Genomic DNA, 85598 nt, shown 5'->3' with positions numbered 1-85598 from the left:
AGGCGTGGTCGCGGGGTCGGCCCCGGTGACGTGCTGAGGCGTGGTCGCGGGGTCGGCCCCGGTGACGTGCTGAGGCGTGGTCGCGGGGTCGGCCCCGGTGACGTGCTGGGTCGAGGTGGCGCGGACGGCCCCGGTGACGTGCTGCGCCGAGGTGGTGCGGTCGGCCGTGGTCACTTGCCGTTCTCCTGTCCGGCCGCTTCGCCGCCGACCTTCACGCCCTCGCGGGCCGCGAGCGCGGCGAGCAGGGCCTGGAGACAGCGGATGTCCTCGGCGGCGCCGGCCGCGCCGGAGCGGACCGGGGCGCCGTCGCGCACACAGGCGGCGAACTCTTCCAGCTGGCGGACGAATCCGGTGTCGTGGCCGTGCTGGAGGGTGGAGTCGTGGCGGACGCCGTTCTCCGCCCGCTCCACCCGCAGTGAGCTGCGTACATCGGTCAGGTAGGGCGCGGCCATGTCCAGCCGCAGCCGTCCGTCGCGGGCCAGCACCGCGATCTCCTCGCCGTACTCGGGGTGGTCCGGCAGCCAGTTCCAGTTCATGACCAGCCTGGCCCCGTCGCCCAGGTCGCCGGTGGCCAGCAGGCACGGCGGCTCCCCCGCGACGGGCCAGGGCCACAGCTCGGCGGAGTCGAAGGCGGTGGGCAGGGTGAAGCCGAGGGCGCGCAGCACCGACAGCTCGTGGATGACGGAGCCGTTGAGGACGTCACGGTAGTAGCCGGCCAGGGCGGCGGGGACCTCGCCGAGGGCCTCGGCGGTGCGGGCGGCCTCGTAGGCCCGCGCCTCCTCGATCACGGTCGGGTCGGCGTCGTCGGCGGGGCGGGTCATGCGCAGGTGCTCGACCTGGGGCTCGTCGGCGGGGTGCAGGACGGTGACGCGGACGGTGCGCGGGGTGTCGAGCGCGGCCAGCTCGGCGGCGGCGACCTCGGTCAGCGGGTCGTACATCTTCATGTAGCCGACCTGGAGGACCAGGCCCCTGGACTCGGCGAGCGCGCCCAGCTCGGTGGCCTCGGCGACGGTGAGGGAGAGCGGCTTCTCGGCGAGGACGTGCTTGCCGGCCTCCAGGGCGGCGCGGGCGGCCTGGGCGTGGGTGCCGGGGGTGGCCAGCAGGACGGCGTCGATGTCCGGGTCGGCCAGGACCGTGCCGTAGTCGTGGGTGGAGCGCACGCCCGCACCGGCCCCCGCGGCCACCTCGGCGGCCCGGGAGGGTGACAGGTCGCACACCGTGGCCAGCTCGAAGAGCGCGCCCAGGCGCCGGACGGCGGGCAGGTGCACCGACTGGGAGATGGTTCCCGCGCCGATCACGGCGAGGCGGAGGGGCGAGCGCACCGACATCTGAGACTTCCTTGGCTCTGCGGACTGAAGGCGGCACGGAGGAACACGGGACGCGCGCCCTGGGGCAGGACGCGCCCGAAGACGGCACGCCCCTGAAAGGGGAACACAAGATTCCGGATCCTCGGTGCTGCTCGGATCATGCAGCAGATCAGACCAGATAGTCCAGAGTTTGCACCAGATTGATATCTGGTCCGACAACTGGTTGCTCTGGTACTTTCCTGTCGTGACCGAACACGACACCCCGCCGGGGGCGGGGCCAGCCGTTCAACTCGCCCACCAGGAACTGGCGCAGCTCCTCGATCGCCGGGTCTGGGTGCCCGGCAGCCGGCTGCCGGGCGAGCGCGCCCTGGCCGCCCGGGTCGGGGTGAGCCGCAACAGCCTGCGGCAGGCTCTGGCGACACTCGAATCCGAGGGGCGGGTCCACTCCTCCGCCCAGCGCGGCTGGTTCGTCTCGACGGATGTGGTCAGTGAGCCCCCGAGCCTGCTGCGGAGCTTCACCGACATCGCCCGCGAGCGCGGACTGCGGCCCACGGCCCGGCTGTTGCACCGCACGGTGCGCCCGGCGACCTACGACGAGTCCGCCCGGCTGCGGGTCGCGCCCGCCTCCGAGGTCCTGGAGATCTCCCGGGTCCGCGGACTCGACGACGTACCCGTCTGCGTCGACACCACGGTGCTGATCCGGTCACGGGCCCCGGGCCTGGAGACCGCCGACCTCACCGACCGCTCCCTCTTCGCGGCGCTGGAGGAGGTCGCCGGGATCCGTGTGATGCGCAGCACATACACGGCCCAGGCGATCGGCGCCGACCCGGCGACGGCCGAGCTGCTACGCCTCCCCGCCGGCGCTCCCGTCCTGGTCGGCGAGGAGGTCACCTGCGATCCGCAGGACATCCCGGTGCTGCTGGGCCGCGCGGTGTACCGAGGTGACGCTTACCGCTTCGAGGCGACGTTGCATCGGACGGCGGACTGAGGGCGGGTGGGGCGGGGCTGCGAGCCATGATCGGAGTCGTGCGTGGGGGCCGTACATGGGAGCCGGGTACGGGACCCGCGTACGGGACCCGCGTACCGGAATCGCGTACCGGAATCGCGCGCGAAAGCTGCGCCGGCGAGCCGCGTCCGAACGCCCCGCAGGGAGCCGCGCGGGAGAGCCGCGCACGAAAGAGGAAGGCACTGTGAGCACCACCGAAGTCACCGCCGCCCTGGATGTCGGCGGAACCAAGATCGCCGCGGGTCTGGTGGCCGCCGACGGCACCGTAGTGCACCGTGAGGAGCGGCCCACGGCGGTCGAGGGCCGCTTGCGCGACCCCGGTCTGGCCGGGACCGTGGCCGCCGCGCGCGCCCTGCTGGCGGAGGCCGGACGGCGTGGGCTCACCGTTGTCGCGCTGGGCGCCGGCTTCCCCGAGTACGTATCCGCGGACGGGCTGCTGACCAGCCGTGAGGTACTCGCCTGGGACGTCCAGCCGCTGAAGCTCCTGCGCGCCGAGCTGCCCGGAGCACCCGTCACGGTCGGCTCCGACGCGCGCTGCGGGGCGCTCGGCGAGGCCCGCCACGGCGCCGGGGCGGGCCTGGACAGCTTCTTCTACGTGTCCCTGGGCACCGGGCTCTCGTCCGCGCTGGTGCTGGGCGGAACTCCGGTACCGGGGCGGCGCGGTGAGGCCATCGCGCTGGGCGAGTTCGAGGTCCCGGCATCGGTCGACCCCGGCTGGCGGGGCAGCCTGGAGGGTTACTGCTCGGGACGCGGCATCGGCGACCGGCGCACCGCCCTCGGCGGGGCCACCACGCCGGGCGCCCGCGAGGTGGCCGAGCTGGCGGATCGCGGCGACCCGGTCGCGGCGCACGTCCTGGCCAGCGCGGGAGCGGCTCTGGGGGCCGTACTCGCGATGACCGTACGGCTGCTGGACCCCGCCGCGATCATCCTCGGTGGCGGCCTCGGCACGGCGCGGGGGCCGTTGCGCTCGGCGATCGACTCCGCCTACACCGAACGCGCCGCGGCCCGCCCCGACGCCCCGCCCCTGCTGACCGCCGCCCTCGGCCCGGCCGCGGGCCTGATCGGCGCGGCCTGCCTGGGCACGGCCTGAGGGAAACCGGCGGCGCCCGCGCTCGGCGGGGCGGCTGGACGAGGGTGCGTACGGGCGCTCCCCTCCCTTGCGGGCCGAACCGGACGAGAGGCTCAGGGCCACAAGAATCGGTGCCAGGTCTTGGGCTGTCCGGCACAACCGAGTGCGTACCGGCACCGTGACGCGCTGGCCCCGGAGGCGGCGTCGACGCAGGTGGCCCGCCAGCCAGGCGTGGCCTGGAGCCGTGCCCCCACCCCCGTACCGCGGCAGATGCCACGCCCGGTGAGCCGCCGAGCTGCGACGAGGGTGCCGCCCTCACCGACCCCTGGGCGGTAGAGGTCGGCAGGCTGGGCGGCTCCGCGCAGATCAGCACGGCACGGGGCGACATCCGGATCACGGAGGCCGTGCGCGGCACGGTCGTGCTCCGCACCCAGTCCGGCGATATCTCGGTCGCCGCCGCGGCGGGCGTCTCGGCCACCCTGGACGCCGGCACCGACCACGGCCGCGTCAGCGACGCCCTCAAGAACGACGGCACCGCCGAACTCGGCATCCGCGCCACCACCTCCCGGGGTGACATCGACGCCCGCAGCCTCCGAAGGGGCAGAACGAGGACTGCCCGGCCGGGCCCACCGCTATCGGGTTCCGGCCCGTCGTCGCCGAGGCCCCGCCTCCGGGGTGGCCGGGCGGCGCCCGGGTTCAGGGGAGGCCCGGTGGCCGGTGGATCTCGCGGAGTCCCATCGCCGCGGGAGGCGGGAGAGGGGCGGGGCGCTGCGCCTGGAATGCCTGGAAGAGATAGGCGAGCAGGCGCCGGGAGGCGGCGAGGGCGATCTCCCGGGGTTGTCCGACGAAGCCGCTGTTGGCCAGGAGCAGGAGGGTGATGTCTGCGGGGTCGAAGTCGGCGCGCAGTTGTCCGGCCTCGCGGGCGCGCTGGACCAGCCGCGCCAGGCTCTCTTCGGCGCGGTCGCGTTCGCGTTCGTGATCGAGGGAGCCGGGGAACTGGTCCAGGAATACGGGGGTGAAGCCGCGGTCGGTCACCTGCGTGGTGCACACCTCCTTGAGGAAGGTGTACAGGCCGCGCCCGGGATCAGGGTCGGCAAGGGCGTCGTCGAGGGCTGCCGCGCACAGGGCGAGTTGCTCGGCGAAGGCGGCGGTGGCGAGCGCGGTGCGGGTGGGGAAGCGGCGGTAGAGGGTGGCCACGCCGACTCCGGCGCGACGGGCGACGGCGCTCATGGGGGCGTCGATGCCCTGGGCCGCGAACACCTCGCGCGCGGCTTCGAGGATGCGTTCCCGGTTGCGCCGGGCATCGGCGCGCAGGTCCGCCGGGTCCGCGTCGCCGGGCACGTCACCGGTGGGCACCTCGCCGGTGGGCACGTCGCTCGCGGGCACGTCACCGACGGGCCCGGACGGCTTGTGAGACGGCTGAGCAGGCAATGTCTCTCACTTCGAGCTAAACGGACGAGGTCGTCCACTTACCGGTCTAGCGTGAGCGTACCAGCGGGCGCACACAGCGCCCGTGCGGCTCCGAGACGCGACACGGGACGAGATCATGAGCGACATGCGCGCAGCCCTCTTCGACCGCTACGGCCCCCCGGAGGTCCTCTACGTGGGCAGGAGGCCGACGCCCGTCCCCACGCCCGACGAGGTGCTGGTGCGGGTGCAGGTGGCCGCCGTCAACGGCGGGGACCTGCTCGGCCGGGCCGGGAAGGTGCGCCTGGTGACCGGTCGCGCTGTCCCCCAGGCGAGCGGAATCGACTTCGTCGGGGAGGTCGCCGAGGTCGGTCCGTCGGTCACGGGAGTGCGTGCCGGGGACCGGGTGTGGGGGCTGCTGGGGCGCAGGACGGGCAGCATGGCCGAGTACGTCGCCGTACGCCCCCGCCAGATCGCCCCCGCCCCGCGGAATCTCACCCCGGTGCAGGCCGTCTCCCTGCTCGCGGGCGGGACGACGGCGGTGACCGCCCTGCGTGAGAAGGCCGTCATCAAACCCGGTGAGCGGCTCCTGGTACGTGGGGGCAGCGGAGGTGTGGGCAGTGTCGCGGTGCAGCTCGGCAAGCTCTTCGGTGCCCATGTCGTCGCTCTCGCGGGCGCGAAGAACCTCGACTTCGTCCGCGGCCTGGGCGCCGACGAGGCATTCGACCACCGCACGGCCCGCCTTTCCGAGCTGGGCCGTTTCGACGTCATCCTCGACACCGCCGGCACCCGGCAGTCCCGCGTACGCCGCCTGCTGGCACCCGGCGGGCGCATGGTCGCCGTCACCATCGACTTCGACAGGATCCTCGCGAGCCTTGCCACCATCCTCGCGTCGAGCGTCCACGGGAGCGGACGCATACGCGCCTTCAGCGGCAACCCCGGCACCGGGCTGCTGACCGAGATCACCCGCTACGCGGAGCGCGGCGACATCGTCCCCGTCGTGGACACCGTCCACCCTCTCGACCGGATCGCCGACGCCCACCGGGCCCTGGAAGCCGGTGGCGTCCGCGGCAAGCATGTCGTCCAGGTCGCCTGAGGGGGCGAACACCTCGGCGAGCCACCCGGCGGACAGGAAGACGCCCCCCTCGTCCCGACCAGGCTTCCTGAAAGGCGGTTCCGCATGAGGCCGGGTACTCCCGGCACTCAACACAAAGACGCGCTCCCCGTTCTCACCGGAGAGGGGGGTCAGGTCCCTTCCCCGGAAGCACCGCCCGTAACTGCCTCGAACGGGACGTCGCTGTTGAGGTAGCGCCCCGGCGAGATGCCGACCGTTCGCCGGAACGCCGCGAGGAAGGCGCTCGCTGTCGCGTAGCCCACGGTGTGCGCGACCCGGGAGACGGGCTGGCCCTCCGCGAGCAGGGGAAGGGCTGCGCGCAGCCGGACATGGGTGCGCCAGCGGTCGAAGTGCATGCCGGTGTCATGGACGAACAGCCGGGTCAGGGTGCGTCGGCTCACCCCGATGGCCCGTGCGTGTGCCTCAAGACTCCGGGTGTCCGCGGGGTTGGTGAGCAGCGCGTCCGCCACGGCGCGAACGCGGTCGTCGGTGGGGTGCGGGACATCGATGGGGGTGGCCGGGAGCGGGCGCAGCAGATCCACGACGACCGCTTCGGCCCGTAGCCGCTCGCCGTCGGGAAGGGTTTCGCGGCTGAGGTGGGCGATGAGATGGGCCAGCAGGCCGTCGACGCCGACCGGTGTGGGGACGGCCCAGTCCAGCTCGCATCTGTCGGGTTCGAAGTAGAGGCTGCACAGCACCGCCTCCCGGGTCGCACCCGTCCGGTGGACCACTCCCCCGGGCAGCCACAGCGCCCGGCTGGGCGGCAGGACCCAGTACGCGTCTCCGACGGCGACGCCCAGCACACCACGCCGCGCCCAGGCCAGCTGGTGCTGTGGATGGCTGTGCGGGACGAACCACTGCCCGTACGCCATCGGAAGGTTCCCGACGACGATCGCACCCACCCCGGGCGGTACGGCACTCACGACGGCCTTGGTCATGGCTCCGAGTCTAGGTCCGTCCATGTCCTCAACGCGATATGACCTGGCCCCGTAGCGCATCGCGGACAGCGAGGCCCGCGCATAGCGTCGTGCGCATGCCGATCGATCACCCACCGCGCCCCGGGCGCCACCGCAGTGCACAAGGGCCGTTCACCAGGACGGGAGACATGGCATGAAGCCGGTACCGGCCACGGGCGAGGCGCTCGGGCGCCGCGGTCCGGCGCTGGTGGTGCTGTGCTTCGTGCAGTTCATGCTCGTCCTGGACGACAACGTGGTGAGCGTGGCGCTGCCCAGTGTGCGGGAGGATCTCGGCTTCAGCACCGCGGGTCTGGCCTGGGTCGTCAACGCCTACTTCCTCGCCTTCGGAGGGCTGTTGCTGCTCTTCGGCCGCATGGCCGACCTGCTGGGCCGCAGACGCGTCTTCCTCACCGGTGTGGCGCTGTTCGGCGCGGCGAGCCTGGTCTGCGGGCTCGCGCAGGAGCCCTGGCAGCTGGTGGCCGGGCGGTTCGTGCAGGGCGCGGGAGCGGCCATGGCCAGCCCGGCCGCACTGGCCCTGATCGCGCTGCTGTTCCCCGGTACGAAGGAGCGTGCCAGGGCGTTCGCCGTCTGGGGCGGCATCGCGGGCCTCGGCGGCACCACGGGTCTGGTGATCTCCGGTGTGCTGACCGGCCTGGCGTCCTGGCGCTGGATCTTCCTGATCAACCTGCCGGTGGCCCTCGCGGCCGTCGTGCTGCTGCCGCGCCTGGTCCCCGAGAGCAGGTCGGGGCGCGCGGTGCGCCTCGACGTACCCGGTGCGGTTCTCGGCACCGGTGCCGTGGTCTGCCTGGTCTACGGCCTCCTCCACAGCGGGGAGTCGGGCTGGGGCGAATCGGCCACGGTGGGCCCCCTGGTCCTGGCCGGGGTCCTGGCCGCCGCGTTCGTCGCGGTCGAGACGCGGACCGCCGAGCCGCTGGTGCCGTTGGCGTTCCTGTCCTTCCGCTTCCGCGCCGTCGCCAATGGGGCGACGCTGCTCTTCTCCGCCGCGATGTACGCGATGGCCTTCCTGCTGATGGTGCATCTCCAGACCCTGCTGGGCTACGGCCCGCTCACGGCCGGACTCGCCTATCTGCCCTATGGCGCGGGCATCCTCGCGGGCATGTGGCTCTCGTCCAGGGCAGTGGCACGGCTCGGCATGCGCTCGGCTCTCGTCCTGTCGTTCCTGATCAGCGCGGCCGGACTGCTGCTGCTGTCCGGGGTGGCGCCGGGCGATGGCTACGCCTGGGGAGTACTGCCCGGGATGCTCGTCACCAGCCTCGGAAACGGACTGGCGCTGCCCGCCCTGACCATCGCCGCGCTCACCGGCACCACCGAGGAGAACGCCGGACTCGGATCGGCCGTCCTCAGCTCCGTCCAGCAGGTCGGCGGCGCCGTGGGGGTGGCGGTGCTCGTCGCCCTGGCCGCACGGGAGGACGGCACCGCGCACGCCGCGACGGAAGGCTTCCGGCTCGCGCTGATCGTCGCTGCCGCCCTCCTCGCACTCGGCGCCGTCCTCATAGCCGCTCTGCTCGGGAAGAATCACCGCCCAGCCGATGCGCTCGATGCCGCACCGACTCCGGTCGGCCGCGCCTAGCCACCCCGCCCTTGGAGCGCCGGTCAGTGGGGTCGCGGGCCCACCGGGCGAGTGGGGGCGCCGGGGAGGTGCTGGTCGGCGCTGTCGGTGTCCAGAACATCCTGGACGGTGAGGTAGCTGCCGGAGCGGTGGTCGGCGGCGCCGTCCAGCAGGGCCATGACGGCGTCCACGGCCCGGTGGACGGGGGTGCCGTGTCCGTCGGCGAGCTGGTTCCGCACCCAGGTGCTGCGCCGCGCGTGCCACGGGGAGACGGGGGCGGCGGCGAGAGCCGTGGTGCTCAGTCCGATCGGCAGCAGGCCCGGGTGCAGGCTGAACGCCTGGATGTTGTGTGCGCGTGCCTCGTACGCGATGTTCTCGATGTACTTGATCCCGGCGGCCTTCGACACCGAGTACGCGGACAGGGTGGGCCATCGATGGTGTCCGGCGGCGCTGCTGATGCTGACGATCCGTCCGGAGCCCTGACGGACCATGTGCGGCAGGACGGTGTGGGCGGTGGCCGCGGTGGCGAGGAGGTTGGCGCGCACCGCGGACCACCAGTCGTCCAGGGGCAGTTCCCAGGTCGGGCCGACCGGTCCCTCGACACCCGCGTTGGCGATCAGCGCGTCGATGCGTCCGTGGGCGGCGATGAGCTGTCCGGTGGCCTCCTCCGCACCGGCGGGGTCCGCCGCGTCACAGACCAGGGGCACGACCTCGGCTCCGGTGGCGGCGAGCCGGTGGGCCAGGGCGTGCAGTGTGTCCGATGTACGGGCGGTGATGCCCAGGCGGGTGCCTCGGGCGGCGAGTGACTGGGCCAGGGCGGTCCCCAGGCCGCCGGTCGCTCCGGTCAGCAGGACGACGGGGCCGGTGGGCGCCGCTGTCGTTGTCGGTGTCATGGCGTGCTCCTGGATCGGGGGCGCGGGCACGGCAGTCGCCGGGCGCGGGCTCACCCTCCCTGCCCGGAGGATTCGGCGAACTCCCGCCGCAGGGCCGGGCGGTCGAGCTTGCCCACCGGGGACAGCGGCAGGTGGGTGACGAAGTCGATGGTGCGCGGGACCTTGTAGCGGGCCAGCAGGGTGCGGCAGTGCTCGATGAGTTCCTCGCTGCTGGGGGCGGCCCGGGGGCTGTCGAGGACGACCAGTGCGTGGGGGACCTCGCCCCGGTCGGGGTCGGGGCGGCCCAGTACGGCGACGTCCCGCACCGCCGAGTGACAGCGCAGTGCTTCCTCGACCTCTCCTGGCTGGATGGTGTAGCCGCCGGTCATGATGGCGTCCTTGCTGCGGCCGACGATCCGTACGCAGCCGTGGGCGTCGCGGGTGGCCAGGTCCCCGGTGTGCAGCCAGCCGTCGCTGTCGGCGGCCGGCTGGACCTGCCGGGAGGTGTTCCGGTATCCGGCGGTCACCTGCGGCCCCCGGACCCACAGTTCACCCTCCTGCCCTCGGGGACTCTCCGTCTCGGGGTCGGTCGGGTCCACGACCTTGACCTCAACTCCGGGCAGCGGCACGCCCACACTGTCGAGGCATCGCGGGAGGTCTTCGGCCGCGCACAGTCCGGCCCCGGACAGCTCGGTCATGCCCCAGCTCTGCACCAGCGCGATGCCCGTGCGCTGCTGCCACTGCGCGCGCAGTGCCTGGGGCGCCTGCTGGCCTCCGCTGAGGCACCGGCGCAGGTGCGGTAGGGCGGGCGGGCTGTGCTGCTGGAGCGGGGGTGTGCGCAGGATCCGTGCGTACAGGGTGGGGACGGCTTCGAGGATGGTGACGCCGTGGCTCTGGAGGAGCCGCACCCACTGTTCGGGCCCGCAGGAGGCGGAGACGATGAGGGTGGCTCCGGCCAGCAGGGTGCTGACCGCGGCGAGGTGGCCGTAGGTGTGGGCCAGCGGCAGCGGGACGGCCACCATGTCCTGGGGTCGGCGGTGCCGGCGGTGCCAGATGCCGGTGGCCAGGTACAGCGACCGCTCACTCTGTACGACGCCTTTGCAGGCCCCGGTGCTGCCGGAGGTGTGCATGATCAGGCATGGGTCCTGCGGGTGGGGGGTCTGGACGGCCGTGGGCATGGGCGCGGGGACTGCCGGTGCCGGCAGCGCTGTGGGCCGGGCGGCGGGGTCAAGGGTGTGGACGTGGGTGGACAGGCGCAGTTCCCGGCACAAGGCGGCCATCTCGTCGGCGCGCTCCGGTGTGGTCAGCAGGTGCCGTGGCCGGGAGCTGGTCAGGACCTTGGTGATCTCGGCCCGGGTGAGCGCGGCGTTGAGCGGCGCGACGACCGCGCCGCTCTTCAGTGCGCCCAGGTAACCGCCCAGCCAGGCGGCGCTGTTGGGCAGCAGCAGGGCGGTGCACAGCTCCCCGGCCGCCTCTCCCGATGTGTCCCCCGGTGCCTCGGCGTGGTCACCCAAAACCCTGGCGATCCGATCGGACCACAGGTCAAGAGCGCTGTAGGTGACGGGGCCCAGGTCGTCCACCACAGCCGGGCGGTCGGCCCCGCTGGTGAGGGCGGTCAGGAGCTTTTGCCGGAACATGCGATTCCTTCGGGGGTGAGCAGCGGAAGCTCGGCGATGTCGACGGCGGAGGCGTTCGCGCGGCCCACGGCCGGCCGTGCGGAGATCAGGCAGGGGTTGAACCGTTCCTCGATGCACATCACCGGGCCGGCGGCCGCGTGCAGGAGGTAGGTCTTGGCCGCACAGCGCAGCGCGTCGCCGGTCAGTGGCCAGCGGGAGGTTCCGACACGCAGGATCCGCCGCCGGGGAAACAGGCCGACCGCGGCCAGCGCGAAGCCGATCGGGCGGGTACGGTCGGTGGCCACCTGGTCGATGCGCCGGTCCACGCCGAGGCGCAGGACCATGGTGTTCTCCGACACCGCTTCACCGGCCGGCAGGGCCAGAGTCGTACGCCGGATCAGGAACCGGTCCGCCGCAGTACTGTCCAACAAGGCGCCGACCACAGGAGATACGGAGCCGCTGGCCACGGTGGACAGGTGTGTCACCCGTACCTCCAGGGGCGTGCCGAGGGTTGCCTCCAGCAGCGGGGTGGTGAGTCCGTCGCTGATCAGGAGCATGCGGGTGGCGGCGGAGTCGAAGGCGCGGACCGCCCGCGCGAGACGCTCCCGCTCCGGTGCGGTGGTTAAGGAGGCTGGGGTGGCTGCGGCGATGTTCGCCGCACCAGGGGCCATCGAGGGCACGGAGTCCACAGAGCGCGCAGGCATGGCCATAGGGGCCTTCCGGGTCGACGGGAGTCATCATGCGCGGCAGATGATCTCCCCACGCGCGGCAAACGCTATAGAACGCACGAAGACACCTGAGCCCCCACGTCAACCGGCTCCGGCCGAAGACGCGCACCGGACACGGGGGTGAGAGCGCCGAAGCATGGCTGTGGCCCGGCCGGACCGAGCGAGCCCGGAAACACACATTCACCCATATCAGCTACAGCACAGGCCCCATGACTCCGGTTCGCCGCCCGTCGGTCGGGCTCTGCGGCCGGCCGAGTGCGGTACTGGCGTGGCGGACGGCTGCCGCCACGTCGGTCAGAGGAGACGTCGGAGGGTGCCCAGCCCCAGCAGAAGAAGAAGCGGAAGCAGCAGAAGAAGAAGCGAAGTCACATCACGCCACGGCGGTCCCCTCAAGCTCGACCAGTTGCCCGGGGATCGCCAGTCGGGTCACCCCCAGCATCGTCGTGGTCGGCGCCACCCCGGCGGCGCCCAACCGCGCTGCCAGCACCCCGTAGTGCTGGAACAGCACATCGACGTCCGTCGTGTAGACGTTGAGCCGGACCAGGTTCGCGAGAGACATGCCGGCCTCGCCGAGCACGGCCTCCAGGTTGTCGATGCTCAGTGTCAACTGTGCCGCCATGTCGCCGTCATGCCGGGGCCTGCCGTCGCCGCCCGTCGCCGTCTGACCCGAGATGTACAGGGTCCGGGTGTGCCCGGTGACGACCTCACCCTGGTTGAATCCCAGGTCCGCCGACCATGTCACCGGGTTGACCGCCGTTCGTTCCACTGTCACATCAGCTCCGTTCGATTCGCTGGAAGTACGCACATCAGCCGTGCGCCGATGTCGTGTCAGTGAGCCGAGCCTCCCAACAAATCACGACACCCTCGGTCACGTATTCCGGTAGCGTTCCGGCATGCGTGCCGACCGGCTGATTTCACTGGTGCTCCTGCTGCGCCAGCGCGGTCGGATGACCGCGGACACGCTCGCCCGTGAGCTGGAGGTGTCCACTCGTACCGTGCTGCGCGACATCGAGGCGCTGTCCGCCGCCGGTGTCCCGGTGTATGCCGAACGCGGACGGCACGGCGGTTTCGCGTTGCTGCCCGGTTTCCGGACCGAGCTGACGGGGCTGAACCACGACGAGGCCCTCGCCCTGCTGACCGCCGGATCGGCGCGCGGGGAGAAGGTGTTCGGGCTCGGCTCGGCGCTCGCCTCGGGTATGCGCAAGGTGGTCGACGCACTGCCGGAGAGCCACCGGGCCACCGCGAGCGACGCGGCCCAGCGCTTCCTCGTCGACCCGGAGACCGACCTGCTCTCCCGCCGGCTCGTCACTGAGCGGGTACCGGACACCACCATGATCGAGGTCCGGCGCGCGGTGCTCGCCGGGCACAAGCTGCGCATCCACTACGCGGCCGCGGGCCAGCGCCCGAAGTGGCGCACGGTGGATCCGATCGGCCTGGTCACCGTACGCGAGCAGGGCTACTTGCTGGCCACGAGATCGGGTGCGGACCGCACCTACCGGTTGTCCCGGGTCCTGTCCGCCGAGGAACTCCCCGACCCGGCACAGCGGCCCAACCGCGTCGATCTGGACCGGATCTGGCGTGAACGCTCGGCGCGGTTCCTCTCCGGCGGGGACCACCTCACCGTGCTGGTACGGGTGGACCCGGCGCGGCGGGAGGATCTGCTGGACACCGTACTGGCCGTCCGCGCGGAGGAACCCGACGCCGATGGCCGGCTGCGGCTGGAGGTGACCTTCCAGGATCCGCGACACGCCGAATGGGCGCTGTGGCGGCTCGGCACGGACGCCGAGGCCCTGGCCCCACAGTCCTTGCGCACCTCCCTGCACCACCGCGCCACCGCGATGGCCACCCACTACGCGGACTCAACGGAGGCATGCGGAACGCCTGCGGACTCTGTCGAGTGAGGGCGAGTCCGGCGGCGGTGCGGAAAAGAGAGTGACCGCCGGACCGGGCGTCGCTAGTGTCCTCTGCCGACGCCTATATGGGTGGTGGAGTTGCTCTCTCTCGGTTCACGGCGCTCTGCGGTGCGTTCGCTGTTACGGCTGTGGCCGTACGTGAGGCCGGTGCGGGGCCGGTTGTTCGTGGCGGTGCTGCTGGCGGTGATGGCTTCGTGCCTGGCTCTGGTGGTGCCGTTGGTGCTGAAGTGGCTGGTGGACGGTCCGGTCAGCGACGGAGATACGGCGGGGATGTGGCTGGCCGGCGGACTCCTGCTGTTCCTGGGGGTCGTCGAGGCCGGCGTCTTCGGGGTGCGTCGTCGGCTGGTGGCGCGTCCGCTGGCGGCGGTCGAGGCATCGATGCGCGGCCGGCTCCATGACCACCTCCAGCGTCTGCCCGTCGCGTTTCACGACCGCTGGTCGTCGGGCCAGCTCGTGTCGCGAGGCACCGCGGATCTCCAGTCGTTACAGGGCTTTCTGACGCTGGCACTGCCGTTCCTGGTGGTCAACGGCGCCACACTGCTGGTGGGCTGCGTACTCCTGCTGGCACAGCAGTGGGTGCTCGGTCTGATCCTGCTGGCTCCCGTGCTGCCCCTGCTGGCGCTGTGTTCCTTCCTTGAGACGCGCTACGGGCTCGCGGCACGCCGGGCGAGGGAACAGGCCGGCGATCTGACCACGATGGTGGAGGAGTCGGTGCTGGGCTTCCGGGTCGTCAAGAGTTTCGGCCATCACCACAGGCTGACTCGGGCGTTCCGGCAGCGGGCGCTACGGATGCGCGGTACGGAACTGGCCAAGGCTCGTCTGCTGGCAGCCCTGTCCACGCTCCTCGCGGTCCTCCCGGACGGGTCGCTGGGGGCCGTACTGGTGCTGGGCGCGGTGGAGGTGGCTGACGGTGTGCTGTCGGCCGGGACCCTCCTGGCCTTTCTCGCCATCGCGATGGAACTGCGCCCCGCGGTCGCGTCGACGGGGTCGCTGCTCGCGATGAGCAGCGACGCGGCCGCCGCGGCCGACCGCTACTTCGAGGTGATGGACGAGCCCGCCCCGGCCGAGCACACGCGGGCGCGCCTCACCCACCGAGCCGGGCCAGGGGCGGAGACCGAGGACGGGTCCGGGGCAACCGCGGCCGACCTGGTCATCGAGGACGTGGAGTTCCGCTACCCGGACGCGTCGCCCGGTGATCCGCCGCTGCTCCAGGGCGTCAGTCTGCGGATAGCGCCCGGCGAGACCGTGGCCCTGGTGGGCGCCACCGGCAGCGGCAAGAGCACCCTGGTCGCCCTGGTGCCCCGCCTGCACGAGCCGACCGGCGGCCGGATCCTCCTCGACGGGACCGACGTGACGGCACTGACACGCGCCGGGCTACGGCGTCAGGTCGCGGTCGCCTTCGAGGAGCCCTCGCTGTTCTCCACGACGGTCGCCGAGAACGTACTGCTGGGAGGCGGGCACGCCGACGAGGCGGATCTCGCCAGGGCGCTGCGCATCGCCCAGGCGGACGGCTTCGTCCAGACGCTCCCGGACGGTGTCCTGACCCACGTCGGCGAGCAGGGCATGAGCCTGTCCGGCGGCCAGCGTCAGCGGCTGGCGCTGGCTCGGGCCGTCGTCGGCCGGCCCCGCCTGCTCGTCCTCGACGATCCGCTCTCCGCGCTGGACATCCACACCGAATCGCTCGTCGAAGCGGCGCTGCGGCAGGTGCTGGCCACCACGACGGCCCTGGTCGTCGCACACCGGCCGTCCACCGTGCTGCTCGCCGACCGGGTCGCGCTGCTGTCCGGCGGCCGGATCACCGCTGTCGGCACCCATGACGACCTCCTGCGCACCTGCACCGAATACACCTCCCTGATGAGCACGTTGGCGGGCTACGGGGGTGACGCGCCGTGATCCGATCGGGCACCGGGCATCACGGCGACCCGTGGGAGACGGACGCCCCCGAGGGAGCGGCCCGATCCCTGCTGGCGTCCCTGCTGCGCCCGCACGCGCGCCGCCTGTGGCTGGCCGGGGCCCTGGTGCTGCTCCAGCGGGGCGCGGCGCTGACGGGCCCGCTGCTGGTGGCGTACACGATCGACCGAGCGGTTCCGGCCTGGAGCGGGGGCGACCGTGGGCCGATGAGCACCGTCGCGATCGGCTACCTGTTCTGCGCGGCGGCCTCCGGCGCCCTCCAGTACGCCTTTGTCGCGGTGTCCGCCCGGATCGGCCAGGATGTGCTGCTCGACCTGCGGGTCCGCGTGTTCGGGCACGCCCAGGGACTGGGTCTGGACTTCCACGAGCGCTACACCTCGGGCCGTCTCACCTCCCGGCTCACCACGGACGTCGAGGCGCTGCGCGCACTGCTCGACGAGGGGTTGGCGGCGATCGTCACCGCCGCCGTGTCCACCGTCTGCATCACCGCCGCGCTGCTGTATCTCGACCCGCCCCTGGGTGTCGCGGCGGTGCTGGTCATGGGACCGCTCGCCTGGACCATGCGGTCCTTCCGGCGCCGTTCGACGCGTATCTACCGCAGGAGGTCGAGCGCGATCGCCGCCGTCATCGCGAGACTCGCCGAAAGCCTGGGCGGCATCCGTACGGTCCAGGCGTTCCGGCGGGAGGGCGCCAACTCGGCCGCGTTCGCCGTCCTCAACGGCGAGCACGAGCGGTCGAACGGCGATGCCGGTCTGGAGATGGCCCGTTATGTCACCTCCTCACGGCTGGTGGCCAACGTCGCCGTCGCCCTGCTGGTGATGTGGGGTGCCTCCCGGGTCGTCTCCGGCGGACTGGAGCTGGGGGTGTTCGCCGCAGCCGTCCTCTACCTGCGGCAGCTCTACGACAACCCCCTCAGGCTCGGCGGGGTCGCCGACGCCCACCAGTCGGCGACCGCGTCCCTGGAGAAGCTCGCCGCGCTGCTCGCCCAGCGGCCCACCGTCCCCGAACCACCCGACCCGAGGCCCCTGCCGCCACTGGCGGCCCACAGCCGGGGGCGCTCGGTGACTTTCGAGAACGTGAGCTTCGCCTACCCCACCGGCAGGCCAGTACTGTCCGGCTTCAGCCTTCGCATCCCCGCCGGTCAGACCGTCGCCGTGATCGGCGCGACCGGGGCCGGCAAGTCCACCGTGGCCAAGCTGCTGGCCCGCTTCCACGACCCCGTGGCCGGACGCGTCCTCATCGACGGGGCGGACCTGCGGCAGCTGTCCACAAGTGAGCTGCGCCGGACGGTGACCATGGTGCCGCAGGACGCTTTCCTCTTCTCCGGCACGGTGGCCGAGAACCTCGCCATGGGACGGCCCGAGGCCGATGCCGGGGCGCTCCTCCGCGCGGCGCGGGACATCGGGGCGCACGACGTCATCGCCGCGCTGCCGGACGGCTACGACACCGACGTCCGTGCCCGCGGCACCCGGCTCTCGGCGGGCCAGCGGCAGCTCATCGCCCTGACCCGCGCCCTGCTCGCCGAACCCGCCATCGTGATCCTCGACGAGGCGACCTCCTCCCTCGACCTCCCCACCGAGCGCACCGTGCACCACGCGATGCGCACCATGCTCCGCGACCGCACAGCCCTGGTCATCGCCCACCGCCTGTCGACCGTCCAACTCGCGGACCGGGTGCTGGTGGTGGACGACGGACGTCTGGTGGACGACGGTTGAGGCCCGAGGACGGATCAACCGCCGTGCCCTGACTTGGCGTTGACAGTCACCGTGATCGGCGCGACGGTGAAGGTCCTCTTGTGATCCGAGACCGGAGGTCCCCTTGACCGGTTCGTCAGTACCTCGTTCGGACACCGATCTCGTCGAACGCGCGCGTGGGCTCCGGCCGCTCATCCGCGCGCACGCCGCGCGCACAGAGCGACAGCGGCGGGTGACGGGCGAGGTCGTCGAGGCTCTCACGGGCGCCGGGATCCACCGGATGAACGTCCCGCGCCACTACGGGGGTTACCAGTCCTCGCTGCGGACTCAGGTCGACGCGCTGAGCGAGGTCTCCGCCGCGTGCGGGTCGGCCGGGTTCATGGCGCTGATCCAGGCCGGGTGTGCGTTCATCGCGGCCCTGTTCCCCGACGAGGCGCAGGACGAGATCTTCACCCGTCCCGATGTACGGGTGGGTGGCACCCTCATCCCGGGTTCGAAGGCCGTTGTGGTGGACGGCGGCTATGTGGTGAGCGGAAACTCACCCTTCGCGACGGGCTGTCAGGACGCCGACTGGCATCTGCTGACCGCGCTGGCCGACACCGGGGAGGGCCCGCCGGAGGTGCTGTGGCTGGCGATCCCCATGTCCGAGCTGACGGTGCTGGACGACTGGGACGTCTCCGGGCTGGCCGGGAGCGGCAGCAACACCGTCGTGGCCCGGGACGTCCATGTGCCCGCCCATCGGGTCCTGCCGGTGGGTCCGTTGCTGGCGGGCGCGTTCCCGTCGCGGCGAGGCAGCGACGATCCGTTCTACCGGATGCCGGTGCTGCTGATGTTCTGTGCCTGGGCGGCGGCCGGCGCCCTCGGTCTGGCGCGGGCGGCTCTGACGGAGTTCGGGGAGCGCATCCATCAGCGGGGCATCACCTACACCTTCTACGAGCGTCAGCACGAGGCCCCGGTGACGCATCTCCAGTTCGCCGAGGCCGCGATGAAGGTCTCCGCCGCGGAACTGCTCACCGGCGACTTCGTGGCGCTGATCGAGTCCAGGGCGGCCGGCGGAGAACCGTACACGACTCAGGAGCGGGCCCGGGTCAGGGCACAGTGCGGGTATGTGACCCGGCTGTGCAAGGAGGCCGCCGACCTGATCGGGTCCGCTTCGGGTGCCTCGTCCCTGCACCGGGAGGCACCGCTCCAGCGGATCGTGCGGGACCTGAACGCCCTGAGCCTGCACTCGTTCGTCAACCCCGCCGCCAACCTGGAGCTGTACGGCAGGGTGCTGTCGGGGCTCGACGCGGGGACGCCCTTCCTCTAGGAGTGCTTCAGCGCACCGGGCCGTTCAAGAAGGGCGCTTCAGGGGATACGGGCTCCCGCGCCGCTGACCTGGACGCGCGGGTCGCCCGCCCGCAGGGTCACGGTCAGCTCGCCGGGGCGGCCCATGTCCTCGCCCTGGTGCAGGGTGAGGACGGTGTCCTCGGGGACGAGGCCCAGCTCGCGTGCGTAGGCGCCGAACGCGGCGGCGGCAGCGCCGGTCGCCGGGTCCTCCACGACACCGCCGACGGGGAAGGGGTCACGGACGTGGAAGACGGTGGCCGACTCCCGCCACACCAACTGGACGGTGGTCAGGTCCAGGCGGCGCATCACGGCTTCGAGGCGTGTGAAGTCGTACGCGAGATCCGCGAGGCGTTCGCGTGTCGCCGCCGCGAGAACGAGATGGCGGGCACCGGCGAAGGCGATCCGGGGCGGGAAGGCCGGGTCGAGATCGGCGGACGGCCAGCCGAGCGCGGCGAGCGCCTCCGCGAGGTCGGCCGCGGCGATCTCCTCGATGTGCGGCTCGACGCTGGTGAGGGTGGCCCGGACCGTCCCGCCCTTCCCGGTCACCTCCACGGGCACGGTGCCCGCGCGCGTCGCGAACAGCAGCTTGCCGGGGCCGGTCCGCTCGGCGAGTGCGACGGCGGTCGCGATGGTGGCGTGCCCGCAGAACGGCACCTCGGCCCTGGGGCTGAAGTAGCGGATGCGGTACGCCCGCCCCTCGTCACCGCCGAGTCCCTCCGGGGGCGCAGTCAGGAACGCGGACTCCGAGTAGCCGAGATCGGCGGCGATGGCCAGCATGTCGCTGTCGCTGAGGGCGGTGGCGTCCAGGACGACGCCTGCCGGGTTGCCGCCGCCCGGGTCGCTGGAGAAGGCGGTGTAGCGCAGTACCTCGGGTCGCGGCGCGTTCGTGGTCATGCCGGTGGCAACGCGGGGTGTGGCCGTGGTCATTCCCGGGTGGGGGCGGGTCCGTGCGCTGGTCGCCTCGCGTGCTCGTGCGGGCGTACCACTCGCCGGGTCGGCCTCATCCTTCGCGCGGTGTGGGCCATTCCTGCCCAGGGCCGGGGCGTGGAGTTGCCGAGGGATGTCCGGTCATGGGCTCGGCGGCGGCGGATTCCGCGAGCGGAGGCGGGGGAGGTGTCGCCGGGGTGGGGGCGGCCGCGAGGAGGCTGACGTCGTCGCGGGCCCAGTCGAGGGGGAACCGTTCGGCGGCCGCGTACAGGGCGGTGACGGCGGCCTGTGGCGCGGGCTCGCTCAGGTCGGCGAGGACGCGGGCGACCCGGTCGCCGCCGAACTGCTCACCGCTGCCGCTGCGGCCCTCGGTGAGGCCGTCCGTGGACAGCACCAGCAGATCGCCGGGTCCCAGGCGCGTGGTGCGGGTCTGCCAGGTGCCGGGCGGGGCCGCCAGGAACGGGTGGACGAAGGGGCCGGTGGTCTCCAGGCGCTCGACCGTGCCGTCGGCCCGCCGCAGGAAGGGCTCCTCATGACCGGCGTTCACCCAGTGGACAGTGGTGCGTTCCGGGTCCAGGACGGCGATGGCCAGGGTCGTGAAGCGTTCTTCCTCACCGGCCAGGGCGTGGTGCGCGGCGCGCACCACTGCCTCCAGACCGGCACCGAGCCGCAGGCTCACCATCACGACGCTCTTGAGGCGCACCGCCAGCAGTCCGGCGGCGACCCCGTGCCCGCAGACATCGCCCAGGAAGACGGCGGTGGTCCCGCCGAGGAGCGGCACGGCGCCGAGATAGTCGCCCGCGATCAGGCCCTCGGCCGCGCGCACATCGCCGGCCACCACGACCCCGGGTCCCGGCTCCTCCAGGTCGGCCAGGATCTCGCGCAGGCCCCTGACCGCGGGCCCGATCTGGACGAGGGCCTCCTGGTCGCGGCGTGACTGGCGCTGGGAGTGGGCCAGACTCTCGCGTACGGCTTCGGCCTCCCGCGCCAGGCGGCCGATCCATCCCGGGCTCCGCCCGGGCGGCGTCCCGGCGGACGGGTCACCACGGGCCGCGCGCCGCAGCTCCCGGGCGAGCGCGCCCGCGGGGGCGAGATAGCGGCGTTCCAGCAGCGCCGCCGCTGCCACGGCCGCGGCCAGCAGCGCGGCGGACAGGCCCAGGACGTAGTACATCACCCCGTGTATCTGCCAGGAGGTGGCTTGCACGTCCCGGCCCCTGTGCTGCTCCAGCAGTGCCGCGAGCACGGTCACCCGGGTGTCGACCGCGGCGTAGGTGCCCTCGGCGGGCTCCGCGCCGACGGCGGACGCGGGCTGCGCGTACACCCGTACGAGGTCCGCGGCCGCGCCGGAGCGGTCGTGCTCCAGCCACCGGGCGACACTGCGGTCCAGGTCCCTGGCCTTCGCGTTCACCTCGGTGTCCGCGCCGGTGATCAGGTGGATCAGCTCCTTCAGGTGCTTGCGCAGCGACGCGCGGGCTACCGGGAGCAGTTCCTGGCCCGCCGCTCCGGCCAGTGCGGCGGCCCGCAGGTCGCCCGCCGCCGACTGAGCCGCGACGAGTTCCGCGACGGCCGGTCGCCAGCGGGTCTCGATCCGGTGCGCTGCCTGCTCGTGGTGTGCGTTCAGCACCAGCCCCACCACCGCGACACCGACGGCCAGCACCGCCGCCACCCCCACCAGGGCGGCGAGCAGCGACCTCGATCCGGTCAGACGACGCAGCGACAGCACCCGGCCGACGCTACCCACGACCGAATCCCCGGCCTGCGGCACCACGCCGGGACCGTCGGCAGTGGGCGGGCGAGGCCCCGGCTCAGGGGGCGGTGGGGGCGGCCTTCGGTCGGGTGCGGGACGCCGGGACCATCAGGTACGCGTCGACGGGATCGACACGGTCGACGGGATCGCCGGGCTTGCCCGGGTGACGCGGCCACCGTCCGTGCGGTCGGCGGCGGTGGGCGGGGACCGCTGCGGCTCGCGAGGGCCATGGCGCGGTCCCGCGAGTTCCGCTGCGCGGGTCCGGCCCTGTGACCCCGTACCCGCTGTGCGTCTGCCGTCGCGCGGGCGGGCATGGTCCCGCGCCCGCGCGACGGCATCCGGCCGGCTACCGCCTGCGCGGGGCCAGCTTGAACAGGGCGACTCCGGCCGCCACCAGCGTGGTGGCCGCGACCAGCATCGCCATGCTGTTGAGCCACAGGCCGGTCGCGGCCAGCGTCGCACCTCCGGTTCCGGTCGTCCCGGCGCCGATCACTCTTCCGTACATCGTGCTTCTCCTAGATCGATTCAGGTGGATTGAGGGTGGCCTACGTCGCCACCCACTTCTCCTCGCTGCGGCGCATCAGCCCCCACAGCGAGGTGAAATAGACGGCGTGCTGGAAGAGGTCGTAGAGCATCTCCGGGATCATCAGCGCCGCGACCAGGACGGCCCGCGGCCCCGCGCGCCGTACGGAGACGGTCTTCTCCACCACGAAGATCAGGCCGATCGACGTCCAGAACGGAGAGAATCCGGGCCAGCCGTACAGCGTGGTGTACATGGCCATGTAGACCAGGTAGATCAGGAAGGACAGTGCGCCGAAGCCCATCAGGAACTGCTGGAGGAAGTAGCGGGCCGTGACCCGGGTCCAGCCGTAGTCACGCAGGTTCTCCAGGGCGCCGCGCTGCCAGCGCAGCCGCTGGTGCCACAGCTTGGGCAGCGTCGGCATGACCTCGGTGGTGACCGCGCAGCCGGCCGGGGACATGGTCCGGTAGCCGAGGGTCTTCACCGCCTTGGTCATCTCGTCGTCCTCGGTGAGCGAGGCGAGGCTGTAGTAGTCGGTGCCGCCGCCGATGCGTCCGCTGCGTCGGGCGGCCCGCACCTCGCGCAGCACCCGGGCACGGAACATGGTGCCGGTGCCGGTGAGGACCTGGGCCTTGCCGCCCGTGCGTTCCAGCTCCCAGGCGTAGCGGTGGAACTCCATGCGCTGGAGCAGACCGAGGAAGCCGCCGCCGTCCTCGCCGTAGAAGACCCCGCCGACGGCACCGACCTTGCGGTTGAAGGTGCCGAGCGCGGTCTCGGCGAACCAGGGGTTGAGTACGGTGTCGGCGTCCTGGACCAGCAGCACGTCACGGTCTTCGAGGTGGGGCAGCACCCAGGAGATGGCCTGGTTCAGGGCGCCGGCCTTCTTGTGGGTGTTGCCCTCGGTGTGGAAGACCTCGGCGCCATGGGCGACGGCCACGGCGGCGGTGTCGTCGGTGCAGTTGTCGGCGACGACGATGATCAGGTCGGGCCGCCGGGTCTGGTTCCACAGGCCCTCGATCGCGTCGGCGATACGGTCCGACTCGTTGTGGGCCGGGATCAGGACGGCGAGCCTGGGCGCGACGTCAGGATCCTCCGGCGCGGCGTGCGCACGGCGCGCGGCATGACGGCGCACAGCCCCAACCCCCCGTCATGAACACCGCGGCAGATCCGGCAATGCGGTAGCCGGATCCGTAAGTGATCCAGAGTCTTCACGAATCCCCTACAAACGCGGTAGATGCACGGAGTAACGGATTGTTCACGTTTGACTGTGACTGTCCTGTGGGTGCACCGGCGGAATGGTCTAGGTGGCGATTCTCCGTTCGGATTCCAGGAGGGGTGGGGCCTGCGGTGGTGTTCTCCTGGGGCCGAAGAGCATCGGGATGAGCATGTCGGGGGAGAAGAGCCGGGTCGGGGGTTTCTCCAGGCTCATCACGTCGAGGAGGGCGCCCATGGCGCGGGGGTTGGATGCTCCGGTCTCGACCGCGCGGTCCACGAATCGGGCGAGGAGCCGCTCGGCCCTGGTGGGCGGGGTGTCGGTGGCGCCGGGGTAGCGGGCGTCCTGGCCGATGGCGAGGTCCCAGGCGGCGCTGACGGGGCGGGCCGCCGCGCGTTGCAGGCTCCGGGCGGTTCCGGGCGCGGTGAGCGGCGTGGTGCGCAGGACGTCACGGATGGCGAGGGCGCATTGCGCGGCGACGGTGAGGCCGTGTCCGTAGACCGGGTTGTAGGTGGCGATGGCGTCGCCGAGGACGAGGAATCCGTCGGGCCAGCGCCGGGCCTTCTCGTAGTAGCGCCGGTGGTTGGCGGTGGCGCGGGTGGTGGCCACGTCGCCGAGCGGTTCGGCGTGCTTGAGGAACTGGCCGATGACCGGGTCACCGAGGCCGAGGGCGAAGTCGATGAAGGCGGCCGGGTCGCCGCTGGGTTCGCCGCCACGGGAGCCGACCAGGGTGACGATCCACTGGCGGTCCTCGACGGGCAGGACGATGCCTCCTTGACCGGGGGGCTTGGCCGGGTTGGCCTGGACGTTGAGGAGCGGGAAGTTGCCGCCCTCGGCTCTGGGGGGTGCGCGGAAGACCCGGGTGGCGTAGGTGATTCCGGCGTCGACCTGGCGTTCGGCGACTTTCGGCAGGCCGCCGAGACCCTCGAACCACTTGGGTGTACGGGAGCCGCGGCCGGAGGCGTCGACCACGAGGTCGGCCAGGACTGTGACGTCCTCGCCCCCGCTGTCGACGCGGACTCCGGTGACGCGGGTGCTGTCACCCACCAGGTGTCGTGCGGTGCTCTTCTGGAGCAGGGTGATCCGCGTGTCCCGCAGGAGGTGATCGCGCAGGGTCGCGTCCAGGAGGTTGCGGGAACACACAAGGTTGCGGTGGTGGTTGGACAGGAAGCGCCGGAACCAGACCTCATTGGGTGCCCGGGAGACCATCTCGCCCATGATGTGCACCAGGCGTCCGCCGCGGGCGACGACGTCGTCCACGATGCCTGGCAGCAGTCCGTTGAAGGCCGTCACCCCGCCGCTCCACACCACGTGCGCGTGCCGTGCCTGGGGGACACCGCGGCGGGCTTCCGGGCCGTCGGGCAGGTGATCGCGTTCGACGACGGTGACATCGGCGAACTCGGTGAGCGCGGCGGCGGCGAACAGGCCCGCGGCGCCGGCGCCTATGACGACTGCGGTGGGGCGCGAGGTCGTGGCGCTATGAGGCATGTGTATCGAGGCTCTCTGTCGTGGTTGCGCGCCGACGGACGCTGTCGACGAGGCGTTGGTGGCGCATCGCCTGCGAGATGTCACCCATGTGCTCGTGGATGTCGTTGGCGAGCCGGCGGGTTGCGGGACTGTCCCGGTGCGGGGCCCCGCTGAGATGGGAGTCGATGGCCGCGCGGATGGTCACCGCGCCAGCCATGCCCTGTCGTTGCGCTTCGGGACAGGTGGCCGGGATCGCGTCGAGTGCCGACCGGCACAGTTCCTGGTCGAGACAGGGGGACAGGACGCGCACGGCGTCATGGATGTGCTGCTGTCGCTGTACGAGGCGGAGGTCCAGGGGGGTCCAGAGGCCGAACCGAGCCCTGGCCGCGGACGCCGACACGCCGCGCACGGCCCGCCAGAGCGGGAGCAGCCGCCGGTACTCACGCCAGTCGCGGACCCACTTCTGGAGAAAGGGCCCTGCCTGGGGGACGATGAACCCGATGGCGATGAGGATCCCTTGCAGAAGGGCGAACGGAGGTGCGGCCTGGGTACTGAGGCCGTCCCAGTCGTGTCCGGCCCAGCGGGCGCCGATCGCGGCCAGCTTCGCCCCGTCGTAGACGAGCCCGGAGGCATAGCCGAGTTGCAGGCAGACGACGCCGCTCTTGAGCCAGCGGTTGGCGACCTCGGGGAACCACTTCCACAGCATCGAGGCGGCCACCAGACTGGAGGCCATGTGCGCGAGCAGGTACAGCAGGATGTGCTCACGGATCCAGGGGGTGCCGGCGTAGTAGGTGTCCAGGTCATAGATCCGCGGCTCGGGCATATGGGCCAGGAGGAAGGTCACCCACAGTGCCGCGACGATGCCCGCGTAGACCCAGTAGACGCACAGCATCCGGGCGTCGCGCCGGGGCGAGGGCTCTTCCCGCCAGCGCATGATCATGGTGAGGCCCATGGCGCCGGACGCCGTCAGGAACGAGTAGGCCACGGGGGATGCGATGTTCGGGACGCCGGTGATCTCGTTGAGGCGCTCGATGTTGACGGGCGTGATGACGACGAAGACGGCGGTGGCGCAGCCCAGCAACAGGATGGTGGCCCGGATGTCGCTGTCGCGCCAGGCCCGTACGAAGGTGGGTGCCTTGAGGACGAGGGCGACGGCCAGCAGCAGGGTGGGGACGGCGTAGGGGATGTGGAAGTGCGGGTTCACTACAGGATGCGCCCGCCTCGGTGGAGGAGGGAGAGCCTGATCCTGCCCTCGACGGTCGTCGGGCTGACGGGGCCTTCCGCGTAGCGGCCCGTCATCCAGCTGCGGACCTCCTTGCCGAACAGCAGGCCGAAGGTCTCCGCTTCCACCTCGTGTTCGTCGGCCAGGTCCGAGTCGGCCCTGGTCGCCACGGTCAGGATGGCCTCCAGGGTGACCTCGTCGGCGTGCAGGACCTGCTGGATCGCGCGGTGGACGGCGTCGGCCGTCTGGTCGGTGGGGCGGGCGCGGGCGGCGGCCGGGAGTCCGGCGATGTGATGGCCGCAGTGGCCTTGTTCCTCGTGCCACAGTTCGTGTCCGAGGATGACCAGCTGGGACTCGGGGACCGTACCGTCCTCCACGACGATGATGGAGCGGTCGCCCAGATCGAGGCGCATCCCGGAGACCGGGATGTCGGACGGGAAGGCCCGGAACGCGAGCTGGATCGGGCGGCCGGTCCGGACGCTCATCGCGCGGCAGAACTCCTCCATGACCACGGCCGGCGCTGCCGGTCGCCGCACGGACGTCGCCGCCTGGCCGCCCAGCGCCGCGAGGAGTTCCTTCATGGCTCTGACGCTCATAAGCGACCGCCTTCGTCCGCCCTGAAGAACCGGACCGGGTCGTGCGGGAACCCGACGCCGGGCACCTTTCCTCCATCGCGGATCTGACATGCCCGGCAAGGCTCGGGCCTGAGGCCCTGTTGCTCGATCGGAGCGTCAAAGCCCCTGAGCGCGTCGGCGAGTTGAGTGGATGCCTCCACCGAGGTGCTCCCGGGGGTTGGGGTGAGGTAGTCGGCCGCAGCCGCATCCTAGGCTTCCCGCCTCCCGCCGGAAAACGATCGTTTCGGTCACCGAGGCCCATGGTGGGCGGCGATCGCGCGCCTCGCCCCATCGCGAGCGCCGGGAGTGACGCTCCGCTGGGGGCTCGGGGCATCCCCGGCTCTCGGGTTGCCCTGCGCTGATGCCGCTGAGGCGGGCACGGGACCGCGCGGGTCGGTCCACAGTCGCGTCGCCCGGCCGGGGCACCGCGCCCTCGAAAGGACGGCCGAATCCCGCCGTCCCTTCGAGGGCGCGTCGCCGCCGCGCTCCCCCGCCCACCGCAACCCTCTGCCCTCTGCTCCCGCCCGCTAGGAGTCGAGCGCGTGGCGGGCCTCGACCGCCGCGATGACCCTCTCCCTGGCCAGCTGCCGGGCGTGCCTCAGCTTCAACTCCGCCAGCAGCAGCGGCAGGTACCAGAGCCAGCCCCACACACTGAAGGAGACCGCTCCGCTGCCGACGAGCACCTTGTTGGTCACGATCGCCAGCACGATGGCCGCCGCGTAGGAGGCGACGCGGTAGCGCTGCACCAGTCGGAGCGGCGCGTTCCAGGGGCCGCTCAGCACCTCCAGCGCGGCGGCGACCTCGGCCGCGCGCAGGTCCTCGGGATGCGCGGCGGCGACCTCGGCCGCCCGCAGGTCCTCGGGATGCGCGGCGGCGGGCGCTGCGTCCGACACCGCCCGGCCGACGTCGGCGCTCAGGGAAGCCCGCGCGTCCCGCTCGGCATGGGCCCGGTCGGTCTCGGCCCGGATGTCCTCCCAGTAGCCCCGGCCCGCCCACCCCATCGCCGCCTCGACCTGCTGCGCCTCGGGCGACCCGGGCGGGGCCAGCTCGGCGATCCGCACCTTGAGCGACTCCGCCCGCTTCTTCCGCCCCGGGTTCTCCCAGGCGTCGGCACGCAGACACAGCTCCAGGTACGAGACCAGCAGCCCGAGGTCGTCGGGCCGGCGCCGCAGCCCCTCCTTGTACACCGCCTCCGCCTCGGCGTCGTGGTCGTCGTCCTCCTCGGCCGCGTGCGCGAGGCCCAGCCATCGCTGGAGCACCGGATCGGGACCCGCCTCCGCGAGCCCCTGCCCGGCCGCCGCCCTCACCTGGGCATAGCCGCCGAGGGCGAAGAGTTCCTCGCATCGCAGCGCGTAGTCGTGCACTGTCATGTTCCCCACCCATTGATCATGACGAGAACCCTCGGACAGCTCCCCCGCCAGGTCAAGCCCCGCGCAGCCCGGACCCCGGCGACGGCAGGGCGAAGGCCGGTGTCGGTGCTCGTCACGGAGCGCTCTTGTACGACGCCTACGACGGTGATGCGCGCGGGACGGCCGGACCCGGCGGCGCGGAGGGCAGGGGCGGCGGGGATGGCACGGGCGGCCCGGTCAACGCGCAGGGCGCCGGTGGCAGGGGCGGCCCAGTAGGCCCGTAGAGTCCGGACGGCCCAGTCACCCCGTGACACACAGACCGCCCGGTCACCCCGCAACGTACGGGGACAGCCCGGTCGGCGCCTCCCGGGCAGGCGGCCGGCGCCCGCTCACCACAGGGTGTAGCCGCCGTCGATCACCAGGATCTCGCCGGTCACGAACGACGACGCCGGGCTGGCCAGGTACAGCGCGGCCGGGGCTATTTCGGCGGCCTGCGCATAGCGCTGCATCGGTACTTCGTCGATCCAGTAGTGCTTGTACTCGGGCCGGTCGATGTCGGAGATCTCCGTCTTGGTGTAGCCCGGGGCGATCGCGTTGACCCGTACCGACCTGGGCGCCCACTCGGCGGCGAGTGACCGGGTGAGCTGGTGGACGCCGGCCTTGGAGACGGCGTAAGGGGCGTGCCACTGAGGGCGGTTGACGATCATGCCCGACATGGACCCGACGTTGACGATCGAGCCGGTGCCCCGCTCCACCATGGACTCGCCGACGACCTGGCTGGCCTTCCAGACCGCATCGAGGTTGGTGGCCATGACCCGGTCCCAGCTGTCGTCGTCGATGCTGAGGGACTCGCCGTGGATGCCGATGCCCGCGTTGTTGATGAGGATGTCGATCGGTCCGAGTCGCTCGGTGACCTCCGCGCGCATGGCGATCAGGTCGTCCCGCCGGGTGACGTCGGTCGTCGTGGCGATCGCGGTGGCACCGCCCGCGGTCAGCTCGGCGACGGCTTCGCCGTTACGGGTCTCGTCGCGGGCGGCGATCGCGACCGCGGCGCCCGCCTCGGCCAGGGCGAACGCGATGGCCTTGCCGATGCCGCGGTTTCCCCCGGTGACCAGGGCAACCTTGCCGTCGAGACGGAACTGGTCCAGGACGCTCATGGGGTCGCCTCCTCGGCGGGCTTCAGGGGTGCGCGCCCCGGGGTGACGCGGACGATCCGGTGCGCCGCGGAGCGCGTCGCCCGGATGAGTTCGGCGTTGCGCTGGTCCGAGCCGTGCGACCGCTCGTATGCCTCGTCGGCGGAGCGCCCGAAGGACATGTGCCGCGCGATGAGCCGGTCGAGGCGTACGTCGTCGCCGGGATCCATGTACCAGCACTCGTCGAGCAGTTCGCGTACGGGCCCCCAGGCGGCTCCCTCGACCAGCAGGTAGTTGCCCTCGGTGATGACCAGCGGGGTGTCCCGCGGAACGGGGACCGCGCAGGCGATGGACTCCTCCAGGCTCCGGTCGAAGAGCGAGGCGTAGACGACGTCGTCGTCGCGGGAGCGCAGCCGGCGCAGGAGGTTGATGTAGCCGGCGGCGTCGAAGGTGTCGGCGGCTCCCTTGCGGTCCCGGCGTCCCAGGCGGTCCAGTTCGCCGGTGGCCAGGTGGAAGCCGTCGAGCCCGACCAGTACCGCCTGGTCGCCGAGCGCGGCCACGAGGGTCTCGCCGAGGGTGGACTTGCCTGAGCCGGGCGCGCCCGTGATGCCGAGGATCCGTCGCCGGCCGGGGGTGATGAGCGCTCGGGCCGCGTCGATCAGGTCGTCGGTGTCCATGGCGCACACCCTCGGTTCCTGCTCCGTGTCCTGGGCCGCTGGGGGGTGGTTCACTGTTCGCCTTCCGTGCGAGGTGTCGATGCTGTCGGCTCATGGGGCTGGTGCGGGGCGGGATCGGGCCGTTCGGTCGTGTCGGGCCCTTCGATCGTGTCAGCTGATTCGATCGTGTCGGGTGATTCGATCGTGTCAGGTGACTTGGCGCCGGTCATGACGGCGACGGCTTCCGCCATGGAGATGGTCTTGGGGTCGGCCAGGGCGATGCGGCGTCCCAGCCGGTGGATGTGGAGCCGGTCGGCGACCTGGAAGACGTTGGGCATGTTGTGGCTGATGAGGACGACCGGCAGTCCGCTGTCACGGACGCGGAGCACGAGGTCCAGGACCTGGTTCGTCTCGCGTACGCCCAGCGCGGCGGTCGGCTCGTCCATGATCACGACCCGGGTGGCCCAGGCGGCGACGCGTGCGACGGCGACGGCCTGGCGCTGCCCGCCGGACAGGGTCTCGACCTTCTGTCGGATGGACTGGACGCGAATGCCGAGGTCGGCCATCTGCTGGGCCGCGCCGCGCCGCATGGCGCTCTTGTCCAGCTGCCGGAACACCGTGCCGAGCACGCCACGACGGCGCTGTTCACGGCCCAGGTAGAGGTTCTGGGAGATGTCGAGCGCGGGAGCCACGCCCAGTTCCTGGTACACGGTCTCGATGCCCGCCCTGCGCGCGTCGAGGGGGCTGCGGAAGTGGACCGGGGCGCCGTCGAGCCGCAGGGTGCCCGCGTCGGGGAGGACGGCTCCCGTCAGCGACTTGATCAGGGTGGATTTTCCCGCCCCGTTGTCGCCGATGACGGCGAGGATCTCGCCCGGCCGCAGCTCGAAGTCGCAGTTGTCCATGGCCACCACATGGCCATAGTGCTTGGTCAGGCCGCGTGCTTCCAGCACGTGGGGCACGGACCGGGCCGTGGTCATCGGGTCTGCCTCCTTCGCACCAGATGGTCGACGCCGACGGCGATGACCACCAGCACACCGGTGGCGACCTGCTGGTAGAGCGAGTCGATACCGGCCTGTGTGAGCCCGTTCTGGAGCACGGTCACGATCAGCGCGCCGATGAGCGTTCCGATGACTCCGCCGCGACCGCCGAAGAGGCTGGTCCCGCCGATGACGACCGCGGTGATGGTGTCGAGGTTCGCCGTCGGGTATCCGCTGGGGTCGGCGGTCGGGGTACGGCCGAGCGCCTGCCAGGCGGCGAAGAGATAGATGACGGCGGCGACCACGTACACACTGAGCAGTACGCGCCTGACCTTGATGCCGGCCAGTTCCGCGGCCTTGTGGTTGTCGCCGACGGCGTAGACCCGGACGCCCCACGAGGTCTGGGTGAGGGCGTAGGCGAGCGCCGCGGTGAGCGCGACCCACAGCATGACTCCGTAGGTGATCGTCACCCCGCCGACCGTCGGACCGAGGTTCAGGGCGGTCAGCAGGTCGGAGGTGACGGGGTAGCTCTGTGAGTCGGTGAAGAGCCGGGCGGACGCGGCGACGACGGACATGACACCGAGGGTGACGATGAACGGCGGCAGTCGAAGGAAGGAGACCAGTACGCCGTTGAGCGTGCCGACCGCCACACACACCGCCAGGCCGACGAGCAGGGCGAGGGCGGGGTTGCCGTCGACGGCGAGCCGTCCGATGACGACGGACCCGAGCACCATGATCGCGCCGGTGGCGAGGTCGATGCCGGCGGTCAAAATGATCAGTGTCTGGCCGAGGGCCAGGGTGCCGACCACGACGGACTGCTGGGCGATCAGGGAGAGATTCTCCGAGTTGAGGAACGTGCTGGTCGACAGGGAGAAGACGACGACCGCCAGGAGCAGGGCCGCGAGCGGACCCGAGATCTGATGGGTCGCCAGTGCGCGCAGGCCCGGGGCGCGGCTCGCTCCCTGTTCCAGGGCCGCCACGTCGGCGTCACGCGCCGCCGTTGCCGTCACTTGTCGCCCCAGCACTGGTCCAAGCCCCAGGCCGAGGTCTGGGAGTCGACGCCGGGGACCGGCTTGTCGGTGATCAGGACGGTGCCGGAGTCGGTGATCTCGTCGGACGGAGGCTTGGTGCCGTCCTTGAGGTAGGCGTCGGTGGCGTCGACGGCCAGCTGTCCCATCTTGCCGGGGAACTGCATGGCGGTGGCGCCGATGATGCCGTCCTTCACGTCCTGGACGCCGGAGCACGCCCCGTCGACCGAGACGATGACGACCTTGTCGGCCAGGCCCTTGTTCTTGATGGCGGTGTACGCGCCGTGCGCGGTGGGCTCGTTGATGGTGTAGACGACGTTGATGTCGGGGTGTGCCGACAGCAGGTTCTCCATCGCGGACTGGCCGGTGTCCACGGTGCCCTGGGTCAGCGCGCTGCCCGCGACGAGCGGGGAGTCCATGGTGATGCCGTAGCCGCTGAGGAAGCCGTCGTGCCGGCCCGAGGCGGGTCCGTCGGTCAGGTCGAAGTCCAGCATCGCGATCCGCGGGTCACTCGGGGAGGATGCCTTGGCCCACTCGCCGATGAGCTTGCCGGCGGCAAGGTTGTCGGTGGCGTAGGTGCCGTCCGCGGTGTTGACCGGGTCGAGCGGCGAGTTGACGTCCAGGACGAGGATGCCCTTGTCCCTGGCCTGCTTCAGCACGCCGTTGAGCGCGGTCGAGTTGGCCGGGGTGACGACGATCGCCTTCACCTTGGCGGCGATCATGTTCTCGATCGCGGTCACCTGCGTCGCGGAGTCGCCGGGCACCTTGGCCTCGGCCTTCATGACCTTCCAGCCCTTGGCCTCGGCGGCTGCCTCGGTGGCGTCCCCGAGCGTCCCGAAGAACGGGTTGCTGAGGTTCAGGTTCACTATGCCGATCGTGACGTCCCCGCCGGACCCACCGGCAGGGGTGTCCGAACTGCCGGTACCCGAACCGCATCCCACGGCGGCGACGGCACAGGTGACACCCAGCGCCATGGCTCTGAGTCCGGGTCTGGGGGCGCGGCGGACGATCTTCATGGGGTCCTCCTGGAAGCGGGCCTGACGGCTCACCCCGCGGACCCGTTCTTATGTGTCCGAAGGGGCGGTATGACATGCCGATTACGGAGATGTTGCGCACAGTTCCGCCGACTGTCAAGCACTAGAATCTTTCTTATGCGTTGTCGTCGACGGAAGTGGATGCTTCACTACAGTGCAGCCTGACGTTCGAGTGAGTGGAGCGAGATGACCGAGACAGCACCCACCGCCCCGGCAAGTCCGTCGCTGTGGCGGGCGGATGAGGGCCCCGGACGAGTCTTGGAGCTGATCACCACGGGCCGGGCCCGCACCCGGACCGCTATCGCCGAGATGACGGGCCTCTCGCGATCGACGGTCGGTCAGCGGCTGGACGCGCTGTTCGCCGCCGGTCTGATCCAGGAGAGCGACAAGAATGTCCCCTCGCGCGGCCGGCCGTCCCGCGCACTCCAGTTGAACCCCTCCGCCGGGCTCGTCATCAGCGTCGACATCGGCGAGGAACGGACCCGCATCGCGGTCACCGACCTCGACACGGCCATTCTCGCCGACCGCGTCGAGCGGCTCGCCGTCGGCGCGGGCCCCGTCGTCCTGCTCGACAGGATCACGGCGACCGTGCGCGACCTGATCACTCAGGCGGGTCTCGACGGCAGGCCGGTCGCCGGTATCGGATTCGGGCTCCCCGCGCCCGTCGACCACGAGGCGGGCAAGGTGCTCGGCTGGTCGATCATGTCCGGCTGGGACGACTACGACATTCGCGGGCATCTGCGCCGGACCTGGCAGGTCCCCATCCTGATCGACAACGACGTCAATGTGCTGACCCTCGCCGAGCACCGGCGCTTCTGGCACGACCAGCGGCATCTGCTGTACATCAAGGCCGGGACCGGCGTCGGCAGCGGGATGGTCATAGACGGCCGGGTCAATCGCGGCGCCCAGGGCGCGGCGGGCGACATCGGCCACGCCCGCATCAGCGGCTTCGGTGATCCGCAGTGCCGGTGCGGGAACCGGGGCTGCCTGGAGTCACTCGTCGGCGGCTGGGCCCTCGCCCGTGACGCGCGCGGCCGGCACAAGGACAACAGTCATGACGCACGGGACGTCGTCGAGCAGGTGAAGAGCGGCGACAGCGGGGCCGTGACCGCTCTCCGGGCCGCCGGACGCGTCCTCGGGGAAGCGGTCGCCTACGCCACCAGCCTGCTCAATCCCGATGTCATCGTCCTGGGCGGCATCCTCGGCACCACCGGGGACCATCTGATGGCGGGCGTCCGTGAGGTCGTCTACCAACGCTCACTCCCGCTCGCCACCCGCCAGTTGCAGATCGTGCCCACCAAGTACAAGTCCCGGGCAGGCATCGCCGGGGCCGCGTATCTCGTCCGCGACCATGTCCTGAATCCGGCGAGTCTGGACGCCGCTCTCGCCGCCGACGGTTCACCCTTCGCGACGCCGTGAGGCGGGTGGGACCGGGGGGGGAGCCTAGTCCGGGAGCGTGACGAGGACCCGACCCCGGCTGCCCGCGTCGACCCGGTCATGGGCCTGGGCGATGTCCCGGAGCGGATGGCGGGCGGCGACATCGACATGCAGGGCGCCGACGGCGGCGGCCGCGGTCAGATCGCGGGCCGCCTGGCGCTGGGCCTGGGCGGGGAAGTCGTCGCTGCCGAGCAGCCTGAGGGTGACGTTGGCGAAGAGCAGCTCCCAGAAGGGGAGCCGAGGCCGCCCGTCACGGGTGGCGTAGCAGGCGATGACCCCATCGCCGGCGATGACGGCGGCGTCCAGGCCGGCGTTGTCGGACAGGGCCACCTCGATGATGCGATCGACCCCGTCCGGGGCGTGGGCGCGGAGGGACCCGGCGGGGTCGTCCTGATCGAGGGCGACGGTGTGGGAGACGACGGCGGGGTCCACGCGGTCGAGGTCGGCGGAGCGGGTGACGGTACCGATGACGGTGGCACCGCCCCAGCGGGCGAGCTGGGCGGCGAGGGATCCGACCGATCCGAGGACTCCCTGGACGAGGACGGTGGCGCCGTCGACCGGGCCGTCGGCGAACACCGCGCGGTGGGCGGTGATGCCGGGGATCCCCAGGCTCGCCCCGAGGTCGTCGGAGACGTGCCCGGGCAGGGGTACGGCCAGGTCCTGGGGGACGACGGTGTACTGGGCGGCGGTGCCGAACGGCCGGTAGGACTGCGCGCCGTGCACCCACACCCGCTGCCCGATGCGGCCACGGTCGACGCCGTCGCCGACCGCGTCGAGCACTCCGGCGGCATCGCTGTGCGGGATCACCCGGGGAAACGGCATGGAGCTGCTCATCCAGCCGCTGCGCTTCTTGGTGTCCCCCGGGTTGACCCCGGACACCTGCACGCGGACCCGGACCTCGCCGGGGCCGGGCTCGGGGTCGGGAAGCTCCCCGACGGTGAGGACCTCGGCGGCCGGTCCCCACTGGTCGTACCACGACGCCAGCATGAAGACCTCCAGTTCACCGGCAGTGTGCATCGAGCCTACGCAGTGTGCATCGAGCCTATGCGCACTGTCCGCGGCGGGCTCACCACGACGGCCGTCCGGGGGGCGGGGCGTCCGGGAGCAGGTCGCAGCGGTAGGGGTCGGTGACCTCCTCGGCGAACGACACCGCAGGCTCGGCCACGGCCACCCCGCACCGGCCCTGGAAATCAACTCGGGCGACGCTCGCGCGTGAACGCGGGCGCCGCCCGGAGCTGCTTCGAAGGCGAGGAAAGCGAAGGAGCTTGGATTCAGAGCAGTGAATGGAGAAGGAAGCCCCTTCATGGCCTCACCGCGGGCAACGCTAGCACTCAGCCAGGGATCAGGTCGCGCAGATTTCCGAGGGTGATGACCCGGGAGTCCGGGTGCAGGCCCTCGGGGCGTTCGAGTCCGATGTAGGTCACCGGCTCGGCGGGGACCGGGTCCCCGGCCCGCCACTGCTCGGCCGTGGTGTCGCCGGACATCAGGTCGGTCAGGTACCGCACCGTCAGAGACTCACGCTCCACGACGGCGCGTACCACGGTCGACACCGACAGCTGGTTCTCCTCCACGCGATTCGCCGACGAGATGCCCTTCAGGTACAGGTGCAGCCACTTCGCGCGCCAGCGGCCGTCGTTCTCGCGCCGGAACACCAGGGGCAGGGCCACCCGGCCCGCTCCGCGAAGCTCCGATTTCATCCGTACGGTGCGCGGCTCGAAGGGGCGGCCCTTCTGCTCGGCGTCGCGCAGCATGAAACCGAAGAAGGACTCCTCGACCTGCTCGAAGCCCTCGCCGTCGTAGATGTTGACCTGCGGGACGATGAACGCGCCGGTCACCCGGCGCAGGGACAGGTCGATGAACTCCGTGGCCCCGTCGGGCGCCTCGGTGATATCGCCCGAGTGCACCGCTCCGACCGTCTTGAGGCTGGTGTAGGAGAGCCAGGAGCCGGTGCTGTAGTCGGCGTCGAGGAGCAGCACGGAGAGGTCGTAGTCGGTCCGGGCCCGGGTCTCCTTCCAGTACACGAAGAAGCGGAGGTGTTCGCCGTCGACCGCCGAGAGTGAGCCCCGTGGCAGGACGCCGAGCCCGGCCGTGGTCGCCCGGCCGCTGAGCGGCAGCGCCACATCGAGGATGTCGGCGTCGAGCAGCAGCCGGGCCGGTGCGGGGAGCCTGGCGCGTATCTCGGCGTCGAGGGCGGCGATCAGGCGGTCGCGGTCGGCGGTGGGGACGGGCGGCCGGACATCGGGGGTGACCCAGCCCCGGCCGTTGCGGTTGACGAAGACCCGGGGCCGATCAGTGTCCCGCCGGTTGTGAAGGTGCTCGCGGACCGACAGGACGACCCGGCCCGAGACCTGGGGAGCGGCCCGTACCGCGGCGGCCACCACCGCGTCCCGCTCCTCCTGGTCCGCGGCGATGCGCAGCAGATGGTCCAGGGCGCGGAACAGCTTGCCGGGTGCGGAGGCCAGCAGCCGCACCGCGCCGGGGACGTCGGACTCGTCCAGCAGCTTCGCGACCCGGCTGTCGAAGGACCGCGCCTCCTTCTCGCCCCGCGCCACCGCGAACACCTCGGCGGCGTGCGGCCGGCGCGGGTACTCGTGCGGGTGGAGACGCTCACCGAGCCGCTTGAACGCCTCGCGGTGGGCGTGCACATCGGCCAGCTTGGCGGGGTTCGCCGCGACCAAGACGTCGAGACCCGCGAGCAGCGCACGGCGGGCCGGGCGCGGCAGCGCCCGGAACCGGGTCGGCTCCCGCAGGGTCACATCACCGCCCGACAGCGCGCAGGCCAGCCGGAGCACATCGGTGACGGTGTCCAGCAGGAGGTCGGCGCCGAGGCCGAGGCGGGCCTCGTTGACGACCGCCCGGTTCTCCCGGACCGGGATCGACTCCGGGTGAGGGCCGAGCACACACCATCCGGCGAGGGTCCTGAGGTCGATCAGGTGGTCCTCGCCCAGCGGCGTCGTGCTGCCCGCCAGGGACAGGTACAGCTCCGTCAGTTCGGTGTCCAGGTCCCGGCCCAGGTGCAGGACCGTCACCCGGTCCCCCGCCGAGGCGATCAGCTCGTCCTGCGCCGCGAGCAGTTCCTCGTAGGTGTGCTGGTAGCGGCCGTACGCGGGGAGGCTGAGCAGGTCGAGCACCCCGTGGGCCAGCTGGGTCAGCACGTTCTCGCGCGAGGTGCCGTCACTCAGCGCCGTCGTCACACACCGCGTCCAGAACTCTTCGGTGTCCGGCACGTTCGCCGGGAAGTCGATGAAGTACGCGTTGTGCCGGACCTGGTCACCCACCATCTCCTTCACCGTGCGCAGCGTCCGTGCGGCGGTGTGGACGACCGCGGCCCGCGACAGCCCCGACAGCCGCTCCAGCAACTCCGCCGACAGTTTGAACCCCACGGACGTCAGCGCCACGTCGAACTGCCGCGCGGCGGCGGCTCCGTCCCCGGCCGACCCTTGGGGAACGGGAAGGCGGTGGGTGTGCCGGAGGACCAGCGATTCCAGAGTGTGCGCCATTCCGGGATGATGGCAGAGGTGTACGAGCGGACGCACAGGGGTTTCCCCTGCGGGACCTCAGACGAGGTGCATCCCCGCGTCGACCACCACGTTCGTGGCGTTCACGCCCGGGCACTCCAGCAGGAACATGACCGCCGCGGAGATGTCGTCGGCGGTCGGCAGCCGCTTCGCGGGGGTGCGTTGCCGCATCGCCTCGTACCACTCGGCGCGTACGCCGTCGGCGGCGTCGACCGCGGCGGTCCCGGTGACGATCCCGGGGGTGACGGCGTTCACGCGGATCGGCGGCACCTCCACCGCGAGTGAGTTGACCAGCCCGATGATGCCCGCGTTCGCCATCGAGATGGTGGTCGAGCCGGGTACCGGCCGCCACATGGACAGGCCGCTGAACATCACGACCGAGCCGTCGGGGGCGAACTTCGGCAGCGCTTCGTGTACGGCGGTGGCGTAGCCGACCGTCTTCATCAGCAAGGTGCGGGCACAGTCGTCGGGCCGGAAGTCGGTGATGGTGTTGTGGTCCCGGTCCAGTGCCGCGAGCACCAGATGATCGACGACGTCGATGCCGGCGAAGAGGCCGCGGATCGAGTCCCGGTCCGCGAGTTCGCAAGCGGCACCCGTGGCGAGGTCGCCGAGTTCCCGCGCGCGGGCCTTGGCCGCGGTGCCGTCCCGGCCGGTGATGGTGACGCGGGCGCCGCGTTTCACCACCGTACGGGCGAATTCGTAGCCCAGTCCTTTGGTGCCGCCGATGACGACGACATGACTGCCTGCTGAAACCATGATGGTCCTTCCGCTTTCTTCGGCGTCGGATGTGTCCGGCCGGTGGGTTGTGGGGTGCGGGCGGTCACTGGGGCCGTGGGCGGTGGTGTCTGGCGTGGGCCACGGCGAGGAGGCCGGTGACCAGGCCCAGGGCGACGGCCGCGGAGCCCCAGCCGGTGCCCGCCAGTTCGTCCCGGCCGATGGCGTGGTCCAGCGACCAGTCGCCGGGTCCGGTGAAGGCGAGCGCCGCCGCCATGGCGCCGTAGACCAGGGGGATCTCGAAGCCGCCGGACTGTGCCCACAGGCCGTGGGAGGCGTTGACGGAGCCGGCGGCGAGCATGGTGCCCAGGGCGATGGCCGTGCCCAGCGGGAACAGCAGTCCCAGGAACAGGGACAGTGCGGCGGTCATCTCGCAGGCCGCGGCGAGCAGGACGAGGGGCCTGCCCGGGCGGAAGCCCCAGGTCTCGAAGAGGGGGGCGGTTCCCCGGGGGCCGTGGCCCCCGTACCACCCGAACATCTTCTGCGCGCCATGACCGAAGAGCAGGCCGCCGAGCAGCAGGCGCAGGAGGAGCAGGCCGGTGTCCATGGTGGGTTCTCCTTGGGTGGGGGGGGCGGTCAGTCCTGGGCCAGTACGCGGCGCATGGCGTGGCGGACGGCGGGTGCGGGGTCGTCGGTGAGGTGGTCGGAGCGCCAGGCGATGTGCCGGTCAGGGCGGATCAGCAGGCAGCCGTCGTCGGCCACTTCGCGCAGGCGGGCCCAGTCGCCGTAGACGTCGTCGTAGGACTGGCCGCGGCCCACCGAGTGGGCGACGATCGCCACGCCCAGTTCCGCGGCGGCCTTTTCAGCGGCGGCCAGCCAGGGTGCTCCGCCGATGCCCGTGAGCAGGGTGAAGCGGTCGCGGCCGACGAGATCGAGGGTGGACAGCCGGGTGCCGTCCTGTTCGAGCCAGGCATGCGGCAGGCTCGCGCCGGGGTGGGTGGTGGGGCGGTGGAAGAGCTGGGGGTCCCGGGGGTACGGGGGTTGCTCGCTGCCGTCGGGGAGGACCGCGCCGGAGCGGTAGTGCTGGCCCAGCTCCACGCCATGGGCGTTGAAGTGGTAGTCGTTCTCCGCCAGGGCGGCGGCGACCTCGCGGCGCCGGGCCCGGCCCTCCCGCGTCGGGGCGAAGTACTGCGCGAGGGCATCCGCGCCCTCCTCGTCGCTCTGGCCCGCGCGGACACCGAGCGCGGCGGGAATCTTCCCGGCGAGGGCGACACTCTCCATCGCCCGGTCCACGACCTGTCTGCCGACCGGGTGCCGTTCGTCGTGATAGGTGTCCAGCAGTCCGTCGCCGGCCCGGCCATGTACGGCCAGGGCGATCTTCCAGGCCAGATTGTACGAATCCTGCACGGACGTATTGCTGCCCAGGCCATTGGCCGGAGGGTGCCGGTGAGCGGCGTCGCCGACGAGGAACACCCGCCCGGTGCGGTACCGGGCGGCGAGGACATGGTTCATCTGCCACTGGCTGATGTCCTTGATGCGTACCTGAACATCGGGGTCACCTATGGTGGCGTGGGCGCGCTCCAGCATCGCCGCCTCGCTCAGGTCGATCTGTTCCACCGCGGGGTCGTACATCACGATCAGCACCCATTCGGTCCAGGGTTTGACACAGATGTACGTGCCGGCTCCGAGCCAGAACTCCTTGCCGGGCTGGACGGTGAAGAAGAGTGTGCCGGGGCGGTGCGCCCGGTACTTGGTGAGATCGGCCTCCAGCCAGACATTGACGGCGTGGCCCAGGCCGGTCTCGCCCTCCATGGGGACACCGAGCCGCTCGGCGACCGTGCTGCGTCCGCCGTCCGCGCCGATCGCGTACCGCGCCCTGACGCGGTACTCCTCGCCGGTGGCGCGGTCGCGGACCGTGCCGTGGACGGCGTCCGCGTCCTGGGTGATGTCCAGCAGTTCGGTGGAGAACCGGATGTCTGCGCCCTGCTCGCGCGCGGTGTCCAGGAGGATCGGCTCCAGCAGGTGCTGGCCGACATTGCCCATGGCGCAGGGACTGGCCGCCTCGTAGTCGGCCCTGCGGGCGACGCCGTCGCCCCATGCCTTCATGCGGGCGAGTTCCTGTCCGGCGAAGCTGGTGGCCCAGACGTTGTCACCCATCAGGTCGGCGGGAGTGGCGACCGCCCGGACGCGGTCCTCGACACCCAGGTCGCGGAACACCTCCATGGCGCGCTGGTTGGTGATGTGGGCCCGGGGGGTGTGTGCGGTGCCGGGATGGCGGGACACGGTGACGGCGTCGACGCCGGACCGGGCCAGGAGCGCGGCGGCGGTCAGACCGGCGGGTCCGGCGCCGACGACGAGTACGTCGGTCTCAAGGGTGCGCATGGGCGATTCGGCCTCTCCTCGGGCGGCGGGCGGGGTGTGTTTCGTGGCGGTCACGGGGAGTGGCGGTCACGGGGTGTGGTGCGCGCCGGTCATCAGCTCGGCCAGGTCGTCGGGGCGCAGGAAGGACGGGGGCGGGGGCGGGCCCCAGTTGAAGAGGCCCTTGGCTCCTTCGAGGTCCTCGGGCGTCCAGAGCTGGTCGTCGAGGATGGTGTCCATGTCGGAGTAGTACTCGGAGAAATTGCCGGCCGGGTCCTTGAGGTACCAGAAGAAGTTCGACCCGGCGTGGTGGCGGCCCAGGCCCCACACATGCCGCTCCGGATGCTCCTCCAGCATGGCGAAGGCTCCCCTGCCCACCTCGTCGATGTCCTCGACCTGCCAGGAGGTGTGGTGCAGGAAGTTCACGGGGGCGTCGAGGACCAGGACGTTGTGGTGGTCGGTGGAGCAGCGCATGAACGCGCCGTGGCCCTTGATGTAGTCGCTGGTCCTCAAGCCGATGCCGTCGGTGAAGAACCGCATGGTGGCCTCGTGGTCGGTCGAGCCGACCACGACATGTCCGAGCTTGCGCGGCCGGACCGGGTGCTGCCGCAGCAGGCCGGGAGCCCGGCCGGGCCCGCGCTCGACGCGTCCGGGGCCGTTGTACGGCGTCGGCGGCTCCGGGGCCTGCGCGATCCGGCCGGCGACGCGGACCACGGCACGGAAACCGGCGATGGGTTCCTCGGCGGTCAGGGTGTCTCCCTCGCGGTGCGCCGGGAGGCCGAGCCGGGTGAGGCTGCGGGTGATGCGGTCGAGGTCGTCGGTGTCGTCGACGCCGATGCTGACCTCGATCAGTCGGCGGGTGGGCGCGGGCACGATCTTCAGCTGCCGGCCGCCGTCGCGGGTGGCGAACCACCCCTCGGTGTCCTGGGTCAGGCCGAAGTCGGAGTAGTAGGCCGTCGTCGCGGCGACGTCGGGCACTCCGATGACCAGTGAGTTGAGCCGGTGGAGCGGCATCGTTCCACACTCCTTGTGGATGGCTGAAGCGGGCTCGGAACATGCGCCGCGACGCTCCGGAACGGGGTGCGCGGTGTCCTTGGGGTGTGGGGCCGGGTGGGGGCAGTGGGGCCGGGTGCGGGTGGGGGACCGGGTGGGGGACCGGGTGGGGGACCGGGTGGGGGACCGGGTGGGGTGACTCACCCGATCTTGTTGAATGCGCATGAATGTAACAGGTCAGGGGTTCGTGGCATTCCCGGTCAGCGGGCGTTCCCGGTGTCCCGCACCAGGCGGTGCCGCATCTCGCCGATGCCCTCGACATAGCTGACCAGCTCCTCGCCGTCGGCGAGAAAGCGCTGGGGGCGGCGGCCGAGGCCGACCCCGGCCGGGGTGCCGGTGAAGATCACGTCTCCGGGCAGCAGCGGCAGCACGGCCGAGAGGCGGGCGATCAGCGCCGAGACGGGGAAGAGCAGGTCGGCGGTGCGGCCCTTCTGCATCTCCTCGCCGCCGATGGCACAGCCCAGCTCCAGATCGTCGGGGTCGTCCAGCTCATCGGGGGTGACCAGCCAAGGGCCCATGGGGCCGAACCCCGGGTGCGACTTGCCGAGGCTGAACTGCGGCGCCGGACCCGAGAGCTGGAGGTCGCGCTCGGAGAGATCCTGGCCGACGGTCAGTCCGGCGACGTACTCCCAGGCCCGCTCCTCGCTCACCCGCCTGGCGTGCCGTCCGATGACGACGACCAGTTCCACCTCCCAGTCGACGTTTCCGTCGGGCAGGGTGATGTCGCCGTACGGGCCGGTGATCGAGGAGGCGAACTTGGTGAACACCGGGGGGTGTTCGGGCAGGGAGAAGCCCGACTCCTGTGCGTGGTCGCGGTAGTTCAGGCCGATCGCGAGCAGCTGGCGCGGGCGGGGCGCGGGTGAGCCCAGGGTGGACTCGGTGGGCACCACGTCGGCGTCCGGCCGGGCCTGCGCCGCCCAGCGGCGGAACTCGTCCCAGTGCTCGTAGAGCCGCTGCGGGTCCGCGGGGAACAGTCCGCGGCTGGCCCGCTCGATGTCGGCCCAGCCGCCGTCGGTCAGCAGCGCCGACCGGCCGGACACATTGGCGATACGCATGCACACGCTCCGTGGGCGGTTCGTCCCCGGCACGGTCACTGGGGAACATGTTCACCGTTGTAACCCCGGAGATTCGGCAGGTCAATAGACTTTCGAAAGTTTGCCGCTCATTCGATCCTCGGTTACCCTGCCGGGCATGGCGGCCACGGGCGGAAAACAGACTCTGAGCGACGACGTACGGGCCCGGCTGCGGGCGGACATCCTCAGCGGGCGGCTGCTGCCGGGTACCCGGCTCAAGTTCCCGGTGCTCAGCGCGCGCTACGACGTCAGCGTGAGCGTGCTGCGGGAGGCCCTCGTGCGCCTCGCCGAACAGGGCCTCGTCCGGTCCGAGCCCCACCAGGGCTTCATGGTGACCCCGCTCTCCCGGGGCACCCTCACGGAGCTGACCGAGGCGCGCGCCGAACTGGAGGTGCTCGTACTGAAGCGCTCCGTCACCGAGGGGGATCTCGCCTGGGAGTCCGGGCTCGTCGCCGCCCACCACACGCTGGAGCGCACGCCCTACACCGCCGCCGACGACGACCACCGCGTCGACGACGACTGGTCCGCCGCCCACGCCGCCTTCCACGAGGCCCTGCTGAGCGGCTGCGGCAACCGGCGCCTCCTCCAGCTCGCCCTCGGCCTGCGGGACGAGGCCGAGCTGTACCGCCGCTGGTCCCAGCCGCTCGGCGACGAGCCCGGCCGGGATCTCGCGGCCGAGCACCGCGCCCTGCTGGACGCCGCGCTCGCCCGGGATCCCCAGGCGGCTGCCGCGGCGCTGTGCGATCACATCCGGCACACGGCTCAGCTGCTGCTGGCCGTCGCGGACCGGCTCGACTCCGCGCAGGAGTCGTCGGCGCTCACGTCGTAGGCGGGGTTCCCCGGCAGGTCGTAGGGGGTTTTCCGACCCGCCGCAGGGGGCTTCTCGATCCTCCGTCGGGGGCTTCTCGACCCGCCGTCGGGCGGGTTTCCCGGCGTACGCATGTACCGCACCGGCTTTCGCACATCCGGCGCTCCCCCGCCACGAGATGGCCGTGTTTCCCACGATCGGGCTAGTTCCGACTTGTGTGCGTGTGCGCGCGGGCCGCAGGGGCAGTCACTGACGGGCCGTGAAGCGGTTGCGGCCATGAGGGAGAAAGGTGGCACAGTCATGCGCACGGAGGCCATCCAGAGGGTCACGCTCGTCTTCTCGCTGTTCGACGCGAACGGCAACGGGGTCCTGGACGCCGAGGACTTCACGCTGATGAGCGACCGTGTCGCCGCCGCGGCTCCCCAGGCCGACCAGGACGCCAAGGACACGATGCGAACGGCTTTCGAGGGGTACTGGACGGCCCTGCTCACCGGCCTCGACACCAATGGTGACGGGGTGATCAGCTTCGACGAGTTCACCGCGTGCGTGCTGTCGCCCGAGCGCTTCGACGCGGCGATCACCGGGTTCGCCGAGGCCCTCGTCGCCCTCGGTGACGCCGACGGCGACGGACTCGTCGAACGCGGCGACTTCACCGCTCTCATGATCGCGATCGGTTTCCGGCCCTCCAACATCGACGTCCTCTTCGACGCCTTCGAGCCCACCGCGGGCGACCGGATCGCGGCGGTCACCTGGCTTGAGGGGATCAAGGACTACTACGCCCCCGACAAGGCGGGCATCCCCGGTGACCTCCTGGTCGCCGGTACCGGGGTCTGACGCGCGGGGCCCGCCCTCGCGAGCGCCGCCGGACCCGGCTCCGGACCGTCGGACCTGTAGCGTTGACATGTCGCACAGCTCGTGGAGGTGCCTGCGATGGTCGATGCTCGGAGCACGGGATCCGTCCCTCCCCGCCGGGACGAAGGCGGGCCGCGGGAATCCCCGGCCCTTGACTCCGCCGTCCTGACGACCCTGCTCGACGCATCCCGCGACGGCATCGTGGTGCTGGACGGTCATCAGCGGTGTGTGTACGTGAATGACGCCGGGTGCCGGATTCTCGGCGAGCCGCGTGCGGCGCTCCTGTCACGCCCCTTGCGGTTCGGCGGGACTGACCCGGGCCGTGAGGCCGCGTCGGCGCCCGGACGTGAGCGGGTCACCGCCCTTTCCGTCGCCGACGGGACTCAGCGCGAGGTGGAGTACACCCGGGTCCCGGTCGACTCCGGGGGCCGCGCCCTGACGGCGGTGACGTTCCGGGACGTGACCGAGACGCGATGGCAGGAGCGCAGGCTCGCGGCCTTCGCGCGGACGGCGTCGAGCCTGGCCGGGACGGGGTCGGTCCAGACCGTCCTGGACAAAGTGGCCGCCGAGGTGGTGGAGGCGAGCAGCATCGGGGCCTGCTCGATCATCCTGATCGACCCGGACACGAATCTGCTGCGCATGGTGGGAGCGGCCGGCCATGGCGACGCCTATGTGCAGCGGCTGGCCGCGACCCTCGATCTCGGCGCTCCGCTGGTCACATTGCGGGCGTTCACCTCCCGCCGCCCGGTGGTGCAGCGGGATCTGGCCCGGATCATCGACGAGGACAGCCGGTTCGGGCCGATGACCGAACTGAGGCGGGACGCCCGATGGGTGGCCCTGGCGGCGGCACCCCTGGTCGTGCGCGACCGGCAGTTGGGCGTGCTCACCGCGTTCTACACCGAGGGCCAGGATCCGAGCGACGCGGATGTGGAGTTCCTGACGGCGATGGCCGACCAGGCCGCGGTGGCGGTGGACAACGCGCGGCTGTTCGCCGAGCAGGAGGGCAGGGCGGCCCTGGAGGAACGGCACCGGCTGGCGCGTGAGCTGCATGACTCGGTGTCGCAGGCACTGTTCTCGATGACCCTGCACACCCGCGCCGTGCAGCTGGCGGCCGAGCGGGCGGGCCATGACCCGGGGCAGCAGGTCGCGCGCGGACTCAGCACCCTGCGCGCGCTGACCGAACAGATACTGGTCGACATGAGGGCGCTGATCTTCCAGCTCCGGCCGGGCACCCTGCACGAGGGCGGCCTGGTGGACGCGGTCAGTGAGCATGCCCGGTCGGTGGCCGCCATGAAGGAGGTGAACATCCGTGTCGAGGGTCCCGAGAGCCGTCTGCCGTTGAGTCAGGAGACGGAGACCGAGATCTTCCGGGTGATCCAGGAGGCACTCAACAACAGCGTCCGGCATGCCCGCCCGAAGCAGGTGGAGATCCGGATCACCGTACCTCCGCAGGACAAGGGTGCCCTGGTGGTGGAGGTGTGCGACGATGGCGCCGGGTTCGACCCCGGCACCGCGCATCCCGGGCATCTGGGTCTGGAGAGCATGCGTGAACGGACCGAGCGGCTCGGGGGCCGGTTGCGCATCCACAGTTCGCCCGCGGGGTCGGTGGTCCGGGCCTATCTGCCCGGCCTTCTCTCTCCGGCGCGGAGGCTGTGGAAGGTGGACCTCCAGGCCGGTCATCGCAGTGGTGCGGAGCAGGACGGTGGGAATGCGCGAGAGTGACATGACAGCACCGGTCCGAGTCTTCCTCGCCGACGACCACGCGGTGGTGCGCAGCGGGATACACGCCTTCTTCGACATGCTCGACGACATCGAGGTCGTCGGAGAGGCGGCGGACGGCCAGGCCGTGCTCGACGCGTTCGAGCACCGGGCCGCGCAGGGCGACCTGCCGCATGTGGTGCTGATGGATCTCGTGATGCCCGGACTCGACGGGGTGAGCGCCACGCGTGAGCTGAAGCGGCTCTATCCGGCCGTCGAGGTCGTGGCGATGACCAGTTTCAGCGAGGCCGAGCGGGTGCGTGCCGCGCTGGAAGCAGGGGCTTCCGGCTATGTCCTGAAGGACGCCGTGGCGGACGAGGTGGCCGCCGCCGTGCGCACGGCGTATCGGGGCGGGTCGTATCTCGCCCCCGCCGTCGCCCGCAAGCTGACCCAGTCCATGAGCACCGCTCAGCGCAGCGTCGCCGCGCTCACGGCCAGAGAACGCGAGGTCCTCGCCCTGGTCGCGGAGGGCAAGTCCAATCGGGGCATCGCGGAGACCCTGGTGATCAGTGAACGCACCGCCCGGACCCATGTCAGCAAGGTGCTGAACAAACTGGGTTTCGCCTCGCGCACCCAGGCGGCCCTGTGGGCGATCGAGGAAGGGCTGAGCCCCCGCGCCCCTCACTGACGGTGATCGGCGCGCGGCTCCGGAGAGCTGGGCGGTCATGTCCGGGAGCGCTGGGCGGTCATGTCCGCGGAGACCTGGGCACTCAGGTTGGGCAGTGGGGGCGTGGGCGCTCAGGTCGGGCAGTGGGGACCTACGTCGAATGTCGCGTTCCGAGCGGGTCGAAGAGCCGTAGCAGAAGCTCATGACAAGCGGGTTAAATCTGTGACCCGGGCCACTTCGCCCATCTGACCGGCATCGTCCGGCCGGAGCGATTCGCGCACCGGGGTATTTCCCGCAGGCAATCCCTTGTCCACAGAATCGAGGTTGCTATGCCGGACCGTCTCCTCATCCGTGGCGGCCAGATCGTGTCGATGGATCCGACCGTGGGCGACCTGGTCGGTGATGTGCTCGTCGAAGACGGCAGGATCGTCGCCATCGGTCCCCGCCTGGACGTCGCCGAGGGCGGCGCCGCCGTGGTCGACGCCTCGCACCACCTGGTGATTCCCGGCTTCATCGACTCCCACCGGCATCTCTTCCAGGCACTCATGCGGGGCCTGGGCACCGACTGGTCGCTGTTCCAGTACTTCACGGCGATGTTCGGCATGCTGGGGCCGCGCATGACGCCGGAGCACATGGCCCTGGGCACGACGCTGGGTGCCTACGACGCCCTGGATTCCGGGGTCACCACTGTCTTCGACTACTCGCACAATCAGTCCTCTCCCGACCACACCGATGAGGCCGTGCGCGCGCTGCGGGACAGCGGTATCCGGGCGATGTTCGGCTACGGCGGGTCCATGGCCGAGCAACTGGAGATCCTCTCGCCGCCGTTCAGGAGCAGCTCCCTGAGCAACGAGAAGGAGATCCGGCGGGTCCGTGAGCAGTACTTCGCGTCGGACTCCGGGCTGGTCACCATGGGCTTCGCGGTGCGCGGGCCGGACTCGTCGACGATGGACGTCGTACGGTCCGACTTCCGGCTGGCCCGCGAACTGGGCCTGCGGATCAACACCCATATCGGCATGGCCGTCCTCGCCCAGGACATGCGGCCCACCGTGGTCCGGTTGCACCAGGAGGGCCTGCTCGGTGACGACCTGATCTTCGGCCACTGCAATCTGCTCACCGACGAGGAGTTCCGGCTGATGGCCGACGCGGGCGTGTCCGTCTCGGTCACCCCCGAGGACGAGTCCGCGATGGGGCACGGCTGGCCGCCCATCACCGCACTGCTCCACGCGGGCATCAGACCGAACATCGGCATCGACACCTGTATGGCCGTGGGCGGCGACCCGTTCACGGCGATGCGTTTCGCGCTGGCCGTACCGCGGGGCATGGCCAACCAGCGTTCGCTGGAGAACGGGGTCAACCCCTGGCGGCTGGATCTCTCCGCCCGTGACGTCCTCGAATTCGCGACCATCGAGGGTGCCCGCGCACTCGGGATGGACGATGTCATCGGCAGCCTGGCACCGGGCAAGCAGGCCGACATCGTCATGATCCGCACCGATCACATCTCCATGGCCCCCGTGCTCGACCCGGTCGCCTCTCTCGTGCACCACGCGGGCCGGGGAACCGTCGACACGGTCTTCGTCGCGGGCAAGGCCATCAAACGCGACGGCGCACTCGTCGGCGTGGAGGTGCGGGACCTCGGCCGGCGGGCCGCGTCCGCCGCCACCGGGCTGCTGGAGGCGGCCGGTGTCACCCCCGGCTGGGCACCGCCCCCTCCGCCGGGGGCGGGCGGCGACCACTGACCGCCCCGCGTGTCACCCACCGGGCCGACGCCCCGGGCCACACCACGACACACGAAGGATCACCACCCCCATGCGTATCGCACTCTTCGACCACTACCGCATCGGCATGGTCGACGGCACCTCGGTAGCCGACATCACCGATGTCGTGGACAGCCGGTGGCACGGCACCCCGTATGTGATCAATGAACTGATCGAGCACTTCGACGAACTGCGCGAGCCGCTCCGAGCGGCGCTGGCCTCGGCACCGACCCACGCGCTGGCCGATGTCACCCTGCTGCCGCCACTCCCCCGTCCGGGCCAGTTGCTGGCGGCACCGGCGAACTACCACGCCCATGTCGCCGAGATGACCACCTCACGCTATCGGCCGACCAGCGAGCAGGCGCTTCGGTCGCCACGTGAGGTCGGGTTCTTCGTCAAGGCCGCCGGCTCGATCTCCGGACCGGCCGACCCGATCGAGCTGCCCGCGCTACCGGGCCGCGCCTTTCACCACGAGGTGGAACTGGGGGTCGTCATCGGCAGGACCGCGCGTGGCATCCCGGCCGAGCAGGTGGCCGACCACATCTTCGGCTACGTCATCCTGCTCGACCTCACCCTGCGCACGGAAGGCGAACGGCAGGAGGAACGGACCCTGCGGAAGTCGTTCGAGACCTTCACGCCGATCGGCCCGTTCCTCGTCACCGCCGATGAGGTGACCGATCCGGGGAACCTCGGGCTGCGGCTGTGGGTCAATGACGAACTCCGCCAGGAGGCCAACACCCGTGACTTGATCGTGGGAATCGGCGAGCTGATCGAGCAGGCGAGCAACGTCGTGACGCTGCGGCCGGGAGACCTCTACGCGACCGGAACTCCCGAGGGTGTCGGTCCGATCGAGGTCGGCGATGTGGTGCGGGCCGAGATCGACGGGCTGGGCGAACTGAGCCTGCCCGTGGTGAAACGCGGCTGGTGACCGCCGTGGCACAGGCATCGAAGAAGGCGTCGGAGAAGGCGTCGGAGAAGGCATCGAAGACAAGGCACGTATCCGTAGGAGAACGCATGACGCAGATCAGTGAAGCGCCGAGCGCGTCCGGCGAAGCGGTCGGGACGCGCGCCGAGCAGTACTACGCCGGCCTCGATTCCCTGCATGTCGTCCCGCTGTGGCGCAACACCGACCCGAGGCTGCTGCCGGCCGAGCCGAAGAGCAGGGCGGTGCCGTACGTGTGGCGCTACCCGGACGTCCGCAGGCAGTTGATGACCGCCGGTGAGCTGATCAGCGCCGAGGACGCCGAGAGGCGGGTCCTGATGCTGATCAACCCGGGACTGGCTCCCGAGGTGGAGACCTCCGACAACATCTACGCGGGCATCCAATTGGTGCTGCCGGGCGAGATCGCGCCGATGCACAAGCACGCGGCCGCGGCGTTCCGGTTCATCGTCGAGGGCTCGGGCGCCTATACGGCGGTCGACGGCGAGCGGGCACACATGCATCCGGGTGATGTCGTACTCACCCCGTCGTGGGCCTGGCACGATCACGGCAACTTCACCGATGAGCCGGTGGTGTGGATGGACGGGCTCGACCTGCCGCTGGTGAACAAACTGGGGGCGAACTTCTTCGTCAACGGACCCGACCGTGTGCAGGACGAGCTGCGCCCGGCCGACTCGACACAGCGGCTCTACGGCTCCAGCAGGCTGAACCCGGCCTGGCAGACCTGGAACAAGCCGTATTCGCCGGTCGTCAACTACCCGTGGAGCCAGACCGAGCAGCTACTCAAGGCCGCACTCGACGACTGGACCGGCTCGCCGACCGACGGCGTCATCTTCGAGTTCACCAACCCGCACACCGGCGGTTCCGTCATGCCGACACTGGGCGCCTACGTCCAGGCGCTGCCGGCCAAGGCGCACACCGAGGCGCACCAGCACACCAGTAGTGCGATCTACCACGTGGTGCGGGGCCGGGGCCGGACCGTCGTCGACGGCACGGTGCTCGACTGGTCCGAGCACGACACCTTCGCGCTGCCGGGGTGGGCGGTGCACGAGCACATCAACACCGAGAACGAGCCGGCGATCCTCTTCTCCCACACCGACATCCCGGTGCTGAAGTCGCTGGGTCTGTATCAGGAGCGGAAGTGTCCGCGGCAGACGTGACCGCGGCAGACGTAACCGCCATCGACGGTCACTTGAGGAGTGGTGCCATGAACCGTCAACCGCACGCCGATGATGTGCTGGACCGGGCCCGCGTGGCGGACACCGTCGCGGCCTTCGCTCTCGCGCTGGACGCCCGGAACGTGGACGCGGCGGTCGGTCTGCTGGCCGACCGCGTCAGCTGGGACTACGAGTCGGTGACCGGCCGCCCCGCCGCCGAACTCAACCGCGAGGATCTGGCCGCCCGGTGGCGGGCCACCCTTCTGCACACCGATGCCTCGCAGCACTTCCTGTCTCTGCCGCACATCCGCATCGACGGTGAGCGTGCGGTCTGCGAGGTGCACGCCCGGGTGGAGGTGCGGTTGGCCAATACCGGTGGGAGTCACTCCGGCGTCACCCATGGGACGTACACCTTCGGCCTGACACGGTCCGAGGCTGCCTCAGGGCCCAGTGCCAGTACCAGTTCCGGGTCCGGGTCCGGGTCCGGGTCCGGGTGGCGGATCGACTCGGTGACGATGGGCTTGCTGTGGAACGACGGCAATCCGCGCATCATGGAGCTGGCCGCCGAGAAGGGCGCGCAGGGATGACCGCGCCGGATAGGGCGAGGGCGTCGAGTCACACCGCCGGATCGCTCAACAAGCAGCTTTTTGTGATCTTCTCCGAGGCCGGTCCACGACCGGGTGAGCTGGCGGGGCACATCCCGGCGCATCTCGACTACCTCACCGGGCTGGAGAAGGGCGGCGCGCTCTTCATGTCGGGGCCGTTCCTGGACGCGTCGGGCAGCCCCGGCGACAGCGGCATGCTGATCGTTCGCGCCACGAGCACCGGCGAGGCCGCCGCTCTCGCCGCCGCCGATCCGTTCCACAGCAGCGGGGCCCGGTCGTTCCGCGTGACGGAGTGGCAGGTTCACCAGGGACGTATTGACATCGCCGTCGACCTCTCGGATCGCAGCTATCTGCTGCGCTGACGGCACTCTCCCCAACCGTAAGAGGGCATCTCCGTGACAGCACAAGGCTCCGAACTCACCGTGGGTCTCATAGCCCCGGGCAAGATCGGTTTGCCGTTCGCGGCAAATCTCATCGCGGACGGTCACACCGTCTGGGGCTACCGCCGTAGCTCGATGGCAGATTTCGAGGCGCTCGGCGGCAGGGCGGCCGGCTCGGCCCAGGAGGTGGCGGAACGCGTCGACGTGATCTACACCTGTGTGACCTCCGCTGACGCGCTAGACGAGGTGATCGGCGGTGACCGGGGGATCCTCGCCTCCGGGCGGTCCGACCTGCTCGTGGTCGACATCGGCGCCATGGCGCTCAGCCGGAAGGAGGCCGCGCGCAGGACGCTGGAGCGGCATGGCATCACCATGCTGGACTCCCCTGTCAGCGGCACGCCGCCCATGGTGGCGGCGCGCAAGGGCGTGGTCTTCGCCAGCGGCGACGAGGCCGCCTGCGAACGGGTGCGTCCCGCACTCGGCGCCATGGGCGAGGCCGTGTACACCGGCGCGTTCGGCTCGGGTTCGAAGACCAAGTTCATCGCCAACACCCTGGTCGCCGTGCACACCGCCGTCGCCGCCGAGGCCATCGCGCTGGCCAAGGCTGTGGGGCTGGACACCCGGCAGGTCATCGACATGATCAAGCCGTCCGCCGCGACATCGACGATGTTCAACGTACGGGCGTCCCAGATGGCCGAGGGACGGTTCCGGCCGGTGAAGGGGACCGTGGCCGGGATGGTCGAGGTGATGGACGCGATCCTGGCCACCGCGGGCGAGGCGGGCGCGAGGATGCCGCTGCTGGGCGTGGCCCGCGAGATCTGCGAGGAAGCCTGCGCGCGGGGCTACGGCGAGGAGGATCTCGCCTCCATCGTCTCGGTCCTGGAGTCCGGCTCGGTCAACACTGCCTGAGCGGCCCGCCACACCCCCACGACACACCTCGCACCTCGCACCTCGCACCTCGCACCTCGCACCTCGCACCAATGATTGGAGAACCACGATGTCTGTTGACACCCACGCCGCGTCGTCGCCGATCCCGCAGGCGGGCGAGCCCGTCGCGAAGCCGAAGGGCCTGGGCATCCACCGCACGGGTCATGTCGCCCTGTTCAGCCCGGACCCGGCCGCCTCCGCCGAATTCGCGGTCAGGCACCTCGGTTTCCGGCACGCCGGTCACGACGACCGCGGACGCCACTACCTCGCGGGCCACGGCCCGGACGCGTACTCCCTCGTGTACTCACCGGGCACGAGCGGTCTGGAGGCCATCTCCTACATCGTCACCGACGACGCGGCGCTCGATCAGGCCGGGGCGGCCCTGGCCCGGGCGGGCATCGCCGTCACCCGCGACGACGACATCTCGCCCTTCCATCGCGGACCCACCCTGAGCTTCACCACCCCGGCCGGCCACCCGGTCGAACTCCGGACCGGTCTTGCACCGGACGTACCGGTGGCGGCCTCGACGCGGCGTCCGGCTGTCGCGCCGGCGCCGATCGCCTCCGACCATGTCGTGGTACGCACGGCCGACATGGCCCGCGAGATCGCGTACGCGACGTCGAAGCTGGGTCTGCTGGAGACCTCGCGGATCGAACTGCCCGACGGTTCCCCGCTGATGGTGTTCCTGCGGGGCAGCAAGCTCTACCACTGCCTGGCGCTGGCACAGTCCGATGTCGACGGGCTGCACCACGTGCAGTTCACGGTCAAGGACGGCGCCGCCGTGCTGGAGGCGTTCGAGGCGATGAGCAAGGACGATGACGTCGAGATCCTGTGGGGCCCGGTACGTCACGGACCCGGCCACAATGTCGCCCTCTACTTCCGCGACCACGTCGGTCACATCATGGAGTTCTCCTCGGAGGAGGAGACGATCCTCGACGACGAGAACTATTCGCCGATGCGGTGGTCGGGCGGTGACCCTCGGTCCGCGGACGAGTGGGGTACGTTCCCGCCGGAGAGCTTCAAGTAGCGGCGGCCTCGGTCACCTTCGCCAGGTCCCTGGGGGGCGCGGCTCCTGCCACAGGGTGGGCGCCGCCCCTCCCCCACTGCTCGGCCGACCACCGGCTGTCCCGTCACCCAACCCATTCCTATCCCCGGCGGCCCGGTGCCGCCCGATCCCTCGGAGAGCTTCATGCGTCTGGTCACCTATCTCGCCCCCTCCGGAGATTCCGCCCCCGGCGTCGATCTTCCGGGCATGGGGGTGATCGACCTGTGGCGGGTCCTGGAGGCGCACGGAGTCTCCGTACCCTCGACCGTCGCCGAGGTCTTCCGTCGCGGACCTGGCTATCAGGACACCGTACGGAGTGTGCTGGCGACGGTCACGGCGGAGCCGGGGCGGGCCGGGGAGCGGGGATGGGTGGTCCCCGGGCCCGTCACGCTGCTCGCGCCGCTGGGCGAGCGCACGCTGATTGTCGCCGCGGGCACGAACTACGGGTCACATGTGCTGGAGATGGGTGAGGAGTCACCGAAGAAGGCCACCTGGTTCGTGAAGTCCCCGAACTCGGTGATCGGCACCGGGGCGCCGGTACGGATTCCCGCCCGAGCGCCGGAGATGGTCGATTTCGAGGGCGAGTTCTGCGTGGTGTTCGGTCGGAGCTGTCATGCCGTCAAGGCGGCCGAAGCCATGGACTACGTCGGTGGATACACCCTCATCAACGATGTGTCGGCCCGCGACGGATTTCCCGCGATCGTCAGCGCCGCCACCGCCGAGGAGGGGCGCTGGGCCTGGACCGACATGCTGCTGGGCAAGCAATTCCCGACGTTCTGCCCGATGGGGCCCGCGGTGGTCACCGCCGATGAGATCGCCGACCCCGGGAATGTGACCATCACGACCACCCTGAACGGCCGGCGCATGCAGGAGGGGAACACGTCCGATCTCATCACCGGCATCCCTGAACTGATCGAGCAGTTGTCGCACTACTTCCGCTTCGAACCGGGTGATGTGCTGAGCACCGGTACCCCGGCCGGAGTCGGCATGGGCCGCAGCCCGCAGGTGTTCATGCACGCCGGGGACGAGGTGCGGGTCAGCGTCGAAGGTGTGGGCGACCTCGTGAATCACCTCGTCGGGCCCTGATGGCAACGGGTCCCTCGACGGAAGGCCGATGGGCCGAGACGCTCCGATGTCGCCGGAGCGTCTCGGCCCGCTGTTCGTGGGCGGTGGGGTCAGTCGGTGAGGTCGAGGGCCGCTGCCACGATGCTGTCGGTGTCGATGCCGTGGTGGCGGTAGACGTCCTGGATCGTTCCGGACTGGCCGAAGCGGCTCACCCCGAGCGTGGTGGCGGCGACGCGGTTGACCGTGGCGAGGAACGCCAGGGTGTGCGGGTGACCGTCCAGGACCGTGACCATCGGGGTGGCTCGCTCGGCGGGGAAGACCTGGTCGAGGATCCAGTGCGGGCCGTCGTCCAGCCCGCGGCGGGCCTGGAGCGCGCGGAAGAGCAGGTCGGGGCTGGTGACGCAGACGACATCGGCCGGGAGACCGAGCGCGGCCAGCCGGTCGGCGGCGGTGAGGGCCTCGGGGACGAGGGCGCCCATGGCCACGATCGTCACCGCGGGTGTGTCGGGTCGCCGCAGGGCGTAGGCGCCGGCGACCACCTGGCGGCGACGGCGCTCACGGGCCGCCGGGTCGGTGGGCACCGCGGCGAGACTCTGGTCCACCGGGCGGGTGGACAGCCGCAGGTAGGCCGAGCTGCCGTCCGGTCGGCCGAGTTGGTTCAGGGATGCGAGCAGGCACCATTCGGTGTCCAGGACGAAGGCGGGTTCGTAGCTGACGCAGCCGGGTTGCTCGATGCCGAGCGAAGGTGTGGTGATCGACTGGTGGGCGCCGCCCTCGGGGGCGAGGGTGACGCCGGAGGGAGTGCCGACGAGGATGGACTGACCGCCCGCGTACATGCCGAACGACCAGGGCTCCAGGGCCCGGTTGACGAAGGGGTCGTACATGACTCCGATCGGGAGCAGTGGCTGTCCCCAGCGGCTCCAGGTGGCCCCGAGTTCGCCGAGGAGCCCCACCAGGTTGGTCTCGGCGATCCCCAGTTCCACATGCTGGCCGGTGGGCCGCTCCCGCCAGTGCAGGATGGTCTCGGCGTCGTCGGCGAACCAGTCGGTGCGCTCCGTGGCCGACCAGATGCCGGCCTTGTTGATCCAGCCGCCCAGGTTGGTGGAGGAACTGACATCGGGGCTGACGGTGACGATACGGCCCGCGGCCTCGGGGGCCTGCCGGGTGAGGTCGAGCAGGACCCGGCCCAGGGCCTGCTGGGTGTTCCCGGTGCCGGAGGGTGTGCGGCCGATGTCGTCGGGCACGGCAGGCGGTTCATGCGCGGGCAGTTGTGCGCGGCGCAGTCGCTCGGCCGCGCGGGCACACAGTGCCGCCTCGGCGCTGTGATCCGGAAAGCGGCCCCACGGGGCGTCCAGGTCGGTTCCCAGGCGGGCCGCGAGGTCCGTCATCTGGGTCTCTGTCAGCAGAGAGGAGTGGTTTTGCGGATGACCCTCATTGGCGAGCCCGTGGCCCTTGACCGTGTAGGCGAAGATGACCGTCGGGCGGGTGTCGTCGATGCTGTCGTACGCCTCCAGCAGCGCGCCGAGGTCGTGGCCGCCCAGATTGCGCAGGGCGGCGTGCAGTTCGTCGTCGGTGAGCTGGGCCAGCAGCCCGGCGATCGGCTCGCGGGTCGATCCGGAGCCGGGCAGGCGGTCGCGCAGCTGCCCGGGGGTGCAGCGCAGCATCCGCTGGTATTCGGGATTGCCCATCGCGTCGAGGCGCACCCGCAGTGCGTCGCCGCCCGGCCGGGTGAACAGCTCCTGCAACAGCCGCCCGTACTTGAGGTTGAGGACCTGCCAGCCCGCGGCGCCGAACATGCCTTGCAGCCGGTCGGCGGCGATCCCCGGGACGACCCGGTCCAGGGACTGGCGGTTGAGGTCGACGATCCACACGACCTCGCCGAGTCCGGCGACCATCGGGTCCTGGACCGCCTCCCAGATCGCGCCCTCGTCCAGTTCGGCGTCGCCCAGCAGCGCGAACTGGCGGCCCTGGCCGACCTGACCGCAGCGGCTGTCCACGTACCGGCGGGCGATCGCCCCCCAGAGGGTCGCCGTGGCGCCGATGCCCACGGATCCGGTGGAGTAGTCCACCGGATCGGGGTCCTTGGAACGGCTGGGGTAGCTCTGGAGTCCGCCGAAGGCCCGAAGGGTGCTCAGATACGATTCGTCCAGCTCGCCGAGCAGGTAGTTGATCGCATGCAGTACCGGCGAAGCGTGTGGCTTGACGGAGACCCTGTCCTGCGCGCTCAGCCGGTGGAACCACAGGGCTGTCATGATCGAGACCATCGAGGCGCTGGACGCCTGGTGACCGCCGACCTTGAGGCCCTCGGGGTTCGGGCGCACCCGGTTCGCCTGGTCGATGATCGCCGTCGACAGCCACAGCACCCGGCGCTCCACCGCCCGAAGTGCCTGAAGGGCCTCCTGACCAGGACCGTCCGTGTTGGTTGACCCGGTCGACACGGTGCTCATGACCACGCCTCACCACCTCCGTACTCTTGCGCCCGCTGGGCGGGACTCCATGTCAGTACTGGGTGAGTAGACAGCCATGTTTCACACAGGGACAAGCTGTGCTTCGTGTCTTGAGCACAATGCTCAACGGCGGGGCACGATGGAGGTGCTCACTTGAACAGCATGAACAGCGGAGCGGTGGTTGACTCCACCGACGCCCGGATACTGCTGGCCCTGGCCCGCGAGCCGCGCGCCACCGTCCAGGCCCTGGCCCAGCGGCTGGGGCTGTCCCGCAACACCGTCCAGGCCCGGCTGACCAAGCTGGAGCTGAGCGGTGCCCTCGGTTCCCGTGAGCGCTGGGTCGTGCCGGGTGCGCTGGGTTACCCACTCACCGCGTTCGTGACCCTGCGGGTCGACCAGCACCGGCTGCCAGAGGTGGCCGACGCGCTCGCCGCCCTTCCCGAGGTGGTGGAGGTGTTCGGTCTCAGCGGGGACACCGACCTGCTCGCTCGCGTGGTCGCCGCCGATGCCGAGGATCTGTACCGGATCGCCGGGCAGATCCTGGCCGGCCCCGGGGTGGAGCGCACCTCCACCGCGTTGGCGATCCGCGAGCTGGTGTCACATCGCCTGACTCCACTGCTGGAACGGGTCTCCAGGACCGGCCGGTCCTCCACCCCGCCACGGCCGGGACGTCAGCAGCCCACTCCGACACAGGGGAACGCGGCGGACGTGGCCTGAGTGACGCCGTGTCAGTCGGGTCTCTGATCGGCTCTCTTACGGGCTCCGGTTCCGACCGGCGGATTCGCGCGGCCCCGGGTTGCGCCTACTGCCCGGATCCGGCCGGTGTAGCGCCCTTTCGGGCAGCGGGTGCCGGTGAGTGGGTAGGTCGCTTGCCGTGGGGTAGTGGCCTGCTGTCGGTTGTCGAGAATGCGAACCAGCACGGTGTTCCGTCTGTTCAGTCCGCTGTCCCCGACCGTTTCGGAGTGGTCCCGTGACCGAAATCGCCGCTGATCTCAGTGAGGGAATACCTCAGCCCCAGGATCTGGGGCTCGACCGGCCTCTCTATCGTCTGGATCCCCTCGGCCAGGACTTCGGGGTGGAGGGGAGGGCGCTTCAGGCGCTCGGCCCGCTGGTTCCCGTGGAGCTTCCGGAGGGTGTGCGGGCCTGGGCGGCCACCCGGCGGCGGGTCTCCGATCTGCTGTCCGTGCATCCCGACATGCGCAAGAACCCCCGGCACTGGCGGGCCTACCAGGAGGGGCTCGTGCCGGACAGCTGGCCGCTGCTCCAGCTGCTCGTCACCCCGACCATGCTCATCATGGACGGCGTCGATCACGCCAGGCTGCGCAAGCCGGTCCAGACCGCGTTCACCGCCCGCCGCGTCGAGGCGCTGCGCCCTCGCATCGAGGCGATCGTCGCGGAGCGGCTGGACGCGCTCGCGGCGGTGGGGGCAGAGACGGTGGTGGATCTGCGTCGTACGTTCGCCTTCGAGATCCCGGTGACCGTGATATGCGAGCTGTACGGTATGGATGATCCGCAGATGCGGCGCCAACTCGCCTTAGACACCGAGCTGTTGCTGACCAGCGCGACCCCGCCCGCCGAGAGGCTGGCCGCCGAAGCTGGCATCTTCGCCACCATGGCCCAGTTGATCGCCACCAAGCGGCAGTTGCCCGGCGGTGATCTGACCACCGCCCTGATCGCCGAGTTCGACCAGGGCAGCATGTCGGAGGAAGAGCTGGCGGGGACGCTGTTCCTGGTTCTCGTCGCGGGACATCAGACCACGCAGGACCTGCTGTGCAACGCGATCCAGCGGCTGGCCGAACACCCCGATCGGTTGGCCCTGGTCCACCGGGGTGGCCTCGCCGGCCCGGATCCCTGGCAGGGCGTGGTGGAGGAGTCGCTCCGTTTCGATCCCCCCGCGTCGGTCACCATGTTCCTGTACGCCGAGCGGGACATCGTCGTGGAAGGCGTCACCATCCGCGCCGGTGACCCCGTCCTGTGTCACCTCGCGGCGATCAGCCGCGACGACGAGGTCTTCACCGACCCGCACTCCTTCGTCCCGGACCGGCCCGACGCCCACCAGCACCGGGCGTTCGGCCACGGCCCGCACCACTGTGTGGGCGCCCCCCTGGCCCGCCTGGAGGCGGGCATCGCGCTGCCCGCCCTGTACGAGCGGTTCACCATCACCCCCGCCGAACCGCTGGACGGCGTCGAGCGGGTGGGGTCACTGTCCAACAACGCCCCCGCCCGGCTGCCCGTGTATCTGACCCCGGCCGGACGCCGGACGGTCAGGGAGTGAAGCCGACCCCGCTGCCGCGCCGGGTCCGGTCGACGGTCAGGGTGAACACGTCGGGGCGCCCGTAGTGGCCCGCCACGTCCAGGTCCAGGGCCTCCTCGTAGCGGCGGCCCAGATCGAGGGTGGCCGTGATGAGCCGCGCCTCACCGTGGACGGGTTCCACGATCCAGGCTCCGTCCGGCCCCACGACGCTGGAACCCCCGGTGAACAGCGGACCGTCCTGCGGGGCGTCCGGACCCACTCCGGCCCGGTAGGCGGCCAGCAGGTCGGCGGGGACGTCATCGGTGGACAGCACCAGGCCCGCCGACACCACGAAGCAGCGGCCCTCCAGGGCGTACGAGCGGGCGGCGATCACATGGCTCTCCGGCATGTCGGGCCAGGCCGCCACATGGATCTCCTCGTGCTGGGCGTGCAGCGCGTGCCGGGCCAGGGGGTGGAAGTGCTCCCAGCACACCAGTGAGCCCAGCCGTCCGGCCGGGGTGTCGACGACCCGCAGCCCCGCCCCGTCCCCGGCCGCCCACACGATGCGTTCGGTGTGGGTGGGTGTCAGCTTGCGGTGCACATTGAGGGTGCCGCCGTCCGGGCCGATGGTCACCAGCGAGTTGTACAGGGACCCGGAGGACGGCGCGGCCCGCTCGTTGAGGCCGAGCACCACGGTCACCCCGTGCTCCCGGGCCGCGGCCCGGACCGGGGCGAGGGCGTCATCGCCCCCGGGGTCCAGGACGGGGCTCTGCTCCAGCAGCCGGGCGTGCCAGTGCCGCGCCTCGGCGTCCCGCCAGCCCGCCAGCCCGAACACCCACGCCGGGTAGCAGGTGAGCCAGGTCTCGGGGAAGACGACGAGGTCGGCGCCCGCCCGCGCGGCCTCGGCGACATGCGTGGTGGCACGCCGCAGCGACTCGTCCAGGTCCAGCAGGGCGGGCGGCTGCTGGACGATGGCGACGGTGGTGGTCACGGGTGGGCTCCTTCTGCTGCGGGCACGGGTGAGGTGCGTACGGGCGGGGGTGCCGTGCTTGCGTGCACGGGCACGGGTGCCGTGCTTGCGGGCACGAGCGCGGTGCACGTGGGCACGGGCGCGGTGCACGTGGGCACGGGCGCGGTGCACGTGGGCACGGGCGCGGTGCTCGTGGCGGGGTGGCTGCGAGAGGCGGGGTGGCTGCGAGAGGCGGGGTGGCGGACCATGCTGGTCGGCCGTTCCGGGGCCGTGACGCGCTGCCGCCCCCCGCGCCCAGTGCGGGCCGCGTCGGTATCGGTCACGGACCGGACGGGCCCGGGGTGCGTGTCCTGGCCGGCGTCGGCCGGGTGGATCGGCTGGTACGAGGGGGGCGCCGGGGGTGTCATGGCCGCTCCCCCGCCGGGCGCGTGTACAGCGCGGGGCGCCGGTCCGCGTGGACGTCGTTGGTTTCGCCGATGGCCTTGTTCCGGGCCTCGGTGAGGTCGAGGGTCGCGGTGAGGATCGCTTCCTCGCCCAGGCGCAGTTCCGTCACGGGGTAGCCGTCGGCGTCGATGATCGCGCTGCCGCCGAGCCAGTCCTGGCCCCGTTCGGTGCCGGTCCGGTCGGCGACCGCGACGAACATACGGTTGACGGAGGCGTCCGCCTGCATCCGTACGATCTCGCCCGGCCGCTCGCCGCGCGGTCGCGGGTACAGCGGCCAGTTGACCGGGCCGCACAGCAGTTCCGCGCCGTCCAGGGCCGCGAGCCGTACCCACTCCGGGAACTCCAGGTCGTAGCAGACCATGAACCCGATGCGGCCGTGCGGGGTGTCGATGACCGGCGGGGGAGTGTCGCCGGGGGTGAAGCCCCAGGTCTTCTCGCCGTTCCACAGGTGGGCCTTGCGGTAGGTGGCGCGCAGCCCGGTCGGGTCCACGAGGGCGGCGGCGTTGTACACATGCCCGTCCTCGGCGTGTTCCGCGAAGCCGCCGACGACGACCAGGTCATGGCGGGCGGCGAGCGCCTCCCACTCCTTGATCGTGTCGCCGTCCGGCGGCTCCGCCACGGTGCGGAGTTCCGCCGCGTCGGTGAAGACATAGCCGGTGGCGGCCAGCTCCGGCAGGACCACGACCTGCGCGCCGCGCTCCACGGCCGTCCGAACCGCCTCCCGTATCCGCCGCCGGTTCCCCATGACGTCGCCGACCTGGGGGGCGATCTGGCAGACGGCGACGGTGACCTCGGTGCCCCGGGGGGCGGCGGGGCGGGGTGACGGGCGGTTCATCGGTCGCTTCCCTCCAGTTCGGCTTCGCTCGCCGCGCGGGCGGCGGCCTCCGCCTCATGGTCCAGGTTCCGGGAGAACAGCAGGTAGAGCACGCTGGAGACGAGCAGTCCGACGACGAACGAGAAGTCCGCGCCGCCCAGGGCCTCCGCCGCGGGGCCGACGTAGAAGCTGGTCGAGAAGAAGGGGATCATCGCGGCGAAGCCGATGACATAGGCGGTGACGCCCCGCCACGCCCAGCGTCCGTAGATGCCGTCCGGCTTGAGGATCTCGGCGATGGCGTACTTCCCGCGGCGCACGAAGTAGAAGTCGACCAGGTTCACCGCGGTCCACGGGACGAGGAAGTACAGCATCATCAGGACGAAGTTGTTGAAGCTGCCGATGTAGTCGTCCGGGATCAGCAGGGCGACCACCAGGGACACCAGGCCCACCACGACGAGCCCGATGATGCGCAGCCGCACGGTGGGACGCACCTTGCGGAAGCCGTCCAGGGCGCTGGCGCCGGTGAGCATGGCGCCGTAGGCGTTGACTCCCATGATGGAGATCAGCGCGAGCACCGAGGCCATCACGACGATCAGGCCGAAGCCGGGGAAGAGCAGGTCGCCGACCTCGCGCAGGGCGAGGATGGGGTCGGGGTTCGGGAGGTAGCTGGCGAGGATCGCGCCCAGCGACATCAGCCACACGGCGGAGAACGCGGCACCCGCGTACACCGCGGTGATCAGCTTGCGCGCGGGCACCTTGGCGGGGAGGTAGCGGGTGTAGTCGGAGACGTAGACCGAGTAGCTGATGTTGTATCCGGCGGCGAGGGAGAACTGCACCAGGAAGGCGGTCAGGTCCCAGCCCGCCGTGGCGGCGGGTACGTCGGCGGGGGTCGGGTTGGAGCCGAAGTGGACGATCGCGACCACGGTGAGGACGGCGAAGACGGCCACCAGCAGATACGTGAGCCAGCGCTGGACGAAGTGCAGCAGGTCGTGGCCGACGACCGCGATGACGATGGAGACCGCGATCAGCACCGGGTACCAGAAGAGCTTGCCGTCCGGCAGCAGCAGTCCCAGGCCCTGCTCGGCGAGGACCGTGTCGAAGACGAGGAAGCCCACGTAGACGAAGACGGTCGCCGCGAACGGCACCGTGGAGCCGCGGCTGCCGAACTGCGCGCGGGACTGGATCATCTGGGGCAGGCCCATCCGGGGGCCCTGGTTGGCGTGGAAGGCCATGAAGAACGTACCGGCGCCGACGCCGAGCACGATGGCCAGCACGCTGTACCAGACGCTCAGGCCCATGGAGGCGCCGACGAACCCGGCGACCATGGTCGGCAGGACGAAGTTGCCGGTGAACCAGAACGGTCCCTGGTGCCAGACCTTGCCGTGCCGTTCGGCGGCGGGCACGTAGTCGATCGAGTGCTGCTCGATCGCCGAGTCACGCTGTGTCGCTGTGTCCGAGGAGGTCATCGCCTTCCCCTAACTTTCTCGGGGCCGGTCGTCCGGCACAGGCAGGTGGTCGGGTGTCATCGCCGAGAGGATCTCGTAGGCGGTGTGGGCCGCGGCGACGGCGGTGAGCTGGGCGTGGTCGTAGGCGGGGGCCACCTCGACCACGTCGGCGCCCACCAGGTGGGTGCCGCGCAGGGCGCGGATCATCGCGAGCAGCTCGCGGCTGGTCATCCCGCCCGCCTCGGGGGTCCCGGTGCCGGGGGCGTGGGCCGGGTCGAGGACGTCGATGTCGATGGAGAGGTACACGGGCCGGTCCCCGAGCCGGGCGAGCATGCGCTCGATCGCCCGGGGCAGTCCCTCGGTCTCGATCTCGGGGCTGGAGATCACGGCGAAGCCGAGGCGTTCGTCGTCCCGCAGGTCCTGGCGAGAGTACAGCGGGCCCCGGGTGCCCACGTGCAGGCTTGCGGTGAGGTCGATGAGTCCCTCCTCGGACGCGCGGCGGAAGGGGGTGCCGTGCGTGACGGGGGCACCGAAGTAGGTGTCCCAGGTGTCGAGGTGGGCGTCGAAGTGGAGCACGGCGAGCGGGCCGTGCCGCCGGGCGGCGGCGCGCAGCAGCGGCAGGGCGATGGTGTGGTCGCCGCCGAGGGTGAGCAGCCGGGTGCCGTCCGTGGTCAGTTCCCCGGCGGCGGCCTCGATCTGGGCCACCGCCTCGTCGAGGCTGAACGGGTTGGCCGAGATGTCGCCCGCGTCGGCGATCTGCTGGGCGGCGAAGGGGTCCACGTCCTGCGCGGGGTTGTAGGGCCGCAGCAGCCGGGACGCCTCGCGGATGTGCGCGGGTCCGAAGCGGGCGCCGGGCCGGTAGCTCACCCCGCTGTCGAAGGGGACGCCGACGACGGCGATGTCCGCGCGCGGGACGTCCTCCAGGCGGGGCAGCCGGGCGAAGGTCGCGAGCCCTGCGTAGCGGGGGCTCAGACTCGCGTCCGGGGGGCCTACCGGGGGCGTCGGGGGTTCGACGGAGTTCATCGGCGTCTCGATCTGTTCCAGGAGGGAAGTTACCTCTACAGGGAAGTTACCTATACACAACAAAGAATGCTTATTAGGCAACTTTCATTCCGGGTAGTGTTCGCTCTGAGTGACAGCTGTGTCAAGGGTCGTCTCTGTCAAGGGTCGCCCGGAGGCCGAACGAGTGACGCGAGGATGTCGATGAAAGCGCTGCACCCGACACCGTCCACCGATCCGGTCCGGGTCGGGGCGCGTCTGCGGGCCTCCCGCAAGGCCCAGGGCCTCACCATCGAGCAGGTCGCCGCCGCCACCGGTCTGACCAGGGGGTTCCTCAGCCGGGTCGAGCGTGACGAGACCTCACCGAGCGTCACCTCCCTGGTCACCCTGTGCCAGGTGCTGTCACTGCCCATCGGCTCGCTCTTCGAGGGCGCCGACACCGAGGTGATCCGGCTCGGCTCGGCCCCGCGCATCAACATGGGCGGACACGGCGTCGAGGACCGGATGGTCACACCCCGCACCCAGTCGAAGATCCAGATCCTGCGCTCACACCTTGAGCCGGACGCCCACGGCGGCGACCAGCTCTACACGATCAACTGTGACGTGGAAGTGCTGCACGTGGTCAGCGGCGAGGTCTCGGTCCGTTTCACCGACCGCACCGAGACACTCGCCGCCGGGGACACCCTGACCTTCTCCGGCCGCGAGCCGCACACCTGGCACAACTCCGGCCCCGGTCCCGCCGAGGTCACCTGGACCTTCGTCCCGGCGCCGTGGAGCGGGTCGCACTGAGGTCCGGACGGTATGTCGGGCATCGTCACCCGCTACGACACCGTCGTCACGCCGTACACCAGCGGCCTGCTCACGGGGGACGACGTCCGGACGCGTGGGCCAGCCGGACGAACTCACCGCAGACGTCCGGCGTTACGTGGTCGAACAGCCGGGTCCCGTCCTTGATCGCGGTGTCGAGCATGGCCGCGTCGGCGCCGGAGCGACGGGCGATGTCGGGCAGGGCCAGCGGGCCGACACAGCCGATCCGGTGGGCGTCGGCGTAGCCGGAGGCGACCACGAGCGCGTCCGGCCGGTAGTCCTTCACCGCCCGTACGACGCCGCTCATCACGTCGATGGCCTGCCCGGGCGTGGTACAGCCGTAGAGGCCGACCTTGATGTAGGTGGCGCCGGAGACGGCCGCGCCGAGCGCCGCCTGGGCCACCGTGCCCGGTTTGTAGGGCACGTCCCCGACGGTGGCGGACACCGGTATGCCGGCCGGGACCGCGTCCCGGATCTCCCGGATCACCCATGGGAAGTTCGCACCGAGGGAGCCATCGTCGGGCTTCTTGACAGGGCGCGAGGAGGCCGCTCGGGGGGTTGTCCGCCCGGGGCGTGCGCCGTGGGCGCCGGGGCGTGCGGACCGGCCCGTTCGGAGTCACCCGAAGGAGTGAGGAACTCCCGGTTCCGGCCGGCCGACTTCTCTGTCACCGGAACATCCGGCACACCCTCACGGCACAGGAGTCGACCCATGGCACAGCGGCAGTACACCGTCACCGGAATGACCTGCGAGCACTGCGCGGCCGGTATCACCCAGGAGGTCACGCGGGTGCCGGGCGTGAGTGACGTCGTGATCGACGTGGCCGCGAAGTCGGTGACCGTGCGTGGCACGGGACTCGATGACGACCTGCTGCGCGCCGCGATCACCGGGGCCGGATTCGGTATCAGCGCCCCTGTTCCCGCCTGACCGGCCGGTTTCTCGGGCGGTTCAGGGAGGACGGCCGGCCCGCTCGACCCCCGTGATGAGGTTGTGCGGGCCGGTGTCCGCCAGGTGGGCCATCCATGTCCGGGCGGCGGCGATGTCAGCCACGGTCAGCTGTCGCCAGCGAGCGTCAGTGGCCATCGGCGGGCATCGGCGGGCATCGGCGGGGCTTCAACCACCCGCCGCCGCCCGCACGACACGTCCCACGAGCCTCCGCCACCGCCTCGAAGTCGGCGTCAGTGACCAGGTCGACGGGACCGTCCGGGTCCGGATGGAAGTGGGTGACTCCGTCGCCGGTGACCTCCACGGACCCGCGCCGGGTCTCGTACAGCTGGGGCCGCAGCAGGGACAGTACGGTGATCGGGTCGTGCGGGACGCTCCAGCCCTCGCCGGCCGGGGGAAAGGACCGGCCCTCGTGCCCCGGCCCACCACACGTCCCGCCCGGACAGCGGCTTGGCCGCCCCGGGGACCACCAGGAGGTCATGGCCACGGTGTTGAGGATCAGGTCAGGCGGGTGACCGTTGAACATGCGATTCCTACTGTGCGGGGCGGACGAGCCGCTTCCCTCGATGAACGCGGTACGGGCGCTGCTTCAGCCCGCTGGTCGCGATCGACCGGGTGACGTGGCGCTGGAGCTGCAGCAGGAGGATCGCCAGGGGGATGGCGATGAGGACGACGTACGCGGCGAAGATCTGTCCGTGGTCGACGACGAGCTGTCACTGGAGATTGCCCAGCGCGATCGGGCCGAGTTGTTCGTCGGGTTCGGTGCCGATCGGCAGGGGTCACCTGAACGACTGCCACTGGAACAGGAAGAGCGTCAGCGGCGTCGCGGCCACGGCCGCCGGGAACATCGCGCCGCTGTGGCCGTGAACAATGCCACCCCCGCCGAGCAAGGAGCCCGCCTCGGCCGCCTGTGGCAGATTCGCCGCCTCGGCCAGGGCACGCAGACCACGGGCGGCACGATCCGGCTCGTACCAGCCGGGGCGCCCCGGTACGGAACCCCAGTCCACCGCGTCGATCCCCTCCAGCACAGCGGCATCCTCGCACGGGGCCGCCGATCCGGCTGTCCGGGACACAGTCGCCGTCGCCAACTCCGGCCGCTAGGTTGCTCTTTGACCTTTCATCGACCCGACCGGAGGCCAACGGCATGACGGAGATCTCGGCTGCCTCGATCGCGGCACGCAAGCGCATCAAGACCGACCAGCCGCACACGGCCCGGATCTGGAACTACTGGCTGGGCGGCAAGGACAACTACGCGGTCGACCAGGCGGCCGGGGACCAGATCCGCGAGCTGCACCCCGGCATCGGCGACTACGCCCTCGCCGACCGGCTGCTCCTCGGACGGGCCGTACGGCATCTCGCGGGCGAGTGCGGGATCCGGCAGTTCCTCGACATCGGCACCGGCCTGCCCACCGCCGACAACACGCACGAGGTCGCGCAGCGCGTCGCGCCGGAGTCCCGCATCGTCTACGTCGACAACGACCCCATCGTGCTGGCCCACGCAAAGGCCCTGCTGACCAGTACGCCGGAAGGACACACCGCCTACCTCGACGAGGATCTGCGCAATGTCGACGCGGTGCTGGAGCAGGCGTCGAGGACTCTGGACCTCGACAAGCCTGTGGCGCTGATGCTGCTCGGCGTGGTCATCTTCATCGAGGACGACGAGGAGGCGTACGGCGTGGTGCGGCGGCTCATGGACGCGCTTCCCACGGGCAGCCACCTCGTCCTCACCCACACCATCACCCGGCCCGACATGCCGGACGTCGACTCCGCGGTGGCCTTCTGGAACGAGCACGGCACCCCCAAGCTGACTCAGCGCACCCCGGCCGCCATCACGAAGTTCTTCGACGGGCTGGACCTCCTTGAGCCGGGCGTGGTGTCCTGCAACCGCTGGCGCCCGGACGACAGCGAGGCCGATCCGCCCGCCGAGGTGGCCATGTTCGGCGGCGTCGGACGCAAGTCCTGACCCAGTTCGGGCCTCCGCGCCGCGCTGCTACGGCCAGTAGCGCCGGCCCCTTCCAGACCCCCGCCGCCCGTGCGGAGCCCCCGGCAGCGGGCCGCCGGCCCCGTCAGCCCTCCCGGTCCCGGAGCACCGCTCGCGCCGGGAGGGTGACCGCGAGCAGGGCGAGGCCCACCGCGGCGGCGGCGAAGGACCCGTACACCAGCGGGGGTACGTACGGGGGCTCGCCGGTGAGGCCGCGTGTCATCGGGGTCAGGGTAGCCGCGGCGATGGCCGTGCCCAGGGCGACTCCGGCCACCGCGACCAGCAGTCCCTCCCAGCGCAGCATGTCCATCACCTGGCGCCTGGTGGCGCCGACGAGGCGGAGCATGCCGAGTTCGCGGCGGCGGTCGAGGACGGTCATCACGAGGGTGTTGGCCGCGGCGACGGCGGCGAAGCCGCCCAGGACGCCGGCCATCGTGTAGTTGGCCCAGGCGTTGAGAGCGCGGTCGGTGGTCCGCTCGACCGCGTAACCCGACGCGTCGGAGACCTCGCCCAGCGCCGCGAGGGCCTGCGCGTCTCCGCCCCGTACCAGCAGCGTGCTGTCGAAGCCCGACGTGACATGGGGGGTGAGGGAGGCGCGGTCCATGGTCACGGCGGCGAGGCCGAGCCCGCGGCCGTACACGGCGACGACCTCGGGGCTGGTCCTGGTGCCGTCCGGGAGGTACATGGGCAGCTGGTCGCCGACCGTGACCTTCGCCGAGGTGGCGAGCGTCCCGTCGATGGCGATACGGCCCTTTCCGAGCTGCTCCAGGCTGCCGGTGCGCACGTCGAGATCCTGCACCTTCGCGAGTTGCGCGCCGGAGCCGGAGACGCCCTGGGTCGCCGCGCTCTGAAGCCAGCGGTCGCCGCCCGACCCGACGGGCACGAGCACCTGCGCGTCGAGCAGGCCCACGGCCACGTCGACGCCGGGCGCGCGGGCGGCCAGGTCGACGGCCCCGGCGGGCAGCCCGGCGGGGTGCGTGATGACATGGTCCGCGGTGACGCCCGCGCGTAGTTGCTCCGCGGCGACATGGCTCTCGCTCGTGTGCAGGAAGGCGAGCGTCGACGCGAAGGCCATGGCCAGCACGATCGGGGTGATCGCGGACGCCAGCCGGCGGGCGTTCGTACGGGAGTTGGCGGCGGCGAGCCCGGCCGCGGCGCCACCGCCGCGCAGCGGAAGCCCGAACAGCGCCGCGCACAGCCGCGCCACCAGCGGACCGAGCAGCGCGACGGCGAGCATGAACAGCATGACGACGCCGAGGGCGGCGTTGGCCGCGTCCTCCCCGGCCGAACGGGCGGCGACGACACTGAGGAACCCGCCGCCCACCAGGGCGCCCAGGCCCAGCACGGTACGGATCACGCCCGGCCGCAATCGCTCCACCGACGCCTCGGTGAGCGCCTGCCCCGGCTTGATCTTCGCGCTCCGGCGCCCTGCCGCCCAGCCGCCGGCGAGCGCGGTCAGCAGCCCCGTACCGACGGCGACGACGAGCGGAATCCAGGAGACATACAGGTCCACGGGTTCCGGGATCGCCCCACGGTCCTTCAGCTGCCCGAACCACCAGTGCGCGAGCCCGATCCCGGGCAGGCAGCCGACCAGTCCGGCGAGCGGCGCGACGAGCAGCGCCTCGGCGGCGACCGCGCGGCGGATCTGCCGCGGGGTGGCGCCGATGGCACGCAGCAGCGCGAACTCCCTGGCGCGCTGGGCGACGGACAGTGCGACCGTGCCGGACGCCGTGAAGACGGCGACCAGGGCGGCGATCCCGCCGAAGGAACCGCCGAGCCCGGTGAGTGTCTCCTTGGCGTACCCGAGCCCGCGGTCCTCCAGGGCGCCGCGGTCGTCGCCGGTGTGCACCTCGGCGCCGGAGCCGCCGAGCGCCTTCTTCACGGCGGCGGCGAGGGTGTCGGTGTCCACCCCGTCCTTCGCCAGTACGGCGATGGCGTCGGCCTTGCCCGGATGCCCGGCGAGCGCGGAGGACTGGGCGTCGGCGAACCAGGCTGTGGCGGCCTCGGCAGCCGTGTCGCCGGACCCGCCCTTCGCCAGCCCCGAGACGCGGAAGTCGCCCCGCCCGGCGGCGGTTTCGAGCGCGACGGTGTCACCCATGCCCGCCTGCGCGGTCCGTGCGGCGGCGGCGTCGAGCACGACCTCGCCGGTACGGGGCGCGGCCCCGGCGGTGAGCGTGGTGCCGGTGAAGGCGTGCGCTCCCCAGCCGTGGCCCGTCAGCGCGGTGTCGCCCTGGCGCACCGGGAACGTGAAGTCCGCCAACGCCGCCGCAGCGCCGGGCGCGCGGGCCGCCCGGTCGGCCAGCGCGGTGTCCACGCGTGCTGTGTCCGGCAGCGGGTTCACCGACTCGTAGCGGCTGTCGCCGCTGCCCACGACGAGGCGGGCGTACTGGTCCGCCGCCGCGACGACCGGCGCCTTCGCGTACCGCTGGGCGGGCACCGACGCGCGGGCGCCCGTCTCCAGGAGGATGCCGCAGGCCGAGACGATCAGCGCCGCCATGATCAGCGCGACGAAGGTGCCGGCGAAGGACGCGGGCTTGAAGCGCACGGCCGCGCGGGCGAGGCCGTTGGGGACGAAGCGGGTGGGGACGAAGCGGTCGGTGACGTTGCCTTTGGGGGCGTTGCCTTTGGGGGCGTTGCCTTTGGGGGCGTTGCTCGTCACGCCGCGGTCCCCGCCATCGCGGCCGTACGGGAGGTGAGGTCGGCCATGCGTGCCGTGATCTGCTCCGCCGAGCCGCGGTCGAGGCCGCCCGCGAAGACTCCGTCCGCGAGGAACAGCACGCGGTCGGCCCAGGCAGCGGCGGCGGGGTCGTGGGTGACCATGACGACGGTGGCGCCGAGGGTGTCCACCGCGTGCCGGAGCAGTCCGAGGATCTCGGCGGCGGTGCCGGTGTCGAGGGCGCCGGTGGGCTCGTCGGCGAAGATGACGTCCGGGCCGGTGACCAGGGCGCGGGCGATGGCGACGCGCTGCTGCTGGCCGCCGGACAACTCGCCGGGCCGGCGCTTCGCCTTGTCGGCGAGGCCGACCTGGGCGAGCACCGCGTGCGCCCGGCGGCGGTCCTGACGCTGCCCGGCGAGACGTATCGGCAGCAGTACGTTCTGCTCCGCTGTGAGGGAGGGCAGCAGATTGAATGCCTGGAAGACAAAGCCGAGGCGGCTGCGGCGCAACTCGGTGAGCTGGTTCTCGCCCATGCCGGTGATCTCCGTACCGCCGAGGCGCACCGAGCCGGCCGACGGGCGGTCGAGACCGGCAGCACACTGGAGGAACGTGGACTTGCCGGAGCCGGACGGTCCCATGACGGCCGTGAACGTACCGCGAGGCAGGGCGAGTTCGATGCCGGCGAGGGCGTGCACGACGTTGCCGCCACGGCCGTACCGCCGTCGGACGCCGCGCAGTTCGACGGCGAGACCGGGCGTGCCCTGGGCCTCCGGCCGGTCGTCCGTCTTCCGCCGCCTGCCGCCGCGCAACCTCATGTCCATCCTCTCGTGATCTCTTCGAGCTGACGCTCTTCGAGTCGATGATTCGAAGCTACGGATCGCGGTCATGGCGGAACATGGCGGCGGCTGGCGGATCGGGGGTGGGGATAACCCGAGGACGGGCGGCGGGCACACCCGAGCATGGGTGGCACAGCCGCGGAGCAGCCCCCGCTGGCCGGCCGCCGGCCCCGGCTGCTGGCCCCGGCTTGGGCGTCTTGACGGCAGTGACGGCGAAACCGCTACCGTACGCAGGTCCGTGGCCACGTTCATCGCAGGGCGCGGTGGGTGAGAAATTGGGGGATTCATGTCGTTCGAAGAGGAATGGGCCGAACTCCGTGCGGCTGCGGAGCAGCGCGGTGCCATGCGGCTCAATGGTGTTCCGGCCGAGAGCGGCGGGGGCAGCGGGGCGCCCAATCTGGTGGTCAACCGGGACGACCTCGGCCGTATCGGGAGCGACGCCTATGAACTGCGCGGGCGATTGTCCAAGGACGGGGACCACGCCCGCCCCACCACCTTCGACGCGGCGATCGCACTGACCAACGGCGAGTTCGTCAGCGGTTCCGCACTGCTCAAGGTGCACGACCGCTGGAACACCCATATGAAGACGCTGCTCGACGCCTGTGCGCAGATCTCGAATCATCTGGACTACACGAAGGCTCAACATTCCAAGGACGATGTGAAGATCCAGGGCGGTCTGACCGCGGTCTCCAAGCTCACGGAATACTTGCGGTAGGAACGACGGCACTGAATGTGTTCAAGGCATATGTGACGTAACGGGGTCGGGGGAACTGCGACATGCTGAAGTACGAGGACGTCATCGACGCCCCGGTGGGCAAGCTGAAGGCTGCCGCCGACGACTGGACCGAGATGACGACCAGGCTGGAGAAACTGGCGCGGGACGCCGCCGACGGGATGAAGACCCGGGCGGACCAGGCGAGGTGGGAGGGCGTCAACGCGGGCGTCACCAAGGAGTTCATCGCCAAGACGGCCAAGGAGTTCACGGACGCCGCCGCCGAGGCCAAGGGCGTGAAACTGATCCTTGAGGAGGCCCATACGGCCATCAAGAAGGCCCAGGACGACCTGGTGAACATCCGCGACCACGAAGGACCGGCCGCCAACATCCATGTGGACGCCAAGGGCAAGGTCACGGCCCGGGAGTCGGTGACCGAGCTGCCCGCGTCCCAGCGTGCCCGCGATCCGGACTACCTGGATCTGGTGCGCCGGGAGAACGACAACATCGCCGCCTGGCAGCGGAAGATAGACCTCATCGTCGACAACTGCGACGACACGGACCTGGCCTTCAAGAACTCCCTGGAAGCCAACGTCACCGATCGCAAGGACTTCAGCGCCCCGACGTACACGAAACTGGACGAGGAAGAGGCCGCGCGGGCCGCCGCCCTGGCCGCCAAGGGCGCCGACCTCACCCACACCGAACTCCAGTCCCTCAACGAGCTGCTCAAGGACAACAGTTCATCGGCGACGTTCGCGAAGGGCTTCTACGAGAGGCTCGGCCCCGAGAAGTCCCTCGCCTTCTTCGGTCAGCTCTCCACCGACCTCTCCGAGGGCGGCGAGGTCGACTCGCAGCGACTCAAGGACGTCCAGGAACTCCAGCGGAATCTGGGGCTGAACCTGGCCACCGCCTCCCGCGACCAGGCGTTCACCGCCGAGTGGGGCCCGGAGCTGCGCAAACTGGGCACGGAACACATCCCACTGACGAAATACGACGCCAGTGGGCCCTACGGGTATCAGCTGCTCGGCGGCATCATGCGGTACGGGAACTACGACGCGAAGTTCCTCAATCCGATCGCCGAGCATGTCGCACAGCTCCACCAGAAGAACCCGGACATGTTCGCCGAGAACAAGTTGGCGAACAGTGCCAACAAGAACCCGTTCAATTCCTCCGGTGTCAATGGCGCGGGCTTCGACCCGATGACCTCCATGCTGGAGGCCCTGGGCAACAGCCCGGAAGCAGCCAAGCGCTTCTTCGCCGATCCGCCGACCGCGTACAACGAGGACGGCACGGTCGACAAGGACGCGACAGCCGACCTCGGGAAGGCCGACGGCACCCCGATCGACAACTACCTCGACTTCTTCGCGACGGAGAAGTGGGAACTCTTCGGCGACATCAACGGACACGACGAGACGGAACTCGAAGGCGCCCTCAACTACATGCCCGACGCCCTGGGGAAGGCCCTGGAGGCCGCGACCCTCGGCTATCCCGCCGGACAGCCGGACGCCTCGGTGGTCCGGGACGCGGACAACGCCGCGGTCATGCAGCAGGTCATGGAGAAGTACGGGTCGGACGCGGGCCTGCTCAAGTATCAGGAGGCACTGTCGGACAGCCTCGGGACGATGGGTGCCGGGTATATCGATGACATCAACTGGGCCTTGGACCAGAACCACTGGGACAGCGTCTTCGCACCGGGCACGAATCCGGAAGGGCACCTCGACTTCGCGGAAACCGACGACGGCAACGGACGCAGTGTTGTCCGGGGCTTCCTCAGCGCCCTTGGCCAGCACCCCGACGCCTACGCCACGCTGTCGACCGCCGAGCAGATCTACACACGCAGTGTCCTGGAGGGACAGGCCGCCCCGGATGGTACGCCCGACATCGGTGCGGCCCGAGCGACGGTGTTCACCGGAGCCGAGGTGCAGGGCATGCTCGACCAGTCACGCGCCGACCAGGTCGAGGCCACCCACTTCAAGACCCACGAGGACTATGAGAAAGCGGTCGAGAAGCGTTCCGGCTGGGTCCAGTTCGGCGCGACCGTCGGTGTCGCGGCGGGCGTCGCCTTCCTGCCAGTGACGGCGGCCGTAGGCACGGCCGCCGTCCTGATCCCTCTCGCGACGGACACCGCCGCCGGCGCGCTGGAACAGGGCATCGGCCAGTTCGTCGGCGACTTGTCACAAGGCTCGGTCGACGAACACAAGGAGAAGATCGAGGAACTCAATGAGACGGAGACGAAAGCGATCTACTCCGCAGGTGAACAGCGGGTCGAAGTCTCAGTGACAGACTTCATCGAGCGGTACATGGACTACCAGGATGATTCCGCCCAGGACCTCAGGCAATCCGCGATGCTCGGCTACTCCACCGGCAACGACCGCGAGAATCAACAAGGCCACGACCCGGTAACGGACTGAGACCGGCCGCAACCGACCCTTGCGACAAGACAGAAGGACGCTGATAGTGATCACCCGTAAGAGGACACGCGAACTGCTGAGCGCCGTCGTGGCCGGTTCCTTGTCACTCGCGCTCGTGGGTTGCAGCGGGGAAGACGACGGAGGGAAACCGGTCCCCATCGTGGCGGCCGAACAACTCTGCGGTGGGACGGTCATCTCCCCTGCCGCCGCCAAGGCCCTCGAAGTGATCATGGGTGTGGACCAGTTCGAGGAGTCCCACGAGGAACACACCATTCCGCTCGCTGTCCAGGATCTGAAGCTCACCGGCAAGACCACGGGCACCGGCAACGAAGACATCTGCCGGATCCACACACCTCTCGATGCCCTCACCGATACGCTGCGCGTGAGGTGGTTCCTGACAGACAGTACAGCGACCGGGGAGAGCATGGACTCGAAGTTCACCGAGCTCCCGATGGGTACTCTGGCCGCCACCGCTCCCGACATGGCATTCGTCTCCTTCGACTGCCACGACAACAACAGCCCGCTCACGTCCGTCCCGTACCGCATCGAGATCTTCGTCGAGACCACGGAACTGCCCGTCGAACCCGAGGGCGACCCCCAAGCGCTCGAAGACGCCTTCGCCACCCTCGCCCACGCCTTCGCGGTGGCCATTTCGAAGGAGCTGCGCTGCACGGACAACGGCGGGCTGAAGGCCGAGCCGTCACTCACCCCGGTGCAGCCGTAGCGCACGGGGCTCTCGATCGTCATGTGCTCCTCGGTGGCCGAGGCTCAGCAGGGCCTCGGCGAGCGTGGCTTGGGGGAGGGCGGCGGCGGTCGGGGCCGACCAATCCGGAATTCGTGTCGCGATATAGCGTTAGTCTTGAGTCGCGTCGCTCCCCGCGTCGCGCGGAGACGTTCGACAGGACCAGGACGGAAGCATGTCGGGAGACATTTCACCCACCGGGAAGCACTCCAGCTCCGGCTCGGACCCCGGCCCGGGCGGCCCCGGCCCCGGGTCGTCGCCCGAATTGCGAGCCTCTCATGCGGACCGGGACCGTGTGGTGGATGTGCTGCGTATCGCGGCGGGGGACGGCCTGCTGACCGCGGACGAACTGGATGAACGCCTGGAGGCCGCCCTGTCGGCGCGGACGCTCGGCGAACTGGCCCCGCTCACGGCTGACCTGCCTCCCGTATCGGCCGCGGCCGGTGCGACCGGCGCGGAGGTCAAGGACGTCGTCAAGATCGAGCAGGCCTTCAGCGGCGCGGTCGTGCGGGCGGGGCGCTGGGTGGTACCGCGCCAGCTGACGCTGGCGGTGGCCTTCTGCAACGTGACACTTGACTTCACCGATGCCGTGATCACGCACGACACCTTGCGGATCGACGTGGGGATGACGGGAAAGACCCTGAGGCTGATCACCAGGCCGGGCATCGTGGTCGACACCGATGGTCTGCAACTGCTGCACACCAGGGTCAAGCACCGTCAGCCTTCGGCGCGTCTTGATACGCCGGTCACTCTGCGAGTGGAGTTGGTCGGTCAGAAGACCCACGGCCGCGTGGTGGTGCGGCCCCGGCGTCGGACCTTCGGGCAGTGGCTGCTGCGCAGGCCCATGTCCCCTTCCGCGGGCGATTGACTCCCCCGCCGGTGAGACTTCCGGCGGGGTGCGGTGTGCCCGACCGCCGTGCCGGCCGGGAGGAGTTCGACGGGGCGGGGCGGGGCGGGCCCGGCTCGCGCCTCAGGGGTTGTGGAACTTCACCTCGGGATGGGCGGCGGTAGGCCCCGACAGCACCGGCTGCGACTGGCCCCGCAGATGCTGGTCGAAGAAGGCGGCGACATAGGTACGTGTGAGGGCGACCGCCCGATCCGCGGGGAGCGGCGGCTGCGGCAGCCCGAAGTGCCGGGAGATCAGCGGCCCGTCGGAGAAGGTGAAGTGGTCCGCCCCGGCGACCGTGACCCAGCGCTTCCAGCCGTCCAGGGTGGGCCACATCCGGTCCCATGTGGTGTCGAGACCACCGGGCCGGTGGACGTCGTCGTCGGTGCCGAGCATCATGAACGGCCGTCCGTCGAGGCCCTCGGCGGGCAGATCCTCCCAGAATCTGCCGTCCATGTTGATGCCCGCGTCCACCCGCCGGTCACCGGCCATCGCCGTGGCCGCGCTCGCCCCGCCGATGGAATGGCCTGCCATGCCGACCCGCTGCTTGTCGATGATGCCCGCGTGCCGCCAGGCCGGGTCGTCTCCGGTCAGCCGGTCCAGCACGTAGGACACATCCTCGGCGCGCGTCGCGGTCACGACGGCACCTTTCGACCCGTCGGCCTCCAGCGCCTCGCAGGCGACACAGGTCAGCGTCCGCCCGCCGGGCACGGAGATGCCGAAGGATTCGTGGGCATGGTCGAGCGAGGCGACGACGTACCCCCGGCTCGCGAGGTCCTCCGCGAGGCTGGTCAGGGTGAACCGGGACACGCTGAAGCCCGGGGAGAGGAGGATCAGGGGGTACTTCCCCTTCGCGGGACGGGCATCGACCCGGCCATGGGTCCGGGTGGCGCTCAGTACGTCCGCGGGCACGAGCGCGTCGATGCCCTGTCCCTCCGCCAGGAGCCGCGCCTCCTCGACCGTGGAGTAGCGCGCCGTACGGCCGTCGCCCGGCCGGGCCGCCGGATAGTGGACGGTGACCATCAGTTCCCGGCCGTCGGCGGTCGGCACCCAGGGGTCGGTGCGGGAACGGTCGGTGAGGTGCATCGTCGTCCGGCCGACGGCGTGCGGGCCGGTGGGGCGCGGCAGTTGCAGAAGGCCGGCCGGGACTGCCTCCGTCGTCCCTTGTAAGGTGGCCGCCGGCCGCGCCGGAGTGGCCGTGGCGGCTGGGGCGAGCGGTAGCGCGAGGGCGAGAGTGAGCGCGGCGGCTGTGGCCACGCGGGTGATGTCTGCCATGGGGATACGCTAGGTGAGTCCCCGGTCCCGGAGCGTCAGACTTCAGTCGGATGTCGCGTACGTCTGTGGGTGGGAGGGGTGGCTCGCGGTTCTCGGGGTTGTCCAGGCCGGTTGTCCAGGCCCGCAGGCGCTCTGCCCGTGAGGCGCGCACACCCCACCCAGTGGGTTCAGGGACTCGGGCTGTCCCTGCACGACCTGGCGTCGATGGCCGCCGCGCTGGGCCGGTACTCGGTCTGCCAGTCGTTCTCGTTCTCCGGGATCAGTCTCAGGGTCTGCTCGATGTCCGCGAGCCAGTCGCTGCTGTCGACGTATCTCTTCACGATCTCGCGCAGTCGTTCGCAGTCCTCGCGGTATCCCTTGGGCATGCCGATGCCGTAGTACTGCGGCGGGCCGACCGTCTGGCCCGGCAGTACCCTCAGCCCTTCGTCGGCGTAGTGGTCGGCGAAGCCGTAGAGGATCAACTGGTCCGTGGACACCGCGTCGGACAGGCCGTTGCGCAGATCGCTCAAGCAGTCGGAGGCGTCACCGAGTTCGTAGACGTCGATGTCGTCGTACGCCGGGCGGGCCAGCACCTCGGCGGACGTGGTGCCCTTCCAGGTACACACGCGGCGCCCGTCCAGGTCCTTGATGGTGTGGATGTCTCCGTGGTCCTTCCCCACGATGAAGCCCTGGTACGTGATGGCGTACGGGCCGACGAAGTCGATCTCCGCCATGCGCTCCTCGGTGATGGAGAACGTGGCGATCACCAGATCCGCCTCCCCCGTGGTGATCGCCGTGACGCGTTCCTCGGACGGGACGTCTATCGGGCGGCTTCGATCTTTGAGTCCCAGTTCGTCCAGGATCCGCGTGCCCAGGAGGTAGTCGAAACCCGAGTAGTTGTAGTCGGGTTTGTACGACGTGCCGGGCTGGTCGTTCTTGTGTGCGATGGTGATGCGGTCCCGGCCGAGGAACGTCGGGTCCGGATCACCGCAAGCGGCTGCCGAGGTGCCGACCAGGACGACGGTGAGGGCGACGGCCAGCGCGCGGGCCCGTTTCCGCGCCCATGTCTTCGCCCGGTCCGTACCGGCTCCGACCGTGGATCCGCTCATCTGTTCTTCCCCCTGTTCGTCAGCCGTGAAGAAGTGCCCGGTCCACGGAGAAATCCATCAGACAGCCCCGCAAGGTGTGCACGGTCACGGTGAGGGAGCGCTCGCCGCTCCAGTTCCGGCCGAGCTTGAGGTAAGCGGTGGCGCCGGGCGCGAGGGAGCCGTTCTCGCTCGCGGTGGTCTCGCCGGTGAGTCCCACGTCGAAGGTGGTGTCCGGCAGACATGACTGGGCCTCGGTCGCGCCTTCCTCGACCTTCATGGTGAGGACCAGGTTCTCCCGCGCGGTCTCGCTGTGCACGACCACGGTGACCTCGGCGCCGTCGCCGACGGGAGTGCCAGGTGTGACGGTGGTGCTGCCCGTGACATCCACCTCGCCGTACAGGCGCAGTTGCTGCATCAGCGCCAGCCCGATCACCGCGAGGCCGACGCAGGCCCAGGAGATGCCGGCCCGCAGCCCGCGATGCCATCCGATGCCGTACAGAGCCCGCCAGAAGGTGGCGGCCAGCGGGAGGAGGACCAGCGTGTACGCCGGGACGAACTGGGTCAGGGGTCCATCGGGCTGCCGCAGCAGTGTGACGGTACCGAGGGTGAAGACGAGGCCGCAGGGAATCCAGTTCCACACGCTCCACTTCTCGACGCCCGTGAAGAGGGAGAGAAACACGTTTCCGGCCACTTTGGCGATGCTCAGCGAGCCGCTTCCTTCGCTGCTCGCAGAGTTCTCCTCCCATGGGGATGTCATCTTCCGCCGCCCTCACCCTCGTCCGCGGGCCGGTATCCACCGTGCACATCGCCGGTGACCTGGCCGATCGCGATCGCTCCCGGCCCTGTGGCGTGCGCGGTGTTGGTGACGGGTCCCGGCCGCGCCAGTTCGGCGGCATGCCTGAGGTGTCCGAGCAGCGACTCCTGGCTCAGATCGCCCCCGGGGTCCAGCAGCCAGTGGCCGATCGCGGTCTCCAGAGCGGTCCGGTCGGCCGGTTCGAGCCTGCTGACCAGCCCGGCGAACTCCGCGTCCGCCTCGCGCTCCCCCTGCCCCTCCCCCACCACGTCCCCCTCGCCCGGCTCGCCCGGCCCACCGCCCCTCTCACGCCCCAGCGCGCGCATGAGGAACCCACGCCCCTGCTCCACCGCGCTGTCGGCGACCCTGGTCCGCGCGGAGTCCAGCACGGCCTGCCCCATGGAGGATGCGGCCAGTGCGAGGTACGGGGTGAGCTGAGCAGCCAGTGACATGAACTCCGTCATACGGGCATCCTTCGTCGCTGTGGGGGGCGGCGCTGGTGTGACCAACTCAATTACGGGAAACGGGAGTTACCCAGAACCGGCGCCTTGTAACCAGCCCCGGCTCACTCCGTGACCCACTGTTGGCCGGTGCGCGCTCCGGCCGACGGCGCGCGCCCGGTCGACCCGCCTTGTCCCAGATGTCTCAGACTCGACGCCGTCGGCCACGGGGGCGCGATCCAGGGCTGTCGCCGCCTGTTCCGATACGGCGGGCGGCTCTATGATCCTCGCAGAACTGTCATGGACACGCCACACCCCACTATCCCGCAAGGGCTCCACCTCACCCCCCACCGAGTATGCAGAGCGAGGGACTGGAACATGCTTCGACGTACGTTCGCCGGCGTTGTGGTCGGCGCCGCACTGGCGATGCCGATCACAGCGCTCACGGCCGCTCCGGCCACCGCGGCGGCCGCCGCGGTCACGCTCACCTATGACGACAGTCTGGCAGCGGAGTTCAAGCCCCAGGTCGCGCAGGCCGTCAGCGTCTGGAACACCTCCGTCAGCAATGTCCAGCTCGTGAAGGCGGCGGCAGGCCAGCGGGTCAACATCCAGATCACCGCGGACGACGGCTGGCCGCGGGCCATCCTCGGGCCGGTCCGTCCCACCGGGACGGTCACGGTGTGGGTCGGCCGCGAGGGGGTCGACGCGGGCTACAACGTGGTCCGGATCGTGACCCATGAACTGGGGCACAGTCTGGGCCTGCCGGACATCAAGCCCGGCCCGTGCTCGTCACTGATGTCCGGCTCGACCGGCGGCGTGAGCTGCAACAGCGTCACCCCGAACGCCGCCGAGGCGGCCAGGGTCGAGCAGAGCTACGCAGGTGCCTTGGCGGCCACGGAGCGCACCGGGGGTGGCGTGGTGGTGACGGACGCCGCGTTCTGAGGTAGTGGTCGGTGGTCCAGTGGCCTGAGATCCGCTGGGCGGTGATCCAGCGGCCGGAGATCCGACGGTAGTGATCCACTGGCCGGTGGGCGCGTCGACGGCGTGCCCACCGGCGACATCCGCGGCTCTCCGGCCCGGCTACCGGCCCCCGTCGGTGCCTGTGGTGCCGGTGCCCGGTGCCCGTACCGCGGCGCCGGGGAGCCGCCGCTCGATGCCCTCCCCCTGGCAGCGCACCCCTGATGAAGGACGAATGGCCTCGCCTGCCGACGACGGAGACGTGACGGGTGCTCTCCCGGCACCGCACGACGGCCAATCCACTCGATCCACTGACCGGTTACCCGCACCGGAGCGGACCGAGGCCCGACACTCCCTCCGTCGGACCTCCGGCGGACACGGCAGGAACCGGCCACCCGCCAGGCGGACCCCCGCCCGACCCCGCCGCGGCCGGCGACCCGCTCGGCGGGGTGACGAACGCCCTGTGGGGTTCGCTCGTCGCCCTGGCGGGCCTGCTCACCGTCCTGGGCATGGACAGCGCCAGGCTGTTCGTCGCACTCGACGATCACCCATGGCTGACGCTGCTCGCGCCCGCACTCGCCATCACCGCCGTCGCCCTGTGCTTCCACGCGTACTTCGCCGGACAGCGACCGCTCCTGATCTTCGGCAGCACGGCCTGCATCGCCTCCCTCGCGGCCTCCCTGATCATCGCCACCCTCGCCGCCGGCGGAAACGGCGGGCCCGCGGTGACGAACGTCGGCCTCAAGGGCCAACGGCCCCATATCTCACTGACGTTCACCGTCCACGCGGTCGGCGAGAGGGAAAAGAGTCAGTGCACCACGCGGTCCCCGACAGCCCCCGCCTGCGTGACCGTCAGACTGCCGTAGCTTCGGGCTGCCCGGTGGGGTCCGGCAGTCATCGGGCGGCAGGCGTCCCCTGTGTCGTCGTCGGACATCGGTGGAGGCGGGCATGGGAACGGGTCGTGGGGTTCTACCGGTGGCTCGGGAAGACACCGGTGGCCCTGCGCCGAGCCATGTCCGGGTTCGTCGCCAACCGGCTCCAGTCCGCGCTGCTGCGCGAGCAGGAGTGGCGGGCCGCGCTCGCGCAGCTGAGGGAGCCGTACGGCATCCTCTCGCCCATCGCCCTGCACTGGCTCGGTACCGGCCCCCAGCGGTTCGAGGGTGTTCCCGGCGGCCGGCAGGCCGATCCGGGAGGGGTGCGGGTGCAGGCCGGCCCCAAGGGGGAGCTGTACGTCGAAGGGGCCCTCGTGGACGGGGAACGGGTTGTCCGGCACGGCGGAGTCGTGCCGCCGCCCGGCGGTACGGTCAAGGTGTCCTGCGGTGAACTGCGGATCGACGTCCTCGGCTTCGAGGACGTCGACCGGCCCCGGGAGATCCGCTGGGCCATCCGGGTCCGTTCGCCGCGCTCGCCCACGGTCTTCGAGCACTACCGGCGTACGCACCGGGTGGTGCTGGAGACAGCGCTGGAGACCGTACGGCGGGAGTCGCTGGTCCGCGACGGACCGGTCTCGGCGCTGGACGTCTCTGTGCAGGCGCAGATCCTCGAACTGCTGGTCCGGCTACGGGTAGAGCTGGGCCTCGCCGTCCTGGTTCATTTCGCACGACCCGGGCGTGGTGCGGGAGCTGTGCGACCGCCCCCACACGCGTGAACTCATCTGCTCCGCAGGAGTGTTGACATCACGTCAGACTTGACCGCGCCCGGGTTGGTTCCTGCTGCTCGGCGGCCGGATGGCCGACCTCTTCGGACGCCGCCGGTTCTTCCTGACCGGTTTCGCTGGTCGGCGCCTTCCTGCTGATCGAGGGGCGGTGCGCGGCGGAGCCGCTGATGCCAGTTGGCATCTTCCGCTTCCGGTCCGTCACGGCCGCCAACGTGGTGGCGACGACCAGCGGCGCGGCATTCTTCGGCACCTTCTACGCTCAGGGGTGCGCGGGGCTGACCCTGAGGTGTACGGCTCGGCGGGGCGGGGTGGCCGACCGTCGACCACAGCGGGTCACTGTCCTCGATCGGCCACCGCACTCTGCTGGTTGGCCGGTCAGTTGAGGACGACAATGTCCGTACGGATCCGGAGGCCGCTGCCCCACGCGATATTGATCTTTACGGTGACGAGACCGGCGGCCGGGACGATGTTCGCGACGGTGATGGGGGCGGCTCCTAAGAACCGCACATTGTTTCCGTCGATCTCGCTGGCCGCGACGAGAACCGTCGAGTTGGCGTTGATGACATTCCAGGTGATCGGGTAGTTGACCCAGTTGTTGTACGGGCCCCAGTTGACCCAGCCGCGCCACACGTCGACAACATTGCCGCCGGCGACGAGGCCCTCGATCTGCTCGACGGTTTCCACGCTGGATTCCGGTGCGGTGATGATGGACACAATGCGCCCCTCTCGACCCGGCCAGGCCCCGTACGCCAACCGGCTGTTCCGGTGGAGGACCATGGCCCACTACATTCAGTGTCCGCTTGAACACATCACGTAGCAACGCCTCGAAAGGGTGAACTCAACCCGACCCGCCCGCACATCCACCACCACAACATCCCTGCCGTGATAGTGACCAGCCGCTACCGGTAGCCGGGTGGGGCAGCCGCCTTCTCGTCCGGGGATCCCCGGACCGCTCGCATGCCGGGGATCCCCGAACCACTCGTCCCCCTGCGATCCGCGGAGGCCGACCGGCGGTCACCGGGAACGACCGACGACCGCCGACCAGCGCCGGGCCAGTAAGGACACGTAAGGACCCGTGAGGAACCGCAGGGAGCCGGACCGCGAGGAACCGCCGGGGGACCGCCCGGCCCGTTCCCCGCTGCCGGACTAGAAGACGCTCAGGCCGTACAGGCCCAGCGGCCGGGTGACCGGCTCGTAGAACGTGGTGCCGCCGACCGTGCAGTTGCCGCTGCCGCCGGAGAGCAGGCCGTACGCGGTGTTGCCGGCGAAGAGCGGGCCGCCGCTGTCGCCGGGCTCGGCGCAGGCGTTGGTCTGGTGGGTGTTGTAGACCAGCTGGCCGCCGCCGTAGTTGACGGTGGCGTTCAGGCCGGTGACCGTGCCGGTGCGGTAGCCGGTGGTGCTGCCGGAGCGCTCGATGCGCTGGCCGATCGTGGGAGTGCCGGCGTTGATGATGTCGCGGTACGTGCCGTTGTAGAGGTACACGCGGCCGTCGGCGTTGGCCGCGTTGGAGTGGGCGATGACCCCGTGGTCGTAGACCGGGAAGACGGTCTGGCCCGGCACCGCCGTGCCGATGCTCCAGGTGGGCCGGCCGGTGGTGCAGTGGCCCGCGGTGAGCGCGAAGTACTGGCGTGCCGCGTTGACGACGTTGAAGCCGAGGGAACAGCGGACGCCGGCCGAGGTGATGGCCTCGCCGCCGGCGATGAAGCGGGTGAACTTGCCCGGCGTGCGGTTGATCTCCAGTGCCCCGGCCTGGGCGCCGGCTGCCTCCTTGATCTCGTTGATCTCCGCCGCCGAGACGGTGCTGTCGGCGGTGACGACGACCTTGCCCGACGCCTTGTCGGTGTACCAGGCCGTGCCGCCGATGTCGGCGCTGAGCACGGCGTCGCTGGCCTCGGCGAGCTGGGCCACGGTGGGCTGCGGCTCCGCGGGGGCCTGAGCCGCCACGGCGGTGGGGGCCACGAGTGCGGACACGGCCGCCAGGCTGGCGACGACGGTGGCGGCGCGGGCTCTGCGGGCGACGGAGCCCGAAGACAGGAACGTCTTGACCTTCACATGTCCTCCGATGAGAGGTCCTGGGCCCGTTCGATGTCCGGGCCCTCGGTCACGGCAGCGGCAGACCCAGGGACCGTGCGGGTGTCCTGGGGCTGCCATGTCGACGATTGAAATCCTCAGCGTGACCGGTCCCTGTCAACAAGTTCGGCTTTCGGACGCTCTGACGACGGGCTTCGGGCAGGGGGACGCGGTTGGCAGGAAGGGCACCTTGCCAGGTCCGGCGCCGGATGCGGGGGCGCGCGGCGACATGAGGGGCGCTCAGGTTCCCCGCGTCGGTGTCATGCCGGTTCCGGTGCGGCCCCGGATCGGCAGGCGCCCGGGGGAAATGCGCCAACCATGGTGATCCCCGACGATCTCTGGTGACATCAACATCAGATAAGGGTGTGGCTGCTCAGCGTCGCGTCAGTGGGGAGCGGAGGGCCGGCTCGCGCGAACCGCTGGGCGGGGTGGCCGGTTTGTGAAGATCGCATGAAGCGTTCCGGTACGTGGCGTGGTGCGGCCGGGGAGGTCGGGCCCGTGGCGCTCTCGCCGTCCACTCCCGGTGCGGACGCGGGCGCGAGCTTGAATCACCTTCTGGGCGCGGCGGCGGGAAATACCCCCAGTGACGCGCGCGGGACCGCGTCCCTATGGGGCGGATTGCCCTCCTTGCCGCGTCGGCGCCGGTGTCCGGTTCGGCGCCTTCGTGAGCGAGGGTGCCGCTTCCGTTTTTCTGGAAGCTGTACGTCCGGTTAGTGACGGGGTGTCAGTTCCGGGTGTCGGTTCCGGGTGTCAGTTCCGTGCCGTGGGAGCGCAGCACCATGACGTATGGCGATCGCTTCCGGCAGTCAACGATCGTTGAGGGACGCGGCTCCCGTACGCAGGCTGCGGGTGCGTGTGGAGTCCTGCGGGTGCGTATGGCGTCTTGCGGGTGCGTGTAGACGACCGGGTCCGTGCCCGTGTCGAGGGAGGCGGGGCCTTCTTCATCGCCGACGCGGCCGAGACTCTCCACAGGCATCCACGCGGCCCGCCATCGACTGGCTGGGCCACGACGTCCGCGGTGTCGCGCTCCGGCGGCGCGCGGTCTGCCGTCGGAGCGATGGCCGTGTTCAGCGCGACGCTGAGGGCGTTGCTGGATCTCCGCGGGCTGGTTCATCCCCTCGCCCCAATCGCGCGCGCCGATGTTGGCTGACCGGACAGGGTCCGGGGCGGCGCCGCTGACCATGCTTGGGCGGATGCGTCGACTGGAGGTGTCCGCCGTGACAGAACGCCGTGCCTTGGCGAAACAGGACCTGGGGCGGGAGGGTGGTGCTCGGCCCGTGGCCCGCGATCGGGAGACCGGGGCCGCGATGGTCGCCGATATCGAGCGGCTGGTGCGCTGTGAGTCACCCTCCGACGACCTGGCCGCGGTAGCCCGCAGTGCTGAGCTGGTCGCGCGGGTCGGTGCCGGGCACCTGGGAAGCGAGGCGGAGCGGGTCGTCATCGACGGTCGGACCCATCTTCGGTGGCGCTTCGGGCGTACGCCGCGCGTGCTGGTCCTGGGACATCACGACACGGTGTGGCCGGTCGGGTCGCTGGAGACTCACCCCTTCGAGGTTCACGACGGGGTGCTGCGCGGACCG

General features: G+C 71.0%; 78 protein-coding genes and 2 pseudogenes (1 of these 80 running past the window's edge). 35 read left to right on the top strand and 45 right to left on the bottom strand.

Going from position 1 to position 85598, the window contains the following annotated elements; genetic code table 11:
- Positions 1 to 170 precede the first annotated feature (170 nt).
- Complete coding sequence (locus ACFRFC_RS01285) at positions 171 to 1328, bottom strand: Gfo/Idh/MocA family protein (protein WP_382679873.1); 1158 nt, start codon at positions 1326 to 1328, stop codon at positions 171 to 173.
- Between the two features lie 223 nt (positions 1329 to 1551).
- Between ACFRFC_RS01285 and ACFRFC_RS01280 the strand changes: the two genes are divergently transcribed.
- The 3 genes and pseudogenes from ACFRFC_RS01280 to ACFRFC_RS01270 all read left to right on the top strand — a co-directional run.
- Entirely contained in the window at positions 1552 to 2295 is a 744-nt protein-coding gene (locus tag ACFRFC_RS01280) for a GntR family transcriptional regulator (RefSeq protein ID WP_382679871.1), read from the top strand.
- Between the two features lie 202 nt (positions 2296 to 2497).
- The gene (locus tag ACFRFC_RS01275) at positions 2498 to 3403 is read left to right on the top strand and encodes an ROK family protein (RefSeq protein WP_382679869.1); all 906 of its coding nucleotides are present in this window, start codon (positions 2498 to 2500) and stop codon (positions 3401 to 3403) included.
- Positions 3404 to 3714: 311 nt separating this feature from the next.
- Positions 3715 to 3975, top strand: a pseudogene (locus tag ACFRFC_RS01270) (DUF4097 family beta strand repeat-containing protein); the annotation flags it as partial.
- A gap of 103 nt (positions 3976 to 4078) precedes the next feature.
- On the opposite strand, the gene ACFRFC_RS01265 reads toward ACFRFC_RS01270, so the two are convergent.
- Positions 4079 to 4813: a TetR/AcrR family transcriptional regulator gene (locus tag ACFRFC_RS01265; protein WP_382679867.1), complete on the bottom strand. Its 735-nt coding sequence runs from the start codon at positions 4811 to 4813 to the stop codon at positions 4079 to 4081.
- A gap of 115 nt (positions 4814 to 4928) precedes the next feature.
- On the opposite strand from ACFRFC_RS01265, the gene ACFRFC_RS01260 reads away from it, so the two are divergent.
- Positions 4929 to 5885, top strand: a complete 957-nt coding sequence (locus tag ACFRFC_RS01260; protein ID WP_382679865.1) for an NAD(P)-dependent alcohol dehydrogenase — start codon at positions 4929 to 4931, stop codon at positions 5883 to 5885.
- A 149-nt stretch (positions 5886 to 6034) separates the two neighbouring features.
- On the opposite strand, the gene ACFRFC_RS01255 is transcribed toward ACFRFC_RS01260, so the two are convergent.
- Positions 6035 to 6841, bottom strand: a complete 807-nt coding sequence (locus ACFRFC_RS01255) for a helix-turn-helix domain-containing protein (RefSeq protein ID WP_382679863.1) — start codon at positions 6839 to 6841, stop codon at positions 6035 to 6037.
- 172 nt (positions 6842 to 7013) lie between these two features.
- Here ACFRFC_RS01255 and ACFRFC_RS01250 point away from each other — a divergent pair, with 172 nt between their 5' ends.
- Positions 7014 to 8450 carry an MFS transporter gene (locus ACFRFC_RS01250; protein ID WP_382679861.1) on the top strand — a complete coding sequence of 479 codons (1437 nt, stop codon included), beginning with the start codon at positions 7014 to 7016 and terminating at the stop codon, positions 8448 to 8450.
- A 23-nt stretch (positions 8451 to 8473) separates the two neighbouring features.
- On the opposite strand, the gene ACFRFC_RS01245 is transcribed toward ACFRFC_RS01250, so the two are convergent.
- From ACFRFC_RS01245 to ACFRFC_RS01230, 4 genes are all read right to left on the bottom strand, one after another.
- Positions 8474 to 9322 (bottom strand): SDR family NAD(P)-dependent oxidoreductase, encoded by an 849-nt coding sequence (locus ACFRFC_RS01245; RefSeq protein WP_382679859.1) that lies wholly within the window; start codon positions 9320 to 9322, stop codon positions 8474 to 8476.
- 50 nt (positions 9323 to 9372) lie between these two features.
- Entirely contained in the window at positions 9373 to 10938 is a 1566-nt protein-coding gene (locus ACFRFC_RS01240; RefSeq protein WP_382679857.1) for a class I adenylate-forming enzyme family protein, read from the bottom strand.
- The gene (locus ACFRFC_RS01235) at positions 10917 to 11621 is read right to left on the bottom strand and encodes a hypothetical protein (protein ID WP_382679855.1); all 705 of its coding nucleotides are present in this window, start codon (positions 11619 to 11621) and stop codon (positions 10917 to 10919) included. Before ACFRFC_RS01235 ends, ACFRFC_RS01240 begins: the two co-directional genes overlap by 22 nt.
- A 394-nt stretch (positions 11622 to 12015) precedes the next feature.
- Complete coding sequence (locus ACFRFC_RS01230; protein ID WP_382680169.1) at positions 12016 to 12411, bottom strand: RidA family protein; 396 nt, start codon at positions 12409 to 12411, stop codon at positions 12016 to 12018.
- Positions 12412 to 12538: 127 nt separating this feature from the next.
- Here ACFRFC_RS01230 and ACFRFC_RS01225 point away from each other — a divergent pair, with 127 nt between their 5' ends.
- The 4 genes from ACFRFC_RS01225 (at position 12539) to ACFRFC_RS01210 (ending at position 18472) form a co-directional block, all read left to right on the top strand.
- Positions 12539 to 13546, top strand: coding sequence for a helix-turn-helix transcriptional regulator (locus tag ACFRFC_RS01225; RefSeq protein ID WP_382679853.1), 1008 nt, complete (start codon positions 12539 to 12541; stop codon positions 13544 to 13546).
- Positions 13547 to 13627: 81 nt separating this feature from the next.
- The gene (locus ACFRFC_RS01220; protein ID WP_382679851.1) at positions 13628 to 15451 is read left to right on the top strand and encodes an ABC transporter ATP-binding protein; all 1824 of its coding nucleotides are present in this window, start codon (positions 13628 to 13630) and stop codon (positions 15449 to 15451) included.
- Positions 15448 to 17184, top strand: coding sequence for an ABC transporter ATP-binding protein (locus ACFRFC_RS01215; RefSeq protein ID WP_382679849.1), 1737 nt, complete (start codon positions 15448 to 15450; stop codon positions 17182 to 17184). The genes ACFRFC_RS01220 and ACFRFC_RS01215 overlap by 4 nt, the downstream gene beginning before the upstream one ends.
- A 103-nt stretch (positions 17185 to 17287) precedes the next feature.
- Entirely contained in the window at positions 17288 to 18472 is a 1185-nt protein-coding gene (locus ACFRFC_RS01210) for an acyl-CoA dehydrogenase family protein (protein WP_382679847.1), read from the top strand.
- 38 nt (positions 18473 to 18510) lie between these two features.
- Here the strand turns inward: ACFRFC_RS01210 and ACFRFC_RS01205 are convergent, their stop codons facing one another.
- The 13 genes from ACFRFC_RS01205 to ACFRFC_RS01145 form a co-directional block, all read right to left on the bottom strand.
- A complete protein-coding gene (locus tag ACFRFC_RS01205; RefSeq protein ID WP_382679845.1) occupies positions 18511 to 19386 on the bottom strand; it encodes a PhzF family phenazine biosynthesis protein in 876 nt (291 codons plus the stop codon).
- Positions 19387 to 19492: 106 nt separating this feature from the next.
- Positions 19493 to 21160 carry a PP2C family protein-serine/threonine phosphatase gene (locus ACFRFC_RS01200; protein ID WP_382679843.1) on the bottom strand — a complete coding sequence of 556 codons (1668 nt, stop codon included), beginning with the start codon at positions 21158 to 21160 and terminating at the stop codon, positions 19493 to 19495.
- A gap of 352 nt (positions 21161 to 21512) precedes the next feature.
- Positions 21513 to 21671 carry a hypothetical protein gene (locus ACFRFC_RS01195; RefSeq protein ID WP_382679841.1) on the bottom strand — a complete coding sequence of 53 codons (159 nt, stop codon included), beginning with the start codon at positions 21669 to 21671 and terminating at the stop codon, positions 21513 to 21515.
- 40 nt (positions 21672 to 21711) lie between these two features.
- Complete coding sequence (locus ACFRFC_RS01190; protein ID WP_382679839.1) at positions 21712 to 22818, bottom strand: glycosyltransferase; 1107 nt, start codon at positions 22816 to 22818, stop codon at positions 21712 to 21714.
- Positions 22819 to 22986: 168 nt separating this feature from the next.
- Positions 22987 to 24387 (bottom strand): NAD(P)/FAD-dependent oxidoreductase, encoded by a 1401-nt coding sequence (locus ACFRFC_RS01185; RefSeq protein ID WP_382679837.1) that lies wholly within the window; start codon positions 24385 to 24387, stop codon positions 22987 to 22989.
- Positions 24377 to 25570 (bottom strand): MAB_1171c family putative transporter, encoded by a 1194-nt coding sequence (locus ACFRFC_RS01180; RefSeq protein WP_382679835.1) that lies wholly within the window; start codon positions 25568 to 25570, stop codon positions 24377 to 24379. The genes ACFRFC_RS01185 and ACFRFC_RS01180 overlap by 11 nt, the downstream gene beginning before the upstream one ends.
- Complete coding sequence (locus ACFRFC_RS01175; RefSeq protein ID WP_382679833.1) at positions 25570 to 26184, bottom strand: toxin; 615 nt, start codon at positions 26182 to 26184, stop codon at positions 25570 to 25572. Before ACFRFC_RS01175 ends, ACFRFC_RS01180 begins: the two co-directional genes overlap by 1 nt.
- 545 nt (positions 26185 to 26729) lie before the next feature.
- A complete protein-coding gene (locus ACFRFC_RS01170) occupies positions 26730 to 27572 on the bottom strand; it encodes a hypothetical protein (protein WP_382679831.1) in 843 nt (280 codons plus the stop codon).
- Positions 27573 to 27940: 368 nt separating this feature from the next.
- Entirely contained in the window at positions 27941 to 28708 is a 768-nt protein-coding gene (locus ACFRFC_RS01165; RefSeq protein ID WP_382679829.1) for an SDR family NAD(P)-dependent oxidoreductase, read from the bottom strand.
- A complete protein-coding gene (locus tag ACFRFC_RS01160; protein ID WP_382679827.1) occupies positions 28705 to 29361 on the bottom strand; it encodes a nucleoside/nucleotide kinase family protein in 657 nt (218 codons plus the stop codon). The genes ACFRFC_RS01165 and ACFRFC_RS01160 overlap by 4 nt, the downstream gene beginning before the upstream one ends.
- Positions 29362 to 29411: 50 nt before the next feature.
- On the bottom strand, positions 29412 to 30317 hold the full coding sequence (locus tag ACFRFC_RS01155; protein ID WP_382679825.1) for an ATP-binding cassette domain-containing protein: 906 nt from the start codon (positions 30315 to 30317) through the stop codon (positions 29412 to 29414).
- Complete coding sequence (locus ACFRFC_RS01150) at positions 30314 to 31327, bottom strand: ABC transporter permease (RefSeq protein WP_382679823.1); 1014 nt, start codon at positions 31325 to 31327, stop codon at positions 30314 to 30316. Before ACFRFC_RS01150 ends, ACFRFC_RS01155 begins: the two co-directional genes overlap by 4 nt.
- Positions 31324 to 32361 (bottom strand): substrate-binding domain-containing protein, encoded by a 1038-nt coding sequence (locus ACFRFC_RS01145; RefSeq protein ID WP_382679821.1) that lies wholly within the window; start codon positions 32359 to 32361, stop codon positions 31324 to 31326. Before ACFRFC_RS01145 ends, ACFRFC_RS01150 begins: the two co-directional genes overlap by 4 nt.
- Positions 32362 to 32565: 204 nt before the next feature.
- On the opposite strand from ACFRFC_RS01145, the gene ACFRFC_RS01140 reads away from it, so the two are divergent.
- Positions 32566 to 33798, top strand: a complete 1233-nt coding sequence (locus ACFRFC_RS01140) for an ROK family protein (RefSeq protein WP_382679819.1) — start codon at positions 32566 to 32568, stop codon at positions 33796 to 33798.
- A gap of 24 nt (positions 33799 to 33822) precedes the next feature.
- Here the strand turns inward: ACFRFC_RS01140 and ACFRFC_RS01135 are convergent, their stop codons facing one another.
- The 7 genes from ACFRFC_RS01135 to ACFRFC_RS01105 form a co-directional block, all read right to left on the bottom strand.
- Complete coding sequence (locus ACFRFC_RS01135) at positions 33823 to 34803, bottom strand: NADPH:quinone reductase (protein ID WP_382680168.1); 981 nt, start codon at positions 34801 to 34803, stop codon at positions 33823 to 33825.
- A 344-nt stretch (positions 34804 to 35147) separates the two neighbouring features.
- Positions 35148 to 37316, bottom strand: a complete 2169-nt coding sequence (locus ACFRFC_RS01130; RefSeq protein WP_382679817.1) for a TerD family protein — start codon at positions 37314 to 37316, stop codon at positions 35148 to 35150.
- 57 nt (positions 37317 to 37373) lie between these two features.
- A complete protein-coding gene (locus ACFRFC_RS01125; RefSeq protein WP_382679815.1) occupies positions 37374 to 38090 on the bottom strand; it encodes an SDR family NAD(P)-dependent oxidoreductase in 717 nt (238 codons plus the stop codon).
- 64 nt (positions 38091 to 38154) lie between these two features.
- Positions 38155 to 38655, bottom strand: coding sequence for a DoxX family protein (locus ACFRFC_RS01120; RefSeq protein WP_382679813.1), 501 nt, complete (start codon positions 38653 to 38655; stop codon positions 38155 to 38157).
- Positions 38656 to 38684: 29 nt separating this feature from the next.
- Positions 38685 to 40430, bottom strand: a complete 1746-nt coding sequence (locus ACFRFC_RS01115; protein WP_382679811.1) for an FAD-dependent monooxygenase — start codon at positions 40428 to 40430, stop codon at positions 38685 to 38687.
- Positions 40431 to 40496: 66 nt separating this feature from the next.
- The gene (locus tag ACFRFC_RS01110; RefSeq protein ID WP_382679809.1) at positions 40497 to 41420 is read right to left on the bottom strand and encodes a VOC family protein; all 924 of its coding nucleotides are present in this window, start codon (positions 41418 to 41420) and stop codon (positions 40497 to 40499) included.
- A gap of 239 nt (positions 41421 to 41659) precedes the next feature.
- Positions 41660 to 42514, bottom strand: a complete 855-nt coding sequence (locus ACFRFC_RS01105; protein ID WP_382679807.1) for a fumarylacetoacetate hydrolase family protein — start codon at positions 42512 to 42514, stop codon at positions 41660 to 41662.
- Between the two features lie 136 nt (positions 42515 to 42650).
- Here ACFRFC_RS01105 and ACFRFC_RS01100 point away from each other — a divergent pair, with 136 nt between their 5' ends.
- From ACFRFC_RS01100 to ACFRFC_RS01045, 12 genes are all read left to right on the top strand, one after another.
- Positions 42651 to 43361, top strand: a complete 711-nt coding sequence (locus tag ACFRFC_RS01100) for a GntR family transcriptional regulator (protein WP_382679805.1) — start codon at positions 42651 to 42653, stop codon at positions 43359 to 43361.
- Between the two features lie 279 nt (positions 43362 to 43640).
- Positions 43641 to 44174, top strand: coding sequence for an EF-hand domain-containing protein (locus ACFRFC_RS01095; RefSeq protein WP_382679803.1), 534 nt, complete (start codon positions 43641 to 43643; stop codon positions 44172 to 44174).
- 96 nt (positions 44175 to 44270) lie between these two features.
- Positions 44271 to 45914, top strand: a complete 1644-nt coding sequence (locus ACFRFC_RS01090) for a GAF domain-containing protein (RefSeq protein ID WP_382679801.1) — start codon at positions 44271 to 44273, stop codon at positions 45912 to 45914.
- A gap of 1 nt (position 45915) precedes the next feature.
- A complete protein-coding gene (locus ACFRFC_RS01085; RefSeq protein ID WP_382680167.1) occupies positions 45916 to 46578 on the top strand; it encodes a response regulator in 663 nt (220 codons plus the stop codon).
- A 308-nt stretch (positions 46579 to 46886) separates the two neighbouring features.
- Entirely contained in the window at positions 46887 to 48296 is a 1410-nt protein-coding gene (locus tag ACFRFC_RS01080) for an amidohydrolase family protein (protein WP_382679799.1), read from the top strand.
- Positions 48297 to 48366: 70 nt separating this feature from the next.
- Entirely contained in the window at positions 48367 to 49242 is an 876-nt protein-coding gene (locus tag ACFRFC_RS01075) for a fumarylacetoacetate hydrolase family protein (protein WP_382679797.1), read from the top strand.
- Between the two features lie 86 nt (positions 49243 to 49328).
- On the top strand, positions 49329 to 50414 hold the full coding sequence (locus ACFRFC_RS01070; protein WP_382679795.1) for a cupin domain-containing protein: 1086 nt from the start codon (positions 49329 to 49331) through the stop codon (positions 50412 to 50414).
- A 47-nt stretch (positions 50415 to 50461) separates the two neighbouring features.
- On the top strand, positions 50462 to 50998 hold the full coding sequence (locus tag ACFRFC_RS01065; RefSeq protein ID WP_382679793.1) for a nuclear transport factor 2 family protein: 537 nt from the start codon (positions 50462 to 50464) through the stop codon (positions 50996 to 50998).
- Positions 50995 to 51378: a YciI family protein gene (locus ACFRFC_RS01060; protein ID WP_382679791.1), complete on the top strand. Its 384-nt coding sequence runs from the start codon at positions 50995 to 50997 to the stop codon at positions 51376 to 51378. The genes ACFRFC_RS01065 and ACFRFC_RS01060 overlap by 4 nt, the downstream gene beginning before the upstream one ends.
- A gap of 33 nt (positions 51379 to 51411) precedes the next feature.
- Positions 51412 to 52305, top strand: a complete 894-nt coding sequence (locus ACFRFC_RS01055) for an NAD(P)-dependent oxidoreductase (RefSeq protein WP_382679789.1) — start codon at positions 51412 to 51414, stop codon at positions 52303 to 52305.
- Positions 52306 to 52393: 88 nt separating this feature from the next.
- A complete protein-coding gene (locus ACFRFC_RS01050; RefSeq protein ID WP_382679787.1) occupies positions 52394 to 53350 on the top strand; it encodes a VOC family protein in 957 nt (318 codons plus the stop codon).
- Between the two features lie 162 nt (positions 53351 to 53512).
- Positions 53513 to 54454, top strand: a complete 942-nt coding sequence (locus tag ACFRFC_RS01045; RefSeq protein ID WP_382679785.1) for a fumarylacetoacetate hydrolase family protein — start codon at positions 53513 to 53515, stop codon at positions 54452 to 54454.
- An 89-nt stretch (positions 54455 to 54543) separates the two neighbouring features.
- Here ACFRFC_RS01045 and ACFRFC_RS01040 read toward each other — a convergent pair whose 3' ends face one another.
- Complete coding sequence (locus ACFRFC_RS01040; protein ID WP_382679783.1) at positions 54544 to 56880, bottom strand: pyruvate dehydrogenase; 2337 nt, start codon at positions 56878 to 56880, stop codon at positions 54544 to 54546.
- Positions 56881 to 57042: 162 nt separating this feature from the next.
- Between ACFRFC_RS01040 and ACFRFC_RS01035 the strand changes: the two genes are divergently transcribed.
- Both ACFRFC_RS01035 and ACFRFC_RS01030 read left to right on the top strand, forming a co-directional pair.
- Complete coding sequence (locus ACFRFC_RS01035; protein WP_382680166.1) at positions 57043 to 57597, top strand: Lrp/AsnC family transcriptional regulator; 555 nt, start codon at positions 57043 to 57045, stop codon at positions 57595 to 57597.
- 253 nt (positions 57598 to 57850) lie between these two features.
- Complete coding sequence (locus ACFRFC_RS01030; protein ID WP_382679781.1) at positions 57851 to 59155, top strand: cytochrome P450; 1305 nt, start codon at positions 57851 to 57853, stop codon at positions 59153 to 59155.
- Here the strand turns inward: ACFRFC_RS01030 and ACFRFC_RS01025 are convergent.
- The 4 genes from ACFRFC_RS01025 to speB all read right to left on the bottom strand — a co-directional run bounded on the left by ACFRFC_RS01025 (position 59145) and on the right by speB (position 63809).
- Positions 59145 to 60104 carry a carbon-nitrogen hydrolase family protein gene (locus ACFRFC_RS01025; RefSeq protein WP_382679779.1) on the bottom strand — a complete coding sequence of 320 codons (960 nt, stop codon included), beginning with the start codon at positions 60102 to 60104 and terminating at the stop codon, positions 59145 to 59147. The two genes, ACFRFC_RS01030 and ACFRFC_RS01025, sit on opposite strands and share 11 nt — an antisense overlap.
- A gap of 382 nt (positions 60105 to 60486) precedes the next feature.
- Entirely contained in the window at positions 60487 to 61362 is an 876-nt protein-coding gene (locus ACFRFC_RS01020; protein ID WP_382679777.1) for a nitrilase family protein, read from the bottom strand.
- The gene (locus ACFRFC_RS01015; protein ID WP_382679775.1) at positions 61359 to 62807 is read right to left on the bottom strand and encodes a purine-cytosine permease family protein; all 1449 of its coding nucleotides are present in this window, start codon (positions 62805 to 62807) and stop codon (positions 61359 to 61361) included. The genes ACFRFC_RS01020 and ACFRFC_RS01015 overlap by 4 nt, the downstream gene beginning before the upstream one ends.
- Positions 62808 to 62816: 9 nt before the next feature.
- Positions 62817 to 63809 (bottom strand): agmatinase, encoded by a 993-nt coding sequence (speB, locus tag ACFRFC_RS01010; RefSeq protein ID WP_382679773.1) that lies wholly within the window; start codon positions 63807 to 63809, stop codon positions 62817 to 62819.
- A 180-nt stretch (positions 63810 to 63989) separates the two neighbouring features.
- Here speB and ACFRFC_RS01005 point away from each other — a divergent pair, with 180 nt between their 5' ends.
- Positions 63990 to 64574, top strand: coding sequence for a helix-turn-helix domain-containing protein (locus ACFRFC_RS01005; RefSeq protein WP_382679771.1), 585 nt, complete (start codon positions 63990 to 63992; stop codon positions 64572 to 64574).
- 85 nt (positions 64575 to 64659) lie between these two features.
- Here the strand turns inward: ACFRFC_RS01005 and ACFRFC_RS01000 are convergent.
- A pseudogene (locus tag ACFRFC_RS01000) lies at positions 64660 to 65124 on the bottom strand ((5-formylfuran-3-yl)methyl phosphate synthase); the annotation flags it as partial.
- Positions 65125 to 65301: 177 nt separating this feature from the next.
- Between ACFRFC_RS01000 and ACFRFC_RS00995 the strand changes: the two are divergent.
- Complete coding sequence (locus ACFRFC_RS00995; RefSeq protein ID WP_382679769.1) at positions 65302 to 65517, top strand: heavy-metal-associated domain-containing protein; 216 nt, start codon at positions 65302 to 65304, stop codon at positions 65515 to 65517.
- A 21-nt stretch (positions 65518 to 65538) separates the two neighbouring features.
- Here the strand turns inward: ACFRFC_RS00995 and ACFRFC_RS00990 are convergent, their stop codons facing one another.
- From ACFRFC_RS00990 to ACFRFC_RS00980, 3 genes are all read right to left on the bottom strand, one after another.
- Positions 65539 to 65673: a hypothetical protein gene (locus ACFRFC_RS00990; protein WP_382679767.1), complete on the bottom strand. Its 135-nt coding sequence runs from the start codon at positions 65671 to 65673 to the stop codon at positions 65539 to 65541.
- A complete protein-coding gene (locus ACFRFC_RS00985) occupies positions 65663 to 66061 on the bottom strand; it encodes a hypothetical protein (RefSeq protein WP_382679765.1) in 399 nt (132 codons plus the stop codon). Before ACFRFC_RS00985 ends, ACFRFC_RS00990 begins: the two co-directional genes overlap by 11 nt.
- 253 nt (positions 66062 to 66314) lie before the next feature.
- Complete coding sequence (locus ACFRFC_RS00980; protein ID WP_382679763.1) at positions 66315 to 66563, bottom strand: hypothetical protein; 249 nt, start codon at positions 66561 to 66563, stop codon at positions 66315 to 66317.
- 116 nt (positions 66564 to 66679) lie between these two features.
- On the opposite strand from ACFRFC_RS00980, the gene ACFRFC_RS00975 reads away from it, so the two are divergent.
- Positions 66680 to 67498 carry an SAM-dependent methyltransferase gene (locus ACFRFC_RS00975; RefSeq protein WP_382679761.1) on the top strand — a complete coding sequence of 273 codons (819 nt, stop codon included), beginning with the start codon at positions 66680 to 66682 and terminating at the stop codon, positions 67496 to 67498.
- Positions 67499 to 67601: 103 nt separating this feature from the next.
- Here the strand turns inward: ACFRFC_RS00975 and ACFRFC_RS00970 are convergent, their stop codons facing one another.
- Both ACFRFC_RS00970 and ACFRFC_RS00965 read right to left on the bottom strand, forming a co-directional pair.
- Entirely contained in the window at positions 67602 to 70061 is a 2460-nt protein-coding gene (locus tag ACFRFC_RS00970; RefSeq protein WP_382680165.1) for an ABC transporter permease, read from the bottom strand.
- Positions 70062 to 70171: 110 nt separating this feature from the next.
- Positions 70172 to 70987: an ABC transporter ATP-binding protein gene (locus tag ACFRFC_RS00965; RefSeq protein ID WP_382679759.1), complete on the bottom strand. Its 816-nt coding sequence runs from the start codon at positions 70985 to 70987 to the stop codon at positions 70172 to 70174.
- Positions 70988 to 71294: 307 nt separating this feature from the next.
- On the opposite strand from ACFRFC_RS00965, the gene ACFRFC_RS00960 reads away from it, so the two are divergent.
- From ACFRFC_RS00960 to ACFRFC_RS00945, 4 genes are all read left to right on the top strand, one after another.
- Positions 71295 to 71723 carry a hypothetical protein gene (locus ACFRFC_RS00960; RefSeq protein WP_382679757.1) on the top strand — a complete coding sequence of 143 codons (429 nt, stop codon included), beginning with the start codon at positions 71295 to 71297 and terminating at the stop codon, positions 71721 to 71723.
- Positions 71724 to 71785: 62 nt separating this feature from the next.
- A complete protein-coding gene (locus ACFRFC_RS00955; protein ID WP_382679755.1) occupies positions 71786 to 74131 on the top strand; it encodes a hypothetical protein in 2346 nt (781 codons plus the stop codon).
- 46 nt (positions 74132 to 74177) lie between these two features.
- Positions 74178 to 74855: a hypothetical protein gene (locus tag ACFRFC_RS00950; protein ID WP_382679753.1), complete on the top strand. Its 678-nt coding sequence runs from the start codon at positions 74178 to 74180 to the stop codon at positions 74853 to 74855.
- Positions 74856 to 75048: 193 nt separating this feature from the next.
- The gene (locus ACFRFC_RS00945) at positions 75049 to 75741 is read left to right on the top strand and encodes a DUF1707 domain-containing protein (RefSeq protein WP_382679751.1); all 693 of its coding nucleotides are present in this window, start codon (positions 75049 to 75051) and stop codon (positions 75739 to 75741) included.
- Positions 75742 to 75843: 102 nt separating this feature from the next.
- Here ACFRFC_RS00945 and ACFRFC_RS00940 read toward each other — a convergent pair whose 3' ends face one another.
- The 4 genes from ACFRFC_RS00940 to ACFRFC_RS00925 form a co-directional block, all read right to left on the bottom strand.
- Complete coding sequence (locus ACFRFC_RS00940; RefSeq protein WP_382679749.1) at positions 75844 to 77034, bottom strand: alpha/beta hydrolase family protein; 1191 nt, start codon at positions 77032 to 77034, stop codon at positions 75844 to 75846.
- Positions 77035 to 77201: 167 nt separating this feature from the next.
- Positions 77202 to 78122, bottom strand: coding sequence for a transporter substrate-binding domain-containing protein (locus ACFRFC_RS00935; RefSeq protein WP_382679747.1), 921 nt, complete (start codon positions 78120 to 78122; stop codon positions 77202 to 77204).
- A gap of 19 nt (positions 78123 to 78141) precedes the next feature.
- Positions 78142 to 78858, bottom strand: a complete 717-nt coding sequence (locus ACFRFC_RS00930; protein ID WP_382679745.1) for a hypothetical protein — start codon at positions 78856 to 78858, stop codon at positions 78142 to 78144.
- On the bottom strand, positions 78855 to 79358 hold the full coding sequence (locus tag ACFRFC_RS00925) for a hypothetical protein (protein WP_382679743.1): 504 nt from the start codon (positions 79356 to 79358) through the stop codon (positions 78855 to 78857). Before ACFRFC_RS00925 ends, ACFRFC_RS00930 begins: the two co-directional genes overlap by 4 nt.
- A 354-nt stretch (positions 79359 to 79712) precedes the next feature.
- On the opposite strand from ACFRFC_RS00925, the gene ACFRFC_RS00920 reads away from it, so the two are divergent.
- The 3 genes from ACFRFC_RS00920 (at position 79713) to ACFRFC_RS00910 (ending at position 81939) form a co-directional block, all read left to right on the top strand.
- Positions 79713 to 80276 carry a snapalysin family zinc-dependent metalloprotease gene (locus ACFRFC_RS00920; protein WP_382679741.1) on the top strand — a complete coding sequence of 188 codons (564 nt, stop codon included), beginning with the start codon at positions 79713 to 79715 and terminating at the stop codon, positions 80274 to 80276.
- Between the two features lie 464 nt (positions 80277 to 80740).
- Positions 80741 to 81157, top strand: a complete 417-nt coding sequence (locus ACFRFC_RS00915) for a hypothetical protein (protein WP_382679739.1) — start codon at positions 80741 to 80743, stop codon at positions 81155 to 81157.
- Positions 81158 to 81252: 95 nt separating this feature from the next.
- Positions 81253 to 81939: a hypothetical protein gene (locus ACFRFC_RS00910; RefSeq protein WP_382679737.1), complete on the top strand. Its 687-nt coding sequence runs from the start codon at positions 81253 to 81255 to the stop codon at positions 81937 to 81939.
- A gap of 28 nt (positions 81940 to 81967) precedes the next feature.
- On the opposite strand, the gene ACFRFC_RS00905 is transcribed toward ACFRFC_RS00910, so the two are convergent.
- The 3 genes from ACFRFC_RS00905 to ACFRFC_RS00895 form a co-directional block, all read right to left on the bottom strand.
- Positions 81968 to 82198 carry a hypothetical protein gene (locus tag ACFRFC_RS00905; protein ID WP_382679735.1) on the bottom strand — a complete coding sequence of 77 codons (231 nt, stop codon included), beginning with the start codon at positions 82196 to 82198 and terminating at the stop codon, positions 81968 to 81970.
- Positions 82199 to 82323: 125 nt separating this feature from the next.
- Complete coding sequence (locus ACFRFC_RS00900; RefSeq protein ID WP_382679733.1) at positions 82324 to 82662, bottom strand: hypothetical protein; 339 nt, start codon at positions 82660 to 82662, stop codon at positions 82324 to 82326.
- Positions 82663 to 83094: 432 nt separating this feature from the next.
- Positions 83095 to 84000, bottom strand: a complete 906-nt coding sequence (locus ACFRFC_RS00895) for a S1 family peptidase (protein WP_382679731.1) — start codon at positions 83998 to 84000, stop codon at positions 83095 to 83097.
- 1325 nt (positions 84001 to 85325) lie between these two features.
- Here ACFRFC_RS00895 and ACFRFC_RS00890 point away from each other — a divergent pair.
- Positions 85326 to 85598 carry the start of a M20 family metallopeptidase gene (locus ACFRFC_RS00890; protein ID WP_382680164.1) on the top strand. It continues 972 nt past the right edge of the window, so the window shows 273 of its 1245 coding nt (coding positions 1–273); it begins with the start codon at positions 85326 to 85328; the stop codon falls past the right edge of the window.

It is taken from the genome of Streptomyces sp. NPDC056734, from assembly GCF_042790455.1.
Taxonomy (GTDB): domain Bacteria; phylum Actinomycetota; class Actinomycetes; order Streptomycetales; family Streptomycetaceae; genus Streptomyces.
Note: the sequence above shows the minus strand (reverse complement) of the source record. Positions and strands in the feature narration are given on the sequence as shown.

Bases quoted from the DNA above. Each gene is read 5' to 3' on its own strand.
- ACFRFC_RS00925 (WP_382679743.1), bottom strand. From the start codon at position 79,358: ATGACGGAGTTCATGTCACTGGCTGCTCAGCTCACCCCGTACCTCGCA.
- speB (WP_382679773.1), bottom strand. From the start codon at position 63,809: ATGAACTCCGTCGAACCCCCGACGCCCCCGGTAGGCCCCCCGGACGCG.
- ACFRFC_RS01035 (WP_382680166.1), top strand. From the start codon at position 57,043: ATGAACAGCGGAGCGGTGGTTGACTCCACCGACGCCCGGATACTGCTG.
- ACFRFC_RS01140 (WP_382679819.1), top strand. From the start codon at position 32,566: ATGACCGAGACAGCACCCACCGCCCCGGCAAGTCCGTCGCTGTGGCGG.
- ACFRFC_RS01175 (WP_382679833.1), bottom strand. From the start codon at position 26,184: ATGAGCGTCAGAGCCATGAAGGAACTCCTCGCGGCGCTGGGCGGCCAG.
- ACFRFC_RS01115 (WP_382679811.1), bottom strand. From the start codon at position 40,430: ATGCGCACCCTTGAGACCGACGTACTCGTCGTCGGCGCCGGACCCGCC.
- ACFRFC_RS01255 (WP_382679863.1), bottom strand. From the start codon at position 6,841: ATGACCAAGGCCGTCGTGAGTGCCGTACCGCCCGGGGTGGGTGCGATC.
- ACFRFC_RS01105 (WP_382679807.1), bottom strand. From the start codon at position 42,514: ATGCGTATCGCCAATGTGTCCGGCCGGTCGGCGCTGCTGACCGACGGC.
- ACFRFC_RS01130 (WP_382679817.1), bottom strand. From the start codon at position 37,316: ATGGCGCACACTCTGGAATCGCTGGTCCTCCGGCACACCCACCGCCTT.
- ACFRFC_RS00920 (WP_382679741.1), top strand. From the start codon at position 79,713: ATGCTTCGACGTACGTTCGCCGGCGTTGTGGTCGGCGCCGCACTGGCG.
- ACFRFC_RS01020 (WP_382679777.1), bottom strand. From the start codon at position 61,362: ATGAACCGCCCGTCACCCCGCCCCGCCGCCCCCCGGGGCACCGAGGTC.
- ACFRFC_RS01075 (WP_382679797.1), top strand. From the start codon at position 48,367: ATGCGTATCGCACTCTTCGACCACTACCGCATCGGCATGGTCGACGGC.
- ACFRFC_RS01170 (WP_382679831.1), bottom strand. From the start codon at position 27,572: ATGACAGTGCACGACTACGCGCTGCGATGCGAGGAACTCTTCGCCCTC.
- ACFRFC_RS01070 (WP_382679795.1), top strand. From the start codon at position 49,329: ATGACGCAGATCAGTGAAGCGCCGAGCGCGTCCGGCGAAGCGGTCGGG.
- ACFRFC_RS00930 (WP_382679745.1), bottom strand. From the start codon at position 78,858: ATGACATCCCCATGGGAGGAGAACTCTGCGAGCAGCGAAGGAAGCGGC.
- ACFRFC_RS01250 (WP_382679861.1), top strand. From the start codon at position 7,014: ATGAAGCCGGTACCGGCCACGGGCGAGGCGCTCGGGCGCCGCGGTCCG.
- ACFRFC_RS01160 (WP_382679827.1), bottom strand. From the start codon at position 29,361: ATGGACACCGACGACCTGATCGACGCGGCCCGAGCGCTCATCACCCCC.
- ACFRFC_RS01135 (WP_382680168.1), bottom strand. From the start codon at position 34,803: ATGCTGGCGTCGTGGTACGACCAGTGGGGACCGGCCGCCGAGGTCCTC.
- ACFRFC_RS01195 (WP_382679841.1), bottom strand. From the start codon at position 21,671: ATGTACGGAAGAGTGATCGGCGCCGGGACGACCGGAACCGGAGGTGCG.
- ACFRFC_RS01040 (WP_382679783.1), bottom strand. From the start codon at position 56,880: ATGAGCACCGTGTCGACCGGGTCAACCAACACGGACGGTCCTGGTCAG.
- ACFRFC_RS00975 (WP_382679761.1), top strand. From the start codon at position 66,680: ATGACGGAGATCTCGGCTGCCTCGATCGCGGCACGCAAGCGCATCAAG.
- ACFRFC_RS01080 (WP_382679799.1), top strand. From the start codon at position 46,887: ATGCCGGACCGTCTCCTCATCCGTGGCGGCCAGATCGTGTCGATGGAT.
- ACFRFC_RS01155 (WP_382679825.1), bottom strand. From the start codon at position 30,317: ATGACCACGGCCCGGTCCGTGCCCCACGTGCTGGAAGCACGCGGCCTG.
- ACFRFC_RS01015 (WP_382679775.1), bottom strand. From the start codon at position 62,807: ATGACCTCCTCGGACACAGCGACACAGCGTGACTCGGCGATCGAGCAG.
- ACFRFC_RS01245 (WP_382679859.1), bottom strand. From the start codon at position 9,322: ATGACACCGACAACGACAGCGGCGCCCACCGGCCCCGTCGTCCTGCTG.
- ACFRFC_RS00960 (WP_382679757.1), top strand. From the start codon at position 71,295: ATGTCGTTCGAAGAGGAATGGGCCGAACTCCGTGCGGCTGCGGAGCAG.
- ACFRFC_RS01205 (WP_382679845.1), bottom strand. From the start codon at position 19,386: ATGACCACGAACGCGCCGCGACCCGAGGTACTGCGCTACACCGCCTTC.
- ACFRFC_RS01005 (WP_382679771.1), top strand. From the start codon at position 63,990: ATGAAAGCGCTGCACCCGACACCGTCCACCGATCCGGTCCGGGTCGGG.
- ACFRFC_RS01225 (WP_382679853.1), top strand. From the start codon at position 12,539: ATGCGTGCCGACCGGCTGATTTCACTGGTGCTCCTGCTGCGCCAGCGC.
- ACFRFC_RS01185 (WP_382679837.1), bottom strand. From the start codon at position 24,387: ATGCCTCATAGCGCCACGACCTCGCGCCCCACCGCAGTCGTCATAGGC.
- ACFRFC_RS01240 (WP_382679857.1), bottom strand. From the start codon at position 10,938: ATGTTCCGGCAAAAGCTCCTGACCGCCCTCACCAGCGGGGCCGACCGC.
- ACFRFC_RS01095 (WP_382679803.1), top strand. From the start codon at position 43,641: ATGCGCACGGAGGCCATCCAGAGGGTCACGCTCGTCTTCTCGCTGTTC.
- ACFRFC_RS01145 (WP_382679821.1), bottom strand. From the start codon at position 32,361: ATGAAGATCGTCCGCCGCGCCCCCAGACCCGGACTCAGAGCCATGGCG.
- ACFRFC_RS00965 (WP_382679759.1), bottom strand. From the start codon at position 70,987: ATGAGGTTGCGCGGCGGCAGGCGGCGGAAGACGGACGACCGGCCGGAG.
- ACFRFC_RS00955 (WP_382679755.1), top strand. From the start codon at position 71,786: ATGCTGAAGTACGAGGACGTCATCGACGCCCCGGTGGGCAAGCTGAAG.
- ACFRFC_RS01100 (WP_382679805.1), top strand. From the start codon at position 42,651: ATGGCGGCCACGGGCGGAAAACAGACTCTGAGCGACGACGTACGGGCC.
- ACFRFC_RS00940 (WP_382679749.1), bottom strand. From the start codon at position 77,034: ATGGCAGACATCACCCGCGTGGCCACAGCCGCCGCGCTCACTCTCGCC.
- ACFRFC_RS01090 (WP_382679801.1), top strand. From the start codon at position 44,271: ATGGTCGATGCTCGGAGCACGGGATCCGTCCCTCCCCGCCGGGACGAA.
- ACFRFC_RS01110 (WP_382679809.1), bottom strand. From the start codon at position 41,420: ATGCCGCTCCACCGGCTCAACTCACTGGTCATCGGAGTGCCCGACGTC.
- ACFRFC_RS01285 (WP_382679873.1), bottom strand. From the start codon at position 1,328: ATGTCGGTGCGCTCGCCCCTCCGCCTCGCCGTGATCGGCGCGGGAACC.
- ACFRFC_RS01165 (WP_382679829.1), bottom strand. From the start codon at position 28,708: ATGAGCGTCCTGGACCAGTTCCGTCTCGACGGCAAGGTTGCCCTGGTC.
- ACFRFC_RS01060 (WP_382679791.1), top strand. From the start codon at position 50,995: ATGACCGCGCCGGATAGGGCGAGGGCGTCGAGTCACACCGCCGGATCG.
- ACFRFC_RS01085 (WP_382680167.1), top strand. From the start codon at position 45,916: ATGACAGCACCGGTCCGAGTCTTCCTCGCCGACGACCACGCGGTGGTG.
- ACFRFC_RS00990 (WP_382679767.1), bottom strand. From the start codon at position 65,673: ATGGCCACTGACGCTCGCTGGCGACAGCTGACCGTGGCTGACATCGCC.
- ACFRFC_RS00995 (WP_382679769.1), top strand. From the start codon at position 65,302: ATGGCACAGCGGCAGTACACCGTCACCGGAATGACCTGCGAGCACTGC.
- ACFRFC_RS01065 (WP_382679793.1), top strand. From the start codon at position 50,462: ATGAACCGTCAACCGCACGCCGATGATGTGCTGGACCGGGCCCGCGTG.
- ACFRFC_RS01050 (WP_382679787.1), top strand. From the start codon at position 52,394: ATGTCTGTTGACACCCACGCCGCGTCGTCGCCGATCCCGCAGGCGGGC.
- ACFRFC_RS01235 (WP_382679855.1), bottom strand. From the start codon at position 11,621: ATGCCTGCGCGCTCTGTGGACTCCGTGCCCTCGATGGCCCCTGGTGCG.
- ACFRFC_RS01260 (WP_382679865.1), top strand. From the start codon at position 4,929: ATGAGCGACATGCGCGCAGCCCTCTTCGACCGCTACGGCCCCCCGGAG.
- ACFRFC_RS00935 (WP_382679747.1), bottom strand. From the start codon at position 78,122: ATGAGCGGATCCACGGTCGGAGCCGGTACGGACCGGGCGAAGACATGG.
- ACFRFC_RS01045 (WP_382679785.1), top strand. From the start codon at position 53,513: ATGCGTCTGGTCACCTATCTCGCCCCCTCCGGAGATTCCGCCCCCGGC.
- ACFRFC_RS01125 (WP_382679815.1), bottom strand. From the start codon at position 38,090: ATGGTTTCAGCAGGCAGTCATGTCGTCGTCATCGGCGGCACCAAAGGA.
- ACFRFC_RS01120 (WP_382679813.1), bottom strand. From the start codon at position 38,655: ATGGACACCGGCCTGCTCCTCCTGCGCCTGCTGCTCGGCGGCCTGCTC.
- ACFRFC_RS00985 (WP_382679765.1), bottom strand. From the start codon at position 66,061: ATGTTCAACGGTCACCCGCCTGACCTGATCCTCAACACCGTGGCCATG.
- ACFRFC_RS00945 (WP_382679751.1), top strand. From the start codon at position 75,049: ATGTCGGGAGACATTTCACCCACCGGGAAGCACTCCAGCTCCGGCTCG.